The following is a 115343-nucleotide window of genomic DNA, read 5'->3' as shown; positions in this document are numbered from 1 at the left end:
TCCAAGCGGGGATGGTGTCTCAGTTCCAGGGTATCCGTTCCAAAACAAGCGAATATCGCCCAGAATACCCCCCATTGACAAGAAAACGCGAAGGGCACTATTGGATTAGCAGCACTATTGGATTGTTGAGGGGAACCGTAATTCTTTAGGAGGGGGATGGGGTTTCTCCCCCTCCCTTATAATAGAATATTCATTTTTGCTAAATGGGGACCCCAGTCGAGACCGCCCCGTATTGTCTTCAACTTTCGGCAATGGGACCCTACTTCCCACGCTACATTAGCTACTTCGTTTAGGCGGCCTCGTGCACAAAGCAACACATATTTATTCTGATATTGACGCTCCAGTTCTTTTACCTCCTTCGCACCACGCAGAAATAGCCTCCTTTATCTTTTCTTGCTTTTTTCCTTAGAAAGAAAAGTCGGAGGGCAAAGAGATTGATTTGCCCTCAAACGGGATCTTAATCGCAGGATCCTCAGGATAGGGGGACGGGACGTACTGCAGTTTTGAATCACAAGGCTCATTGTCCGGAAGGGATAGTAAAATTGAGACGGCCGTTTCTTTTAGTGCTGATTCAGCTAGCGATTCTACTTGACTCATTTGTATTTCCCGTTCGCGCATTACTCGATTCTTCATTCTACTTAAGATTTAAGATACTATTCATCGATATTTGAAAATGCTTCCCTAGATTTTTAAAATTATTTTTATCTCAGTAACGTTCTAAAATCAAGCCATAAAAAACAAGCTGGCACAATACACAATATTGTAAAATTAAATTTTTATTTAATATATTTTATTTAATATTTTTTAATGGTATAATTTTGAATCTTCGAATACATATTTTTTTTATTTTCTTGAAGATTAACTTCGTAATTAAGAGCTAGAAAATTGTCCATTTGCGCCGTTTTGTAGACCTATTCTGTTATCAAATTAAAATCAGATCTTAAAGCTTCTAATGATTCAAACAATTTAAAATGATCGCCAATTTTGGGCTACCTTAAGTAATTACCATTTTCTCCAGTAATAGTGAATACTTGCTCTACTACATTACTGGCTATGTTCTGCTCTTTATAATCCATAAATTTTACAAATCGGAATATACGTCAAGTATTTTTATACCAATAATCAAAATTATTTTTCGACAGGGTGAGTGACTAAATGTCCCTCCCTACTCACCTAATATATTTTTTATTATTCGCTTAGAAAGCGCCTTTTTTTAACTAATTTATCGGAAGTATAAACTCCCCCGCTCAATATTGCCTATCATCAACTATTGTAAAAATTGTAAAATTAGTTCAACTGCTGAAGAAGCTCTTAAATCAGCTAGCGACGTATCGGTGAGGATTTATAACAGAACAAAACAACTTTTGCATAATAAAGTCGTTTCGAAAGCGGTTTTTTTGCGTCCGGAAAATGCGTGTTGTTTTGAATATCATTGACAATTTTACTGAAATCCATTTTGCTAAAATCAAAGCGTGATAACTCATCCAGCGTTAAACCATGACAATCGGGGTTATCCGTTTTTCCCGATACATTGATCGTGGTTTGATCAATTAAGCAAAGCTTTGATACATTTCGCACTAGGCTTTAAAGGATGTTTTGACTGGAATTAAACAGCTATAGAAAGAGCAACCAAACTCGTTAAAGCTGTGGGGACATTTTTTCTTTGTTTTTTTGGTCTGAGAAACAAATTACAGAGCCCCAGATATATTTTCACCTTTACTAGAGATGACTCTATCACAATTCACCAATCACGAAGAATATTTCGTAACTAAATTAACAAGAGTAGTATCAAGACCTTCCGGGTAGTTCAGTTTTAAAAAAGCAGGGGTCATCCTTACTCATTAATAAACAATCTTGCGTTATTTGTTAACTCTTTATAGTTATTTTTTTATATCGATTTGAATTTGGTAACAATGTTCCTGCGGGTTAGAGTCGTCGACACGACTCCCTATTTCCAGACAGTTCACTAACCGTAAGTATTGAAAATAATAAATAAAGCCAGCCGATAAGCCGGGTTCTGTCGTGAACAGTCATCTATCTGAGATGTGTGTCACCACATATCTCAAGCAGCCTACCCAAATCCCGTGTGGGCCACACGATAAGGATTCCTATTTGGCCTTGCTCCGAGTGGGGTTTACCATCGCCGTTGCTGTTACCAGCAACGCGGTGCGCTCTTACCGCACCATTTCACCGTTACTATCGAAATTCCGACAGCAGTATACTTTCTGTTGCACTTTCCGTAAGCTTTCGCCTCCCAGGGGTTACCTGGCACTCTGCCCTATGGAGCCCGGACTTTCCTCCCAGCTATGCTGAGCGACTGTTTAGCTGGCTCAGCACATATTATACCAAAATTGGAATAAGGACGACGGATCCCTACTTCCATGCCAGAATTGCTCCGTCTTCAAAAATCTGCTTCGCCGTTCGGGGTACTTGATTGGATTGTAAGGCATCTAGCAGTGATTTTAAGCAAAGATCGTTTTGATTGTTCTAGCGAGCACAGCGACGATATTGGCATAAGGCGAAAATCAGGGCCCTCAAGAAATAGTGCATCTCACGAAGGGGAATAAGTCCCCCTGAAATTGCAAAATTTGTATTGATGGCTTGCTAAATTCGCATCGGCAAGCGAACATGATAGTTGGGTGGCATCCATTTCGATGAAATGTTTGGTTTGGGATTGGTGACAATATCCAAAGGTGTTGCATTGATAGAAGCTCCAGACTTTAAAGCGGAATTAACCCAGATTTTTCCAATAAAGGCAACGCTCGAGCTTCGTTACTCGGATCCTTTGGAATTACGACCTTGTCACAGGTTTCAGCTGCGATAAGGCTTTCATTTTCTTGGAATATAAAACCTCTTAGGATACACGAAAGTTTTTCTAATTGGAACAATTTTATAACCCCGAGCCCGGATTTGTGCTTTTAAATAGGAAATATGTTGAAACAAACATATTGGCATCTAAACTTCCATATTCCAGTGCTTTATTTGGGATATTATAGTCAGAAAATGTGACGATAATGACATGTAAACCATACTGTTTTAATGCTACTTCTTTGGTTTAATATTACTTCTTTGACTGTTTCCATCAACTCAGTTTCAGGACCCGAAATAGTTCCTACGCGAATCGTATCTTTCACTTCTTTTTGGTGGCATCCTCTCTGCGACCCCTCTTCTAAAATAATGAGAGTCGTTATCAAGATAACGGTCAATTTTTTAACATTTTTTATGCTTAATTATTTGTAATGTGAAAGTCTTCCGTGCAATAGTATCTTAGAGATATTGCAAAAATTGCACTACAATAATTACACTAAGATGCTTACTATCATTACTCGAATATCAAATCGCTCATATCCATAACGGATTGCTAAATCTCCTAATCCTCCTCCACCAATAGCACCTGCCATTGCAGAATAACCCACTAAAGTCACTGTCGTTAATGCACCCCCGAATTAAAGTGGGCAGCGCTTCTAGAAACCAGACTTTCCCAAATAATTTGTAACGGCGAAGCACCCATAGATTGACTGGCTTCAACTAAGCCATAAGGGACTTCTTATAAAGCCATTCCCATCAGTCGATTAAAAAAGGAATGGGCACATAAGCTTAATGGGACAATAGCCTCTGCCGTGCCAATAGAAGTGCTTACAAGAAATCGCGTAAGTAAAAGGAATAATCGCTATCATAAAGATAATGAAAGGAACCGAACGTATAGCGTAATTACTGCCGACAAAAAACGATTTAAAAAAGTTCAGGATAATAATTGATTTTTTTCGGTAACAAATAAAATTATTCCTATTTCTAAAGGTATAATTACCATCTCAATGGTTTGCAAAATGGCATCAAGAATAGCGCCAATCATCTGCACTGATATAACCAATAACCTCAACTTCTAAATCTTTATTTTTCAAGTAAAGCAAATATACCCTGCGAAAGCATTTTCTCATTATTTCACAAAGCAATTAACGTCGTTCCAATAGAATTTCCCCTCAAAAATTCTAAATTAGCTTGAAGGATATTTATCTGTAAATCGAAGTGCTTAATAAACTCATCGATAATCCAAGATTCGGCGGTACGCTTGGTGAAATTGATTCGTAGCAAAGCATATCTTATTTTGAATGGGCTCTTTCTAGTAACCGGATATGTAAAATTTCAGGAAGTTTGATTTTAATTAAAGAATGAGTGAACTTTTTCGCGATTTCAGTTTTCGGTCGCTTAAATAAAGTTACAATATCGCTTTCTTCTACAATTCTTCCTTGGTCTAATACAGCCACTCATTGAGCAACGGTTTTAATAATCTCCATTTCATGTGTGATTAGAAGTATCAACAATTTCGATTCGCGATTAACTTGTTTAATAAGTTCCAAATAAAATATGTGGTTTCAGGATCAAGCACCGAAGTCATTTCATCACAGAGTAGTTATATTTAGGTTTGTAGCTAATGCCAGAACAATTGCCACCCGTTGTTTTTAACCGCTACTTAAAATTGACTCGGATAAGCGTGCTTTTTGGCTGTTAATCCAGTTAATTCCAACAAAGGGATGACCACTTTTTTAATTTCTGGTTTTACTTTTTCTGATGAGTTGTAGTGGAAATGCTACCTTTTGATATACCGTCCGAGTACTTAACAGATTAAAATGCTGAAAAATCATATCCATTTGATGACTCACCCACCGCAATGCTTTCTCTGAAAGCAGAGTTAGGTTCTCGCCATCCAAAATAATAGAACCCTTTTCAGACCGTTCCAATAAATTAACGCAGCGAATTAAAGTACTTTTACCTGCACCACTTTTTCTAATAACGCCTACAATCTCTCAAGCCCCTACATGTAAATTGACATCCTTCAAAGTAGGAAAAAGGCTATTGTCAGCTCATATACATTCATGTCACTCTAATTATTAAGTTGATTAGCTAAAGGAAAGGATTGAGAGCTTTTTTTAAGGTAAGTGCCTACTTTAGATGTATTTATTGAAGTACCCACAAGCTGAGGCTCAAATCGGCACCAAATTTTTTAAGTTAGCAAGAGCGTATAAATTTGTCAAGACGTCGGAATTTAAAAGCGATTAACATTAAGAATAAAAAAATTTTAATCTGCTATTATTCTGATATGGGTAACAAATCCACAACCAAAAAAAACAACTTTATCGCTCTAGAACCGACCGAATTATCGCAGACGTATGGGGGGTGAGCTCATTATTTCAATATTGATCCCACTTGGATTTGACTCTTGTTTGTTGTCTTGCTCTTAACAGCATTCTACGTTACTCGTCTATCTCATAGTGTGGCTAATCGTTCTTCTAGGACCGGAAAAACTCTCCCTCTAACCTTGCAGTTACCGTATTCTTTCCTTTATTATGTCACCCCATTACCTAGGAACTCAAATGAGCAATAATCACTTCAAAAATTACGCCCACGAAATTTATCAAACTATTTCCGACACCTGGGATAACAGCATCATCCCTAAATTAATAGAGTATATTAAAATTCCTAACAAATCAGTTCATTATGATGCTAATTGGAAAGAAAATGGCTATATGGATAAAGCCATGACGCTTCTAGTGGATTGGTGTCAGCAACAATCTATTCAAGGGATGCAACTAGAAGTAGTAGAGTTGCCAGGACGAACCCCTTTATTGTTTATTGAAATTCCTGGCACCTTAGATGAAACCGTATTGCTTTATGGTCATATGGATAAGCAACCTGAAATGTCGGGGTGGGATAAAGACCTTGGGCCTTGGAAACCCGTGTTGAAAGGAAATAGATTATATGGCCGCGGAGGCGCCGATGATGGATACGCGGTATTTGCCTCACTTACGGTCATTGCTACCTTACAACGTTATCAAATTCCCCATGCACGATGTGTCGTGATCATCGAAGGATCCGAAGAAAGCGGCAGTATTGATTTGTCTGCTTATCTTGAGTATTTAAACAACCGCATTGGAAATCCCACTCTAGTGATTTGCTTAGATAGCGGTTGCATCAATTATGATCAGCTGTGGTGCACCACTTCACTCCGAGGACTCGTGGGGGGTAAATTAAAAATTGAAGTATTGGAAAATGGTATTCATTCAGGAGCTGGAAGCGGTATCGTCCCTTCGCCTTTTTCTATCCTGCGCCAACTTCTAGATCGACTTGAAGACAGCGCTACGGGAAGAGTGATTTTGGAAGAATTAAAAGTTCCTATACCCAATCAATATAAAGAGCAGGCAAAAAAAGCTGCCCAGATGTTGGGGAATGGGACTATTCAAGGCAAGCTGCCATTTTTACCGGGTGTGAAGCCAGTGACCCTTGATGTTACGGAATTATTATTAAATTGGACTTGGCGTCCTCAACTTAGCGTGACGGGACTCGACGGTTTGCCTCCCGTCGCCAATGCAGGAAATGTTACTATACCTTATTTAAAAGTAATTCTCTCTATGCGACTTCCTCCAACCATTGACGCCAAAAAAGCCTCAGCTGTATTAAAGAATGTCCTAGAAAAAGATCCTCCTTACCATGCAAAGATATCCTTTTCTCCTGAGGCCCCTTCGAGTGGTTGGATGGCTCCTCCCTTAAGCGATTGGCTTGCTGTTGCTAATCAAGCTGCCTCTCACCAATTCTTCGGCAATCCGGCTGCTTATTTTAGCGAAGGGGGAACCATTCCCTTTATGGGCATGTTAGGCAAAATGTTCCCAAACGCCCAATTTATGATTACAGGTCTTCTGGGGCCTAAATCTAACGCACATGGACCTAATGAGTTTCTAGACATTCCCATGGGGAAGAAATTAACAGCCTGTGTAGCTTCGGTTATGACAGCCCACCACCAAAATTATAGTTCCAAATAAATGGTAGGATTTTTGGGACAAATCTTTAAGTTCACATTCTAAAAATGTGCTTAATAGAATTAATAAGTATAACGAGTATAACGGCCGTTACTAATACAAATAAGCTATAGAGGATCTATTTCCAGAACCGAGTAAGGACGATAGTATAAATACTAATTCCCATCCGATAAAATGAAATACCATGTGTAAAAATGAAGGCCTAATAAGGGGGGCGTAGTGCCCTCGGGTCCCGTGGACTACATGGAGGACTACCTGACGCAAAGAGACAAAGGCACAGTAAATAAAGCTCCAACCAATGCCAATGAATAATGATCGGGATGAAAGCAAAATCGGAGGTTGAATAACAAATCCACAGAGATGCTAATAAAATAAAACCTAGTCGCTGCAAAAGACAGAGAGGACAAGGAATCTCATGGAAAAAACTGAAAAACTAGCACTGTGGCAAGTATCAAAGATATTCATAAAATTTCCAAACTATTGAAAGTGACAAAAAGACACTTTTTAATAACAGCAGATAGCACCACAGGAAATTGCTCCTTAAAATTGAATGGGTATAATGGACTCGTAATGTGAAGTTGAAATAAAACAACGCCAAATATCAGCGTAATTATGAAATAAGATAATAGCCGAACCATAAAAGCCTATCCGAATTAGTAAACTATCAATAAACCATAATATGAATAATATCGTCATCATGGAGATTATGGAGATTTCTGTCCTCCGAACAAAAATAATATATATAGATATATAGATATATAGATTGATATTAATTTATACCTCCATTGACATGATTCAAAGTTCCCATACTCATTTGAATGCTTAAGAGAACTCTCTATTCCTTGAAATAAGAGGCCGTGATATAGTCTTAATACTGAAAAATTTATGAAGCTAGTAATAAATTATGACTACATATGAGGCGTTGATCATTGGCAGCGGAACTGTTCAGGCCTAGCGCTGGCGTTGAACCTGGCCAATGAAGCCCGAAGTGACCCTCTTTAGTAAAGAGGCATTTAAGCTGGCTCTTCCCCTCATGCGTAATGCGGGATTACTGCAGTTATGGGAGCTACAGAGGAGATAGTGTTGAATTGCATGTGCAAGAATGTAACCTAAATAGGAGGGATGGTTTATGCGACCCTACTGTCGTTTGAGCTACCTTATCTCAAGTCAAATCAGCAGTCGAATATTAATTCGACAAGGAGGTACAATTTAGCAGCGATCCTAAAAAAGGCTATCACCTAACTCAAGAAGGAGGATAGAGTTGTCGCTGGATTTTGCACGCTGCCGATAAAACTGGAAAGTAGTAGTGGTAAAACACTAGCCGAACAAGTGATCAATCATTCCAATATCGATTTTTTTACTAGTCATATGGCCTGTAAGATCTGCTTATTGAAAAGAAAAGCAGAGGGGCGAGCCCTTGTTTATGATATCAAAAACATTCGTGGTTAACCTTTACCACGCCCACCATACGGTTCTTGCTACCGGAAGCGCTCTAGTTTTGTCTATCTGCATATCAGTAATCCTAATTGCACCAGTGACCGATGGAGTAACAATATGGAATAACAATGGGTTGGCGAGCAGGATGTCGCGTACGGTATAGATGAACGTACCTCCTTGGATTTTCTTATCCAACACGTGCGAAAAATCATGTGGGATCATGCAGGAATTATTTGTACCAATGCAGAGCTCAATGATGCGCAAAAGCAATTACAAGAAATTAAGCAACAAACTGATGCCCTCTCCAAATTACCCACTAAATCATTCATTGAATTCTAAATCATTCATTGAATTACGGAATGTTACTACCGTTGCTAACCTGATCATCAAAAGTTCGCTTTTGCGTAACGAGAAATAAATAGCAAAGAGCCAAAGGCAGAGAATTCCACTTGGCAGAGAATTCCACTTGAATAAATACTCAAGAGTAAACTAAAAAAATAGGGACAGAACTGCAAGCCGAAATAAAAATTAATCTCCTCGATCGGACACTAAATCGGGATGCACTATCCAGTTAAGTATCCAGCGATGATTTTCAATTCGCTCCAAACAGACAACTGTTCCCGGAGGGAAACGAAGAATATCGTAGCTATCTTTTCCTAAAATAAGAGCACTAACTAACTGAGATATGAAAGGCATATGACCCACCAACATCGTGTCATCATGCCATTCTTGAACGAGATCGATTAGGAGGGGCGCTATAGGATGATCGGATCCTAATAGCGGATAAACTTCTATAGCCTGGCCTTCAGCCACCACTGCGGCCAGAATTTCTGCACTTTGTTGTGCTCGTAACTTCCCGCTATGCATAAGATGCACAACATGTACTCCTCGATGTTTCAAGTAAGCAGCCACCTTGATCACTTCGTCGATTCCTTCTTGAGTAAGCGGCCGTTCACCGGCAGGATTCGGCAGGTGTTCAGCGTGGCCGTGGCGAACACAAAATAATTTCATAAAAGCTCCCGATGTTAATTAATAGGGACCCGATTCTATACTGGTAACAATAGAATATAAATCCCTGTAACGCTCACTGCTATCTCACTGCTATTATGAAACCTTGCTACAGGACTGTTAGAACAATCTTTTCTACTTTTTAGAATCACCTTCTTCCCGAAACAGATATTGACAGAGTCATAGAAGAGTCCGTAGAATATTCATTCCTCTAGGGCTATAAAGTTCAACTGAAAGAGTGTTTAGATGGCGCATGCAAGAGGTCAGCAGTTCAATTGCGCTTAGCTCCATTCTTACTTCCTTCTTCAGGCTTTTTCAGAATAATTTCTGCTCCCCAGCTTGGAGACTAGGAAAGAAGTAAAATGTAATAGACTAAAAAAGCCCGAAGAAAAAAACGCTTTAGTGAAAAGGGACAAAATCCCATATCGCTTTTAGCGAACCAGGTCCCCATCGTCTAGAGGCTTAGGACATCGCCCTTTCACGGCGGTAACAGGGGTTCGAATCCCCTTGGGGACGACATTTAGCATTAACCTCACGCTTCTGTTCCAGAAAAAGAAGCCTTCCTTCCTGTAGTCTCATCGCGTCTGCGACAGCAATGCCGAGCAATCCAATTTCCACTTTCCACGAATGAATTAATCCCAATAATGGGCGGTAAGTTAAGTGACTACCTATTAAAGTCTCTTAAGGTGTTAGGAGTGACTACACGCTATTCAATCATCAATGATTATCATCCTCATTACCTCATAGGAGAAGCGAAGCGAAAATTAATATCGAACACCTCAGAACTGGGTAGTCGAGCTATAAGAAAAATGTCTGGCTTCCAGTAATACCGATCCTTCGCAAATTTGTTTATTGATTACTATGACCACAGACAGCTAATCGGAATTTACCTTGCTTTGATTACAAAACGCTCTTAAAACTCTCTCCCCGCTTCTTCTCCCTCATATCAATGTCATCAATATGCAAGATCAGTGCTGTTTTCCGTCCTTTTTAAAGGGGAATTGAAGTAGCCCAACATTATCTGCAAACCTTTTTTGATAAAAAATATCTTGCTGGTAGCAGCGGAAAGCCATACGAGTTTTGTTCCTGCTTTTAAGAAAAAGTATTATAATATTCTTCGAGAAATACAGCCAGGCGGAAACCAAAACCGAGCAAATAAGGAATACATTAACAATCATATAGAAGCTTTTTTGTTTGATGATGGCACAGTGATTTTTCTCGTCGGCATAAATCCCAAATATTTGGATTTGATGCACTAGCCGCCCTCAAGGATATGGAAGAAGAGGATTTGAATGTTATTCATATGGACGAGGGCGGAATTTTAATCCCCTCTTACCGCAGATATCCTCACTATATAATGACTCGCGCCATTCCTAAACGTGGTATATTCTACAAACAAAAAACCAATGAATTTTTATTAAAAATCTAAATGCCTCGTTTAACTCATTGGAAGACACCGATTTTCACCTCATCCATACTGGAAGTAAGAAAATACTCGCTCGTAATTCCCTCGCTTTAAAGTCCTCGTCGACTCACTTGATGCCCTATCTGAATGCATAGAAATAGAGATCTCTGAAGAACCTGAGAAAAGTTAACACGCCACCAATTGGTTTCTTAACGGGTGCCACCGGGGTGGCTGTGCTATCTCTGGTTGCTCCAGTTGAAGTCGATGGAGAATTCGCGTTGGGAACTTCGCGAGCCGGCTCTTTACCAACATTAGCTGGTATTGATTGCGATTTTGATGTTGGCTCTGAGAAGGTTTCTCATCCAAAGATGAGGAGATGGAAGGAGCCTCTGGTTTTGGCTGCCCTGGTTCGGGGTTTGAATCTAAGTTATAGAGAGCTTCCTAAGTCGAATCCGTTAAGGAGTTACGGTCCTAATTAGAAAGGACTTCAGCCATCATCGACTGTATCTCAAGTTTTTTTCTTTGAGTCGGAAGTGGCTCGATTTTTCCTGTGAGAGCTGAAGAGCGGCTTGCAGATGTTTGTTTAGCTTTAAATTTTTCATTAAATTTTTTATGAAATTTACTCACTTCAGCTATAATATTTTCTAGTGGAATATTTCGATTCGTGAATAATTCAGAATCCTCAATAATTCAGAACCCTCTCTAAGAATGTACTCCCGAAGTAATGGCACCACGACAACTCTCAAGTCCGGATTTTGTCTTATATTAATATTAAAAAAATTTACTAGGCTAGAGATTACCTCTGTAGTTTTTCCTGAAGGCCTCCCCAGCTGGGATTCTTTTTCTAGTCAAGGATTTTTTCACAAAAATGATCCAATAGATCGATGGATTTTTATGCTATCAATATCAAAATTATCGAGCATAATAACATCCACTTTTGCTTCTAGTACTTCTCGCAATTTTCAACTTCTACTTCTATAGATTTTTTCGGATGATAATTTCGTGCTTTTTGAATGGCCTTAACAATTGAGCCGCAGCTCATAATATGATTTTCCTTAATGAGATAAGCGTCATATAAACCTATGCGATGATTTTTACCTCTACCACGTCGAACAGGGTATTTTTTACGCATAACGCAGTCCGGATATTGTCTTACTAGTATCCAGTAATTGGGCTTTAGTATTTTTTAATTTTTCTACATAACGATGGACGAGGGTCGCTGTATCCGATAGCGATTGCAACCAATTAAGCGCTGTTCGTTCTCCCGTCAAAATCGAGCAAGCTTTTCCTGTCAATCCCGCAAGCAACTAACCACTCGCAATAAAATCTCCTTTATTTAAATTCCAATTTATTTTTACTTCATAATCTATTTCCTAATAAACCATCTCAAACTAGGGGATACCACAAACGACAGCATTTTCCTGGGAAATAATAGTAGCCCTGGCAAATTTATGGGGTCAAATTAATTGAGCGGTAATATCTCCTGTCCCGATGTCTTCTTCAAGGCTCATTTGGAAAGCTTTTTCAATAGCCCCTCGATTTATTGGCGAAGGTGTTTAGAAGCCTTTAGTTTCTTTTTTTCTGACGACGTCTGCGCAAAGACCACAAGGTTTCAATAGGTCCAGAAATCACATAGAGAAAAGAAAGAATAAGCAGAATATCGGGCGGATCAAAGGCAATTAATGCAAGGATCAATACTATTCCCAAGATCACCACAAAAGGAACACGATTGCATAAATTGACGTCTTTAAAACTACGATAACGAATCGTGCTCACCTTCAGAAGTCCCAATAAGATAACCACGATGGTCATGAGCAATGCAATGCTTTCCCCTACCACATCATAAGTACTACATACCCATACGATACTCGCTACCAATGCCGCCGCAGGCGGTGTGGGAAGACCCTGAAAATAACTTTTGTCGATTTTTTTGCCTGAACGTTAAATCGTGCCAAACGCAAAGCAGTACAAGCTGCATAAATGAATGCAGCCAACCATCCCGGCTTGCCCATAATCGCCAGAGACCAGCTATAAACTACCAAGGCCGGAGAAATGCCAAAACTAATCATGTCAGACAAACTATCAAGCTGGGCCCCAAATTCGCTCTGGGCATGCAATAACCGAGCAATTCGACCATCTAAACCGTCCATAATAAGAGCAACAAAAATGGCTATAGCGGCCGCTTCATAACGACCTTTCATGGAAGATACGATGGCACAAAACCCTGCAAACATAGCACCTACAGTAAACAGGTTTGGCAAGAGATAGATGCCACAAACTGGGAGTTGCTTGATTTCGGTCACGGTTGCCCCTGGCAGATTTTGTCAAAGTGCTATAATATGTGCCACCTAAATATATCACACATTATAGTGCGCCATTCAATAGACCATACAATGAAAAATAAGAAGCCGAGAATAATCATTGAAGGAGTGACAGAATCAGGTGAACCCTTTCGACCCAGCGATTGGGCCGAACGCATGAGTGGCACGCTTTCCACCTTTCATAAACACCGCATTCACTACTCCCCCTGCTACAGCCTTCTCTGAAAGATGGTCACAAATGCGTCATCGTCGACCCTCATCTCAAACAATCCAATCCTGAGCTTTATGAGTCTATAATAAAATTTGCCAAAGCTAATAACTTACGAATTTGTAAGGAAGATTCCGATTGAATAGCCAGAGGAAAAGGGTATCATACAAGGTCGCTTACTAACAAAAAATCGCCAAGAAACTGTTTTTACAGAGGGACAGAAGCATTTTGACACCTTGTTATTGGATATCGCAAAAGCAAAACATTCGATTGATTTAGAGACCTATCTATTTCACAACGATACACTCGGGAAACGGATTGCACTTGAGCTAGCAGAAGCTGCAAAGCGTGGAGTTAAAGTTCGGGTAATGGTCGATGGCGCCGGTAGCCCTTTATGGAGCGCAAATTTTGCTCGTTTCCTAGAAGAATCAGGGGTAAAAACTAAGGTTTTTCATCCGTTTCCTTGGCAATTATGGGATTGGAGTCGTTCTATAGTTAAATTACCCTCTCTCATAAAATGGATTTATTTAATTCTAAAAATTAATTTTCGCAATCATCGGAAAGTCTGCATTATCGATAAAGAAATTGCCTATATTGGTAGTCTTAATATCAGCAAATATCATCTATCGACAGAAGAAGGGGGCGATGGTTGGCGCGATACTTCAGTGCGCCTTACCGGAACTGACTTAAAAGAATTAATCAAGGCATTTGATGTAGCCTGGTATCATCGCACGATTAAAGAACGTTTACGGGAAATTTTTCGTCAAATTCGAAAAGATCCCCTCATTCGTCTCAATTACACTCGCCACCGCCGACGCATTCTTTATAAAAATTTACTCCGTAAAATGGCTAATTGCACGCGCCGCATTTGGATTACCAATGCGTATTTTGTTCCTGATAATTTTCTATTAAAAAGATTGAAAGATGCTGCTCGCTCTGGGATCGACGTACGTATTTTATTACCTCGGAAATCCGATGTCGCTATGATGCCATGGGCCTCTTCTACTTTTTATTACAGTTTGCTTAAGGCGGGAGTAAGAATTTTTGAGTACCTGCCTTCGATGTTGCACGCGAAATCATTAATTATTGATGACTGGATGGTTATCGGTTCAAGCAATCTCAACCACCGTAGTCTGATTCACGATTTAGAAGCGGATATTCATATCGCTTCCAAAGAAGCGAAAAGAATATTAGAACAACAATTTTTAGAAGACCTCAAAAATTCTCGCGAGGTTTCATTAGACAGTTGGCAAACGTTGCGTCCTCGAAGTCAACGGTTGATGGGGCGGTTAGTCCTCTACATTAAATACTGGATATAAGCAGGACTAAAAAATACCCTAACATACCCTATATAAAAATAAAACACCAAATCCTCTCCCAATTCCACTCCGGCGCGAAGTGGCTAAAGTAAAAACCATAGTCCAAAGGTAAAAAAGAGCATCATAACAGGATAATCACGCCTAAAAACCGCCGATAAAACTAGACCAGGCGCGATAAGAGCTGGTATTACCATAACAGCTAGCGAATTAAATAGGTTAGAACCAACGATATGGTCAACGGCAATGTCATATTCTTTTTTCAATGCCCCTACATCAACGTATCTGCAAATTCTCGCAGAGAAGTACAAATTGTCAAAACAGTTAAGCCAATGACAAACTCACTAATTCCTAATAATTGGGCCGCATTCAAGCACCATCTACTGAAAGTTCAGAACTAACAAATAATAACGAGATAACCCCTGAGCTACTAAAAAACACTTTTTCCGATAAGTCATGGTGGCCTTTTCAAGTTTTGCCTGAAGCAATATTTCTTTAAAGTGGAATGCTTGGTTTTTTAACATTGTGAGCGACATCCAATACAGATGAACGATTAGCAGAAAAATTAAAAGAACTTCTCTCCTTCTACACGAGACAGATAATCACTCCACAATAGAATCCTGAACATAAGGGACATAATAATTAAAATAGAAAGTTCCAGGAAGTTCCCATTTAATCAAACGACACTTATATCGCAATTATTAGAGCAACTACACCAGGAACCAATCGAATTAACGATATTCGATCCAACCACGTTTCCAATTGCCATTTGAATTTTTCTTGAATTTTTCCATGAAAAAAAGACGTAAATGTTGCGCTAAAGAAGCAGAAGCGGTAATAAAACATTGCACCCCACCCCATATCCAAGCAATCCCGCGCCAACGACAAGCTCAGCAATAATCTTTAAAATTATCATGCTTTAACAAATGTCAATTGATTATCCTTTCTCTCAACTTTAATTATCGAGCCTGGCACAAATTTCCCCTCTAAAATTGCTTGAGAAAGGAGGTTTTCCAAATAGTGTTGCAAAACTCGTTTTAAAGGTCGAGCACCATAGGCGGGGTCGTAACCCAGTTTCGCTAAATAATCAAGAGCCTCACTATTTATCCTTAATTGATAATCTTTTTCTCTCAAACGCGCTTTGATCCGCCCGATTTGAATCCCTGCAATATTGCGAATTTGGTTTTCTTTTAAAGAATGGAAAACAACCGGTTCATCGATCCGGTTAATAAATTCTGGTCGGAAATGCTGAGCAACTACCTCCATTACAACTTCCTTCATCTTTGCATAACTTTCACCAGCAAATTCCTGAATCAATTGAGAACCGAGATTTGAGGTCATTACCACAACGGTATTACGAAAATCAACTGTCCTTCCCTGCCCATCGGTTAATCGTCCATCGTCGAGAACTTGTAATAAAATATTAAACACATCATTATGTGCTTTCTCCACCTCATCTAACAAAATAACGGAATACGGTCGACGCCGGACAGCCTCAGTAAGGTATCCTCCTTCTTCATAACCAACGTAACCCGGAGGAGCACCAATCAAACGAGCGACGGAATGTTTTTCCATAAATTCGGACATATCAATGCGCACCATAGCCTCTTCAGTATCAAAGAGAAAAGCGGCCAGTGCCTTGCATAATTCAGTTTTACCCACACCTGTGGGACCTAAAAATAGGAAGGAACCGATAGGTCGATTAGGATCGGATAATCCAGCACGCGAACGACGGATAGCATTTGAAACTGCACTCACTGCTTCATCCTGGCCAATTACTCGTTGATGAAGCACTTCTTCCATATGCAACAATTTTTCGCGCTCTCCTTCAAGCATTTTTGAAACAGGAATATGGGTCCATTTAGACACAACTTCGGCTACTTCTTCTTCTGTCACCCGACTTCGTAATAATTTATGCTCCCGAAATTGATCTTCTTTTTTAGAAGCAGCCGATAATTTTTTTCTAATTCAGGAATAATTCCATACTGCAATTTAGACATTCGCGTTAAATCACCTACACGACCGGCCGCCTCTAAATCAATACGCGCCTGCTCCAATTCTTCTTTGATTTGTTGCGTTCCGTGTAAAGCAGCTTTTTCACTTTTCCATATTTCTTCTAAATCAGAATATTCTTTTTCAACGTTTTTAATTTCTTTTTCCAAGTCAGCCAACCGCTTCCTGGATGCTTCATCTGTCTCTTTTTTTAATGCTTCACGCTCAATTTTCAATTGAATAAGTCGGCGTTCCAACCGATCAAGTTCGACAGGTTTTGAATCCATCTCCATACGAATTTGGCTTGCTGCTTCATCGATTAAGTCAATGGCTTTATCAGGCAAATTTCGATCAGTAATGTAACGTTGTGATAAGGTTGCTGCCGCAATTATCGCGGGATCTGTGATCTCCACACCGTGATGCACTTCATAGCGTTCTTTTAAGCCACGCAAAATAGCGATAGTATCTTCTGTGGAAGGTTCATCCACCAGTACTTTTTGGAAACGACGTTCCAAAGCAGCATCTTTCTCAATATATTTTCGATACTCATCCAATGTGGTAGCACCTACGCAATGAAGCTCGCCCCGCGCTAAAGCTGGCTTTAACATATTACCAGCATCCATAGCTCCTTCTGCCTTACCTGCACCAACCATAGTATGTAATTCATCAATAAATAGAATAATTCGCCCTCCCTGTTTAACTAAATCTTTTAATACTGCTTTTAACCGTTCTTCAAATTCTCCGCGAAATTTTGACCCTGCAATGAGCGCTCCCATATCCAACGCTAAAATCCGTTTATTTTTTAACCCCTCTGGGACTTCTCCGTTGATGATTCGCTGCGCCAAACCTTCTACAATGGCGGTTTTACCGACACCAGATTCTCCAATCAACACAGGATTATTTTTAGTGCGTCGCTGTAAAACTTGGATAGTCCTACGGATTTCTTCATCACGACCAATAACGGGATCTAATTTTCCAATTTCAGCTTTTTTCGTAAGATCGATAGTATATTTTTTCAATGCTTGTCTTTGTGCTTCAGCACCTTGTTCAGTAACGCGTTCCCCACCACGTAAGTTTTTGATATTTTTTTCAATAGTTTTTTTATCAGCACCAGCTTCTATCAAAAGATCTCGTAATCGACCTTTAGCCTCTAATGCAGCTGGAATAAACAATTCCGAAGAAATGTATTTGTCTTTATTTTGTTGGGCCAACTTGTCCATTAAAGTTAAAATTTGCACCAACTCCGAAGATAAATGAACCTCTCCGCTCGTACCTTGAACTTGAGGATAATTATCGATTGCCTTGTCCAACCCATCGATCAACCGCGACAAATTAACACCTGATTGTTGTAATAATGGTACAGTAGTGCCGTGTTCTTGCTCTAGCAACACTTTCATTATGTGGACCGGCTCGATAAATTGTTGGTCTCGACCCACGGCTAAAGATTGGGCATCCGCTAATGCTGTTTGAAACAATGTTGTAAATTTATCCATTCGCATGAAAGTCTCCTCTCCAAAGTTCGATTCTAATAACACTTACTCAGAGTCTGAGAGTAACACCGTTAGTTCTCTAAAATCATTAAATAGCCATATCACGAGACGGCACTAAAATAACTATTATTTGTTAAATCTGGGCGATATGCGATAATTTCAACCATTACTGATGAATTTTAATTACTAACCCACGAGCGGTAGGTTCAGTAACACCGAGCTCTCCCTGCCTTTCTCGCGGAGTGGATTTGATGGTTTCACTCTCCGAAGATTACATCCTTGAGATTGTAGCCGAAACCGGTACTATCGATAAAGCTATGCTGCGACCTGGGATTCCCCACTACCAACTCATTATCGTTGAAAGTTCAGAAATTTTAGTAGAAAAGCTTAAAAGCAAATTTCCTTTAATTAAAATCCTCCATGGCGATACTAAAAATTTATCTGCATTGCTTGGAGATTTATCGAAAAATATTGACACAATAGTTTCGAGTTTACCTCTATTAATCACCACCAGAGGAAATAAAAAATAAAATAATTTATGAAATTGAAAAATTGTTGAAGCCGGAAAGTTATTACATTCACAATATACTCATAGCTTTTTTTTCAGTGTCTTTGAATCAAAGGTTCGATTTAAGTTGAAAGCGGACTGATAGATTATCGTTCAATATCCACTCCACTAATGTTTAGTTATATAATTAGCCATGGCTGGGCGAAAATAACACTTCGGAATATGAAGCTAAAACTTTCTTGGCCCATTCATAATCACAAAGATCGCATATAACAAATTTAATCTGATCATCAGAGGAAAGGTAATTAAAATTTACAAATTTATTTCGGGAAGTTTCATTGGAGCCAGGAGTTTTAACGTCAAGAATTTTTATTACCCAAGGGAATCTACCTACACCTACCCGCAGAAATATCCAACACCCATATCTAACACCCCGCTCGTTTCTAGGGAAACGTTATAACCCAAATCACATAAGCTTTCAATAACGCGAAATAATCCAATAACACGAAAATAATCCAGCTGAGCCAAGGGTATGGGGTTCTCTCCACTCCATCGTAACCGTCTTCATCACATAGGGACACTGAATAAGCGCCCGCACAGGGCGCCGGGGCCCCCGGCCGCCGCGCGCGGGGGCCCCCTCCCCTCCACCACAGCACACCCCCTTTAATTTCTCTCCTAAAAAGGCATAGGGCGTATCACAATAGGAACAACGGAGCAAGGCTTGGGGGCAACACAACCCCCCGTTAGCCGAATAAAAACAGTTGTCAATCCCACACTCTTTGTTTCTTCCTGTAAGAAAAAAATTTGGGAAATCCAGAGGCTTGTTCACAATAAAGGGTTCGTTGATGGCGAATTAGCCGCTTCCAACTGCTGCAAACGAATACTCGCTAATTGCGCCACCGTTGAACTGGGGTGCTGTTTTTTTATTTCCATTAATTCTCGTTCAGCTTGAGCAACTTGATTATTTTCCGCATGAATAATGGCTAACTTTAGTTGAGCATCGAGTACTTTTTCTGATTTAGGAAATTTATTTTTAATTATTTGAAACTCTAACGCTGCTTTTTTTCTGTTTTTCTGTTCCAGGTAGATTTCCCCGAGCCAATAATGGGCATTAGCGACATAATTTCCATTAGGATAATCATTCAAATAATTTTGAAAAGAAGCTTCAGCTTTATCATATTGATTTTTAGTTAAAAAATTAAGCGCCGTTTGATAAGCAGTGGAGTCTTCTAATTGAATATTCCCATTATTGGAAAGCGAATTTCGGGTAGTTTTTTGTGAAGAAGAATTATCATTTGAGCTATCACTATTTAAATTTTTGAGCTGCGTTATTCTTTGGTTAAGATCGTTATAAAAACTACGCAGTTGGTTATTTACCAATTGTAAATCGTGCTGCTGCTCTTGCAATTGACCTCGCACTTGGGCAAGTTGCTGTTGTAGATCTGTAATTTTCTGCGGCAGATTTATATTAATAAGGTTATTCATTTGCTGTTCTAGACGAGCTATGCGCTGACTATCAGTCAACGGCTGCGTAGGTGAAGAAGCCGCAGGACCAGGAGGAGTGATTTCAGTAGCTGACCCATTGGAGCTTTCGACAGTAGCTGTTATAGGTATTTCCGCTGGAGTCTCTTGGCCACTAGTTTGCTGGGTAATATCAACAACAGGCGCATCACCCAGCGCGACAACCTCTATCAATAAAAGGGTAGTTAAACCCGTTAGGGCATACAAAATCTTTATTTTCATCCTCAATAAGCCTCATAAATCAAATTAACTCGTCGATTCAATTGCCATGCGTATTCATTGTTACTCGTAACTACTGGATGCTCCTTTCCGTAGCTCACCATATCGAGCTGTGATGGCTCTACCCCTTCTTGTTCAAAAATGCGAGCAACGGCCTGATCACGGTGCCAACCTAAGCCGATGTTGTATTCTCGACTGCCTCGGTTATCAGTATTACCTTCAAGACGGACTTTTGCTTTCGGATTGGTAGCTAAATAATTAGCCTGGATATGAATTGCTTGAAGATCAACAGACCTCACTGCCGTACTATCAAAATCGAAATAATACGTTTGATTGGCAGGCGCAACCAAGGAATTGATAATTTCACCTTTCGAATCTCGCATCACTTGACCGTGATAACCGGATTGTCCTGCCAATGCATAGGTTTTAGCGCCGTTTCCAACCCCAGTTGCTGCACTTTCGCCACTCATAGAAGGAGTGTGGCTTTTACAAGCCGTCAAACCAAGTATCGCCATACTCAAAATAGCCCATTGGAATCTTTTCCCCATATGTACTCCTCTAACTGTTGTTGATCCCACCATTCTTACTGTCTCCTACTCCGAATTATAGTATTAACCTAAAAATGGGGACCACGCGGGTTCTTGGACAATTCCCTCTTTCGAGGGCAACCGCAGTTTCACTTGTCCATCGATAGAAACCTGCGCGAGTACTCCTTGTCCTCCATATTCCGTCGCATAAATGATCATCTTACCATTCGGAGCCAAACTCGGCGATTCATCTGCCCCACTTTGGGTTAAAATTTGCAATTGCCCCGTTGTTAAATCTTCATACGCAATCCCAAACAAGCCGTTCTCTCGATGCATCATCACAATCGATTTCCCATCAGGTAAAAAAGATGCTCGCGCATTGTAATCACCTCGGTAAGTCAAGCGAGTAATTGCATTATCATTGAAAAAGTGTTTATAAATTTGCGGTGTCCCATCACGATTAGAAGTAAAGAGAAGAATTTTTCCATCAGGCGACCAAGTGGGTTCGGTATTAATAGCCCAATCATTCCAATCATTAGTGATTTCGCGCAATTGTTTCGTGGCTAAATTTAAAACATAGATATTAGGGTTTCCTGTTTTGGTAAGTACTAACGCTAAACGGGTTCCATCTGGTGAAAAAGCAGGTGCTCCGTTGATCCCTGGGGCGTCGCTAATTCGTTGCCGCTGTCCAGTAGCTAAATTTTGTACATAAATAGCCGCATGCTGCCCTTCAAAAGAAACATAAGCAATTTTTTCCCATCCGGAGACCACGTGGGAGACATAATAGGCATATGAGAAAGCAAAAGAGGTTGAGGATTAAAACCATCCGCATCTGCCACCTCTAAAGTGTATATAGGAGGTTTATCTGGGGAACGCTGCACAAGGACGTAAGCAATTCGTGTGGAAAAAACACCTCGGACTCCGGTCAGCTTTTGATAAATGAGATCACTGATATGATGAGCGAGACTTCGTAAATTTTGCACCCTCACATTAAACGAATCGCTTAATAAGACATTGTCCGAATCAAAAATATTCACTAAGGTAAAGGTCACTTGATAATGATTAATTCCAGATGGTCGAATAGCACCAATAACCACCGCGTTGACTTTTTGTTTTCGCCAATAACTGTAATTTACTTCTTGTATAGATTCTGGAGTCTGGCCTAAATTATCGGGTCCCATTACTCGAAATTGCCCACTTTGCTGTAAATCGTTTTTGATTACTTGAAGAATTGTTTGATCTCCGAGAACGGAAACGGATGTTCCTACGAAAGGCGCAATAGCAATGGGGATCGCAGAAGTCATCCCTTGGGTTAATTCTAAATCTAATGCGCCATAGGCGGGAATAAAAAATAATGAAGCGAGGACATAAAGGGCTAGTCGATATCGTTTTCTCATGGCTTTCACTTCGTGGGATAACTATCGCCAGATTATAGTGCTGCTACTATCCTTCATGCAATAGTTATGAATTCACTTGGACCTGCAGAGGTCGAACCGTCAAGTGTAATTCCCGAAATTGAGAAAAGAGAGCACTATCTTGGGGAACAGGTAAAGGAGAAGCTTTAAAGACCGCCATTCGAGCCGACCGGTCGAGGACAAGGTCGCCACTGCTCTTAAGTGTTGTTACCGATAAAATAACTCCGCCTGGTGCTAAGTGAATAAGCAAAATACATGAAAGATTCTTATCGGCGTTTTCAGGCAAAATCCATTGTTGTTGAATAGCTTGTATGATTTGCACTTTGTATTGATCTAAAACTCCCTGAGTCTGCGCTGTTTGACGCACTTTGGTTACTTGAGCCTGTTCTCGCTGTATTTCTTGTTGCAATAATTGCTGTTGTAATTTTTGTTGTTTGGATGCCAGTTTATGTTGTTTAATTTGCTCCTGCTTTTTCAAAGCTAATCCTTTTTTCTGTGCTAATGCTTCTTGCTCTTCCTGTTGCTTCAAACGCAGTCGTTTTGCATGCAAAGCCGCAAGTCGCTTTTGTTCAGCGATTTGTTCTTTTTTTAAGGCCTGAACTCTTTCTTGTAGTGCTCGAGCACGTGCTTGCTCAGCTTCGCGCTTTTGTTTTTCTTCTTTTTTCATAGCATTAATTTCATTATCGATAGCTGCCTGGTTTACCGTTTCTGCTTTAATAACAGTCACAGGGTGAGATGGATTATTCAGTCGATACGTATTCGAGGAAGATAAGTTAATCGTAAGTGCAATCAATAAAATTATATGACAGAAAATAGAAATACCAACGGGTAAGCGATAAGAGGGTGGTATTTTTAGCACTCAATCTCCTAGAATAGATCAACATTAGTATTGGAAATATTTTTGTAATTCTTCCAATACTTGTTGTAACATATTCTTATCTAAATGCGCCCCATACTCGGACGACCGTTAAGATAATTAATTATATAATCGCCACCAAAAGGTAAATTACGCGTTATCTGATCCTTTGTAAGGACAGCAGCATAATCCACATAACTCTCTAAAATTAAAAAGGGACGAGATCCTGCAGTAAACAAAGAATGGCCCACAGTATAATCAGAGAGGGAGTTTTTGCAACCGAAGTATTTCTGTTAGCAGAGTAGCACAATATCATAATGGGAGGTAAGATAGGAATAAATCTGTAGTTTTTTCCCAGCCAATAAGCACTAGCATGAACCCAGTACCCCATACGCTCATCCTTAAGTTGTTCATTGTGATCCACTGTAATAATGACAAATGACAATCGTATTTTTTAATAAATCATAGCTTTTTAAATCATCCAGTACTTTCTTAACTTCACTATCTACAAAATAAACGACATTGTGGTAACGATTGACATAGGCAATTGAATCGGAATTGGGAGTAAGTGAAAAACGATCGCACTGTTTAACAGCAAGTTGGAAAAGTTTATAAGTATGGTGTAGTAGAGGCACAATAATTATATAAAGAATGAATCCCAAAAAAGTCGATCCGGTTATCGATTTTTTAAAAATTAGTCAAATTCGCGAGTAATAGCACGATCACGAGCCACGAGCCACCGTATTATTTCCAGGCGTCCACATTAACATGTGTTTTATTTCCGTAAAAATAATTTTGTCAAATACTGGAAAATTTAGAGAGGCACTGGTGAAAATCTCCATTTGATAATTATTTTTTAAAAATTGATGGATTAATAAAGGTTGTCGATCTGACTTAAAAAAGCTCACCAATAATTATCCGGTATCCCATAAAAAGGGATACTAATCTAGGTTAGGTACAATTGTCCCACTCCAGTGATTTTTAAATTGCAACCTTCCTTGAAAAAATTTATAAATGTTAGGCGTTATAAATGTTAGGCGTGTGTATATTTTATTCATGGCATCATAACGCCAGATATCAGAACGCCAGATATCAATATAATGAGTACGTTTAATAATTTCTTATAGATGCTACATTGAAGTGGATGGAAAGGATATTTATGTGAGTGATTTATTTCTCGTAAAAATAAACTTCGGCTTTTGGTGTTAAAATTCGTCTGATACTAAGAGCACCTGGCATTAATAATTCGTAGATCTCGTCATAATAAGGAAAAATTCGCACTGCTTTTAAAACAATATGATTATCGATAGGGCTAAACCAATGTCGGTAGGTCATCGCTGTTGCAACAAACATGCAACTATAAGAATCCAGGAAGAAGGTTATTAAACTACCAGTAAAAACATACCCTCGATATCTTTTATTTTCTTTAACCACTCTACCGCCATACTAATAAAGCAACGAAATACTCCACTACGAGTAAAATAATAACTAAGCCAACTAATAAAATTTGCTCCAGTAGTGATAATGAAATTACTTCTGATAAAAGCATCGGCTTAAAAAATACGCTATCCTACACTGAGATAGTGCATGTGATACAAGTCAAAAGTCACACTATCAATAATCAAAGCAGCAACGAGTAATGAGGTAAAAATGATACCTAATGTAAATCTAAGCCATCGGCAGGAGAATAGAGTGATTATTCTAATTACAATCAAGCAACCAAAAAAGAACAAAACTCCTGGTTGAGTGATGAATGAAGCAATTAAAAATATCCATCCTAATGCTATGCCACCTACCGTAATACCATTTATTGAGTAAAATTTGGGAGCATTCGAAAATAATTAAGACCAATTAATAGGATCCAGGAACGTATTAATTAAAAAACTATCCTGCCCAACGGTATAAAGCACCGTCGGGATTGGGCGGGTGATTGAGACATGACAGATTCCTTATAGTCGTCGCTAGAAGCATCTATTATCGAATGAATAGTCTGTGAGATAGAAGATTGATGAGTTAACCACCTAGGACAGTGTGTAATTTTCTGTCTCTGCTTGGACTAGCACTCTCACAATCCTACCATAATCCATAAAAAAGGCTATCTAAGGAGGAATCAATTTAATGGTATTTTTCTGTGATCAGCATTGGTTCTCGTTAAAGAAGAACTCTACAATTTCCCAATGACATACCAGTCGCGTTGTAGAGAATCGTATCCCCGTTCTCTTTCGCTTCTTTGTATATTTATCCTGTATTGCACTTGCTATTGCAGCTGTTTATGGATAGATAATCACATGGCGCGACTTTCTTTTAAGAATATTTATCGGAAAAATCTATTTAAAATATTAAATACATTCTCCAACATTTTAGTATCCAAATTAGACCCCAAGAACATATTTACCATTAGGATAAAGAATGGCATAATTTTCTTCAAGATAGATCCGAGTTACTTGTTTCAGGCTTACAATCCCATAGTCAATATAGCTATTGATAATGAGAGGAGAGTGTTCTTCTTTTTTGAGCAAAGATTTTCCAATACTGTAGTCCAACATGAGATTTTGACAATTCAGCACTCCTTGCATTAGGGAGGGGATCACATCGTAATGACTGTTTCGATAATTTATTTTAGGCTTTTTAGCAGGCTAATATATGATCAAAGGTGTATGCACTTGCCACGGGTGTATAATCGCTCGCATGTCCCCAATAGGTTCTGATGATTTTCATTAAATTCTTCGCCAAGATCCGCAGTGATAATCACAATGGTATTTTTTAATAACTGATGGCCTTTCAGCGCTTGTAATACCTACCTGCCCTACTAAAGCATCATCAAAATGCGCCGCATTTTTAAATTAAGGTAACAGGTCAGTAGAATTGTTTAACAATAAACGATTGCAAACTTTTATAGCAGATTGGAAGGGTTTTGGGTAATTTACCCGATGACTCGCAATAATTGTGTATTTCATCATAAAAAACAAAACTAAAAAAGGCTTTTTAAGGTTTCTTTTTGAGGTTTATATAGTTGATAAAATGTTTAAATTCTTGCGTGATACGTCGACCACGGTCATAAAGATTCAGCGCCTGGGTATATTGATCTGTAAATTTTTTATTTAATGAAACACTGTTTCATCAAAAGCGGGATAATGCAAAGAAGTACTTCGAAAAATATCGGTCTGATAATAATCTTTTAATATTTAATAATTCATGAATTAATTGATGAATATTGATGAATAAAGATAGGAGAACGATGTTGTTTCAACACTGCGGTCCAATAGTTAGCTGGAAGGCTGTAAAATAAAGAGAAAATCCTAGAACGCATGCAATTTTCGCCACTTAAATTATCTCGAAATACCCAAGATTTTTTGGAAAATCGATAAATGTTCAGTGTTACCTTAAAGTTATGTCAAATCGCCACGCGTCTAACGCTATAATAACAATATTGTAAGGGTTTTGAGGTAGTCGACATTGTAGAGAAGAGAATGCAAAGGATAATTGAGAGGCTTAGCCACTTGCACATTTTGCACAAAAACTATCATCCAGGGTTTCCAATTCTAAGCTGGAATCTTTTACAGGTAATAATAAACCGAGTACAGCATTGTAATAAGGAATAACTTGCGCTTCCATTACGAGAACATGATTACTACTTTGAGGACTAACATCTTCAATTACATCTGCTGCGGTTGTAGCCAGCGTTAATCTGTAAGATAAAAATAAGCATGCCGCAAAAACGAGACCAAACAACCAACTATGCCGCCAAGTTTTGTTATTTACTTTTTACCATACATAAAGGCAATGGCTTGTTTCCAAACCAATTAATAACAAACCAATTACAACCACGCTGCTCCACTCAATCTATCATAATTTCAAGGCTTGATTAAAAGCCCTTACTCCGATAATTTGCCATACTACGCCCCCGTGCCCCGCGGACTAAGTGGTAATGATAGAGATGATAAACAAGCGCATCTATCTGCCACAAAAAAAAGGCTAATACCGACAAGGAGCACAAAAATGCGAAGCAGGCCGATTGACCGAAAAGTCCTGTTAGCATAAAAACCCAACCTAGAATCACTCCCATGTGAGTCACCACAAAGGAATGGAATCAAAATTGGATAAGTAGAAAAATTGGATAAGTAGAAAAGGTAATTAAAACCAATAAAGAAGTAAATGCATGCATTAGCAGTGAAAAACTACCCTGCCCAACGACAGAGTAATCGTCTGCAAAGAAGGCGGTATTCTTTCTTTTAAATTTGTGCTAGATTTATTTAGGTGAATCTCTTTAAACAGGAAGAGATAAAATGCACAATAACTCAGAGGAACTACTATAAAAATAAAAAAACTCTTAACAACCATGATGATGCTATTCGTCATGGATGCGATGGCTGCTTGTAAGCAAGCTATGCTGACCCCACCCACCCCAGTAAGATAATTAAATGAGAGCAAACGGTTAACCACCGTAAATCCAGTGTGGACTCTTCGCATTTCGAATTTAACGAATTTAGTTCCACTCGGTTTTTTCTTTAAATAAAACCGCTAGGTGCTTAATGGGTAAATCTTCTACTTCATGGTTTTGACGAAATTTATACTCCAAAGTATCTTTATCCAAACCACGCTCACTAATTACTAATCGATGTGGAATACCTATTAAATCCATGTCGGCAAACATGACACCTGGTTGTTCTTTGCGATCATCCCAGAGTACGTCAAAACCTGCTTCGATGAACTCATGGTAGATTTGTTCACAAGCTGTCTGCACCCGATAAGACTTATGCCTATTGAGACCAATTAAAGCTATTGAAAAAGGAGCCATTGCTTCAGGCCAAATAATTCCGGCTTCATCATGATTCTGCTCGATTGCTGCCGCCACCGTTCGCGAAACACCGATTCCATAACAGCCCATTTGCATATAGCAGCTTTTCCCCGTTTCATCGATAATTGTGGCCTTCATTTTACGACTATATTTTTCACCAAGTTGAAACACTTGACCCACCTCAATTCCCCGAGCAAAACGCAAGTGACCTTTACCATCAGGACTTTGATCCCCTGCAACCACATTCCGAAGATCAGCCACTTCTCCTAAAGGAACATCACGATCCCAATTAACGTTTATAAAATGAAAATCATCTTCGTTGGCTCCGCAACAAAAATCAGCCAAATGCGCAGCGTCTCGATCCACGATATAGGGAAGCGGCAAATTCACAGGCCCCAAAGATCCAGGCCTAGCACCAATAGTTTCCCTAATTTCTTTTGTATTGGCAAAAACCAATGGAGAAGCGACGCCGGCTAGGTTCTGGGCTTTTACCGTATTTAATTCGTGATCACCTCGTAAAATAAGCGCCACAAAAGGAGATTTTTCTCCTTTCACGATAAAGGTTTTGACGCCTTTTTCCGGGAAAATATTGCATGTCTTCGCTAATTGTTTAATTGTACGAACGTTGAGGGTTGCTATTTTTGTCATGTCAGCCGTAGGTGCTGGTCGTTCACTTTGCGGCGCCTGAGCGCTCGCTTTTTCAATGTTGGCCGCGTAACCACTTTCATCGCTATAAACCACAACATCTTCACCCACATCGGCCAGCACTTGAAATTCGTGAGAATAGTCACCACCAATAGCACCAGTATCCGCTAATACTGCACGAAAATTTAATCCCAAACGAGTAAATATACGCACATAAGCGTCATACATTTTATTGTAAGCCGCTTGCATCCCCTTTTTATCGGGATCAAAAGAATAAGCATCTTTCATTAAAAATTCACGGGAACGCATTACCCCAAATCGGGGACGAATTTCATCGCGAAATTTAGTTTGGATCTGGTAAAAATTAACAGGTAATTGTTTATAACTACGCAATTCCTGGCGAGCGACATCCGTAATTACTTCTTCGTGGGTAGGACCAAAACAAAATGCATTCTCATGCCGATCAATAATTCTTAATAATTCAGCTTCGTAAGCTTCCCAGCGATTCGATTCTTGCCATAAGTTCGCCGGTTGCACTATAGGCATTAATAATTCTAGCGCACCACTCCGATTCATTTCTTCCCGAACAATGTTTTCCACTTTTTTTAAAACACGTAACCCTAAGGGCAACCAGGTATATAAACCGCTCGCCAATTTACGTAACATGCCCGCACGAATCATCAATCGATGGCTGGTAAGTTCGGCATCTGAAGGGATTTCTTTAACAGTAGCTAAAAAAATTGACTAACTTTCATAAGTGAAAAAGTGTAGCACAACCAATGATTCCCACCTAATGTTTAGTCTTAGGGCGATATCATGATTAATTTACTAATAACTCTTTAGTGGTTTTAAAGGCCAAGAGGGATGGCCCTCAATAAAACAGCCGGCGCGAACATGGTTTCAGCTTCATCTGTCTGTTCTTCGTTCCAGAGCAAAACTCGTACGGGACGCTTTCTTCCGTCTACTAAGTACTTATTCCTCTTGCATCATTTCAACTAAGTTAGTTAATGCATAACTGACCAGCGCTACCAAGGCAATAGAACAATAGAACAAATGCTATAAATAGCCTTGTATTCTTATGAAGAAATTAAATTATCTTTATTACTAATTCAAATATCGCACCACTAATAGAATCAATGGAGGAGCACTGGCTAAATAGGATATTAGCCACTGATTGCCAAAAACGATAGTCATGGTTTTTTTCGGACGTTAGAATTTGATTTTACCACTTTGAAACTTTCCGATTGAGGCAATCGACCCATTTCCTCTATCCCTTCTGGGGTTAAGGGTGTTTGATCCGAAGGCAGGGACAAACTGACGAAGATTATAATAGTGCGGGCTACCAAGTCCACCAGATAGATCTGATAACCCCAAAGGCAAGCAACTCATGCAGCGGGCACAATAATGAGTTCTTCCAAAATACGATGGTCAGTGGTGAAAATATGGTTCTCTACAAAAGACCTAACCACTTTTTCTTTCACACTAAAGTAACAAACCGTCCCCTGGAACCGCCGATTAAAACTAAGGAGGAAATCATTTCAGGAAACCATTTCTTCTAATTTTCTTCTAATTTTTCAAATCAAAATCAAAGAGAGTTTGACGTACAATGGTTTTAACAGGGTGTCTCATAAAAATCTCCTTATAATTGGTGAAGCCTGACTTTATCACACCGATCTTTAACGTCAATAATCAAGAAAAATTAATTTTATTTTAATTAATTTAACGCCTAATTAAATCAGGCAAATCGAGTGACTCACCCATCGCAATTTTCATAAAATAGTTTTTGAGGAAATTAAGTCGATTAGTCATTGTCAATCCCATATTGCGCGCTTGAACAATAAAAGGCGATTGAGTGCCAAAGCATTCTTTAAAGAATTGCATGGCTGCTAGCATCATAACGTTATCTCCTTTGCGCCAACGCTCATAGCGACGCAAAACCCGAAAACTACCCACGTCACATTTTTCATGATGAGCGTCAATAATGCATTGCGCTAAACAAGCGGCATCCATAAAACCCAAATTAACTCCCTGTCCTGCTAGAGGATGAATCGTATGCGCTGCATCACCGATTAATACCCTGCGAGAATCTAAATATTTTTTTGCATGACGCATTATTAAGGGGATAGATTTGGGTTGCGTTAGCCGCTGAATCTCACCTAATCGTAACCCAAAAGGACTATTTATTTTGGCATTAAATGATTTTTCATCGGCGGCTATTAATTGGGTTGCTTCTTCTGGAGAAACCGAGCAAACAATGGCACAATTATGGGGATCGGCTAAAGGTAATAAAGCTAACACAGCGTCTGGTAAAAACGCTTGCCAACCCGTTTGTTCATGAGGATTTTTGGTTTTAACGACGGCGACGACGGCGCTTTGTTCGTAAGAACGCTTTTGTATATTAATATTCATTTGCTCACGAAGCCATGAGGCTGAACCGTCGGCTCCTACGAGCAGTGAAGTCTGAATTGTTTTTTGATTATCTAACTCAAGAGCAATACATTCATCAAAAGATGAGAGGTTCCAAGGTTGAGCTGGGCAAATAAATTTGACTAAGGGATCCTCTTGTAATTTTTGCCAGAGAACTCGAACAATCTCCCGGTTTTCGACAATGACGCCCAAATCGGATGCACCAACGTCGGCGCTGTCAAAAATAATTTCTCCTCCACCAGAGCTATCCCACACATCCAATTTAACTAAAGGAGAATAAGTTGACTTGCGAATATCCTGCCAACAATTAATTTTTTTAATAATCGTCTGGAAACTGCGTTAATTGCACTTACACGAGAATCTAAACTATCTTTACTACAACGCAACAAAGGTTTTTTTGCTTCAATAAGGGTAACTTTTATTTCTGCATTTGCTAATAACGCTGCTAATAATAGCCCCACCATCCCGCCACCAATAATGGCGACGGATATCAATTCAGACCGTGTTGTCACATCCATTCGAGTTCACCTCGCACTAGTTTAGGCAAACGTCCCGCTAAACCAAGCAAGCGTTTGGCCAATTGATTTTTAATCGGGGGCAACAATTCTGTCGCTAACAATCCTAAACCTCGGACTTGATTCGCCAAAGGTAATTGTAAGCCAAACCATTGTGAAATATTTCGAGTTAATCCAATTATTCGATCCTGATCCTCTTTACGCCATTTAATATATTCTTGTAAAATATTAATTTCTCCCAAAAGTTTATGCTTCTGATAAGCAGAGACTATCAATTCGCTGAGCGCTGCCACATCTCGTAATCCTAAATTAAAACCCTGAGCAGCAATGGGATAAAGGGTATGGGCAGCATTTCCTAATAAAACAAAGCTTGGACGAATTTGTTCTTTAGCAATTAGTAGCTGTAAAGGGAATTGCTTCCCTCGTTTAAGCAATTTAATTTCTCCTAAACGATTTTTAAAGATTTTCTGAACCTTACTTTGAAATTCCTCATTAGACCAACCACTAACTTTGTCAGCCAATTGTTTCGACAAAGACCAAACTAAACGACACTGACTCTGGTTAAAGAGCGGTAAAATAGCCAGCGTTCCTTGCCGCGTAAATCGCTCATAGGCAGTTTGATTATGTGGTTTTGCTAATTCTATTGAGGCAATCAGTGCAACTTCATTTTCATTTTTTTCTTCTGTAGGAATATTTAATAATCGCCGCGCTGTAGATTGGGTTCCGTCCGCAGCAACGAGCAAATTTGTTTGCAGATCTTTTTCTCCCTCAACAGTCAGACAATTAACCGAAGCTACCCCACCACAATGAATAGCAAGAATTTTAGTAATGGGGATAATTTCTACATTCTTTTGAGAGGCCGATCGTTGATAAAGTACGTGCTGTAATTTATAAAAAGGAACTACATAACCTAAAGCGGGAACTCTTAATTCACTGGCTCGAAAACGTAAGGTGCCTAATGCACCTTGATCAGAAACGTGGACGGTAGAAATAGGACAAGATTCAGCAGCCAGGTCTTCCCATACACCTAATGTTTGTAATATTTGATAGCTAGCATACGAAAGTGTAATAGGCCTCATATCTTTCTGAAGAGCTAAAGTTGCCTCGGGCAAATGATGCTCTAAAATTTTGACTTGCAGCCCCTGATTTTGCATAGAAACTGCTAAACTTCTCCCGACAAGACCTGCACCAATAATAATGAGGTCTGATTTGTTTTTAGAAACTGGCATAGCAAGCATCCTATCATGCCAGCGCCAATTTGAGATACTTTTAACTTTCACCAAACTAAAACCCGGCCTCGCGAGAGGGGGTAAAATTGAGTATGATGACGACTTTCAAGTACAGGAAATTACCATGACCAACAGCTTCATTAAAAATCGATTATTCCAATTACGACAATTAATGCGAGAAATTGGTGCCTATTATTACTATATTCCCGCCACTGACCCCCATAAAAATGAATACCTCCCTCCTTGTTGGCAACGTCGAGCTTGGATTAGTGGATTTACAGGATCCGCAGGAGACGTCATTGTGGGAATGGATAATGCCTTTCTATGGACCGACCCTCGGTATTTCTTACAAGCAGAACAGCAGCTTGATAGCACGCTTTTTGAATTAATGAAAATGGGTCAAGGTGAAACGCCCGTTATCGATCAATGGTTGCGTGAGCAAAAAGGGGCCATCATTTTTGCTACAGACCCTCAAGTTATTAGCATCCACCAAGTAGAAAAAATTGAGAAGGCCTTGCTCCCACAGAAAGGAAAACTTCTATTAGTAGACAATAATCTCGTGGACCAATTATGGAAAGATCGTCCGGCACTTCCAAACTATCCCATTCGACTCCACCCCGAACAATATGCTGGTGTAAGTGCTGAAGAAAAACTTGTCACTCTTCGTAGAATTCTGCAATCCGAAAGCGCAGATGTTCTGGTAATGAATATTCTTGATGCTATTGCCTGGCTATTTAATATTCGAGGAAACGATATTGATTACAATCCACTCGCTTTAAGCTACGCCATAGTCACACAAAATGAGTCCTTCTTATTTACAGACCCACAAAAGCTTACTGAAGAGGATAAAATCTACTTCAAAAAGATTAAGGTCCAAATAAAATCTTATCACACTTTGGGCGAAGCCCTTGCCAACTTGGCCTGCTGTGTTTGGATTGATCCTGAAACAACCAATTGGTGGATTCGAAAACAGTTAAAAAATACCAAAAATCTTATTTATAAACCCTCCCCTATTACATTGCTCAAAGCACTTAAAAATCCCGTAGAAAAAAAGGTGCGCAAAAAGCACATATCCTTGACGCTATCGCCATGGTGCGCTTTTTACATTGGCTGGAAAACCACTGGCCAGAAGGCGTGAGTGAAATAACAGCTGCTCAAAAATTGGAAGCCTTTCGTCGAGAAGACTCGCGCTGTTTAGATTTAAGCTTTCCCAGCATTAGTGGTTTCGGCTCTCATGGGGCCATCGTACATTATGCAGCTACACCAGAAACTGACATCTCTATTGATGATTCTACACTTTATTTGATCGATTCAGGTGGGCAGTATCTCTCAGGGACTACTGATATTACTCGTACTATCCACTTAGGAAATCCCACGCAAGAACAAATGCATCTTTATACCTTAGTCCTTAAAGGACACCTTGCGATTCGCCACACAATCTTCCCCAAAGGAACGTGTGGGGAACACCTCAACGCTTTTGCCCACCAATTTTTGTGGCGTGAGGCACTAGATTATGGTCACGGGACTGGACATGGCGTCGGGAGCTATTTGTGCGTGCATGAAGGACCCCAAGCCATCACGGCCCGCTATACACAAATTCCCCTGCAACCAGGCATGATCGTAAGCAACGAGCCTGGCGTTTACATGAACAATCAATATGGAATTCGAATTGAAAACCTCTGTTTGGTTACTGAAAAATTCAAAGCGAACGACAGTATGATGGGTCACGGCCCTTTCTATGGCTTTGAAGACCTTACATTAGTTCCCTATTGTCGAAAACTCATTAATCTACCAGATCTTTCTGAACAAGAAATTCAACAGGTTAATGATTACCATCATCAAATTTACCTTATATTAAAAGATTTATTATCGAATAACAAATTAAATGACTGGTTGTACCAAGCAACAATACCGCTCTGAGAAAACTATGTGAGGTTGACCTAATTAGGGGAAGGCATTATTCTTAATTTATAATCAATACCTAAAGTTAGTATTTTTTATAAAAGAAATACTAAGAGGATATCCCAGGGATGCAATCACCACACACTATTGAACTCAGTGAACTCGAATATCAAGTAGATCACTTATTGCGTTCATTAGAGCGTTTAAAAACAGAAAATAATATGCTACGGCAAAAATTAGCAAATAATGCACGGGAAAGATCTTTATTGGTAGAAAAAATCTTCATGCCGCTCAGAAAATAAAAAAAATAATCGCACAATTAAGGGAAGAAATGCCATGAGTGATGTTGAGCAAAATATTATTTCGGTAAAAATTCTCGACCGCAGTTATAAAATCAAATGCCCTCCCGAACAAGCGCAAGCGCTCCAACAAGCCGCTAACTATGTCGATGAGCAAATGCGGAAAGTGCGTAAAACCGTAAACATCAATAGTACCGAACATATAACTATAGTAACGGCTCTAAATATCTACCATGAACTCATGCATGAACTCATGCATTTGCGTAAACAAAAAAATAATTATATCGATGTTATGAATCAGCGTATTCAGGACCTTCAACGACGCATTGAAAATTTCCTGGAAACTAACCAAGAAATTGCTGTATAATTATAGTATCCTCTGTGACTATCGTTGCAAGTACCGCATATTTGAACCGATACGAATATGATAGGGAATTGGTCGTGGTCACGCTGTTGAGCAAGCCCATCGAAGTCGCATTACCGATGGGGAGCCTGAGGTAGTGCCCGCCTCTCCCACTTGAGCCTTTGGGTTCAATCAACGGGCTTGCGACGACGTCATAGAGGTTTTTAATGCATTCAACCACTGATAAAAAGCACCTGCGCGCCTTTCTTCGTCATCGCCGTAGCGCTCTTTTTCTTCAAGAACGAATTTATGCGGCCCAAGCCGTTTATAATAAAATAATGACGCTCAACCCTTTTTGGGTTAGTCAAAATATTGCGTTTTACAAGGCACACGATGCTGAAGTGAGTATTGACAATGTGCTCAAAAAAGCGCAGACAATCCAAAAAAATTGTTATTTGCCTGTCTTGCGTTCTTGTCAGCGCCAGTTAGATTTTTATTCCTATCATTTAGAAAATCCTTTAATTAAAAACCGTTTCGGCATCGAAGAGCCTGACACCTCCCAAGAAAAACTCATTTCCATAGCCAATCTCAATTTAATTTTTCTACCCTTAGTTGCCTTTGACAAAAGGGGTAATCGGTTGGGTCGTGGCGCAGGATATTATGATCGGGCTCTAGCGCCTTTAAAAGATAGAGCTTTAAAAAAACCACCGGTATTGGTAGGGATCGCTTACAACTTTCAAAAAATTAACAAAATCCGCATCGAAAAATGGGATGTTCCATTAAATTTTGTTATAACAGAGAAAAAATTTATCAATTTTAGGATGCCATAGTTAATTAAAATTTCTTGTCATTCCGTTTTTGTAATCGAAGTAATCGACAATCGATTGTCTTTACCCAAAATAATCACATCCTTTAATCTGGGGATTCTCCGCAACTCCTCCAATTTTATATTTCGATCAAATTTTTTCTCAAATTGAATATCTACCGTAAACCAGCGGGACTTTTCAGGCAAGCTTTTGGAATCGTAATACTTACCTTCTTTTATCAAAATCGGTAGTATCAGGATAGGCTTCTCGCACGATTTTTACCACTTCTACAATCCCAGGTTCTTTACAGAAAGCCTACTCATTTTTTTCATTCCGTCTCGCATAAAATTGTGTGCTTGATAATTACGAATACCATCCCATTACGTAATTTTATTTCGCTTCAAATCATCGATGTTAAATATGGAAGGTTCCGTTTTAAACAGCCAAAACACTTATCGTCTTTTCCGTAACAAGAATCCCATAAATAAAATATTAATAAAATATTATTAATATGGTATTACAATTTGAAAAATAACGGAAAATAAAATAATGGCCAGAAGCGTCCAAATAAAACCAATAATTCTTAAAACCAGAATACCCTCTCACCCGCACACCCCCAACGAAAAAAGCATAAAAAAGCATAATGGTAATAACTCAATACTGTAATGGCCGCAACCACCATACCCCAAGTTACAGCAGTAACTACTAACGTTAATCCAAGCAAAGGCAAAACTAAATGCTAACCCAACACCAATAATAAAATTAGAAGAATCACAAGCACCCAGGGAAAAGTTCGACGGTTGGGGTGTTTTCCATAGTTAACTCCTTAAGCAAGCATTAATCATATCATAGGTTTTAACTACCCGAGTTGCAATATAGTCTCACTCTTCTAATCATTTACAACAAGAAATGCTGCCTCTCCCTCCTTCTATGCGGTAACCCCCGTCCATTGATAATACATTACGATAACCCATTTTTTGAATATTATCTGTAGCAAGAGCGGAACGGAAGCCACCTCCGCAATACAAGACTAATTTTCGCTGATCATCAGGGATCACTTTATCGAGGTCTCTTTCAATGACGCCTTTCTCCAAATGAATAGCTCCCGGGAGGTGGCCCATTATCCCATTCGCTTTCTTCGCGAACATCGACAAGATAAAAGTCCTCCCTCCCTTTCCTCGATCATTTTTTTTAACGGCACATAGATATTCTGTTTCTTCCATATTAACTTTAGCAGCATCGGTGGCCCAATGCCACAAAACCAGGACTGTGCTATTTTTTTCATAGATTTTTCTTCTCTAAACTTCAATTTCAGCAAGATTTCCTTTTTTCTCTAACCACTTGCGACGATCTGCGGCCCGCTTCTTAGCTAACAACATATCCAAAAGCTGTTCCGTTTTATCTTTAGCTTTTACTATTAATTGAACTAAGCGACGAGTATCGGGATTCATAGTGGTTTCTCGGAGTTGACTGGGATTCATTTCTCCCAATCCTTTAAACCGCTGGATATTAATAGCGCCTTTTAATTTTTCAGCTTCGATACTGTCTAAAATACCTTCTTTTTCATCTTCGTCCAATGCATAAAAAATTTCTTTACCGATATCAATGCGATAAAGCGGCGGCATCGCCACAAACACATGACCTTTTTCTACTAAAGGATAAAAATGTTTCATAAAAAGGGCACAGAGTAGCGTTGCAATATGATAACCGTCCGAGTCAGCATCCGCTAAAATACAAATTTTTCCATAACGAAGACTTTCCAAATTAGAAGAGTCGGGGTCAACACCAATTGCAATAGCAATATCATGTACTGCTTGAGAAGCTAGTACTTGCCCGGCGCCTACTTCCCAGGTATTTAATATTTTTCCACGTAATGGCATAACGGCTTGAAAATTTTTATCACGAGCTTGTTTTGCCGAACCACCAGCAGAATCTCCCTCTACTAAAAACAATTCGCATTGCATGGCATCCGATAAAATACAATCTGCTAATTTTCCAGGCAAGGCTGGGCCTATGGTTATTTTTTTACGTTCTACTTTTTTGCTAATACACAATCTCTTTTGAGCATTAGCAATAGCCAGGTCGGCCAATGCTTTTCCTATTTCCACGTTGTGATTAAGCCATAAACTAAAAGCGTCATTTACCACTCCGGTCACAAACACCGAAGATTGACGCGATGTTAATCGTTCTTTGGTCTGGCCTGAGAATTGAGGTTCTTGCATTTTTACAGACAATACATAACGACACTGCTCCCAAATATCTTCACCTACTAATTTTAAATTGCGAGGCAACAATTTATGAATTTTACAAAATTCGCGCATTGCTTCCAATAATCCAGTACGCAATCCATTGACATGCGTCCCACCTTGTAAGGTAGGAATTAAATTCACATAACTTTCCGTAATACCTTCTTCCCCTTCAGGAAGCCAAGTAATCGCCCAATCCACCATTTCTTGAACTCCCGAAAAACTTCCTACCCAAGGCTCCTTTGGTAGATGTTCGCAGTCACAGACAGCATTCAACAAATAGGTTCTTAATCCTTCTGCGTAATACCATTTAAGGTGTTGTCCGGTGTGTTCGTCAGTAAACCGAACCATTAATCCAGGGCACAAAACTGCCTTTGCGCGTAGAATGTGCTTTAAAGAGGAGATGCTAAATTTGGGACTATCGAAATACTGAGCATCGGGCCAGAATCGAATACTGGTTCCTGTTTCTTGCTTACTACATGAATCGACAACATGTAATTTTGATATTTTTTCGCCATTCGCAAAATCCATTTGATAAATTCTCCCTTCCTTTTTGACTTGAACAATTAATTTTTTTGATAGTGCATTTACAACCGAAATACCAACACCATGCAATCCGCCCGAATATTCATAAGTTTTATTAGAAAATTTAGCACCCGCATGAAGACAGGTAAGAATTAATTCGACCCCGGAAACTTTATGTTTGGGATGAATATCAATCGGAATCCCGCGGCCATCATCAATAATTTCAAACGAGCCGTCTTTATAGAGAACCACTTTAACATTGCGCGCGAATCCCGCAATCGCTTCATCGACGCTATTATCAATAGCCTCGTGAGCAAGGTGATTAGGACGCGAAGTATCGGTATACATACCCGGGCGTCGCTTTACGGGTTCCAAGCCACTTAAAACTTCAATAGCCTCGGCCATATAGCCTTTTTTATCTATTTTTTGTATTGCTTTCGCCATTTTCTTACCTTTCCATTTTCTTACCTTTAATTAGAAGCTTTCAAATAAAGAGGCTTTCGAATAATTATTTGAACTGCATTTTATATTGCATCGAAACATGATCCACGTTATTGTGCTTAGTTTCTTGATACCCACTGTTTCTGAGCAGCGAGTAAATGATAAGTGGATTGTACTAAGCTTATGCGTTATCTGTATACTTTGTTGTTTTATACAGCTTTGCCTTTTCTCTTACTTCGAATGTTATGGCGTTCCTGGAAAATTAAAGGTTATCGCTATCGTCTTTTAGAACGTTTTGGATACATCGCTGCTCTGAATTCCAATGAAAAATCTCTCTGGCTTCATGCTGTTTCAGTGGGAGAAGTTATTGCCGCTATTCCGCTCATTAAAGCTTTGTTGGAAGGTTATCCGCAATATACTTTAGTAGTTACTACCACTACTCCTACCGGTTTCGAACAAGTTTATAAAACTTTTGGAGATCGAATTCACCACGTATATTTTCTCTATGATCTACCAGGCCCCGTTAATCGATTTTTAAACCGCATTCATCCGCAACTAGCCATTATCATGGAAACCGAACTTTGGCCCAATTTACTATATTATTCGCATCGAAAAAGAATTTCCATCCTCCTAGCGAATGCTCGCTTATCTGAACGTTCTATGCATAATTATCGGCGCATTGCTCAAGTTACCCGAAAAATGCTTTCACAGATCACGTGCGTTGCAGCCCAAAGTGATCTTGACGGCAAGCGCTTTCTTCAGCTTGGATTAGCTTCCAATCGTTTGCTCATTACCGGCAATATAAAATTTGATTTACACTTACCCGAATCCTTAATCGATGAAGGAAAAAGTTTACGGAGAAATTGGGGACTTCGTCCAACCTTAATTGCTGCCAGCACTCATGAAGGAGAAGAAATTATCATTCTTGAGGCCTTTCGCCAATTACGCCATCAATTTCAGGATGCTCTTTTAATTTTAGTTCCTCGTCACCCTGATCGATTTGATAAGGTGGCTCGTCTTTGTAAATCCACTGGTTTTTCAATCGCTAAGCGCAGTTTACATAGAATCCCCCATTCACACGCAGATATTTTACTCGGCGATACAATGGGTGAGTTGCGCTTGCTTTATGCAGCGAGCGATGTGGCTTTTGTAGGCGGCAGCTTAATTCCAATAGGGGGACACAATTTAATTGAACCCGCTGCGGTTCGTCTTCCCATTATTAGCGGACCTAATTTGCAAAATTTCGTGGCAATAAGTGATTTACTAAAAACTGCTAATGCACTGATAATTGTTTCTGATAGCAAAAACCTTTTTACCAGCGTAGCTCGATTATTTCATAATCCACAAGAAAGAAAAAATCTTGGAGAACGAGCCTACCAAGTCAGTACTGCTACCGCTAACATAGGAGCACTTGATCGGCATATACAATGGATTGATGCTGAATTAACTAGAGGACGCCTAAAAGGTAATAACAACAGGCCTTCCGAGCTATAAATAGCTACCCTTCATGAAGAACCTTTCCGTTACACCCTCAAATAGGGCATTCAAAAAGCTCTATCATTTCGGCACAGGCAGGTGTTGTTTTCAGTAATTGCCGGATTACTTCATCGTAGCGTAGCTAACGTTAATGAAGGGCCAGACACAGAACCGAGTCGGCGGCCCCACCATCCATATGGCTTTTCTTTTTTGCAGAGATTGTTTTGTACCAGTCTTTCTGATAAACAATCTTAAGTTTGAACGGTGTGTGCTTTTTCCTAAAGCTCTCTGCGTCAGACTTTTTACGAGAGGCCAATAATTGCACTACGAAATGGTGTCCTTTTGGAGTAATTGCAGCAACTTGGCGTTGATTGTTATGAGACAACCGAGGGTTGGAGCCTCATTTGCCTAAGGGGTTCCCTAACGTAGTATGTTGGGGTCTGGTAGGTTTTCCGCCTTGAAGGTGGGCAGTCGCCTTCCTTGCATTATTTAAGTTCTTGTTGGGCAAGGCAGGTAGTAACGGGTAGTTCGGTAGCATTTCGATAGCGTATTTATTCACAGTAACAGGTTTATTCACGTCAAATTTTAAGGATTTCCCTAGCCAGGAATTGATCTCCAGCAAATCTTGAGGACATAGAGTGCCAGCCTGTTGTTTTAAACTAATAATATTGATGATGTACGCATAACGGTCGCTAGCCCATTGTTGTTGAGCTTGATATAAATTCGTTACAGCATCCAATACATTCACTATCGTGCGTGTTCCTACCACATAGCCGGCTTGAGTGGCTTCTAGTTTATTTTGTGCAGAAACAATGGCCTGTTCATCCGCTTTAATTTTGCTAATACCAGAATCCACACCAAGATAAGCCTGGCGGGTTTGCTGTACCACCTGCCGATGGCTAAGATTCAGCTGTTGGCTAGCAGAGAGATAATTATATTCTTCCTGCCGAGTAGAATGGATCACATATCCACCCTGAAAAATAGGGAAATTTAAATTAAGACCACCACTCATTGTCGTTGTGGTCGTATTTATAAAACCAGCTTCAGCAGCGGGCGTAGGCCCGCTAAGACTAGGAGGAAAACCTTGTTGGTTGGTCCCATGTGTGATAACGCCAGTTAAAGCTGGATACCAACCTGCGGCAGTTTGTTTGACCAACTCCCGCTGTGCCAGCATGGTGTACAACTTTGATTGGATAGAATAACTTTGTCGCTCAGCAATTATTGTCCACGCATTAATATTCCTGGGATAGGGTATTACCAATGGGATTGTTTTTTTCAACCCAGCCAGTGATCTATACCCCCTTCCCGTGATGGCACGTAAATTTTCAAGTTGATTAGCCAAATTATTGCGATCCTGAATTTCTTGAGCCACTGCTTGGTCGTAGCTGGCTTGGGCATCATAAACTCCGGTAATGGCGATTAAACCCACTTTAAATTTCTCTTCCGTGGTTATCAACTGATGAAGAAAAGATTCTTTTTGAGCGAGTATGAATTGCAATTGGTCGTAAGCATTCAAGACATTAAAATAAGCTTGGGCTGTCCGAAACATTAAATCTTGAGCAGCAGCTATGTATGTAGCTGTCGCCGCTTTTACCGTAAGATGAGCACGGCTGATCGATTTCCAAGTGGCGTAATTAAATATCGGCTGGGTTAAGGTCACTAAATAACCATTTTGGTTAAAATACCCACTCGCACTATTCGCACTATTAGTAGTAGTAGGACCCAAACTAATTCTCTGATGAGTTCGTGTAAGTGATCCAGTGATCGTCACATAAGGGAATAAACCGGAGCCCGGCGCACCAGTTCCTGACATTGCAATGGGTAAATCTTGCTGAACCGATAACCAGCCCGCGTGTGCTTTTAAAAAAGTGGGATCTTTCTCTAATGCTTGGCAATAAACTTGAATAAGATTATCTGCATAGAGGGACGGCATAATTAAAGAAAGAAGAACCGCAGTGAAGTCAATGAGTTTTCTTTTCATAAGATTGTCTAATAGTTCTTAATGCTCGCGAGTACCATCTCATGATAATAATCACTAACAAAACGAGCCCCATTATGCTATAAATCCACACAGCTTAGCAAACCATTACTTTACCGTATCGTATATAATGGGAACAAATCAATCAATTATCGCACGTAAGTAAGAAAAATACCCAGAAAAATGAAAAACCCCACCCAATTATTATTGCAAAAGGCTTCAAGACACCGCTTTGGCTCTCGCCCTCGGATTAAAACATGCTGGTAAATCATTAATCCAAAAGCTGCCACCAATCCTAAATAAAATAAATAATTAAAGCTTAAATACCAACCCAAAATACTAAGCGTAATCAACATACCCATTTGTAAAAGTGCGATAATGATTCGATCATAATTTCCCAATAAAATAGCAGTTGATTTTACACCTACTTTAAGATCATCTTCCCGATCCGCCATTGCATATTGCGTATCATAAGCAATGGACCATACCACAGCCGGAAGAAACAACAACCAAGCAATTGCAGGGACGTTCCCTTGTTGAGCAGCAAAAACCATCGGGATACTCCAGGCAAATGACATGCCTAACCATAATTGGGGCAGATAAGTAAATCGTTTTAAGAAAGGATAAATAACAACAAGCAAAATTCCTAAAATCCCTAATTTAAGCGTTAGACGATTTAATAGCAAAACTAAAACGAACGCAATAAAACATAAAAAAATAAATAGCCCTATTGCCTCCAGAAGACTCACGACTCTGATAGCCAGCGGTCGATCTTGAGTACGGCGGATATATTTATCGAGATTGCAATCCGCAAAGTCATTGATTACGCACCCTGCGGCACGCATGATAACAACGCCGAAAATAAAAACACTTGCTAGCTTTAAGGGGGATGACCATGGGTAGCAATCCATAGCGCCCATAATGTGGGCCACAGTAATAAAAAAATCCCGATAGGTTTATCAAAACGCATCAAATAAAAATAATGAGGCAGTTGTCGGCGCAAATTAATCGTTATCAATTGGCACATTAGAAAATAAAATTGGCAAAAATATTTCACTTACGAGCAAAGAACTTCCACCAAAATAAAATAACGAACGTCGAGTCCAAATTGCCGCTCTTTCATTATGCCGAGAAAAGTATTTTCAAAAACAGTCCGTTCTTTTTCTTGGGACATTTCAAACACATCACGGGTGAGTCGGTGTTGAATGCGGACTAAGGTGAAGTGACGCAAACGTTGCGTTAAGGAGCCGGAATACATTATTAACCAATCCCCCTCATAGTCTGACTATAGCGCGTTGGGGAGTCTCATGTTGTTGGTGCCATGAGAATTGTAGATTCATGACCCGACACTAGAAGATGTTGCCTCCCCAGTCAAGAAAGAGAACGAGAATCCTACACTTACGCATGAGAGATACTGTGACATCATGGGACCACTTTCGAAAAAAGGCAAATGCAACCATGGCTCGCGTGAAAATCTGGAAAGGTAGAGCCATGAAGGGTGTATCCTCTCGGAAATAAGACATACAGTAGGCAAAGTGTACTCCCTCCTCTTTTCCGTTTCAACAGGGTATTGGGGAAAATACAGTCATTCCCCCTCCTTTACGAAAAATTTGGAAGGTTCCCGGTAAAGGGTATTACAAACTCGACCGATATCCGAACACTAGTCTTTGCTGCCTAAAACGAGGGCGATCCCCAATGAACCAAATACCCGTCCTTATCGTAGGCGTCATAAGCCTGAAGGCCCCTAAATTTACTATCACTAATTTTTTATTAGTTCGAGTTCGCTTGATAGTAGCTGGAAAGGGCGACAAATCTAAATAGTTTATTTCTGATAAGTTAGTGGGGACTACGATCCAACTACGAAAACTTAAGGGAGTATTTGGTTTTCGGTTAAGGCGCTTAACCATTTCACGCTCGGCGCTCATTGGGAAACAATTGTGACCATATATCTCCGGATCTCCGAGCTTTACAGGCACGAATTCAAAACAGGCACGAATTCAAATTTAGAATAGGCACAAAGATGTGCACCATAATAGCGCCCGTTGGCGTAATTATGATCAGTACTGGAGACGTTAACGGGCTCTTGAGTTTCCAAGCAGCTGTTAGCTAAGATTAAGGGAGTTAAGGGAATCAAAATTAACTTACTTAATTTTCATATTTTCTCTTTCTCACAACTGAACTATTTCCCGCTTCTTCCTAAATACATACTAAAAATATATATTTGATATATTTGTTTTAGAATTTGTAATTCATATTATCTTGAAGGTAATTAAGATATACTGTTACTCAACGTTACTCTTCACTGTACGATGGTTACAAAATGAAAAATAGAAAATGGAAAGAAAAGAGGACGGAGTACTATGACAATATTTCCTGACACCATGAAAAAATCCATTAGTATTTACTATCAAATGTTACACAGGTATTTGCCACAAACGGAACAAATCACCAAGCTCACTCAATTGAACCTGAAGAACAACCTCGAAACTCTTCGAAAAAAATTGCACTTTATTGTACCGGTTACTTAATATTGTACCGATTACCTAATTGTAAAGGATATTGAAAGAAACCTAAATAGTGGTAGTGCAAGTTATTATTCCTATTCGGGAGTAGGACATTTTGCTTAATATTTAAGAGAATTTTCAGAAAATTACGAAATTGAAAACAATCGCGTCATTCATCGTTCACAAAAAGCCTCACGAGCCTTGGTTCAAGCTATTCAATTATTGACCTTGCCGCGCAATCAACTCACAGAAGAAATTAAAGAAAAATTAGCCCATTGCAATAAAGTAATTTCTACTTTTAGGTTGGAAGAGGAGCGCGAGTTACACAAAATTACTTTAAAAAAATACGATTCGTAAACAGCAGGAACAAAATACAGTATTTTACGTTCTATCTTGCATAATTTTCAAGAGTATATGCAAGAAGTTAATTCTTAATTTCACTTAGAGAAATTATTTATGGATATTAATTTTGCTGATCATCTCTTCGTAGCATTTGTAGAACGGATTAACAGCGCAGTCCCTTATTCAAGCAGCTTGAACCAACTAGAATTACAGAATACACACTGAACGTTAATCTTAATTTTATACGCGATCTGGCATGGACAAAATCAACGTGGTCGGCTGCTACGGCAAGATTTAAAGAAATTACTTTCCTCTGTCCATTCTTGGCACGGATCCATTCGATTGGCGCTGCAAAGATCGATTAATACTTTTAAGCATGGTAATTTTAAGCAATCACAAGAATTACAAGAAATTCTTTCGATTGAATTAAAACTAATAAGCCTATTTAGACCACCAAGCTCTGAATATAGTGCTACCCTTCTTAATCCAGGGTCATTACCTCAAAATCACCTCTAACGCTCGATTAGCCAATGGAACTCGTATTATCTCAATCAATAAGTGAAGGCGTTTTATTTCAGCAGGGAAATGAATATTATCGATTAACTTTTAATGAGTTATCCTTAATAAAGAAGCCACCTAGCGAATTTTCTGCCAATTCAAAAAAAACAACCGCGCGCTACCCCACCTCTGTAAAACTAACAATTTCAAAAACCATTGCTCAAAAAACTGCATCTTCAACCGATGTTAAGGAGCTCCACTATTCTTTAGATGAGATTCTCCTCTTGGAATTTCCTATCACCAATTACAACAGTATTCGCATCAAAATCAGTTTCCATAAGGAAGATTTATTTTCACTTTCTAAAGAATATTGATTAGATGGAAATGCTCTTTATTATTCCTATCTACGTGATCAGAAAAGGTGGTATGAATTATTGTACAGTCACTTTGACACAAAAGAAGAGGCTGCTTTAGCTTTAACGAAACTAGCGAAATAATTTCCTAAGGAAAAACTCCAAATTGTTAGTCTCACCACTATTCAAAATCGTATTAAATCAGCTGGAAGCCATTTATTCGATCAATTTATCTCTTTTTTCTATTTATTACTATTGACAGGCTGCTCCAATCAGACGTATTAAAATCATTACCTATCTATCGTGGCAACCAGGCAAAAGTCAACCAAACGCTCTTTATTCTTGATTCCGAACCCCAACAATCTGAGCTACAACAAGCAAAGCAGAGCTTACCCGACAAAAAGAAAATCTTGAAAATATTATCAGAGGCGAGCGCTAGATAATATTTAGAGCGTATTATTGCTCAACGTGAACAGGCTATTGCCGACATCACTTATGCAGAGCAAACGTATATTCGCTTTTTCAAAAGCTTTATCAAGTGAGGGCCATTTCTAAAGATGAACTTGACTAAGCAGCTACTGACTATAAGGCGAAAAAGCAATTAGTTAAGCAACACGAAGCGAATTTAATAGAAACTAATTAGGGTGAAAGAAAACATGCTATTCTCGCCTAGCAGGCTTGCGTAGATGCTGTACAGGCGAATTTAATCAAATTAATTTGGCAACTTGATCAAAAGACTGTGTGGCACCACCTCCTAGAGCGGAAAAAATTTTTGATACCTTCTTTAAAGTTGGTGAATAGTGCTTACAGGAGAACCTGTTACTGCTTTACTTTCCGCAAATAATATTAAAATTAATTTTTTATATACCAGAACCCCTATTGAGCCAGTTAGGATTAGGTAGCTTCGTCGATTTTAAATGCGATAGCTGTGGAAATGCATTAAGCAAAAGTCACTTATATTTCTCCAGGAGCAGAATATACTTCATCAGTGATCTATAGTGAGAAATTACGAGCAAAATTAGTATATCGTGTTGAACGTTTCATTCCTAAAAATGAAGCTCTTCGCTTTCATGCCAGACAACCCGTGCAGATATGTGTAAGAATGGAAAAACATCATGACTAATCCAACTTATGCCATAGATGTTAAAAATTTAAATAAATCATTTGATGGAATTAGAGCCGTTATTAACGCTTATTTACAAGTCAAAAAAGGAGAAATCTTTGGTTTCCTAGGAGACCTAAAGAGGTAGAAAACGGACGACTATTCGTGTGTTACGCGGTCCTATTAGTTTCCGATTCTAGCTCCGTACAATGCCTATGTTATGATGTTATTACAGAATAATCAGAAATTAAAAGACAATCGAGATACATGACGCAACGTTTTAGTTTGTATGAAGATCTAAGTGTGGCAGAAAATTTAAATTTCGTCGCAAGATTATATAGAATGAAAAATCGCAAAACTCTTATGAAACGAAGTATTAAGGCATTAGGGTTAATGGATAAGAGCGAGCAATTAGCAGGAACATTATCCGGTGGTTGGAAACAACGTCTAGCTTTTTCTTCAGAACTAATTCATCGTCCCAAATTATTGCTATTAGACGAACCAATCGCGGGAGTTAATCCTATAAAGCTCGTCGCGAATTCTACGATCATATTAATTATTTAGCGAAACGAGAAATTACAACGCTAGTTATTACCCATTATATGGATGGAGCTGAACGATGCATTCGGCTTGCTTACATTGCTTATGACCGCATACTCGCTTAGGGTATTGCTCATTTAATTATTGAAGATTCCCATTTATCGACATGGAAAATCTTTGGAAAAAATCTCGTAGAATTAGCAGCAAAATTAAAGACCTTACCCACCGTAGACTTAGTTGCTACCTTTGAAAGTGCTTTACATGTCAGTACAGCACCAATCAACCAATTAGAAAAAAGCAATTAGAAAAAAGAATTCTCCAAATGTAGCATGATCGTTTAACCTTTACCATGAATATCGGTATTCCTCTAATTCAACTAATCTTATTTGGTTTTGCCATTAATAACAATCCTAAACATTTACTGACAGCTCTTGTAAGCGAATACCCTATTGGCTGAAGGTAAGGTGTTATTCATCGTCAATATTCCTCCTGATTTCACACGTAAATTAATTCTTCGCGGCTTACGACCACAAATTTCAATTGAAGGGGATGCCAGCGATCCATTAGTAGTAGCGGCCAATGAGCGGCAGTGCCGAAATTAACAACAACCGTTTTTTTAATCCTCTCTTTAAAGCACCTCTTGAAAATCTCCGTGCTTCTACACTGCCTATCGATCTTGTTCTTCATCAAAAATATAATCCCGAAAATAATTACCCAATATAATATCGTTCGAGGTTTATTAGGGATAATTAACAATGATAATGGTATTAATCACCAGTTTAGCCAATACCAGAGAACGCGAACGGAGCACATTAGAAAGTCTTTTAGCTACGCTAGTGCGACCACTGGAAGTCATGGTAGGAAAAATCACTCCCTACATTATTGTTAGGATATATTCAAGTCTTTATTATTTTAGTAGCAGCACGCTATTTATTTGGCATTTCAGTGGAAGGAAGTATTATTCTATTGCTTCTCAGCACCCCTCCATTTATGGGAGGCAATTTATCGGTAGATCTTACATTTTATAGCATAGTCAAAAATTAATTAAAAACAATGCAATCTGCTTTTTTCTTTTTGTCCTAAATTTTATTGTTGGGTTTCATGTTTCCTTTTTCTAGAATGCCCAAGTGGGCTTAATGCCTTAAGCAAGTTTCACCGTTTACGCATTTTTTACGTATTACGCGGGAATTTTATTAAAAGAAAATACCTGGCCGGCAACAAATCGTTCCCAATTTATGGCCTATCGTACTTTTCGCGGTAGTAGTCTTAGCAATCGGACTTAAACGTTATCGCCAAAACACTCGATTAGCGTGGCTCTTTGCACATTTGCTCCCCCTCTAAGCTCAAAGCGATAAACAAAAACTATTGAATAAATAACTATTGAACAAATCTAGATTAGCAGCGATATTTCTGGCTAAAATTACACAGTCTCATCAAATCAGTTTTATTGAGGAACCCATGAAACCATCATTTCGTCGAGTTATCGTTTCTATGACTCTTGCTATTTTAGGGCTCACGCTATTTAATTTAACCGCTTGTACCCATAAACTGCCACCAGATGCAAATGAGTTGTGTAGTGGACTTGGGGGAATCTCCCATTAGCAGTTTCCAAGTAAATTAGAAAAAGAACTACGTCCTTCATTCCCTCCAAGCTATTTGGATGACATTTCCTGACTGTTTAGCATTTTCGTTAAATCCGATGTTGCTACTGTGATTGTCGGGGGCTTTTTAATAGGATGGGTATAACCAAAAGAGGCTTGAATAAAAGCGTATGATTGGTTCGATGAATATGCACTGGTTCCGAAGAATACCGCGTACGGTCACTTTTGTAGGATTTCCACTCTTAAATTATTAAATTATGAGATTAAAGTAACCTTCTGCATTGCTGGTCATAACGCCAGACTTATTTTTAGGATATTCAGAACCTCCCAGCATAAGCAAGGGGCAAAAATAAAATCAGAATCCTCAGAATGGAAAAACCGCGGTAATAATTCATATGAACACTTAATCTATTGATAAAATTGATCTCTGTTAAGAAATTCGAGGTATTTTCTTGTCAGAAGCTGCTATCCCAAATGTGAAATTCATTCTATTATGAATAAAATATTTGTTCAATAGATACCAGCTTTTCAAATTTGGTAGTTCGCGTCAGTGTATTAGTCAGTTAAGGCGGCATCTATCTCAAGCTAGGCTAAAAAAGCATTTGTCAAAATAGCCACTAATTCTTGAAGAGCCTGACCCCTATGGCTAATTATATTTTTTTCTTTGAAGTCTAGCTCAGCAGCAGTACAACGATGGGAAGGGATATAAAAAATGGGATCATAACCGAATCCATTTTTTCCCTTGGGTTCATAGGCAATTTCTCCTTCCCACACTCCATGGCAAATAAGAGGTGCCGGATCCGTTTCATTTTCTATTAAAGCTAAAATACAATGAAAACTCGCGCTACGATCAGGACTATCTGCGTTCTCTAGTTCTTTTAAAACTTTTTGCATTCGATCTGAATCGGTTGCATTATCACCCGCATATCGAGAAGAAAAGACCCCTGGCGCCGAATTCAAAGCAGTAATAATTAAGCCAGAATCATCAGCTAAAGCAGGGAGGCCTGAATACTTTGCTGCATGACGCGCCTTAATAATAGCATTTTCTACGAAGGTTGTTCCGGTTTCTTCTACCGAGGGAATATCCAATTTTGTCTGGGGAATAAATCGTATTTCAAGACTCTTTAATAAATCTTGTATTTCTACCAATTTTCCTTCATTTTGACTTGCTAAAACAATTTTCAACATAATTACAACTCTATAAAATAACTTAACCCTGAACAAGCCCTTTTATCGCTTTGACGATGTGGAACCTTGCGCATCTTCTGCCAAAGGTTCAAGCAACTCCTTTAGCTTTAGTAGGGGATGTCGTTAAAGATAATTTTTACATATTCTGGAGTATCTTCTCCCGGCTGGAGGGTGATTTTTCCACCCCATAGATCTATCAAATCGGCTCCAGTAATTAAACCAACCGCTTGCAATTTAGGATTGTCAATTGCTGTATTCCGGATCAAAAATCAGCTTGATGCTGCATCTGTAGCCATTAATAACTTGCCTCCTGAGATAAAATTTTTATTCGCTTTATCGTTGGCTCCACTTTATAGTTGAGTTCGACCATCATAAAATAACGAATGCTGAATGTAATTTTAAAGCACTGATTATAATTGCCAAAATAACTTCAAGCAAAGTTATTCCTTTTTTTATATACGAGTTATCACCTGCTTTCTAATCATATCGGCAACTGCCTTTACCCCATTGAGGATGAAAATTTAAGGAAGGAATTAACTGCAATTCCTTATCACCTAATTCTTTCCATTGAGCATTGGCCTGAATACTAACTTCTTCTAAAGTTTCCAAACAGTCTGCAACAAACGAGGGGTAAATGACAACTAATTTTTTAATTCTCTTTTTTGTTAATTCTACTAAATAATGATCAGTATAAGGGTGGTGTATCCACGCCGTTCGACCCCAGCCGCGACTGGAAAGCAACTCCATAATGGGTAGACCTTAAATTTAATTGGCTAGCGATCAAAGCAAATGAGACGTCATAAAATATTGAGCACGATAACAATTACTATTTAAAGTTGAAACAGATGGACATTCCTTCTGTCGATCACAGAAATCTAATGTGAAAAGACTCTTTAAATGTCTGTCAGGAAGACCATGTTAGCTAAATAAAAAATAATTTGCTTGAAAATTACGAGTATTTTCTCGAATTAGCGCAATTAAACTATTAATATAGTCTGATAGTCTGATATAATAGTCTAATATATAGTCTAATATAGTCTGGCTCGTCAAAAAACCGATCGATAACAGTGAAATTTTTATCTTTACTTTTAGTTTGCACCTTAAATAAAGCAGATTCTGTCGCCGATGAAGAAAATTATGGAAACAAGGATAAAACCACAATTTACCTGTAACCAGCAGCTTGCAATTTTTGCAAGGCCGGGGGTGTCAATAGAAGATTTGTCCATAGCGCATTCTTAAGGCTATGCAAAAATCCCCTCCTAAGTTTTTTGCCACCTCTTTGCAAAATGCTCGACTATGAATTAATAGCGGTGAACCACCTTGGGAAGTCCAAATCTTTCGATATAATTAGGCTGAATATTTCGGCCGGATCGGAAAAATAAAAAAATTCAAAATTAGCCAACGTAGGGGTTTTGGTAAATCGATCACTCATGGATCTGAGAGAAATTGTTTTAAATATCGTCGTACTGCCGATGAGGTGGAAGCATCGAGTGTGCCAAGATTAATTAATAAGACATCTATTTTTTCGCCAACTGGAGATTTCATTAATTCAAAATTATTTTTTCCAACGACCATTCTCGCCAAACCTGCCAAATCTTTATAATCCTTAACTACTTGATAACCCACATCTTGCATAAGAATACTAATTTTTTCGGACTGATCAAATCCATGCTCTAACAACAACCAACCTCCGGTTTTTAAGTATGTTTGCGTTTCTTCAATAATAATCCTAATTGCCGATAAGCCGTCTAGACCACCAGCTAAAGCTTCTCGAGGTTCATATTTTAATTGCTGAAGATGTTTATCTCCATCGGGAATATAAGGTGGGTTTCCTACAATAACGTGATAATCACGCTGAGGCAAAGCCTTACACCATTCACCCAAATATAAATTAATATTTTTTATTTTATAACACCTTATATTAGTTTTAGCTACTTTTAACGCTTTTGATGAATTATCAGTAGCATCAATTTGCCAATACGGCCGTTCCCAAGCAAGAGCTAAAGCAATTGCACCCGAGCCTGTTCCTAAATCAGCAATTCGAATTGCCTCATTTTCCGGGAACAGCTTTAAAATATGTTCCACAAGTATTTCCGTTTCGGGACGGGGAATAAGAACATCCGGCGTCACTGTCAAATTTAAAGACCAAAATTCTTTGTTCCCTACAATATAAGCGATTGGTTCACCAGCAAGATGACGCTCCCCATACTCCATTATTTGTTTCTGTTGTTTTTTAGTTAATAGTGTTTCGGAATAAGCAAACAATTCGGTACGCGATTTTTTTAGAACTTTACCTACGAGTATTTCGGCATCCAATTTAGCAGTTTCTGAACCCATTAATTGCTGCGCTATTTTATCTATCATCTCCTTAATTGAAACCATTTGATCGTCCATTTTCATCTCATTCCCCGCTTATAATTCAGCCAATTGTTTTGCTTGCAATTCGTGAATCAGAGGACCGATGACAGGATCTAAATCCCCTTCCATGACTTCATCGAGTTGGTACAGCGTTAAATTGATTCGATGATCGGTAACTCGCCCTTGTGGGAAATTATAAGTACGAATTCTTTCAGAACGGTCACCGCTACCAACCAGAAATTTTCGCTTGGTGGCTTGTTCTTGTTCTTGTTTCGACCGCTCTGCGGCTAATAATTTTGATTGCAATAGAGACATTGCGCGAGCTCTATTTTTATGCTGCGACCGCTCATCCTGACATTCCACCACCACCCCAGTAGGGATATGGATAATACGAATTGCTGAATCCGTTCGATTTACATGCTGTCCACCAGCGCCAGAAGCCCGAAAAGTATCAATGCGCAATTCAGCGGAATTAATCTTGATTTTGTCAATCTCTTCCACCTCGGGCATCACCGCCACTGTACAAGCAGAGGTATGAATCCGCCCCTGCGATTCTGTCAATGGAACTCGTTGAACCCGATGAGCCCCCGACTCGAATTTTAATTGAGAATTAACCCCTTCGCCAACAATTCGAGCAATTACTTCCTTAAATCCACCGTGTTCGCCTTCATGAGCGGATACGATGGTCATATGCCATTCTTTCTTTTCCGCGTAGCGCGCATACATACGAAACAAATCTCCCGCAAAAATTGCTGCTTCGTTCCCGCCCGTTCCTGCACGGATTTCGAGAAAAATATTTTTCTCGTCATTAGGATCTTTAGGAATTAAGAGAATTTTTAATTGATCTTCTAATTTATCTTGTTTAATAATTAATTGCTCTAACTCTTCTTCAGCCAATTTTTTTAACTCAGGATCTTTTTCGGCAATCATTTCTTGGGCCGATTCAATAGCCTCATTATTTTTTTCATAAGCTTGGAAACATTTTACAATAGGTTCTAATTGTGCATACTCTTTTCCTAATTCTCGATAGCGATTTTGATTGCTCATCACGCTGGGATCGCTCAGTAATCCGCCAATCTCACTATAGCGAAAGCTTAGAATTTTTAGTTTTTTAAGGAGAGAAGTTTTCATCATGGAATTTAAATATCAAACAATTCTTTTGCGGACAACAATAATTGCATATGTTTTTCATAAGCAGCTTGACGCAATTTTACTGTCGGTTGATGGAGTATTTTATTCGTTAAATTGTGCGCCATATAAGTGATCGCCGCTTCAGGATTTCCTGTCCATCACCAAGTCGTTCACGAAATTGACGAATTACCTCGCCGGCCTTTTGAACCTGTAATTGGCGCATGTAGTGCATGGCTTGGCATTTCTGTCATCGATTCTGCTTGACACGCTTGCTGAAAGTCGGTTCTGCCAAATTATAAAGATACACATCTTCCAGCTCTCCTACTTCCCAGTTTGATATCCCGGGGCACAGCCCCAAAGCTGCGATAAAAATAGGTGGTCGGTGTTTACGTTGGCGCAAAGCTCTTTCAACTTCTCCCCTTTCCTATTAAAGGGAGTTCACTAGCGGTAGCACTGATAACAATGTCCGTACTTTCCGTACAAGCAGGAATATCACTTATGCAAAGCACCTGAGCTTGGTAAGCGTCCGACAATCGTTGAGCCTGCGGCCAAGGTTCGATTGGCAATAAAACAGCATACCTCCTGCCTTTGCAGATGCGAACAAAGCAACTCAATTTGTTTCACCAACACCAATTAACAATACTTAGCAATCCGCGATTCGAGAAAAAATTCGCTTAGCTAATTGCACCACTACGTACGCTAAAGAAACCCGGGGTTGGCTTCATCCCATTCCCGTTTGATTACGGATGCGCTTACTCGCAGCAAAAACAGCAAAAAAATAAGTGCTTTAATTCTGGGCCTACCGCACACCTTCCTGACAGGAAACTCCGTAAGCTTGTTTCATCTGAAAGCTTGTTTCATCTGACCAAATATCTGCGGGACTTCCTTCCACACAATCATGGAATCCAAACTACTATCGACCCGAATAAGATGCTTAACCACTTCTAAATCTCGATAACTGTAGCAAACGGATACTATATCGGTATTTGCTAATTGGGATTGATTGGTTCGATAACTATTTAAGGATAGTGGTAATCCTCCTCTGCCGCGGTATAAATTTCAGTGCGATTACACGTAGATAAGTAAATAATAGGATGACCTCATTGACTGCCTTACGCGTCAATAAACTGCGAAGATCCGAGGATATCAAATTAGCATTGAATACTAGCTTTTCTCGAATCTCTAACAAAGCCGATCTATGATTAACACCATATACTCACTAAGAACGTCACTAACTATTAAATGTCTCCTCTCTTGGAGTAAATGTTTCCTCTCTTTGAGGGGATTTAGGTAACAAAACTCCCCTTCGGCTGAAAAATAATACCATAGGAAAGAGCTGTCTTTATAGCCCTTTAGATTTCAAAGCAAAGCTGTTTATCTTAGAGAGTTTGATCCGCAGAGATAGTTTCTCGCATACGCTCAATGCTTATTCCAGCACCATCGGCATCATCAAACACCGACAATTTTATAATACTCAACCGAAGCCAATGTATGGGAAATTGAGAAAAAAGAAAATCGGCACAACGATTCGCCAACGTTTCGACTAAGTTAAATCGTCGATTGCTAAAAAATTCAATTAAGCTACTTCGGACCCTTGCATAATCAATAGTGGAATTAAGATCATCGGACCTACAGGCTTGTTTGCTGTCGATACCCAAAACAACATCGAGAGCAATTCTCTGCGACGAGGTTTTTTCGTGTGGCAAAACACCAACCTGGGCAGATATTTTGAGGTTACGAATAAAAAGTTTATCCACCGGACTGTTTTTCTCGGATCTCTTCAAAAGTCTTACAGTCTATGCACTTACTCGCAGTAGGACGTGCTTCTAAGCGTCGAATACCAATTTCTGCACCGCAATCTTCACAATACCCGTACTCACCTTCTTCAATTGAATCTAAGGATTGCTCAATTTTTTTAATAAGCTTGCGTTCACGATCGCGGGTTCGTAGTTCTAAATTAAACCCTTCTTCCTGGCTAGCACGATCTAACGGATCAGCATAGACGTTCGCTTCTTCCTTTAAATGACCCACTGTAGAATCGACCTCTTCCATAAGTTGTTTTTTCCATTGAAGCAGAATTTTACGGAAATGATGTTTTTGCTTTTCATTCATATATTCTTCACCCTTTTTTAACTTATAAGGTAAAAAATCTACAACTGCAGTCTTCATTTTCGTAGTAGTTGCTTTTGGTACTGCCATTGCCACCTCCTCCAAGGGCCTTAAAAGTTCACACATTCTATACCAAACCGTAAAACACACAAGCTAATTTTTGTTCGAAAATTGGTTGCCGGAATTCTTAATATTCAATTAAGGATACTATAGCAAGCTAATCCGACCACTCACCACAAAAAACGGTGGCTGTTGGACCTGTCATGATGACCGGAGTTAAAGGACCTTGCCAATCAACGATAAGGCTTCCGCCGGGCTGATTAACAACAACACGTTCCTGTAACAAACCTGAGCGCCGACCTACCGCCACTGCTGCACAAGCGCCGCTACCAGAAGCTAGGGTTTCTCCGGCGCCGCGTTCATATACCCGCAAGCGAATGTTTTGTGCATTAATAACTTGCATGAACCCCACGTTCGTACCTTCCGGAAAACACTCGTGAATGCTTAATTGGGGACTGAGCTTCGATACTTGTAGCGCATCGATAGTATTTACTGGAATTATCGCATGTGGATTTCCAATATTGACTACACCTAATTTTATCTTTTGATTATCGATTTCCAGGTCATAAAAATTGGCAGTTTTAGGTGCTATAAAGGGAATGTTAGCAGGATCGAATCGAGGAACCCCCATTTTAACTGAGACTTTATCGTCTGATTGGATTTTGAGTTCCAAAATATCCTTCAGGGTAGAAACCCGCAATTCATCTCGCTCTGTAAGTTGATTGGCACGAATATATCGAGCAATACAACGAGCACCGTTTCCACACTGACTTACCTCGCTTCCGTCCGCATTAAAAATACAGAAATGAAAATCAACGGTAGGGTCTTTAGGAGGTTCAATAACTAATAATTGATCAAACCCCACCCCTAAGCGACGATTTGCCATTTTTTGGATTTGAGAAGTCGTCATTTGAAAAGGCTGTTTCGTAGCATCGATCACCACAAAATCATTGCCCAATCCATGCATCTTTGTGAAATTAATTTTCATCGTATTAGCGATTCCCTACGAATGTGGGACTTAGTCGATTTTGGCTATCTTTCGACTGTTGGGTTGAGTCAGTTTTTTGTGGTAAATATAAAGGCCCTCGAGCTCCGCAACCAGTGAGGATTAAAGAAGCACAAATAAGGATGATTTTTTTCATAATTGAAATAATATATAATATATATTAGTAATTAGTAAATGGATATGAATAATTCTTTGGAAAGCATTACGATGGAAAGCATTACGATACCTCCCACTAAAGCGGCCGTAGGCAGTGTGATTTGGTTGCACGGGTTAGGCGCTGATGGGCATGATTTTTCTGATATTATACCCCAGTTAGCCTTGCCACAAGATCTTCACCTTCGTTTTATATTTCCCCACGCTCCTATAAGACCAATCACAATAAATGCCATGATGCAAATGCGCGCTTGGTATGACATTTATAGTCTCGTTGATCTCACACGTGAAGACGAAGAAGGTATAGCTCAGACCCAACGATCCATTAATCATTTAATTGAAAAAGAAGTTACTGAGGGTATTCCAAGTCATCGTATCGTTCTCGCTGGGTTTTCTCAAGGTGGCGCGATGGCTCTTTATACTAGCCTTCGGTATTCAAAACCACTCGCGGGTGTCATTGCTCTATCGACTTATCTTCCTCTCGCGGACCAATTGGCAGCAGAAGTGAGTGATGTTATTAATCAACAAATACCCATTTTTATCGCTCATGGGGACTCAGATCCCGTTCTTCCTCTCACTTTAGGAAAACAAACTTTCCAACTCTTGAATCAACTAGGTTATCCTGTAGAATGGCATGAGTATCCGATCGGTCATCAGGTATGTTATGAGGAAATCAAAGCAATTGGAAAATGGCTAACCAATCGCTTTTCTTAATCGTTCTAATTCTCCTGTAAGTTTCTACATTGAACCATTTCCCCTGATAGAGAGTTCTCCGCTAGCGGCCCTGTCGAGAAATAGCCTCAGTAAATAATTGAGAGGGGGATCGCGTTGGCAATTAGCAAATAATTTCGGATTGGAGCTTAGCAATATTCGCATAGGTCAGCTTAGGTACATCAAAAACAACTTTGCCTTCTGGCGTCAATGCATAATCCCCTTCCGGAGGGTAATCGGGATTTTCTAAAAAAAGATGCACTTCCGCCTTAGAATTTAGGAAGTTTTAATCCAATGAAAAATCACACCAGATATCGGCACTTACGACAATAAACGGTTCGTTTCCTAATAATGGTAAGGCTTGAAAAAAATACCACGGCCTGTTCCTAAAGGATTTGGTTCATAAGGGTAATAAATTGTTACTCCGTAACGTTCGCCATTACCTAAGCAATCCATAATTTTATTAGCATGATGAAAAATATTAATGACCACTTCGTGAATATTCGCCACGCTTAACATTTTCAAATTATGTTCTATTAACCTCTCAGTACCAACAGATAATAAAGGCTTAGGAATACTATTTGTTAAAGGTTTCAACCGAGAATCGTGGCCCGCTGCTAATGCCAATATCATTGCTTATATTAATCTCTCTTTATCTAGGACTGATGATGCCTCTCGTCAATTCAATCTAACCACTGCTTCTGAAACAAGGGCTTTAGTTCTTTCAACTCGGAATAGCGTCCGCACACGATTTCCGCATACCGTATCACTCTTGGAATATATTGCAAATAATTTGGTTTCTGATCTCGTTCATTCAATAGAGCAAAAAGGCCAATTAAATGCCGTTGTAAACCGATCCAATCAAACAAGCGCAAAAATTGTTCTGGATTTCGATCTTTTAATACCCCTTCTTCGCAGACTTGACGATGAAACTGTAATACCCATCGCTCAACTTGCTCGGGCCGGCCAATCGATATAACAATCTCCTAAATAAAAAGAGTAAATTATAAGTTACAGGCCCCAAACGCGCATCCTAAAAATCTAAAATTCTCGGCTGATGCTGGTCCGGCCATAACCATTAAATTATACGCGAAATGGTAATCCCGATGTACACATACTTGGAGCTGCGATAAATCAAACCCAATTAACAATTAAAAAAATAGTTGCTAAAATATTTTTTTCTTTTAAAAAGAATGAAGACAATGAAGTTTTTAAATATCTTTTAAAATATATTTTTTAAAATACCAATCGGGAAACAACCTCATTTCACGGGAATAAAGATCAGAACGTATACTGATGCAAAGAAAAATTTTCTGTTTCTCGACAAGATTGAATAAATAGTAAATCATCAAAAATACGTTGATATTTAAGTTATTCGCCGTTTCGGTATTAAGAGCATCCACATACAATTCACCTCCAAAATGTGTTAATAACAAAAAACCCTTTCTTTATTGTTACTATAAATTCGAGCAACATTTAAACCTAATTTTTCAAATGACTTGGCAATTGCAAACGAAGGATTCACAAGATTCCTTTTTAAGTGGCGCATCTATGATTGTATGATTATATAAGTCGCCTTGAGGATAATACCACTCAAAAATAACGACGAAAACTTATATCGCCTGCTAAAAGGGAAATTCGCTGGAATAGGTATTCCCATATGTTTATTCAACCATGCACAGAGGTCTTGAAATCGTTTGTCAGGAACACTTTCTGCCATAATCACACTCATTTCACTATTAACCATGGTCAAATGGTATTTAAGAGGTTACCATTCTCCAACAACTTTAAAATTAGAAAGAAATTCTTACAGTGAAGTTAAGAAATTTATTTATTTTAGTTTTTTTATTCTAACTTTGCTTTTTTTTCGGCAACTTGGTGTTGCTGTAACAGCAAGCAAAGCTACTAAAATTTCTTCATCAAAACAACTTCTCATTTCTGAAACCTTACCGGAAGGCTGGTCTCGCTATGGCTTCCAACAACACATTGCAAATATCCTCGGATGGATTCCTACTGAGGGAATCTGCCTTTTTTGTCACGGTTATTTTGAAGAACCCCTGATAGTAAGCGAATTTCCACACCCCGCTGCAGTGAAAAAAGAGCCCACCATAATTACAGCTAGAGGTTCTTCCACTGTAACAGCTAAGGGAATATCTATTTTTCAGAAAGACGTGGTTGTTACTCAGCCAGGTCGTATTGTCAATGCTGATAAAGCCTATATATATCGAGACGAAAAAACTAGCCGGGTTAACAAAATTGTTCTCGTTGGGCATGTTCGTTTGCGCGAAGCCGGTAAATTAATTGTTGCGGATAAAGGGAAATTAACACTTTACCCCAAGACAGCGGTCTTAAAAAATTTGGCCTATCGAAGCTATAATGATAAATCTTATATTCCGCAATTTAATTATCCCTTCAATGCTTGGGGAACAGCAAAACAGGCAACCCGAGATGCATCCCAAGTAATGACCTTACGGCAAGCTACCTACAGCACTTGCGATCCCACTAGCCCTGCGTGGTGGCTTAGTGCCACGACATTAGTGTTAAATAAACAGACACACCAAGGAGAAGCCTACAACGCGTTATTGCGGTTTTATGGTTTTCCTGTTTTTTATTTTCCTTACTATAACTTTCCTATCGATAATTATCGAAAGACGGGATTTTTAACTCCTCGCATTGGTCTTAGCGTTAGTGCAGGCGGGATTTTTTCTCTTCCTTTTTACTGGAACATGGCACCCAACTATGACCTTACCTTAACGCCTCAACTTATGACCAAGCGCGGTCTCAATATGTACGCAATTTTTCGCTTTTTAAGCGCCATAAGTAGCGGCGACATGTATGTGAGCTATCTCCCTGACGATACAGTCTTCCAGCAGTTTCGGGAAGAAACTTTAAGCAAATTTTCTAATCCTTATTATGCTAACAATCCCAGCTATGCGCCCTATCTTGATCAATTAAAAAATATGAAAAATCAGCGCGGCCTTTTTTCAATGAACGAGCATACGGCTTTTAACTTCGAATGGTCATCCAATATTATTTTAAATTACGTTACAGACCCTTATTTTTTCCAGGATTTAGGTGGCCAAATGAATGCAAATTCCCTCTCTAATCAACTTTTAAATCAAATTGATTTGCAGTACAGCAGATTACATTGGCACTTTAATGGCATGCTTCAAGCCTATCAGACACTCCATCTAATTTCACAAATTTCGGCCCCTGCGCTTGATCAATACGCTCGGCTGCCTGACTTCAATGTTGATGGATATTATCCGGATATTACGCCACACATGGACTTTAATTTTAATGCGGAAGCAATCAATTTCAGTTATCAAAGCGATTTCACACTTGATAAACCCATCGGGCAACGTTTCCATATGCGACCCAGTTTAAGCTTTCCTTTTTATTTTGCATCTGGCTATATCACTCCTCAGATATGGGTTGATGCAACAGCCTATAATGTCGAACATTTTCAACCCGGTCAGATACAAACTGCCGGTCGCTTATTGCCCATTTTTGATATTGATTCGGGGCTTTACTTCAATCGAGATTTTAGTTCCTGGGGACGCAACCTTACCCAAACGCTTGAGCCTCGTTTCTTTTATTTGTATGTCTCTTATCAAAATCAAGATAAATTACCTAATTTTGATACCGTCTTATTACCTTTTGCTTTTGAGCAATTATTTGGATTGAATCAATATACTGGCGACGATCGTCTGCAAAATGCTAATCAAGTAAGCTTTGGGCTTACCTCTCGTATTTTTGATAGCATTACCGGAGCTCCACTCCTAACCGCCAATCTCGGTTTCATGTATTTAATTGAAAATCAACGTGTTTGCCTTCCTGCAGGATGCACACCTCTTAATTTTCATTTCTCACCCATTGTCGGCGAACTCGTTTATTATCCTTTTCTTCACTGGTCCCTAACCACCAACATGGCATGGAATCCTAACCTTCGCCAAACCAATAACTCTTCTACAGTAATAAGCTATGCTAATGAAAGACGTAAAGTCAGCCTAGGCTATATTTTCGTGCATGGTAACGGTCAATCTATTGTAGGCCCCAGTATCATTAGCCTGCCCAGCAGTATTTATAGCACTAACACCAGTGTCAGTTATCTTTCTGTACAGTGGCCTCTTTCTGCCCGATGGTCTGCCAGGACCTATTGGGGCTACGATTTCACTCGTCATCATACCGACGTCGCCGCTGTTGGTGTACAATACAACACGTGTTGCTGGGCACTGAATTTTATTACACGCCGAACTTATACAGGCTTAATCGTTGACCCAGTTAGCGGCCTTAAAAATAGTTACGATACGACCTATTTTATTCAGCTCGAGTTGAAAGGGCTGGGTGATTTTGGAAACGCTCCTATTGTAGGACAATCGTTATTTAACACGATATATGATCTTCCCAATGATATGAGGTAAATGATGTTTAAAACAATAATCCGTTTAATGGCAATATCTCTGCTTGCGATAAGTACTACCAGCATGGCACAACAATCCCCCCCTTCCTGAACTTAACGCTACGCAGGAGGAACCGCTAGATCAAATTGCTGCGGTAGTCAATAACGAAATTATTACTCAAAGTGAATTCAATCACGCCTTAGCCGGCGCAAAACAACAACTTACTCAGCATCACATTCCTATGCCCGATGAAAAAGTATTTCGAAAACACGTGATAGATCAATTGATTTATCAAAAATTGCAATTACAGTTGTCTAAACGAAATAAAATCAAAGCCAGCGACGAAGAAATAAATGCAATCATCTCTAGAATAGCAGCTCAAAATCAGCTATCTCAATCGGCTCTCAAAGAAAAACTTAATCAACAAGGTATTTCTTATCGGGAATTTCGTAACCAAATACGCAAACAATTGCTCATTTCCAAATTGCAACAGCAAATGATGGCGAATAATATCACTATTAGCAAATCGGACCTCGTAACTTTTCAAAAACAACATCCAGCACGAATTGCTTCTGCTCGTTATCATGTGGCTACCATATTAATTCGGGTGCCGGAGGGTGCTACTCAAGCTCAAATCAATCATGCAAAGGGCAAAGCCTTTTTAGTTTTAAAACAACTTCGTAAAGGATTAAGTTTTGAATCTACCATGTCTGCTCACCCAGGCAGTAGCGATCTTGGATGGCGGTCAAGTAGTGATCTTCCTCAAGTCTTTGTGAACCCCATCAGCAAAATGAAACCTAACGATGTAGTGGGGCCGATACAAGCTCCCAATGGATTCCATCTCATTAAATTACTAGGTAAAGAAAATCAAGATAGGGCTAATAATCAGCAAAATCAACAGGCCGTTTGTCAACAAAAATTTGAAAAAGCCTTGCAACAATGGTTGGAGCAATTGCGTCGTTCCTCTTACGTTCGTATTTACATTAATTCCTGATGACCCCTATCGTTATTACACCTGGAGAACCTGCAGGAATTGGGCCGGATATTGTAATCCAGCTGGCGAAACATAAGCTTTCAATACCTCTTGTTGTCATTGCCGATCACACTTTATTGATGGAAAGAGCAAAAGTACTTGGTCTTGAAATTCCCAATAATTTGACAATACATCATATTCCGTTGATAGTTCGATCTATAATAGGAAAACCGACTCCCGCTAATGCGCAATATGTTTTAGAAACACTTCGGGTTGCTGCGGAGGGTTGTTTAAATGGAAATTACAAAGCTCTAGTAACAGGGCCGGTAAGCAAAACAGTCATAAATGATGCCGGTATTCCTTTTACTGGTCACACCGAATGGTTAGCGGCGCATGCAAAGGTGGAACAAACTGTAATGCTCTTTGTAGCAGATGCCTTAAAAGTAGCTTTATATACGACGCATGTTCCATTATCTCAAGTTTCTGCTTTAATTGAAAAATTACCCTTAGAAAAATGTATTCGCCTTCTGCACGCAGGTCTTAAAAAATATTTTTCAATTAAAAAACCTACTATTACTCTCTGTGGAGTAAACCCTCATGCAGGCGAGCATGGACATTTAGGAAAAGAGGAATTATCAACAATTATTCCTGTTGTTAAAGCTCTTAACCAAGAGGGTTTCTCACTTATAGGTCCCATCCCGGCCGACACTGCATTTACACCTCGGACAATTGAAAGTTGCGATGCTATTTTAGCAATGTATCATGATCAAGGATTAGGACCAATTAAAGCTTTAAAATTCGGCTCTGTTGTAAACATGACATTGGGTTTGCCTTATGTACGTACTTCTGTAGACCATGGAACCGCATTTGACCTCGCAGGAACCGGATTGGCCTATGAAAAAAGCTTAATTACAGCAATTAAATTAGCAGCAAAGAACGCATGAACGGATTTCATCTGCCACGTAAGCGTTTTGGTCAACATTTTCTTAAAGATCCCATTATTTTGCAGAAAATCATTTCCGCTATTCATCCTCAAAAAAAAGACACAATAATAGAAATTGGACCCGGTCAAGGTGCCTTAACCGATTTTTTAATCAACGAATACGCTAAATTAATTCTGGTGGAAATCGATCGAGATCTAGCAGTTTCGTTACAAAATAAATACGCTCTCTTAGAAAACTTGAAGATTTATCAATTGGATGCATTACAATTTGATCTCTCAACCTTAGAAACCGAAAATAACTCACTCCGTATTGTAGGTAATTTACCCTACAACATTTCGACCCCATTACTTTTCCATTTATTTGCTCAAATAGAGTTTATTGAAGATATGCATTTTATGCTTCAAAAAGAAGTTGTGTTGCGATTAACGGCTCCGGTAGGAAGTCCTAATTATAGTCGCTTAAGTCTCATGACTCGGTTTTTTTGTGATAATACTTTGTTGTTTAACGTTCCTCCTAACGCTTTTACTCCTCCTCCCAAGGTAGAATCAGCTTTTGTACGCTTGATTCCCCGAAAAACGGCAACCGAAACTATAAAGGATTTGAACCAATTCAGCGCAGTTGTCAAAGAGGCATTTACTTACCGCCGAAAAACAATCTCCAATGCGCTTAAGAAATTAATACCCAATGAAAAATGGAAATGGCATATAATAGGTATTAATTTTCAATCACGCCCACAAGAACTAACGGTAGAGGATTTTGTTAAAATTAGTAATTCACTCCAGGACAGCTAGATAGCTGAATGATAAGGAATCTCCTCTATAAACTATAAAACATATACTGGCCCGACATCGACCTTTCCCATCGCAGCAAACAAGTAATGCGACGTGCAGCGGAAATTTTCTGAACGGAGTCAAGTTACGTTGAACGTCGTCCACGTAATTGAACATTCGACAGCTGCTTATGGTGATAAATTTTCTATCCCAACCCAATTAATATCGATCTTGAACAAACTATTGAAGCCCAAGCCCCCAAAGCTCTGGCAGAATTTTGTAAGGAAGTTAACATTCTGCCTGAAAGGCAATATACCCTTTCGGGTATTTTAAAACACACCGTAATGGAACTTGCTGAAAAATTAAATATTGATCTTATTTATTGCAGGAACTCATGGACATCATGATATCGATAAATTATTAAGGCTCTCGGGCTAATGCCATTCTCCATGTAGCTAAATGTGTGACGTTCTTGTTGTTCGTTCTAAACGAATAGCATTAAATTTTTTAAGTAGTAAAGAGAAGGCTAGCTTAAAAATAGATGATTTATTTCTAATTTTCACGTATTACGTATTATACGGTGCGATAGTTAACGGATATGGAATTATAGAGAATTTTATAGGGCAACTATCGCTTCAATTATCTGTCTTTGTTCCTTTTTCTTTATTTCACCTATTCTTTTAACTTCAATTCATTTCATCTAACTAAAAAAGGAGCTTGAAAAGGAGCTTGAAAATGAAAAAATTAATTTTATCGAGTATTATTGCTTTTGCTCTCAGCATCTTGTTATTTTCCGGGATAGCTTTTTACCAACCCCTTTAACTAACTAATAAAAAATTCTCTGAATTTAAGTCAAGGAAAATGCAAAACCCCAAGTAATCCTAGTTTTTGCAAGTGTTTCACTCATCAGTTGATATTAGGTATCAGTCTCGAGGTGTAGGTAATTGCAGCCTCAACATATCAAACGATGCGTTTACAAGCCATGCTTAATGAAGGCTGTTCTTATGAGCAGATATGCCAGAAATATGGATCACCAGTAGGGGAACCCCCGCAGAATGTTCCACCGATTTAAAAGTATTGGCATAAATATTTCAGTACATGCTCTTCTCAACCCAGTTAAAAAAATGGAAGTCCCAGCGAGTTTTTAAAAATTGCTGGACTTTTTTGTGATTAACGATAGAATTAACGATAGATAATAATATGCAAAAAATTAGCTGTTTTAGTAGCTGTTTTAGTTAGCCTTTCAACTTCCTTAATAAATAGGACTGCAAGAACTGCAAGAACTACAGTTGCTAATCATTCCAAATTTAACGATTTTCCTTCTCTCTAGCATGCTCATCACTTCTACTTGGATGTTAGCCTAGATTACGGGAGTACCAATTGGAGCCAATTGGTCGCCGAAGGAACAAAAGATGACATGGTAATGATTACCACTTCAGCACCAATTGCTGCCGGTGATCGGGGTTTCTTAATATGGTTTCATTTGATTATGAAATTCGGTACATTCTGGTTTTGAACTTAATTATACCCGTTTTTCTAATACCACGGTTTATTTCGAAGATAGTAACATTTATAACTTCCGTTACGGCCTTACATCTCCCATGCGATCTTTCACTTACACATATAATTTTGTTGGAAAATTTATGGTTTGAAAAATTCATGGTTCAGTTAGGGCACTCCTGCTTTCGTGCGTTCGCCAATGCAGGAGGCGCCGCGTTATTCATTGTCATGATTCGTTAGTGGACACATCTCTCCTACCTTCGGTATTAGCATCAATCAGGTATTTATGGAACGCTTAATGGCTGGAACTCCAGTATTATGCTTGGTATGGTAAGCTGTTTTTATTCCCGCCGTCAATTTATGTCCCCTTTTTATATGCATTGACATTGAAAATAGCTTACCGATTTTAGGGAACTATTTCCAACGCTCCGATTTTTTATTGCGTTGAAGATCCCTTTCTCGTACCCTACTATAAATAAATAGACCTTATATATAAATAAATAGACCTTATAGACAATAGACCTTATAGACCTTATGGGCTAATTTCATGAATGATAAGTCGCTTGAAAACACATTGATTAAAGCTATTCTTAAAGATCGTCGCTCGGAGCAACGATGGCGAAATATTCGCTTCGCAGGCTGGATGTTTATTTTGTTACTCCTAATTATCTTAATTTTTGCTCCCTCAACTTCGGAATTAGAAGCCAGAAAAAGCGACACTCCCTATGTTTCCCTAATGCGCTTAAATGGACCAATTATGTCGAATACCTCTTTTTCAGTCTATCAAATTCTGCCTAATTTAGTGAACGCGTTTTCTGATAAAAACTCCAAAGGGGTTATTTTGGTAATCAATTCCCCCGGAGGTAGTCCTGTTCAAGCTTCCATCATCCATGACAAAATTCTTGAATTAAAAAAAGAATACCATAAAAAGGTTGTGGTCCTAGGAGAAGATGAACTTGCTTCGGGTGCTTACCTAGTATCTACGGCGGCCGATAAAATCTACGTTAATAACGACACTCTTACCGGCTCAATTGGCGTAATTATGGGAGGATTCGGATTTGTAGATACCTTAAAGAAAGTGGGAATGACGAGACGCTTGTTTACAGCAGGCACTCATAAAGATCGTTTGGATCCCTTTGAACCTTTAGATTCTCAAGATGTTATTAAAGTCAAAATGGTACTTGAACAAGTTCATCAAAATTTTATTAATACAGTTATTGCTGGTCGAGGAAGTCGATTACGGGGGAGTCGTGAGGAACTATTTTCAGGTGATTTTTGGACGGGCAAAGAAGCCACGCAACTGGGAATTGTCGATGGTACCGCCAACCTATGGACTGTGCTTAATCAGGAATTTGGGGTAAAGCATTATCGTGATTACACTGTCAAAATTCCTTTTTTTCAAGCTCTATTCCACAACACGGCCACACAACTTTATTTTCATATAACGAACGAAATTTCACCAATTCGCGAAGAAATTTATTAGCGTAAAGACGAATGAGTACGTATATTATTGGCGACGTGCAGGGATGCTACCGCGAATTAAAGGAATTATTAGCTCTAATCCAGTTTGATCCTTCTCAGGATCGATTAGGCTTTGTGGGCGATCTGGTTAATCGCGGTCCTCATTCCCTTAAAGTATTGCGTTTTATCAAATCTCTTTCTTCGCCATTAATAGTTCTTGGAAATCACGATTTATTTTTATTAATTCTAGGCTACGAGCTTATGTTTGAAGATTCTTATGAACATACCCTGCACAGCATCTTGCGCGCCCCTGATAAAATGGAACTCTTAGAATGGTTACGAGGTCGCCCCTTAGTTCATTACGAAAAAAATCATCATGCTCTTTTAGTGCACGCCGGACTTCCTCCACAATGGTCTATCGAGGAAAATCTCGAGCGCGCCAATGAAGTATCGCTTACTTTACAAGGACCTTATTTTAAAGAATTTTTAAAGAATTTATTTGGAGATGAACCCTTCCAATGGGATGATGACCTTAAAGGACAGGAACGACTCCGATACATCACCAATGCATTCACGCGGATGCGTTTTTGCGACGAAAAGGGGGAGCTGGATTTAAAAGCAAGCGGTAAGACAAGCATAAATAGAGAACAATTCCAACCGTGGTTCGATTGGCGCCATCCTGAAAAAGAAAGAATTGATATCTTATTCGGCCATTGGGCTGCACTTAATGGCCAATGCAATGCACCCTACTGTCACGCATTGGATACTGGCTGTACATGGGGTCACCAACTTACCGCATTAAACCTTGAAACCAAAAAACGTTTTGCCGTTCCTTGTCGTTCTTCGCTTCGGATGTAATGCTACCATTGATAATAAAACGGGCTGGAATTATTATATACCCAATTAGGGCACATCAAAGACACATCAAAAGGACACATCTCAAAATGAATGTAGTTACCTCTACCAAGCTCAGAGCACAACTTAAAGAAATTCTGGATCTTTCTGCTAATCAACATGAGCCCATCATTATTAAACGATCCAAAAAAAGAAATTAATGGATAATGTGATGGATGATTGATGCTAATTACTTTTACTGCCAAGTCTGGGAAGATTATTTATATTGGCAGAAACTTGATAAAAAAATCCTTCGGCAAACAAATGAACTCTTTAAAGAAACTCTACGTGAGCCCTTTTCAGGAAAGGAAAAACCGGAATCTTTTAAATTTGAACTGCAAGGATATTGATCAAGAAGACTAGACCAAGAGAATCGATTAATTTACAAAATCTTAGATGATTCATTAATTATTATTTCTCTAAGATTTCATTACAATTAAAATTTATCCCGTTATTTTTCAGTGATTCTCATTTTTCGCCTTAATTCCAAAAAGCTAAAGGCATACAGATTATTTTCATTCGGTCCATGCTTTATTTTAGAGACCACGATCCATTTGTCAGCATTCCACAATGGAAAATAGATGTCACCCTCAAACGAATGCTCGATAATTGTTAGAATCATTTTATGAGCTTTGGGTAACGTTTCTTTGAAAAGACGTCCGCCGCCAATAATCATAACCTCAGACTCATCCGCCAAAGCATTTAAGGCCTCATCAACTGAAGAAAAAATTTTACATCCTTCAATTCTCAAACTTGGCTGTCGGGAAATCACAATATTGTGGCGGAGAGGTAAGGGTTTTTCGATGCTTTCAAAAGTTTTCCGGCCCATAATAATGGGTTTTCCGAGAGTAACCGATTTAAAATGAGCTAAATCAGCAGGTAAATGCCAAGGCAACTGATTTCGCTGACCGATAAGGCGGTTTTTGTCCATGGCAGCAACGAGAGTGATAAGCACTATTCTTGACCTATTTTCCGTAAAATTTCACACCAATTTCAATTTGTGATCGCCCATTTTTAAGCCGCCAACGATTTGTATCACGCAAAGAATACACATAACCTCAATATTCCTGTTGATAAAATTGTTCTTATTTGGAAATTTCAATCATTCGCTGCAAACCGCCCTCTTTACTCCAATTGAATGTCCAGTAGATAATGTCAGGATATTTAGCGGCTGCACGAACGCCGCAATCATTTATTTGCTCTATATTTTTCGATCGAGAAATGCCTAACGTGCTTGATATCACCTTAAAATTATTTTCATACGCATAAAGTGCCCTTTGTTCAAATCGCATGTCAAAACACATCGTGCATCGTATCCCCACCCTCCGGCTAATATTCTATGCCTTTTGGCTCTCGCCATCCAATTCTCTTGGTCATAATCTGCGTCAACAAAAGAAATCTCCAATTTTTCAGCGAAACGAATATTTCCTCATTTCGAATAGGATACTATTTTTCTGAATGAATATTAGGATTATAAAAAAAGATTTTAAAATCAATACCCGATTCAGAAAACCGGTCGATAATCGCTCCCGCACAAGGTGCACAGCACAAGAATGCACAACAATAATTTATTGGTACTGTTGGGCAACTTAAACTCGTTCTACATTACATTCCACCATTCACTGATTTGATTTTAATTTCACCTATTGAAGTTGATGTCAACCGAAACTTCTCATTTCATTGAATAGCAGGAAAGAACCCGTTCGTAATAGATCAGGCACAATCACTTTCTGCAATCGCTTCCTGCAGAAGTGTGGAGTTTGTTGGCAGATCATGTTTCAACTAACAGCTTGATATACTCAAGATTGATCAGCAGTATATTCCCTCTTGGGAGAAGAAAACGGTGAAAGTTACAAAAAACAAAATATGCATTCGCGTATACATTTGCGCCACCGTATCCGATAAAGTACAAGGCGTTTTTTCCGCGACAAACTACCCGCCAAAAAAGCAGAAAAGTTGGAGCTAACTAGCTGGGAAAAACCTTTCTAATAAAAGAGATGTGGAATTATAGTGGCTTGTGGAGAGCTAGATTCTATTGATGGTTCTTACCGAATGGCTATAGGGGGTAACCCCCCTTCTGCCTCTGTAAGCTCTGTAAGCAATGTTCATTGAGAAGAAATTACTTGGGAAAATCATTCGAATTTTAATGTAAGATGACTTACATAATCACTTAAATCTTCAAAGATCGGTATTCCTTTCAATCCTTTATTACGAGCAATAGTTTTTCTACCATTTCCTGTCTTCACTAATACAGATTGATATCCAGCCTTTTGGGCAGCCTGAATATCGCAAAGACTATCTCCTACTAACATGGCATCTGGAAAAGCTTTGGGGAAGTCCTGAGAAATGGCATATAACAATCCAGGATTTGGTTTCCGGCAGACGCAATTAGCTTCAGGCGCATGAGGGCAGAAATAAATCTGCTCTATATACCCTCCCATCTTCGCCAATTCTTCTCTCATTTTTTGATGAATAGCTTTCAACGTTTCTAGAGAATAATAACCACGAGCAACTCCGGATTGATTGGTCGCTACTACAATTATGTAGCCTAATTTAGTTAGGCATGCAATGGCAGAAAGACTGCCGGGAATAGGGATCCATTCATCCGGAGTTTTAATATAATTTTCTGAATCGTAATTAATAACGCCATCGCGGTCTAAGATGATAAGTTTTTTTGTATTTTTCATTTTATATTTAATTTAGAATATTATTTTTATCCCCAAATGGTTTCGCCTGGAATTAACTCTTTTCGATAAGCATTGATAAAATCCCGAGCTGATTGAATTCGTTTTCCGGGCAACTGTAACTGATGAAGACGTAAAACACCATCACCAGTAGCCACATCCAATCTATTTTTATCTAATCGAATCAAGCTCCCTGCTCTTAATTGAGTTTTTCCTGCGAGAACTTCTGCCTGCCAAATTCGAATCGGTTGATGCTTAAAATAAGTAAAGGTGATGGGAGTAGGGTTAAATGCGCGCACTTGTCGTGCTAAATTAACAGCAGGTTGATGCCAATTCAGCTCGGCATCTTTTTTCTGGATTTTTAGGGCGTAGGTAGCCCGGCTTGAATCTTGTTTTTTTGCATAAATAATTCTTGATTCGATTTTATCTAAGGTCTCGATTAATAGGTCAGCACCTAGAGAAAAAAGTCTCTCATAGAGATCGCCGGCGGTATCTTCTTCCCCAATGGGACAAGATTTCTGAGTTAAAATATCACCGGTATCTAATCCCTCATCCATTTGCATAATCGTTACACCTGTTTCTTGATCTCCCGCTAGAATAGCGTGCTGAATAGGCGCAGCTCCTCGCCATCGAGGCAGGAGAGAAGCATGAACATTGATCCCACCTAATTTATGAGCACCTAGGACACTTCGAGGCAACAATAATCCATAAGCTACAACCACGATAATATCAGCTTTTAAAGCTATTATTTTTTGTTCTTCCTCCCCTCGTAAAGAGGGAGGCTGGCGGACAGTTATTTCTTGAGACAGAGCTAAAGTTTTAACGGAGCTTTCTGTCATTTTCCGCCCACGGCCTGCCGGTCGATCAGGTTGCGTGTAAACGGCGATTACCTGATTCTTGGATTTAATCAGTGCTCGGAGCGTCGGCACAGCAAATTGAGGCGTTCCAGCAAAGATGACATTAAGAGACATGTGTTAGCCTTTTCATACACCAGAATCCGGAGATTTATTTCTTGAGTTTGCCATTATCCCGGTATTGCAAAATTACTGCAATGGGATATCATTCTTCTCCCATGCCGCTTACAGTTGACGAAGAACTTTATGAGCAACCTGGCCTGGGGTTCGCACGAAGAAAACACTCAATCCATTGAGAAGGATTTAGAATGGGCATTTGAACCTAATGGCATTTGAACCTAATCATTATATTTTGACACCGAATCAAGCTAATTATCTGCTCTTATTAAAACAAATATCCAATTTTCCTCCCATCCTGTATATTATCGATAATCCTCATATTTTGAATGATCCTCAAGTGGCTATTGTGGGCAGTCGAAATCCGACCCCCACAAAAGCAGGAATAACGGATCAATTAAGCCAAAAAAAGGGGTTTTCTTTCATATCACGAAAGTTTTGCACTAGGAATTGATGCCACAAGCCATCAAGACGTCTTTTGCAAGCAGGAGGGTAAATAAACTATTGCTATAGTCGGTAACGGTCTATCTCATATATACCTTTTCGCACCGCTATTCATCAGCTCGCTGGATTTCCCAAAATGGTGCCTTAGTTGAAGCTGTATTGGGTTCTGGTTCGTTGGTCATCGCTCAACTGGCAGCCTAGGAGAATTGAGAAGTTTTTGCTATTCCGGGTTCGATTTTAAATCTTCTTTCGCGAGGTCGCCATGCTTTTATTAAGGAATGTACGAAACTTGTTGATTATATAAGGAATATTATTGCAGAATTGAGAAGAAGGTCTGTTGTCATCTGAGCTAGCAGATCCGCGGTGAAAAATGATGAATAAAAATTGATCGAATATATTAAGCTTTGAAGCGACCTCTATCGACCAAATGGTAGTAAAAAGTGCTTTAGTAGCTTTGCGGTATCAGAGTAGCATCTCTATTGGTATCCATTGAATTACAGGGTTATATTAAAGCTATATTCAGTGGGTTTATACGGGTGAAGTCATGAAAGATGAAAGTGTGTTAACGGTATTAATGTATTTATTCAAAAATCACATGCAAGAAAATTGTACCCTTGATATGAGGGAAAAAAATTGCTTCTTCGATTGGAAGAACTCGGGTTCCACCACGCTGTCATTGATCAAGCCTTCCGCTGGTTAAATAACCTCTCACAAGGCGTTCATGAGCCCATGCAACTACCGAATAAAGATTCCTTTAGAGTATTTAGTGACTATGAATGTGAGTTATTCGATAGCGATTGCCGCCGTTTTTTAATCACCTTAGAGCAACAATCAATTTTGAACCCTCATACACGAGAGCTCGTTATTAACCAAGCCATTGAATTGGCCTCAGAAGGCATCGACGTCAGCCTTCTAAAATGGGTAACCTTGATGGTTCTTTTTAATCAACCCGATGAAAAACAATCTCTCGCCAGCATGGAGCTTCTTGTTCTTGATGACACGTTAGGTGGTATACATTAATTATGATGAAATCGTTAGTGGTGGTCGAATCACCCGCCAAAGCAAAAACAATAGAAAAATACTTAGGTAAAGATTTTAAAGTAATGGCCTCTTATGGTCACGTTCGAGATCTTATTCCTAAAGAGGGCGCCGTAGATCCAGCTGATAATTTTAAAATGTATTATCAAACGATAGAGCGCAATAGCCGTCACATGGAAGCCATCGCAAAGGCCCTTAAAACTTGTGAAAATTTATTTCTAGCGACGGATCCTGATCGTGAAGGTGAAGCCATTGCTTGGCACGTAAAACAACTGTTGGAAACTAAAAATAGTTTAAAAAATAAAAACTTTGCCCGCGTGGTCTTTCATCAGATCACTAAAAAAGCAGTGCAAAATGCAATGGAACATCCACGCGATATTTTGATGGACTTAGTGAATGCGCAGCAAGCACGGCGTGCTTTGGACTACTTGGTGGGTTTCAATTTATCTCCCTTATTATGGCTAAAAATCCGTCCAGGACTCTCTGCAGGTCGGGTTCAAAGCCCTGCTTTACGCATGATTGTGGAAAGGGAAATAGAAATTGAAAATTTTAAAATTCAGGAATATTGGACTATTCATGCGGACTGTCAGTTTCAGCAACAAAGTTTTGACGCACGATTAATTGAATTTCAAAATGAAAAAATTGAGCAATTTTCTATAACTACAGAAAAAACGGTTCAAGCCACTTGTAAGACTGTCACCGAAGCTGCTGGCGGGAAACTTACAGTTTCTAAAGTCGTCAAACGAGAACGCAAACGCAATCCTGCCCCCCTTTTATCACTTCGACAATGCAACAAGAAGCGGCACAAAAATTGGGATTTTCCGCTTCCAAGACCATGCAAATCGCTCAGCAATTATATGAAGGTGTTGAGATTGGGGATGAAGGTGCAATGGGACTCATTACCTATATGCGAACCGATTCTGTCACATTGGAGCCGGAAGCTATGGAAGAAGTCCGAGAATTAATTAATAAAAAATACGGACAAGAAAATGTGCCGAAGGAAGCACGTGTCTATAAAACCAAATCTAAAAATGCTCAAGAAGCACACGAAGCTATCCGTCCCGCTTCTGTCTTTCGACTTCCCGAAAATTTAAAAAATATTTAAAAAGCGATCAATTGAAATTGTACACTTTAATTTGGAAACGAACGGTTGCCTGTCAAATGATCGAAGCTACTTTGCATACGGTTGCTGTTGATTTAGTGGCACCTAATGCTCTTTTTCGAGCTAATGGTTCTACCCTAGTTAAACCCGGTTTTATTACAGTTTACCAAGAAACCAGTGGTGACAGTAAAAAAGATAACGAAGGAGAAGGCAGAATGTTACCTCCTCTGGAAGAGGGACAAATTGTCACTATCACTGATATTAAAAACGAACAGCATTTTACTGAACCTCCGCCTCGTTATACCGAAGCCAGTTTAGTCAAAGCTATGGAAGAACATGATATTGGCCGTCCTTCCACGTATGCGAGCATTATCGCCACTTTAAAAAATCGTAAATACGTCAAAGTGGATAATAAGCGTTTTGTGGCTACGGACGTTGGACGCATTGTTAATCGTTTTTTGACTCATTATTTTACTAAATACGTGGGTTATGGGTTTACAGCGAAATTGGAAGATGAGCTGGACGATATCGCCCGAGGAGAAAAGACCTGGATCCCGGTATTAGAAGCTTTTTGGTCACCCTTTAAAAATCTTGTCGATGTTACGAAAAAGACTGTTAAACGCAGTGATGTGACACAAGAAAAAATTGATGAAAAATGCCCTAAATGCGGGGCTCAATTATCTATTCGCTTGGGGAAACTGGAACGTTTCATTGGGTGCACCGCTTATCCTGACTGCGATTATACTCGTAACGTGACGGATATAGCTGCCGAAGCTTCACAGCAACTTATTGAAGGTCGACAATGTCCAGAGTGTCAATCCAATCTTGTTATTAAAAGCGGGCGCTATGGCAAATTCATTGGTTGCAGTGGGTATCCGAACTGTCGTTATATGGAACCCCTGGAAAAAGCTAAAGATACCCAAGTTACCTGTCCTAAATGTAATAAGGGGACTATCTTGCAACGTAAATCGCGTCGAGGCAAAATCTTTTATTCCTGCGCGAGATATCCAGATTGTGATTATGCTATTTGGAATATACCTATTGCACAGGAGTGTCCTAAATGCCATTGGCCCATTTTGTCAGTAAAAACGACAAAAAGCCAGGGAACAGAAAAAGTGTGTCCTCAAAAGAGTTGTAACTTTACAGAACCTTATCCGGAAGGTGAGACAGAAATCAATGAATAAATCTTTTATTGCTATTTTAATGGGATCTGATAGCGATCTGTCGGTTATGGAGACGACTGTTACCAAATTAAAATCTTTAGACATTCCTTTTGAAGCGCGTATTCTCTCTGCTCATCGCACTCCAGAGACAATCAGAGAGTTTATTGAAACAGCCGAAAAACGAAGATGCACTGTTTTCATCGCTGCCATTGGACTCGCTGCCCATCTAGCCGGTACTGTGGCCGCTTATACAATCAAGCCTGTTATTGGTATCCAGATGGGCTTGTGCTGGCAGTTTAGGCAGATTAGACGCTCTTCTTTCAACTGTTTAAATGCCCGTCAGCCGACGGTATTCTCCTGTTACCTGCAACCACCATTAGTAAAGTCAGAGCTAAAAATGCCACCCTCTTAGCGGTGCAAATTATTGCAATTGGAGATCCAGCCTTGACAGAAAAGTTAGGAGAAAAGAGTTAGAAGAAAAGAGAATGATAGCTCAAGCAAACTTAAGAAAGGCAGACGGAAAACTCCAAACTACCTTTTGTGAACATATGGATGAATACACGCGATCGATTAACCAGACTGTTAAAGCCTTGCGACAAGGAAAGGTGATTGCCTACCCTACGGAAGCTGTTTATGGCCTTGGATGTGACCCCTTTAATCCTCATGCTGTTACTCAAATACTCTCTCTCAAGAATCGCTCAATTAAAAAAGGTTTTATTCTGATCACTTCCGAATGGAAACAAGTAGAAGCCCTCACCCAACCCTTAGGTCCCAAAACTTTAGCCCACGTTTTCAGCACGTGGCCTGGTCCTGTCACATGGCTTTTCCCAGCTACAGCCCAAGTGCCTTATTGGGTGAGAGGGGATCACAATACCGTTGCTATCCGTGTCACTGCTCATCCGTTAGCCCGATTGCTCTGTAGTCATTTCGGGGGCCACTTATTTCCACAAGTGCCAATCTGAAAGGACAGCCTCCCACGCAAGACCTGAAAATGCTGAGGATAATTTTCGGCAACAAAATTGATATCATCCTCGAAGGTGCCCTAGGGACAACTTCCAAACGACCCAGCGAAATCCGCGATGCCATTAGTGGTGAAATTTTGAGAGTCGGTTGAGATCGTCCTATTCCTCTCGGCAAGAGGCCTAGTTCTCGCTCACTCACAAAGAAGGAATGAATTGTAATTCTACAAATAGTTTTTCAAGCTGGTCTCTCACTTCATCAACAGTGATTAATGTCATAGCTTCTCGAGAATGCACTCGCTCATGCCAAGTTATTTTTGAGGTATCTTTACGTAAAATAGTTTTGACTGCTTGGGGGAATTTATTAATTACCCATCTCTGAGAAAAATAAGGTCCCGTTTTTTCTGGAGGAGCAACTGCGTAAAGGCCCACCACCGGTGTTCCCACCGCTTGAGCGACATGTAAAGGGCCTGTGTCTGGCGACAAAAGAACATCCACTTCGCTTAGGAGCGCTGCCAATTGCTTTAAAGAACTTTTACCTACAAGATTAAGAGCAGGTTTTATTAGTTGGCGATTGATTTTTTCTGCCATTTGTTTCTCTACCGTACTTGGTCCGCCTACTAAAACAACATTGAAATCCCATCGCTTTTTGGTAAGGTAATTAACCACAGTAGCATATCGATCACTAAACCAATTGCGTTCCTCTTTACTCGTAGCAGGACAAATAGCTAACCAACAGCCACCGTAAGGATTCAATTGTGCTTTCGCCCACTCATAATCCTTTTCTTCGATGGGTAATCCCCATTCAATATTTCTATCCGTAATTCCAAAGGGCTCCGCAAATCGCAAAAAGCTTTCCACCAAATGTTCGGGCCTCGCAGCTACAGTGCGATTTACAAAATAATGCTGCAAATCACGACTATGTAATTTTTCATAACCGTATTTTATTTTTGCTTTTGTTAATAAACACAATATATTGGAACGCAATGTAGCTTGGGGCACCAATAAGACATCCAAGGGACAAGATTTCAGCTGCTGGTAACATCTCCAATAATCGCTTAATGATTTTGGTTTATCCAAAACAATAAAATTTACATTCACTAATCCTCGGACCAGTGAAAAGAAAGGGCGACTGATAATCCAATGAAGTTCGATGTGTGGTAGGTATCTGCGTAACACACGGATCAAGGGGACTGTTAAACAAACATCTCCCAGCGCACCCAACCGTAAAATACCAATAGAACGAACAGAGGCAGGATTCATACGGTAGGATTTTAATGGATGTTTAAGGGTAATTCTACCACAGCACGTAATCCTCCCCTGCAGTTTATTGATCAAAAATACTTTTTCATTATAGTCACTAATGATGTCACGAGTGACTGCTAAATCCAAGCCTACACCTCCAGTATTATGTGAACGGGAATGCTCACCCCCGATAAAAGGATTCAAACACTTGCTCTAATTCTTTCTCTGCGATTCCCGGGCCAATCATCTTCGATGTAAATATTCACACGACTGTGATGGCGCCGGATACGAACGGTAACGTTTTTCGCATATCGAACAGCAATTGCTCAACAAATTAGTAAAAGCGCGTTTCAATACAGTGGAATGTCCTAACAGACGAATCCGATTAAAACGGCTTTAAAACGGCTATTAAATTGGATGTTGTCCCCCATATCCTCCCATCGATTTTACCAAGGACCTTACTAGAGAAACTAAATCTAAATTCACTTTGGCTTCTTCTGCAAAATCATCTCGTGCAAACGCTAACGTTTCGTTAATCATTTTTCCATTTCATCCAAGTCTTTGGTTAATATTTTTTTAGTTGTAGCGTCTTTAACAAACTGGGCACGCAATTTCATACAGGTGATCGGGGTTCGCAAATCATGAGAAATAGCTGCTAACATTAGGTGCAATTATGAAATAAAGTCTGAATACGCTGTTGTATGTGATTCATCGCCTTCGCTGTTTTTGTACAACTAAAGGACGATCGATAGGTATTGGCTTGGAATTTAAATCCATACTCAAGCGTTCGACCGCCCGTCTAAAATTTTCAATGGAAATGGGATGGGTAAAGCAATTAATCGACCAAGCCAGAATTAAAATAAAACAAAAAATATAAGCTGCCTTACAAGAAAATGTCCATATAGCGTAGTATTAATATTTACCCATTTGATTTTTCGTTTTTACCCATTTCATTTTTCGTTACCAAAATAGAAACAGCAAATGCACCTAATTGTTTACACAAAAATTCATTAATTTTCCAAAAGGAAATATCTCGAAATTGTAATTTAAATTAAATTGTAATTTAAATTGAAGCTTCTCAGAAATAGAAGCTTTGAGGTCAGGGTCACTTCATGACATCAATAGCTTTTGCGCAGAATCCTATGGGTATTGTTTCCAACAAATTAATCACATTAATTATTTTTTGAATCATCGCGTCTCGATCCGCCCGGCGTCGTGCATGACGATTATCATTAATATAAAAAGAGGTAGTAACGAGATGTACACTATACAATAATGGCGCATAACATCGCAAAGGCCTTGATGCCGTTTACGTGTCGAGCAAATTTATCAATTACGCGCATCATTACTTTTGTTTTCTCAGAACTTCAGTCGCTAGTATAATAACTACTTGCCACCGCAGACAGTTTTAATGAGTTGCGAATTTTTTAGGATTCTTGCCCAATCTTGTAGTGCAATCGGCTGATTTGAATATCAATACTGCGGTCAAAAGGTCCTGCTGCTGGTCGGCTCTTTTTGTTAAGTCTAATAATTTATCGCGACTTAGTACGTGCTGTGGGGACACTGCACGAATGTATAAAGTAAATCAAATTCGTGGGCCCGTCCTTAATAACATAATTTCCAAATTATCCGGCGACATTAGGCGGTGTTTGGCTAGATCTAATTTCCATTTACAAAACTCATAAACTATTCGGTCGTCAATTGGCCTTCCCCGAAGATATCTGTGCCCATTACTGCGTCGCAATATAGCCTTCACCCACGCTAACAATTCTCTAGGATTAAAGAACTTACTTAAATAATCATCCTCCCATATGCTAACCCTAAGATTCGGTTAACCTCTTTACTAATTTACTAATATAGCGGTATAGCGGTTAACATAAGGATTGGAACGGTCGAATTCGCCCGCATTCGGCGATACAAGGTTAACCCGTCATATCCCCCCCCAGACATCATAGATATCGAGAATAATTAAAGATATCGAGAATAATTAAATCGACAGAGTCCTTCTTTAAAAGAATTCGAATCTCTTCACCATTTTTGCCAAACTCGTTTTAAACCCATAACGCCGCAAAAATTGCCCTCAAAGATCGGGGGATATCACTGTCGTCATCAACGATAAGGATATGCTGAGACATATTCATGGAATCAGTATAACATTTCTCTCTTTAGGATAATCTTAAGAAAAAATTATCTTAAGAAAAAACTAAATTAAGGGCGAACTGTAGCAATCGCATTCCAATTTTCACAGGCAAGTTGACTTTAGCACAACGAGCTTTTTCTTTCTTAGCCTCGAAAGAGATGGAACGAAATAATTCCGCGGTTCGAGAGCCGTTTGTGATTTGATTCCTTCCTCCCAAATTTAAAAATTGCCGTCCAAACAAGGTTTATTGGGTATCTTCGTTTTTGACTTTTTTAATCGCAGAATTCACTACTTCTTTATACCCATTCTTCTTGATTTCTTCCTGAAGAAAGCCAATCAAACCAATAAAGCTTTACTGGGCTTTCTTCAGGGCTTTGCTTTCTTTCCTGCCACTTGTTTTTTCTGCTAACATCGATACGTCCATAAAATTCTCCTTTACACTCGATTTCGTTTGCAATAAACTGAAGTGTGCTCTTCAGATTTTTCTCCATAAGCATTTTTAAGGACAGAGGTGCTTAAGGAAGTCAAATATGTACCTTCCCCGCTGAGCATGTCGAGCATATTCATTGACTTGGGAAGAATCTATTTTTAATGTCGAATAGTACTCGTAACAAAAAATAATATAATACTGTATATAAATAATGATGAAGGGATAAGCCTTTTAAGGAAATATATCATTGTTGGAAAGGAAGAGTTTTTTCTACCCCTTACCTGATTCAAATCAAATCAGGTGACAGTAAAAAAACTACGGTCCAAAATATTCCAGTATAAGGTACTCTGATATCAATAACGTGCGATTTATCGCTAATATCAAACACTTTCATTGGTTTTAGGAGATCGTCAATTAATGTTAATCGATCTAACCGTGTATTTTGTCACATTTCTATTGGTCCATAATAATAGTAATATTAAGTACTAAGTTATTACTTTGTTATTACTTTGTATTTAAGTTACTACTTTGCAAAAATTGCGGATATCGAAAATAAAATTACGAAAAAACTATTTTTGATATTCGGATTCTTCCAGTTGTAAATCATCCAATCTATTCAATTTTGCATTAATCTCAATCAATGTCATGCAATGAATAAGAAGAGCGGCGCCTATAAAGAATTCATTCTTTCTCCAGGGAGCGATAAGGGCCTGATTCAGGCGTGTGGCTAAATTTCAAGTTCGCGCTTTTGTCAGTCGTATGCAAAAGTATATAAGTCTTTCATGGAAGAGAATTCTATCTTCCAAGCGTATCATTTCTATTTCAATAACTTTGAGTTGGGTAACGTTTAATAGTTTACTCTTTGGAAAAACTATGGGAATTATTTTATTACCGTGATTTAATTCCAAGCCCAACATGATAGACTTATAAACTTATGAAGAAGAATCTTGAAACATTACTAAATCAGGCCATTGAAAAGTTAAAGGCAGAAGGGTCATTGAATCCCAAGCTCACTCCGGTACTCAAAGTTACCCATAGTCAGAACCACGAATATGGCGATTTTACTACTAATTTAGCCTTAATAATGGCGAAAACTGCAGGGCTTAACTCACGCGTCCTCGCTGAAAAAATTGTCCATGCCTTACCAGCTTCGTCACATATCGCCAAAGTGGAAATTGCTGGCCCCGGTTTTATCAATTTCTATGTCGCGGAAGACAGTCATCAGCAAATCATTCCTGCCATTTTAGAAGCCGGACCGTATTATGGTGAGAGTCAGATCGGCCAAGGAAAGCGGGTACACATAGAATTTGTTTCTGCTAATCCAACTGGACCTCTTCATGTCGGTCACGGCCGAGGAGCTGCTTATGGTGCTTGTGTAGCTAACTTATTAAAAGCGATCGGTTATGAAGTACATCGCGAATACTACGTTAATGATGCTGGTCGACAAATGGGTATTCTCGCATTAAGTGTCTGGATCCGGTATTTACAGCAATATAAAGAGGACATTGCTCTACCCAAAAATGCCTACCAAGGCCAATACATTGTAGATATTGCTTGCGGATTGAAGGATAAATACGGTGATCGTTTCCTTTACCCTAAAGAAATGATCCAGGATCTATTGCCTACCCTTGACGCTGAAACCAATCCTGAGGAGGGCTACCTTGACGTATGGGTGAAAGTTCAAAAAGACGTGCTTAAAGAAGACTTCACTATTATCTTTGATGCGGCACTCGATAATATTTTGGGAGATATTAAAAATGATTTAGAAGAATTTGGCGTTGTTTACGATGAGTGGTTTCCAGAAAGTCGACTCATAAAAAAGAAGTTAATTAAAGAAGCTCTAGATGTTTTGTATCAACAAGGTTATTGTTACGAGAAAAATGGCGCTCAATGGTTCCTAGCCACTGCCTTAGGCGATAAAAAAGACCGAGTATTAATTCGCAACAACGGCGTGCCAACATATTTTGCGGCTGATATTGCCTATCATCTCCATAAATTCAATCAAGAATATGATCTCATCATCGATATCTTTGGAGCGGATCATCATGGATATATCCCTCGGCTGCGTGCCTTTTTACAAGCTTTAGGAAAATCTCCTGCTAAATTACGAACTCTATTAGTGCAATTCGCTATTCTCTATCGAGGTGACAAGAAAATATCTATGTCAACCCGTGGGGGGACTTTTGTAACTTTACGAGAATTGCGTAACGAAGTTGGCAATGATGCCACGCGTTTTTTTTATATTATGCGCAAACCCGATCAGCATTTGGACTTTGACCTCGAACTGGCAAAATCCCATTCGAATGAAAATCCTGTTTATTATATTCAATACGCTCACGCACGAATTTGCAGCGTTTTTCGACAGCTTGATGTGACTCAAAAAAAATGGAACTCTGCAGAAGGCATGGCTAATTTAGCTTTATTATCGAGCCCTTATGAAAAAGAATTACTAAGTACCTTGTCGCATTATAGCGAAATCATGAATACTGCCGCTATACAACAATCGCCTCATCTGCTTGCTCACTATCTGCAAACTCTCGCCAACCAATTTCATGCTTACTACAATGCGGAACGATTCCTCATTGAAAATGATAAATTACGTAATGCGCGATTAAATGTAATTGCTGCTGTACGCCAAATTATTGTCAACGGTTTAACTCTGTTAGGTGTATCTGCCCCAGAAGAAATGTAAGAGCAAAAAGATGCGCAAAATAACTAAAGTGATTAATGGTTTTGTGATTCCCGCTCTTATTGTGATTGTTGTCCTTCTCTTACTGCCTCTGGGTATGAGTTTTTGGGTTAAAAATAATTATTTAAAGCTCTTGAGCCATCTAGGTCAGGCACACAATATCAATTTAAAACTTGTTAAATTCAAGCGTGGTTAGTAGTTTGTTTCCAGCGCACTCATTCAAGTAACCTTACCTCCTACTAATAAGAATAATTTGCCCCTCCAATTTATGCTCAAACAACGAATACTTAATGGTCCTTACCTGGTAGGAAAAAATGGGGGACAAAAAGAGAATCTATTTAGCTAAGAGCTTGATTTATAACGCGAGCGAAGAACCTTATTTCATTTTCCATTCATCGACATTGATCCGTTTCAACAATGCTAACGAGACGACTCTTCATGCCAATCAGATTAATTTCATTACTGGACAACAACAAATTAGTCTTCAGAATTTGGACTTTAAAGTCAAATATAATCCTAGTGCTCGTCAATTGATTTCTAATGCTACGGCTAAATCGCTGACTATTATTGAACAACAAAATAACTTAATAACATTAAATAACCTTGCACTGCACAACGAATTACAACAAAAAAACTCTTTATGGTACGGACAACGTTCTTTAAAAGCTGACAAACTTATCTATTACCTTAGTCCTCATTAGCAAGTCCTCATTAGCAATCTATTCAGATAGAGTATATGGCCTTACAAACCCAGCAAACAACGACTAATGGAACAACCAATCTCACTCTTAACGGTCATGCCTACAAGGCTAAAAGTAATCTTTTTGATATCGCCCCACTAAATATTGAATTGTCGCTTACTCAAATGAATATCACAGCTTTAAGAGCTTTAGTGACGACAGCTTTAAATCTCAATTATTTGGGCTCCGTAGATACTGAATTCCTCCACCAAATTTATTCTCCCTTTCTAAATGTTTTAAGTCAAGGTGCTTTGCTCTCTTTGGACCAACTCGCCTTTGGTACTAAAGAAGGTACAGTGTGACCGTACATGGAGAGCTTCAATTTTTCAAACGAAATCAGGTTACTAATTTAACAAATATAATGGTGAGCGCTAAAGGTAAAACGGAAATAACTATGCCTTTAACGTGGCTAAAAATACAATTAAGTCATCTTTATCAAAAGAAAAAAGTGGAAATTGAATGGCAAGATTTAACGCCAGATCAAGTGGCTGATCAGCAGATCCAATATTGGTTAACCAATAAAAGCTGATTTCAGATGGCCAAAATGTTAATTTGAAGCTAATTTATGATGAGAAAAAATTATTGATTAATGATACGCCTCTTCCTATATGCCACCCCAGCAATGACTCGAGATTATGCCAAAAATCACTTAGTCCCCCGCTTCGTTCGGGCCCCAAACTCGTAATTTCCATAATTTTAGTTTCTAGCATCGCCATTACGATTTTTTCTCTCTTCGTTTACGATCACCCTGTGAGCAAGACCCCCCTTCCAGAAAGGAAATAAAATTACACTCAACTTCCATGGCTCAAACATCCGCTTCATCATTGATTCCTGCCAAATTGGAACAACTCTAATTTGGGTTTTATACTCTTCTTCCTATTCCTAAAAATGGAAGTGACTGCGCTACTGCTCATGTCACCAACATCATTTATTAGTCGAACTGTATCTCCTCTCACCCATTTCATTCTCCAAATTACTTCATTCAAAAATATCACCCCGATGCCGAACGGTTCAAATCACGGCTTAGTCTAAATTTCCCTGCCTACGTTCAAACTTACCACACCCCAGATGGGATGTGGTATGGAATCGAGTTATGGGTGTCCCTACCCCCAAGAAGTCGAACGAACTCAAAGTGAGCTTTCAGGCTCAGTCCATTGATAGTTTATTGCTAAAAGCAGTCCCCTAAACGCTTGAAAACCGGCTCCTCCAACCCAATCTATCTGGTATACCGCTTCTTGAGATTTGATCAGTGGAGAAATATTAGTGGAACAATTTCGTGGTACTACAATAGTTTCTGTACGTAGGAAGGGTAAAGTTGTCATAGGGGGCGATGGTCAAGTGTCGATGAATGGCACTATTTTGAAAGGCAATGCGTGCAAAGTTCGTAATCTTTATAAAGATAAAGTGCTTGCTGGATTTGCTGGAGGCACAGCAGATGCTTTTACCCTATTCGAGCGATTTGAAGAAAAATTAGAACATTATTCGGGCAATTTAACCCGTGCCGCTGTTGAATTAGCCAAAGACTGGCGGACCGATCGGATACTCCGTCGCTTGGAAGCGCTATTGACTGTAGCTGATGCGAAGAAGTCGCTTATTATTACGGGACTTGGAGATGTTATCGAACCTGAACAGAGCTTAATGGCGATTGGCTCTGGCGGACTTTATGCCCAATCTGCAGCAAAATCTTTATTGAATAATACGGATCTAAGTGCGCGAGAAATAGTTGAAAAAGCACTTACTATTGCTGCCGAGATTTGTGTTTATACCAACCTTCATTTCACAATCAAAGAGCTCGATAGCGAAACATAACTTTTCATCAAGCGGATAAAAAATTATGACAGATATGACTTCTTCCTCATTAACCTTGAGTAATCCTGAGCTTCAAATAACTATGACTCCACGGGGAATCGTCGCGGAATTGGATAAATTTATCATCGGACAAGATGACGCAAAACGAGCTGTCGCCATTGCTTTACGCAATCGTTGGCGCCGGATGCAACTACCGGAAGATTTACGACGGGAAATTTTTCCAAAGAATATTTTAATGATTGGTCCCACAGGTGTGGGTAAAACTGAAATTGCCCGTCGCCTATCCAATTTAGCCGGAGCGCCCTTTATTAAAGTCGAAGCCACCAAATTTACCGAAGTGGGTTATGTAGGTCGCGACGTCGAATCGATCGTCCGCGATTTAGTGGACGCTTCAGTCAAAATGACCCGTGAAAAAGCCATTAGACAAGTAAAAAGTTTAGCGGAAGAAGCCACAGAAGAGTGTATATTAGATGCTTTAATTCCGCCCCCACGAGGCCCTTTCCAAGGGGAACCTTCGACTGAAGAAGAAGCAAATCCGGCCGAAAAAAAGAATCTGCAACAAGAAACTTATTTCGTAAAAAATTACGTGATGGTGAATTAGACAATAAAGAAATTGAAATTGAAGTCAGCGTTCATCCTTCCTTTGAAATTATGGGTCCTCCCGGTATGGAGGAAATGATCAGCCAACTACAAGGAATCATGTCAAATATGTCTAGCCGCCGCACCAAGTCTCGGCGTTTAAAAGTGAAGGATGCTAAACGCATTTTAATCGAAGAAGAAGCGACAAAATTAATCAATGAAGATGAAATTAAATCAAATGCTGTTATGAGTGTGGAACAGAATGGAATCGTCTTTTTGGATGAAATCGACAAAATCGTAAAACGAGAAGGGGCCGTGGGTGCCGATGTTTCGCGTGAAGGTGTCCAACGCGATTTATTACCGCTGGTGGAAGGCAGTACTGTCTTCACGAAATACGGCATGGTGAAAACCGATCATATTTTATTTATTGCTTCCGGTGCCTTTCATATTGCAAAGCCTTCTGACTTAATTCCTGAATTACAAGGTCGTTTTCCGATCCGGGTCGAATTAAAGGCTTTAACGGCCAATGATTTTGTTCGTATCTTAACCGAACCAAAAGCTTCACTGACCGAACAATATGTTGAATTAATGAAAACGGAAAATTTTGGACTATCTTTCACTAAAGATGGCATCAAACGTCTGGCCGAAATCGCATATCAAGTGAATAGTCGTTCCGAAAACATCGGGGCCCGCCGCTTGCACACGATTATGGAACGGTTATTAGAAGAAATTTCTTTTGAAGCAACAGACAAACAAGGGGAGTCAATCACTATCGACGCTGCTTATGTTAACAAACAACTTGAGAAATTCGTGGAAGACGAAGATCTAAGTCGTTATATTCTTTAAAAGACTAAGTCTTAAAAAATTTTAGTTCCTCTAATTAAATTTTTAATGATTGGAGTTGCAGCAAACAAAAACAGTCCGATTTGTCGGCGTAAAATAATCCTAATTAATAATCCTAATTGAAGAAAGGGGCGACTGTAAAATAGGTTCGTGATTAATGGATCAAGTACCCTGGTGGGACCCCAATACACAATTAGAAAAGAAACCCGCTAATACATGCGACTCCTGCGTTTAATAACAACGTTTCCATGCATAAGCTTTGCCATCGAATAGGAATCGATTATTCTATCATCGAAAAATCAATAGGATTAATCAATAATTCCGCGATAGCTTGAAACACATAGGTTATAAACAAACAAGAAAATGGCATATAACCTGATTTCCCGAATGCGATCCCTAAGGGAAGAATAAGCAATCCGAAAGCAACCAATAACAACCCTGATCTATATTACAATCGCAATAGAGCGGTGGTTTGTGTTTTATGTCGAATTCAGTAGAGGGAAAAATAAAGCTAACAAAGGAGCTGCCACTGATAATGGTGATGCTATTGATATTTTGTATCTACCTAGGAGCAATAGGAAATTCAAAAAGATGAAGATTGACATTATATTTTGCGAATACAGTTAGACTCATCAGCGTTAATTGATAGACAGCCAAAAAAATCCCGAGCACTGTTTAATAAAATTAAATAGGCTATTATTTTTTTGCGCGCAGAGAGGGGCCCCCGATGGCTTGCCCCCGATGCTTGAATATTATTCCGATTATCACAATCATCATTAAACCACCGGCCGCTAATACTAAGTCATCACTTATTTCCATATGCCGCAAGAGCCAATGTAATGCAGGAATCAACAACAAAATAATAACGACACCTATTGTCAAACGACGCAACCGAACCGTTTATGGGTTCTTGCTCTGCTAAAAATCGTATCTTTATCATTTAATTGCTTCCACTGTAATAATAAAACGCCTAACGCCACGATATTATTAAAGGCTGTTAATATGAAAAGCATAGGATAACTAACTTTTAATTGATAATATCCAGTTAAAGTAAATCCCAAAATAAATCCAATATTTATTCCACTAACTACCAACTATACGGTAACTAAAATATCTGCCTAGAGAAATCCAGATAATAAATAGAGCACGAAATTATAAGCAAAATAAACTCCTGCAATGAGATTAGCTTGTGTAGTGCCTAAATGGATTTGATCTTTCATATAAAGAATTAGGGTGGAGTAAAAAGTACCAGAAAACTAACCGTACTAAACAAGTTCGTAAAATAAACGGCTTCAAAACCTTTCGGCATATTTAAGAGAATCGAGATTTAACAGATCTGGCCTTACTATTACTACTAAACTGTGTATCGGCCATTCCCTGAGACGCTTTCATTGATAAATTCTACAATACCATCATTCAAACCCAACATTTTATCGACATCACAACTTTAAAACCTTTTTCAGACATCTGTTATTTAGCAGCCTTACGCAACGGCCTTACTTATCTTGCTGCCAACAGTCGAGATCCGTGATAGTCCGTATTATCGAAGGGTTATATCCCTCCTTTAGCTTTTCAGATTCTCAAGTGCCGCTTTTTGATCCGGAAGAAACAGACACTGCTTATCTCAAGCAACTTACTCGAGATATTCAAAAAAATTTCCCACGGCACCTCTCAAAATTTACGTCGGTAGCATCCATCGATTATTGGTTAGAAGACAATGCGGAGGGAAACGCCATGACGGGCCCTTGCTAACTTATTATTGAATTGAAAGGCGGCGATTGGTTTATATTGTGTTTATATTGTTTTGAGTAATTATAAAGCAGAGCATGTTATACATTCTCTGCGAGCCCAAATGAGTAAACGATTGCAAAACAATTACAATCTCAAACTCGCTTAATCTCTCAAGATACGTATCCCAATGATGTGAAATTGACGGGCGGGTGTTTCTGATAAAATCAAAGCTGATGTCAGCGCGTTAAATGCTAAAAGCAGTCACCCAAAACCCCAGAAGGGGTTATTAAGCTCTTATGTACCCATTTACACTCAGCGCCCTTACGATTTGATTTTTCTGATGAAAATTCATTAACAATTATTATAACCTTGTGGAAATACTCTTCTCGCGCCGCAATTTCGGGAAGTGAAGCAGTAAGTTATTATTTTCGTGACCCACTCACTCCCCTAACCATCTCGTTAGCTTGTCGCCTCTTCACTGGCAAGTTATGATTAGCCCATGAATAAAATTGAAAAAACTACCTATTTCGGTTATCAGACCATTCCTAAAGATCAAAAAACGGACAAAGTTAAAAATGTCTTTGAATCGGTTGCAAGCAAGTACGATTTAATGAATGACCTTATGTCACTGGGCATTCATCGATTTTGGAAAGATTTTGCAATTAAACTTTGTCAATTACGTCCTGGTCATCAAGTTCTCGATCTGGCAGGAGGAACCGGCGACCTAGCCAAACGCATCAGCCCCATAATTGGAAATAATGGAACAGTGGTTTTGGCAGATATCAATGACGCAATGTTAACAATAGGGAGAAACCGGCTTTTGGATCAAGGTATTTTCCGTAATATTCAATTTATCCAAGCAAATGCGGAAGTACTTCCTTTTCCCGATAATTTTTTCGATCGTATCATCATCGGTTTTGGCTTGCGTAATGTAACAGATAAAATGGCATCACTTCATTCTATGTATCGGGTTCTAAAGATAGGAGGACTCGTTACTATCTTAGAATTCTCAAAACCTCACTCCCCATTGCAGGATCTTTATGATCTCTATTCTTTCAAATTATTACCTTGGTTAGGGAAAAAAGTGGCTAATGATGAAGAAAGTTATCGCTATTTGGTGGAATCGATCCGAATGCACCCCGATCAAAAAAACCTCATCAAAATAATGACTGAGGCGGGATTGGAAGATTGCGATTACCACAATTTAAGCGGCGGTATCGTCGCGGTTCATAGAGGTTATAAATTTTAATGTTCACGTTAGTGCTTTCCAGATTAGAAAAAATAATAAATGCTTATTTAGAGTTGGATTCCAACCGTGTTCAACGATTATCTCTTTTAGAAAATAAAATTATTAAAGTTCAAATTATTGACTGGAATACTGAATTTTTTATTTTACCTACTAAAAAAGGGTTGCAATTAACTGCCGCCAGCAAAAAAGAGCCTGACACTATTATCTCTGGTACCTTACTAAATCTCTTTAAAACAGTCTGTACGAAGGGCTCAAGTTCTGCATTATTTAAAAATCAAGTAGAGATTAGCGGAGACACTTGGATAGGTGAACAAATTCGAGATATTTTGACAGGTATTGATATCGATTGGGAAGAACATTTGTCTAAAATCACTGGCGATATTCTAGCCCATCAAATTGGGCTCCAGGTTAGGCGCGTTGCAAATTTCGGGAAATTTGCTCTTGAAACCTTTAGAATGGACGTCCAGGATTACTTACAAAATGAATCTCAAATTATGCCGTCTTCAGAAGAGGTTGAATTCTTTATTCAATCTGTTACGGATCTGCAACACAATGTCGATCGCGTAGAAGCACGAATTCAGCGGTTGATGATAAAAAGGAATCTGACAGCATGAGATGGCTCTTTCAATTAATTCGATTAATTCAAATTAATTTAATTCTCATCCGTTATGGCCTCACCCGCCCAGTGGTTCGGGAATTATCTCCTTGGCTTCGAATTTTGAGCTATCTCAATCCTTGGAGTTTTATTCAAGAAGATAAACCTCGAGGGGAATCTTTACGCATCATCTTGGAGGAACTCGGTCCTATCTTCGTCAAATTCGGTCAGCTTCTCTCCACGCGGCGCGACCTTTTGCCGGATGACATTTCTGACGAATTAGAAAAATTGCAAGATAGAGTCCCACCTTTTCCGGGAAAAATAGCAAAATCATTAGTAGAAACCGCTTATGGTAAATCCGTTAACGACGTATTTGCTAGTTTTGATGAAAACCCTTTAGCATCTGCTTCCATTGCCCAAGTACACGCAGCCACGCTACATGATGGAAGCGAGGTTATTGTTAAAGTGCTTCGACCACATATAGCACGAACTATTCGGCGTGATATTGCTTTAATGTATCTCGGGGCTAAAATGACACGTAAATTATGGAAACACGGTAAGCGATTGAAGCCAATAGAGATAGTCGCTGAATTTGAGCAAACCATTTATCACGAATTGGATCTTATGTATGAAGCAGCTAATGCCTCTCAATTACGTCGCAATTTTTTAAATTCGGAAAAAATGTATGTTCCTAAAATTTATTGGGACTATGTTCATCGCAATGTGATGGTAATGGAACGAATTCATGGAATTTGCATTTCTAATATTGCGGAATTAAAAGCGGCAAATACCAATTTGAAGAAATTGGCAGAATATGGCGTCGAAATCTTTTTCACTCAAGTATTGCGCGATAGTTTTTTTCATGCCGACATGCACCCCGGGAATTTATTTGTTGACGTTAGTGATCCCGAAAACCCTCAATATCTTGGTGTGGATTTTGGTATTATGGGATCTCTTGCCCCTCAAGATCAACGTTACATCGCTGAAAATTTACTAGCCTTTTTTAAACGAGATTATCGACAAGTAGCTGTTTTACACGTAGAGTCCGGTTGGATTTCTGCAGACTCACGTATCGATCAATTTGAGGCAGCTATCCGCACAGTTTGCGAACCTATTTTCGAGAGACCTTTAAAAGATATTTCTTTTGGCAAGTTGTTACTACGATTATTTCAAACCGCTGATAAATTCAATATGGAAATTCAACCTCAATTACTTCTATTACAAAAAACTCTTTTTAACGTTGAAAGCCTTGGTCGTCAGCTTTATCCCGACCTCAATCTTTGGCGAACTGCCAAACCTTTTATTGAACGATGGATGCGTAAACAACACGGACCAACGCATTTAATTGAAACAATTGCTAAAGAACTCGAGGCGGGTAGTAAAGCCTTAGCAAAATTGCCGCTCTTGTTTCACAATGTTTTGGATGAAATTAATTTTCGCCAACGTTTAAAGCGTAAAGAACCACCTCCTCTACCTCCTAAAAAACAAAAGCGCAGTTTTCTTCTCGGAGCAGGCATTGCTTTTCTGATAAGCGCCCTCACCAGCTTTTTTATTGCTTCAACGCCAATCTCTCCCTGGCAATGGACGACCGCTTTGGATCTGGGCGTATTCTTACTCCTAGTGGGTTGGATGCTCTAATAAATAGAGCTTGTAACGCGGATTATGCGCGTCTCGGTCTTAATCCACTGAGATGCTCTGATGCTCATTCTAATTCTAACTAATTGATAAAGCCTTTGACTCCCAACAACCCTGTCCTCATCAAACTCACTCTTCTCACGACCGCCGATCACAAGCCCAATGAAGGATTTTCCCAGTACGATCAGTACAGAATTCTTAAGTGCTGAAGTGCTCGAGATGCGATTTAAATACACCTTCTCAGAATTTCTTTGAATTTCTGCTTCTTATATTTAAAACCATTGACACTCTTTCTTGATGATTGGCAATGGACTTTTCCGTTACTGCTATTCAATTGTTCTCAAAGACAATACCCGGTCAGTTCGTTCGTTGAACTTAATTTAAAACCTCTAACACTTCAGAATCTACAACATTGGCTCAGTGATAGTTTCTATCGATCGGTCGATGATGTGGAAGAATTAGCGATAATCTGCCAAGAGAAAACAGAAGGAAATCCTTTTTATTTTATTCAATTCGTATCCTCCAGGTGCTCTCACACGGCACCCTAAGGAACTTGAAAAGGCGGCCGGTCGTCGTTTTCCCCCATTCTCCTAAGCTTTGGCCTCTCCAGTGGGCCCATCATCCTCGGCATCCTCGGCAATCAGGAACATTTAGAAGAAGGTACCCGCCTTAGGCGATATCGTGAATGTCACCTCCCGACGATTACAGTCCTTGACCGCCTAACAAAGTAGTATTGTCTTCTTGCTTTGTGTATCATGCGGGCATGCAAGAAACGATACCAATTCCTGTTAAAACTATTGGGCCGATTAAAATTATTGGTTCTGAAGTAAATACCGAAGTTGAGGTTCGTCTCGCTACTTTCGAAACTCCTATGTGGCCTTCGACCAATCGCGGAGCCAGCGTTACCCGGAAATGTGCTGGCCTCCAATGCACGATATTTGATGACCGGATGACTCGTTCTATTTTATTGGAGGGCGAGGACGCACATTCGGTAATGCTCGTACTGAATGAACTCAACAAGAACGAAGCGATCGCACAAGTTGTTTCCAGCACCAGTCGTTTTTGCCGCAATGTAAGCTGGCACACCCAAGTAGTAGGTAACCTTTTGTTCCTGCGTCTCGAAGCTACAACGGGCGACGCTTCTGGACATAATATGCTGACCAAAGCAGCGGATGCAGTGATTAATTGGCTCCTGGAAAACTACCCCAGCCTCAAATACGTCTCCATTTCGGGTAATATCTGCGTAGACAAGAAGGTATCTGCTATCAACGGCTTATTAGGTCGGGGCAAATACGTTATTGCTGATATGTTAATTCCCCGCGCTGTGTGTCAAGAGCGCTTGAAAACTACACCAGAAGCCTTGATTAATCTTCATATTAAAAAGAATTTAATGGGTTCAATCGTTTCAGGGGTTTGCGCACTGCAAATGCGCATTTTGCTAATTTGCTCTACGCTATTTACCTCGCGACGGGGCAAGACGTTGCTAATATCGTCGAAGGCTCTCAAGGGTTCACTCACGCTAAAGTGCGCAACGGCGACCTCTATTTTTCTGTTACGCTACCTAATATTATTGTGGGCACTGTGGGCAATGGAAAACATCACGATTTTGTTAAAAAACATTTACGCCTTTTAGGCTGTTTGGATAATTCACAACCCGGTCAAAATGCTCGGCGATTGGCTATTATTGTTGCTGCTACCGTCTGGTGTGGAGAACTATCCTTACTTGCAGCACAAACGAATCCGGGCGAACTCATGCGCGCGCACGAAAAATTTGAGCGTAAGGCTAATCAACCTAGTAGAGATCACGCGCCAGCAAATTCTTGAGAACTGGGCGATGAAAAAAGATTTCTTAAAAACACGGACGCCTGCCAAACTGATTTTATCAGGTGAGCACGCTGTAGTTTATGGCCACCCGGCACTAGCCGTAGCTATCAATCGACATACAGAAGCTACTGTTCGATGGACATTACCCTTACATTTTTCGTTCCATTTTATGGGTATTGACTTTAGGCGAGAAGTTACGCTCCAAACGCTCCGCAAATTAAAAATAAAACTTAAAAATCAATACCAAAAATATTGCTTGGGCCACTTAAATATTCGAGAAGTTTTACAAAAACCTTTTGAACTTTCCCTTTTCACGTTTATCAATGTGCTAGATCGTTTAAAAAGCAAATTGCCGACAGGTATTGATAATGATCAAGGTTTTTACACAACGTAAAAAAGTTTTTCCATGCTTTACTTAATTTAATTTACTTGAAATATTCGCGAACGCGTTGAAGATCCTCTTCCGTATCAACGCTATACAAGTATTTTTCTTTTGTAACTACCATGTGAATGCGGCCACCGTGCCATAAGATACGCAGTTGTTCTAAAGCTTCGAGCTTTTCAGCAGAGCACCTATCCCAAGAAAGGTATTCTTCTAAAAATCCTACACGATAAGCATAAATACCTACATGGCGGAAATGAGAGTCATTTAATTTAATATTTTCTTTATTATTAAAAGTAGAGCGATCCCACGGGATAGGAGCATGACTAAAATAAAGAGCGTAATTTCGACGATTCAAAACCACTTTGGTGATATTAGGGTTAAATAATTCGTTAATATCCGTAATCGGTGTGCAGAGAGAAGCCGCTTTTACATTATCATGTTCCTCCAGATCCTCCGCTAGTTTTTGAATAGCCCCCGGGGTAATCAAGGGTTCATCACCTTGCAAACAGATTACAATTTCATCGTCCTCTAAACCCAAAGTAACAACAGCTTCCGCAATGCGTTCCGTTCCCGACTGATGATCAGAAGAAGTCATACAAACCATTGCCCCAAAATCTTCTCCTATTTTACTTATTTGTCTATCATCGGTCGCGATCACAACATCTTCCGCACCACTTTTCACAGCACATTCGTAGACGTGTTGAATCATCGGCTTACCGGCGATATCTGCTAATGCTTTACCGGGTAAGCGGCTAGAATCATAACGCACTGGTATAATGACTCGGAATTCCATCTTATCTCTCTTCTATTAATGAACGGGCTTTGTCAACCAACATAATTGGGATTCCCCCTTGAATAGGATAGGCTAGCTTGTCAAAACGACAAAGAAGCTCTTCTGCATCTTGCTTATATATCAATTTCCCTTTACAAAGCGGACAAGCTAGTATTTCTAATAGTCTTTTATCCATCAATTACCTCTAAAAAGCTTTGAGAAACAATTTATCATTTTTAAAGCAAGAATCAAGAGATTCAAAACAGCAGTCCTTTTTCAATTAACGATAAGAGAAAGTCATTTCCTCGTTGGGTCAAATACATTAAATTTGTTGACTATAATAAAAATGTGACAAAAGAAAACAAACAAAGATGGTCACAAAAAGTTACCGAAAACAGCAATGCACTTGACTTTAACGCAGGGGTTTTTGGTTGGAAAGATCCAAAAAGAATTGCAAAATCCTTAAAAAAATCGTCTGTAGTCCAGCAAGCGTCGCAAAAGAACTTCTTATCAATCTTCCATGTTGATCTTTAATTTCTATATCAATCGAGCAGGAAAGAAATTGACTGATCAACAGAAAAAGGTTTGAACACAAACGAAATAAGAACTATGGTCATTGTTCAAAAATGATTGATTATTCTTTTACTTAATTATAAACCCGAAAGGCGCATTGCTAAGTCTCTCACTTTCAAACTGATCTTCAGAAATCTGTGAGGTACTATTTCCTTCAGTTGATCTGAAAAAAGCAATTAAGCGATTCGAACTTCCTTCTAGTTCTTCCAATCTTGTATTCAATAACCTAATGATGCATCTCTCAAAACTTATATTCGTTTACCGTCTATTAATTTGCATTATCCAAATTTTTATATCTATAACATTTTTAAGAGTCTTCTTATCCGAAAACCAATAAATAAATTGTCTGATAAAAACGTAAGGATCGCATTGTTGATCTCTCTCTGAGGACGGCTTTTAAAAACAGCATACAGTAAACGCTTTTTTTTGCTCAGTAGTCTGTGAAATAACAATCGTCCGCAATCGATTTCCATGATTATTTTTCCAAAAATCAAGGATAATTTGCTGATTACGACTTGCTTGCTAGTATAGTGTCTAGTATAGTGTAGAAAATTTTCATAACTTCATCATCAGTAATCTGCTTCCCATCGATTGGTCCAACCGATAAAACCATATTATTAGTTCTTTACGCTTTCCAGATCACACAGCGTTGCCCACTACATGAATCCCAGCTTCCAAAATTTGTTTGAAGTCTTCAAAAAGTTGCGCCAACAGTATAGGAGAATAATGCTGAGAAAAGACTCCCGCATAAAAATTTTTCAAATGATTATTTGCTTTCCAAAACTCTACAATAAGATATTTACTTTTATTTTTTAACATCGTTCTAAAAAAATTTAATAATAACTCCGGATTAACTAAATTTGGAATTTCCCAGTCGTTTCTAAAATACGTCCGTACCACAGTCCTGATGACTCCAGATAAGTTCCGCTATTCTATTCCCTCCTGGGGGCCCATAAAGCTAACTGGAAAATATCGACGAGCTTTTTACGGAAATTTGGCCTCCAACTTCAGAGATATTTAAATCAAATTTAAAATTAATTATTTTTCCTTCAAATTCTTTCTCCATTTCCGTACCTATTGCATTTTTCTACATAGAAGAAATAGTAGGCTCGAATTTAGCCTCTAAAACTAATTCAAAGTTTTCAAGAAACTTAGTAAATGAATAGAGGCGATCATCTCGATATTCATTAGATTTGCAACGGTAATAATAGTTTGAGAGAGTTATTGAGTCTCAGGTATAACGTTAACCTCGCGGCTTTGATACCATACTGTTAAATTGAGAAACTGCTCCTATATATCTATAAGTTGACAGATCGAATGAGGCTCCTCTAATAAAGAAGAAAATAACTGAACCAGCTCGTAAAAGAAAAGACTTGTTTTCTAGGTAGTTTTTAATCTACTAGATGCTTCAGAAAATTTTCTTTCATCTCCAGGTACTTTATTTATATAACTTCCAAAATGTTCAAAAAAGCTATTAAATCAGATCAGGCTTATAGAAATATTAAAAAGTAGAGCTTAATTTTATTTTAAATCTTGGGTGTCAATTTCCATTCCGTCATAACCAATACAAACACCAAGCTTATATTCTTTCTCGAAGTTATATAATTTTTTTCTCGCTTCTGAAATATTCTGGTAAAATGAACTCCACAAATGGATCAAAACCAAATGATTAGTGAAGAGCCTAAAAAATTTTAATAGATTTGGAACTCTGACATAATCATAAAGTTTATTAGAAATTTTATGACGTTTAACAAATTTCCCTTTATATATGAAGCTGGCTTCCGTAATTACTAAAGTCAAATTATCTAATAATTTATGATATTCTTTATTAATCCAGATCATATCCTCCATATACAAAACTTTTTCTTTCCCTTTATGGATAAGATAATCCTGAGAAACGACTTCATGACTATGATCGGTAGGGATAGGTATTACAGTATACTCATCAAATGATTTTTTCTTAGTTAATTTCTTAACAGACAAAATTCCGATAAAATCTTCAGCGGTATAAATAGGAACATCTATGAAAAAATTTTGATGAGGGTCGCGCACACTGGATTTAGGAGAAGAAAGATTTTTAACTTATGAGCCTAAAAATATCTTAATCTGGATGTAAATGGGTAATTAAGATATTTTTAGGCTCATAAGTTAAAAATCTTTCTTCTCCTAAATCCAGAAAGCAAAAATCATCAATCAACACTCCTGAATGAAATGCGATGCCGAAGGTTCGATTTCTTCTCTTATCCATAAGATTTTTACTAAGATTTTTATTTCTATAAATTATAACTTCATTCTTTTGGGCATAGAACTATAGAATTTGCATTAAAACAAAGAATAAGCGTATTAATTACTTTTACTATCTTTTTCTTAATCATTAATTTTATGATTTGCGTAACGATATTTTCTAACAAAATCTTTTTAGCGCTGTAAGGTCGCCAAACCATCCTCACCATTTTCATAGGTTTAGGTGAACTAAGTGGATTTAAAACTCTTCGTTTCCGAAGCATTCACATGTTGACAAACCGATAAAGCCTACCCCATCAAATAATGACCTTCCTCAAATAAAAAAGTAGGGTCTTATTTTCCAAATCAGATAGCTTAAGTATTTTCCGTTTGGTTAAAGCGTGGCTGTAAGGTAAAGTCAAAACAAATTCTTCTTCAAATAAAGGCAAAACTTCCAAATCTTCTTCTTCAACCAAGGGGATCGCTACGAGAGCCGAATCCAATTTCTCCTGGATTAATTTTTCTACCAAACTGGTGGTTTTTTCTTCTATTAAGATAAAGATAAAGCATGAGATCGAGAAACACCCTTTCTCAAATTAGAAATAATGTAGGACAAAAGATAAAGAGCAAGATCTAGGAATTATACCCAAATGCAATTTACCTCTAAAAGGGTTCCTTTCTTATAAAAGGGTCCTTTTCTTAAACTGCAATCTGTTTCAGAGCATTTACTTGAAATATAATGCTACGTGTGCTTCCTGAGTAATCTTCTTGTCAATTTCGGTTAGAAAAACCCTTTTATTAGTCTGTTAAGATTAACTGTACACCTAAAACTTCTTCTAGTTTTTTGATTTGCATACTCAATGCTGGCATGGCTCATAAAGCATACTCCCGCTGTACTACCAAAATGGCAATAATCTACTTTGGCAATGAAGTATTTTAAGTCTCTAAATTTATAAAGCTCTAAATTTCGTTATAATCCTGATATATTAATATGATATCATCAATCAGATAAATTTATCAACATTTCCTTCTTAAGGTAAAACAAACAATAAAAACCATTGATTCCATAAAATCAATTAATTTCACTAATTAATAAATACCCTTCATTCTCAGTTTATGGCAAACATAAAAAAGTGATGTATTTATGAGACACCCATCTGCAATAAATACTAGTTTAGAATTTTTTCCGATGTCTCAGGGGAACTGATATAATAACCCAAAAGCTTTTGGATTACAATCCACTGATTCATAAAAGAATTTTATTTTGGAACATTATGGATGCACAAAAAGTGTATAACAATGATTAGCAATACACAAAACGTCTAGTCAGAATAGTCCATGCCCTTAAAAATTTTCTTGGATTGAAACGATTTTTTAATCAAGAAACATTCTACAGCGCTAACTCTATCAGACTATCAACTTTGAAGCTTATTAATGCTTACTAATTGGCATTATCAAGTTAACGAACTTAAAACAAACGAGGCGGTTCGACTTTTGTCTTTAGCTTCTTAGAAATTAACTAATCGTTTTCAAATATAGAAATTAACAAAAAATAATAAATATAAATGTGTTGTATTGGACCATCTTCCCTTTGATGGCAACGAAACCATAATTGATAAAGAAAAACTTTCAGATTAAGGAAAATTCTATTATGCTTTAATTGTCAAGCTTATGAACAAATTTTCTAATAAAGAATTAATTTTCGCTGCTGATTTCAATTTTAGTCCGTATTTAATTAGTCACTGGAAAGATCACAATATAAATTTTATTTCTCACAATAATAGAATAATAATTTCTTTCTAAAGAAGATAAAAAACCATTAATCCAGTAACGATATAGGGTATCTTATTATTACTAAGAGAAAAACAACGGTATTATCTTTTACGTCGTCCTACTTCAAACTTATTCAAACAATTGACTTATGGATTTGATTTATTTAAGATACAGTCTCCTACTCCGCCGGATCAAGATGAATATTCAAACGATTCACAGGAATTAAACAAATTTAAAAACTATCTAAATTGATAATTGCCTCTTTAAATTTTAACTGACTTATGCTAAATTAGCTAACTAAAAATCTCTTTAGAGTCCATTTAAAATGCAAGAAAGCACACAAAATCAATTAAAAAGTACTTCTATTATTTATCTTGTCATGCTCAATTAGAACGAATTACATTATCAATTCCTTATCAATTCCTTTCTTATTCCACCTTTAAATTATGGAATAAGATCAGCAAGGTACAACTCTCGTAAGCAGGAATCCCCCATGACTACATCATCTCTACAATTCTTGCAATCATTATAAGAAAAATTTTGAAAACACTTTTCATTTTAATTCTGGCTTTTCTATTACTTCATTAGATTTCTTTTTAAGAAATGAAAATACCGACCAAACTTTGAAAATGAGAGAATATGGGATGTGTAGAGACATTTATTTATCTTATCTTTCTTCTACTAAATATTTTTCTGAAGTATTTTATTTTCATTTAATAAAAGAAACTCATGTTGCCAATTAAAATTTTTTGACACTTCTGAGAAATCAATTGAATTTGATTACTATTTTAAAAAACAATCAAGATCTATAATTCAAAAAGATCAACTAAGCGATGATGATATTAGAATTAACTTCTAATATAAAAAAAATATTAATATTTTTCCTTTATATCTATCAAATTTAAAAAAACCAATATTATTTTGGTTATCTTTATAACCAAGTTTTCTTAACAAGAAATTTTTTATCTATTTATCTAAATGAATTATTACTTAAAAATATCTATAAAGAAATATCTCAAGAATACAATATCTCGAACCAATCTATTGAGCAATATTTAAAATTAATTAAACACAAATTTATCAGAAAAAATTAATCTGAAATAAAAAAATCATTTTATTTTCCAGACTAGACCCTCTACTTTTTTCTCTTATTAAATCAATATTTGAAATTATTATCTAATTTTTAATTAAATTATTCTAATAATATCAAAAAATTTCGGTGGAAATTTTTTATAAGGTAGCTCTATTAACTCCTTATTTATCTAAACATTCCCAAATTTTTTGAAAGTTTTTGAATCATAGGGGGTTTTTGATAACCATCTGAAAATCAGTAGCGAAACACCATCATAATCACTGCTAATCCCCACATGCTCATCACCTATCACATCAATTACATGAAGAATGTGTTGAACAAAATCCTCTAAAGTAGGATTTCGTTCAATGACATAAATGTCATAAAAACAAATTCTTAGCACCACTCTAAGTTTTTCTAAGACCTTCATCATATCGTCAGTGAGATTTAGACCTGTACCCACAAAATTTTGTGCAATTACTATGGGTAGCATAAACTTTTACGGAAAATTCTTCGATTGTCTGCCAAAAAGAAGCGTCATTAGCATGAGAAAGATCACACATAATATTTAATTTCGATTGTTTTTAAAACTTCTCTATTAAATTTCGATAAACCTTTTTCATGCTTATATAAAATAACCCTATTTGAAGGAGATAAATATTCTTCGATACTGGTGCTTTTGCAAATTATGTTTCTGTATCTCCTTCACTTTTTCTTTAAACAAGAGTTTTACATTTCCTGAAAAGCCTTCAATATCTTCACCATGCGTAAGATTAACAACCCTAATTCCTTAAACGATACCAATTCTTTAAAAGATCCATTTGTCCCTCAAAAATTCAAGGCCTTTCAACAGACAAAATGAACGTTAACTTTTCCTTGCTCCGTAGCTTTGATTATCTCGACAGAATTGGTACAAAGAGCCACTTCTTCAAAATATTAAGCTCTCAAACCATATACAGCATCAATCATGGCTGAACTTTTTAATAAATCATAATCCACTACATTTAAAAACAGAACTTCAATATTTCCCTTTTAAAGTCGATCACAATTGACATGATAAGTATAGAAATTATTGGGATCCACACTAAAAAACCAAATGTTGTTGATAAAAAATATTGGATTTCGACAGAATATATATATGCTTTTTTTCAAATCAGTTCATCTTTCAAAAACTTCCACATCCAGATGATATCGCAATGAGCGTCTAAAAACCACAAAAAAATTTTTACATTTATAAATCTCTCTTTCTTTTTTTATTTCTTAATCAAGAAGAAATTAAGAGAACATTTTTATTCCAATATTAATTGGATTATAATATTCAAATGAAGTCTGCACGTTTTAATTTGAACTTATCATGTTAGATAGTAACACCAATCATTGGAAAGTCCTCTATCAAAATTGATTTATCGATCTTGATTTACTCATTCTACAGATTATCCTAATTGCTTTGTCGCAATGACAGAAAATTCTTTTTAAACCCGTTACTATATTTCATAAGCTATGAAGCAATTTCCTCCAGAAATTTTTCCAGCGAGATTAGTTCTGGTTTTTTGGTAGAGTATTCCTTAAACTCAACACTGTGGTTGAAGGTTCGATCAAATATTAAATCTAGTAACCTTGACACTTTTTAAGTGTATATTCCATGCTTGAATAGCACCAATTTTCAAATTAATCTTAGCCCAAATTTTTCCTTAATACTTGGTTTTTTCGACACTAAATGGTATGACAGAAATTCCCGGTTGATTTTCCTTGATTTTTAGCTTTAGCGACGTAATAGCGATCCGTAACACTCGATTCTGTATTTTTAAAGATGGAAGGACAAAGATAAAGAGGTGATAAGGATAAAGACGCGATAAGGGAGATAATTTTAAGAATTAACAACCAAGCGTATATCGCTTTCGGATAAATCTTTAGAATCCCATTTCTAAAACCAAAATTGATAATTTCATGAACTATTTTTTATGCCCCTCATTTAGCTTTTCTTTACTTTTCATTCCGGCGAGTAACTAAAATAGGAAATTGACAATCTCGTCGATGAATATGCGGCCTACTTCTAATGATAAGTAGGGATCGGCTCCTTAATCAACCACAAAGTGAGAAGCTCCAGATTCAAGTGATAAATTTAGTTCAATTTTTTTCTATCGCTCAGCTTATGCTTATCCTCTTCACAGGATATCGCCTTTAGAATTTTAGAAGCAAAACGACAACAGTTTACTGCTTCTAATAACTTAAGATATATTTTATAGATACATTTTATTTTTAATTGCAATTTCTAAAAAATCTGAATGACAATCTATCTTAAAATAATCTTCTTTAAGTTTTTCTATTTTCGAACGAATAGTATCAGTTACGTTTTAAGTTTCTAGAAAAAATTGTTTGTTTTCACTACAACCCAGTTTTCCATAGCGAATTAAATAGTTCAGGAAATCAAATTAAGAAATTTTTCAGCGATAATAGAAAAATTTAGAAAATTTTTATTTTCCTTTAATCAAGTTGGGGTAATTCTTTACATGTTTTTTATTGGTCTAGAATTAATAAATATAAGCGCTATTAAAAAAATCTAAGTAAATCTAGCGCCCTCTTTTTAGGGTTCATTGTTTCACTTTATTTTAAGCACTGGTTACACTCTCTTTATTCATCACCTCAATTATCTTTTTCAAAATTAAATTCTCCTACTTTTCGTTATTTTATATTTAGGTACCGAATTTTCCATTACTACTTTTCCCATGTTAGCCAGAATTCTTTATAAAATCAACATAGCCCAAACAAAATTGGGAACATTAACTATTACTTCTGGATCAGAAATTGATGCAATCGCTTTGTGTTTGTTTGTCGTTACTCTAGCTATTGTCAGAAACAATGATTAAATCGCGATTATAGCTATTATTTCTATTATCGGCGCAATTATTTATGTCATTTTTATAATTTTCTATTGACAAAAGATTATTATCAAAATTAGCTCGTCCGATAAAGCAAGGAAAAGATTTTACTATTTATATTTTAGCTATTGTTCTAAGTATTTTGATTTTAAGTAATTTTTTAGGATTATATTAAAATTTATGCTATTTTCGGAACATTTATCACTAGATCCGCTGTCCTTCGTGGAGAATCTTCTTATCAGATAGGAGTGAAAATTGAATATCTCACTAATTCATTTTTATTGCTTATCTTTTTTCTGGATTTAACACTCAAATAGCTCCATTAATCTCGTTGGAAATCGGATTGGTCACTCTTATTATCATCTTCTTAACAATTTTTGGAAAAGAAACGAGCTGCACTCTATTTACAAAAATACATAGTGAAAATTGGAGAAATGTATTCGCTATTGGCCATTTAATGAATTCAAGAGGCCTCATGGAATTAATTTTTTTAAATATAGGACTGGTACGATATTATTACTCTTACTTTTTCAGTATATTAATACTAATTTAAGGGCAATTGCTATCACAGTTATAAAATCGCTTATTTATTATCTGTTAAACCAGAAATCTAGAAATTTTAAAAAAAAATTCTATGCATTGACTAACCCGTTTTAATTTTAAAAAATTAAATAATACTTTAAAAATTCCATCGATTTCTGACATGGAAAGGTATAATTCTGCCATTAATTTTATAACGCTGTGGGAAGTGTATGGACAAAAAATGAATATTTTAATTATCTTATATTCGGGTACCCAATTTTTTGGTGACTAAATTAATGAACTTCCTGATTTTAGGCCAAAAAAAAATCGATATTTTTGAGAGTAAATGCAAATAGGAATTTCGAATTTACAATAATTTTTTAGTATTTCTATAGGTATTTCTTTGATAATTCTTACTCAACCATATAATCATTCAATTGGATGATTACCAATCAGTCGGCGATATATTTCATAAGATGTACATTATTTAATTTTAATTGTATCGTCAAATTGAGTGATACTTTATTTTTTAAATCGGCAATCATATTTTCAGCTTCTTTTCCTTGCTTCGTTATGGAAACTATTCTCGTAACCGAGGGGCCTTGATTCGTTATATCATTGATGATACCGTTTCAATTAATGTTATCCAGGACTATTGAGGGGAGGGCCGTGCCGATGATTGGTTCCGTTATGTACATAATATCAAGTTTATCCTATGACGTTTCGACATGTCTTAGAACAGGATCCTAATCATTGAATATCAAGTTGAGAAAGCTTAAAATGGCGCTATTATTCGTGTAGTTGCCACTAAAAATATTAATACGGAGGATTTGCAAAAATCGTTAGTTCATAGCTTATCCCAAGCCGACGTCAAAAATCTTGACATACGCATTAAATTTTTGGATAATAATGCCGTGCCATCTAGAAACTGGAAAGTTAAAAAAATTTGTCCCCTGCAATAAATAGCGTCCGCTTCGCAAAAATGGAATTCAAGGCTTATATAATGACTCAGGAGTTTGGATACTCCCCTCTTCCGTTCCATCACTGATTATGGCGCTTTAAGTATTACCCTTATTATATGTATTTTTTAATCAAAATGATAAAATATTCGTTCCTACTCCGTTTTTCTGCTATGGAATTCAAGTCTAGGTTAGTATAAGCAGCTAAAGAGATGATTCGACTAACTATTTTCTTGATATTGCTAGTTCCAGTATTGGGTTTAGGGAATCCATTACAAAAACTAAAAAACTAGTAGTCATTGTGGAGAATGACACTGATAAAAAAATAAGTTACCGGGATATCTGCCCCTAACGAACCACCGAGTACTATCCAGAAAGTGATAGTCAATCCTGGTCGCTCATCTCCCTATCAAAAAACAAAGATTACTATCTTATTTAGTGGCAGTGTGCAGACTTAACTGCTTCTACTAATTTCACCAACGACAATGGATATCCACTAACGTTTGGGTTCAACGATCCTTGGCAATATTATTCTGGCGGGGAAACTTATTTTGAAACGATAAATCCAAATTGTTTTCACGTTCGACCCCTACCCCCTTAATCCTAAAATTGCAGGAAAAGCATTATTATGGACAAAGGTGAGTTATCAATTGAAAAACAATTAAAAAAACTCAGCGAAATAATGACAGAAGTGGACAAGATTAAAAAATTGTCTTTAAAGAGTGCCTTAATCCAAAAAGTAACGGCCGAATATATAAAATTTTTAGGGCAAGGTAGTTATGTTAATTCAGTTTCCGCCTGAAAAATGACTGACTGAAAAATCACTGAAAATAATCTATGGAACAAAGAGAGATAAAATGCACTTCGGTTTAGTCACTCTCCAAGACCAAAATAAACAATATAAACTTACCAATATAAGGCTTATAAGAACAATTATGATAAAGAAGCACACATCGTTCATCCTTCCTGTAAAACTCTGGCCGCTAATTTAAATTCTCCAAAAGACGGTGATATTATTATCTTTGACAATCATTATTAGAAAATGGAAGAGGAACGATGCTGATAAAATCGAGATCGTTTTTCTTTCCTTCAAAAACAAAAATTTTAATTCTTGTACCAACCCACCCATCAATATTGTAGACAACACTATAATCACTAATTATCTTTTTTCCTATTTTCGGTTACTAGTAAAAGGGCTCTAGAATACTTTCCGATAATTTTAAAGATAATTAATCAATAAACAAAAAAGAGATGATTAATAATAAAAACTGATGACTAAATAAGTTTAAATATTTTGAAAAAGACAAATTTCTTTAACCGATTAAAAAGCGCTACGACTAAATTTATTAAAAGCAAATCCTATCACAAATTTATAATACCTACATGCGAAGAAGAATTCCAAAAACTAACAAATACAAGCTCCCTTACCGAGGTAACTAAAGAAGGACATGAAATATACAGTAAGTTATACCGTAAAAAATTTAAGCAGTTGTTTCTTTCGCTGGACAGCTTCTGTTATATCCATCTCTGAAATAAAAAATCTTGAAGGACGGACATTAAAGTTGAAGTAGCAATAAGTTCCATGGCTTCGTCTGTAAGCAGCCAATCAACACTCCGCTTATTCACAATTTCTGTGAATACTTCAACAAAAATAAATAATTAACGACAGAGTTTTTTTAGAAAATATGTAGCTGTTAATTGTTAGTCGAATAAAGTTGTCTTATTTCTCTCATTATCATTAATCGCTGGATAGTTGGGTAACCCTAGAAAGGGTTACCCAAGATTAGATTTCCTTTATAGACTCGCCGTTGGCATTAAAAAAACCATTGGTCCTGCTAGGAACGCACAGGCAAACCCTTGAGTCCCATTGGCTTAGTGCTTTAAATGATTGTAAGTGCCACCACTATTGGTGACCACACATTCACCAGATAGTTTAGTTGAATCATTCAGTGTTAAGGTGCTCGTTCTGTAACCCTCTCGATACACATGGGTCGTTTACTTGCCTGCTACCATTACCCGAATAACTAAACGGACCATGAAAATTAGCCGCAAACAGAACTTTTGCCGAAATTCCATTATAAACATAATAGTCATAAGTTACTTTTGGAGGTGAAGGTGGGATTGCAACTGCGCTTCCTAAAACACTGAGCAACGTTAAGTATAGTCCTACTTTTTTAAAGTTTTCATAAAAATACCTCATTAACCAACCTATTTATGTTAAAAATTAAATGACTTCGTCAATCGAATGATTTAAAAAGCGCGCTTATTTGCCTTACATAAAATTTACCTATCTAGGGCTGTAAGACAATTCATTGGTACCCTATAATAGGCTGCTAATGAAAATAATTTGAATGGAAGAATGGGAAAGGTGATGAAAATAGGAAAATACAGCCCTGTTTGGTTGAACAAGGCAATTTAAACTGGATTTTGTGACTGAGTCTTGTATTTGATCAACTTAACATAGGCCTGAGGCTCTGCCAATATTTTAACCACATTGTGGAAACATTAAACGAGGGCTTTACGAAATGATTAGAAAAATAAATCAAGTCAATTATACAGCTTTCACATACAAAGCCTATTCGGGAGCAGGAACTGGATGATGTTTTGCTGTTTTCTAAATAAGGAAATGAAATTTTAGTCGTAGACATTTTTGTATTATTATACCTATATAAATAACTGAAATACCTAACTAACTGAAATACCCAACTCATACTAAATTTTAAATCTCTTTCCTTAAAGATTCGGAAGGTTTCATTTTCTTTCTAATGTTTCAGCAAAGTTGATAAAAGTTGATATTGGAAATAATTATATACAAAAATATTTCAATTCGTTTGTTTGATTTTAAAAAAATTGAGTCTATCATAAACTAAGGATTTTTAAATCGAAACCTGTGCTCAATGGTTTGGTGTTGGATTTCCTTTTCGTTTGTAATCACGACGCTAGCCCATCGCTAATTAATGGACCCAATTGTTAATTTGAGCCAACACCATGATATCTCTTGCCTTATCGATTTCTTTGTAAATAAAATATTAAAAAACTTATCTTACATAAATTCGTACGATGTTAATACGGGAATGACATAAATCCAAGCTTAGCTGTAAGCAAGCGACACAATCAATCACTCGTTGTTGAGCATTCATGTCTTATTTTATCAGGCACCTTTGGCAGGACAATCCCAGCCCGTTAATTCTTTATAGTGCATCTTTGTGCAGAGTGGTGGTGAAGACCATGACGATGGTCAATATCAGCTCTTGCACATACTTGTTCGAAGGGTTTGCCATAGGTTTTTTGTAGCTGGTATCGTGGGGATTAAAGAATGGCCTTATATGCTGAACCAATGCTTGACACAGTACTTTTTTCTTCGTTTAGCTAAAGTAGGATTAGTTATCAGTAAGACTAACTGATAACCAATGATAGCAAAATGAGATAGCAACTTGCATTTAATTATTTACCTCCAAATCGATCCAAAAAAGCTTTGGGCTTTAACACTGAAATTCCCTGATAGGCCCGATACCTATTTGTCGTGGCTAGTTGGCGTGACATCATCTTACTCTAATAAGAATAGAGCATGAAATCGATGAACCCCGCGAGTCAATCTTTTTTCTTTAAGCATTCCGCTACACCGCTTAGCTAACTGCTGGTCAACCAATATCTTATGTTTCACCGCCAGATGGGCATACTGTTTTCAGATGCCCCCAAAAATTCTATCACCGTATACAAATCAGTATCACTTTTCATCACGTGCTGCGACGCGAAATCATGTCGTTGATCATACCAGGTAAAACTTCGATGGCTGCGCTCTTTTTCAAATTATTCCAGAGACTTCTTCAAATTGGTGATATGCTCGCCTAGATTTTTTCCAGGAAAAACCCATATACCCTTCCTTTATGTACAGCCTTCGTTTGTTCGTACCACAATCGAATAACTTTTGATGTTCCTACATCCAATGGAACTTCGTATGTACAGATTGGCTATTTTAACAATCAATATCCGCTGTTAAAGAAATAATGACATTATCATGTCTGAAATCGATGTGCTTATTCCACTCTAATCACTCAACGTACTAAAACGGATCCCAGATACAAGCGAGCTCTACCCCGAAAAAGGGGCGCTTTAATCGAAAAATAATGGCATCACTGAAGGCCTTCTATCGCAAAATGAAATTGATTCAGCGGCACGCTTATGGCTTTCGAAGCTTTGAAAGTTATCCGTTTACGGGTTATGTTTACGGGTTAGAAGTATTATATTTGTGATAAAGTGCTCCACAATTGGGAAAGGTTCGAGTTATTTAAAAATCGGGACGGCAGGATTTGAACCTGCGACCCCTTGCACCCCATGCAAGCGCGCTACCAGACTGCGCTACGCCCCGAATCAAGTCTTGTATTATATAAGACCACTTATTCAATTTACAATGGGATTATGGGGGAACGTTATGACATTAAGGAACGTTGATGATGGTTATTCTTATTCTTTTTAGCAACTAGCGAGTTTCCTTGGATTTCCTTGGATAATTAAGTCTTAACTTCTCTATCGTCGTCTTTCCACATTGCCGAGGACCTAAAATAGCGACTGCCGAGTTTACTTTAAAAGAATCAGTAATTTGTTGAATAAACTCCTTGAAAATTTCATTATATAATTATATAAACACAAATTTAAACACAAATTTCAAGGATAAATCAAGCTTGTTGCGTTTTTAGGGTATGGCGAGAGGACACTGCGATGAAGTGGATTTAGGAGTGATTAGCGCCATTGGCTAAATGAAGAGACGCCAATAGATCTTATATCTCAAGCCATTTCCAAACCAGCTGCAATCCTTTCCAGTTCTGAAATAGCACGACGGATGGTCTCATAGGCTTTATATTCCCTTTTATCATGCGAAGCATCTTCAGAAAGCTTCTGTTTAGCTCCTTCAATGGTATAACCTTCTTCATAAAGTAAACGGCGGATTTTTCGCACCAGCAAAACGTCTTTCAATTGATAGTAACGACGGTTACCTCGTCGTTTTAAGGGCGACAGCGGAGAAAATTCTTTCTCCCAATAACGCAAAACATGAGTACGTAACTCACAGAGTTTGCCAACTTCACCAATTGTAAAATATAACTTTTCGGGAATAGGGGGTAATTCGCTTTCCGGTTTAGGATTTCCTTTCTTCTGATTTAACATTTTTCTCCACCCTGGATTTGAGTTTGTAGCCAGCACGGAATGTCACAACACGCCGCTCCGTAATAGGAATTGCTTCGCTGGTTTTAGGATTGCGTCCGGGACGTTGCTTTTTGTCACGCAGATTAAAATTACCAAATCCTGACAATTTCACCGGCTCTCCCCTTTCTAACGAAAGGCGGATATCCTCAAAAAATAATTCAACTAACTCTTTCGCCTCTCGCTTATTCAAGCCTACCACGTTAAATAAATGTTCTGCCAAGTTAGCTTTTGTGAGTGCCATCAGCTATGCCCTCAATTTGACATTGAACTTACGCTCAAGAGCAGCGATTACACGTTCAATGACCTGTTTGATCTCTTCATCTACTAGAGTGCGCGATGGGTCTTGAAAGGTCAACCCCAAAGCGATACTTTTTTTCCCAAATTCAATATGTTCAGTGCCTTCATATATATCAAAAATTTCGCTCATGATCAATAAATGTCCAGAATTTTGAGCAATTTCTTCTTCAATTTGCGAAGCTTCAACGTCTCGATCTACTACAACGGCAAGATCACGACGAACCGTAGGAAATTTAGAGACTGATTGATAGTGAGGTAACTTTGTCTTTGTAAGGGCTTCAAGTTCTGTCTCAAACAGGTAAGGAATGCTCCCAAAGTCTAACTCTCGCATCAGCACAGGATGCAAGGCGCCCAAATAGCCGATACAAGCTTCTTTAAAGTAGAGAGCGGCGGATCGTCCCGGGTGCAAGGCAAGGTGCTCTGCTCGTATAAAACCGAAATCCTTTTCAGCGTGGGTAAGGGAGAGTAGGGCGCTGAGGTCTCCTTTCATGTCATAAAAATCGACTGGCCGTTCTTTTTCTCCCCATTGCAAGTTACTGGCATTCCCCACAATCAAACCAGCAATTTTAGTTATTTGCTGCCATTTTCTTTTTCGATAGATAAAACATCTGCCAATTTCAAAAAGTCTCACGCGCTCAATTTGACGAGATTGATTGTACTTCGCTGCAGTAACAAGCCCAGGCCATAAACTATTGCGCATGACGTTCATATCCTTCCTAATTGGGTTAGAAAGAGCAAGGGATTCCAAATTGGGATTAAGCTTATTCTGCAATTTATCATCCACAAAACTATAATTCACGGCCTCGTTATACCCACGGTCAACCATTAAACGCCGGATCCGAGCCAAGCTTACTTCTGTCTCCACTACGGGTGACAAAGCCATTTTACGTTTCATAATAGTTTGAGGAATGCGTTCATAGCTGTACAATCGCGCTACTTCTTCAATTAAATCCACTTCTTGAGTAATATCAAAACGATAACTCGGCACGGTTACTTGCCAGCCATTTATTTCTGGCTGAAGGGTCATCCCCAAAAAACATAAGATCTGGTGAATCTCTTTATCAGCAATTTCTACCCCTAAGAGGTGCTTAATTAGTTCACGACGTAAACCGACTTTTTTAATGGAGGGAAAAGTTTCTTCAATACGTTGATCTTCAATGGGACCTGGTTTTCCACCCGTAATGGTTAATAATAATTCCGTTGCACGCTCCATTGCAAGTTTTTGCAGTTCGAAATCCACACCTCGCTCAAATCGATACGAAGAATCTGTATTTAAACCGTAATGTCGTGCCGTTAACGCAATATTACTTGGCGTAAAATAAGCACTTTCCAAAAAGATATTTTTTGTTTTTTCATTAACGGCCGAATTAGCGCCCCCCATAATGCCTGCAATAGCGTGTGCTTTGTTTTCATCTGCAATAACTAAAGTGCGATTATTCAAAATAACTTCGTTTCCATCGATCAAAGTAATTTTTTCATCGGAACTTGCATAGCGCACATGAATCTCGCCAGACAATTGATCGAAATCGAATGCATGCATAGGTTGACCCCATTCCAACATCACATAATTCAGGACATCTACAACAGGATGGATGGAGCGTAATCCACTACGGCGTAATCGTTCTCGCATCCAAAGCGGAGTTTGGGCATCACTATCAATATCGCCAATAATCCGACCTACATAATGCGGACAAGCTTCTTTGGCTTGTATCCCAATAGGAAAAACAGGATCGATGATGGGTGTTACGCGAGCTACTTTAGGTGCTTTCACAGAAAGCCGATTAATGGCGCCTACTTCATTAGCAATTCCTCGTACGCTAGCACAATCACCTCGATTAGGAGTTAGGCCAATATCAAAAATAGAATCCTTTAATTGCAAATAATCGTGTAAATCTTTGCTGACAGGAGCATCGGAAGGAAGCTCCATGATGAGTCCGTTTTGATCCTCCGACAAGCCGAGTTCACGTTCTGAGCATATCATTCCATGGGAAACCATACCTTGCAATTTGGTTTTTTTAATTTTCAGCTCACCCACTCGACCACCAATTAGAGCAACAGGGACCTTCAAGCCAGCGCGAACATTTGCTGCTCCACAGACAATTTCTAAGGCCTCGCTTTCCCCCACATTGATTCGGCAAAAGGACAGTCGATCCACATCGGGATGTTTTTCTGTCGATAACACTTCTCCTACCACCACCTTTTCAAAGGAGTGAGCAATAAAATTGACAGAGTTGACCTCTAAGCCAAATAAAGTAAGTTGTTCTGCTAAGTGCTCCGTGTTAACTAAGGGATTTACCCATTCACGAAGCCAAATTTCACTTAATTTCATGGATTAAAACTGCCTCAAAAAGCGTAAGTCATTTTCAAAAAAGAGACGCAAATCGGGTACGCCATAACGCAACATAGCTAATCGATCCAAACCAATACCAAAAGCAAAACCATTATATTCATCAGGGTCAATGTTCACGTTACGTAAGACATTGGGATGAACCATACCGCAACCCAATACTTCTAACCAGCTGTCGGTAGCCGGTTGATAAATATCAACTTCGGCTGAAGGTTCGGTGAAAGGGAAATAAGAAGGACGAAAACGCAAACGAAATTCGGTTTCAAAAAAACAATTTAAAAATTGCTGTAATAAGCCTCTTAGGTCTGCAAAAGTACATTGTTTATCTACTACAAGGCCCTCTACTTGATGGAACATGGGGGTGTGGATGGGATCAAAATCGCGTCGATATACTCGCCCTAATGCAATTAGTCGAATTGGTGCGCCGTGTTTTTTCATTTCACGTATTTTCACATTGGAAGTATGAGTTCGTAATAACTGATCATCTGAAAAATAAAAGGTATCTACCATTGTCCGGGCAGGATGACTTGAGGGAATATTTAATGCCTCAAAATTATGATACTCGTCTTCAATTTCTGGACCCTCGACAATCTGAAAACCTAACGAAGTAAACAATTGAGTTACTCGTTCAGAAACTCGAGCAATAGGGTGGATCGTGCCAAGGCTGGCATAACGACCACGGAGAGTAACGTCAATTTTTTCTTGTGTTAATTTTTTATAAAGGGCTTTTTCCCGCATCTGTGCAGATTTCTCAGTGAGTAAAGTCTGAATTTCATACTTAACTTCATTAATCGACTTTCCGAATTGAGGGAACTCTTCGGGGGAAAGTTCCGCTAATGATTTGAGCAATTGGGTGACTTCCCCCTTTTTGCCGAGATAATTAAGACGGATTTTCTCCAACGTCAGCTCATCAGTCGCTTCGTCAATGGATTTTTTAGCAGTTTGTAATAAAGATTTTAATTGAGCCTGCATGGTTCCACGCATCATCATTCACTTAATGCACGCTTGGCTTTCTCAGCTAATTTTCCAAAGACAACTTTATCCTTAACGGCTAAATCCGCTAATATTTTTCGATCCATAAGAATCGCCGCTTTATTTAAGCCATTTATCAGGCGACTATAGGAGAGTCCGTGCTTTCGTGCAGCCGCATTAATACGAACAATCCATAAAGCACGAAATTGACGCTTTCGCTGTTTGCGATCA

Annotated in this window: 105 protein-coding genes, 2 tRNA genes, 1 other RNA gene and 19 pseudogenes (1 of these 127 only partly in view); 53 read left to right on the top strand and 74 right to left on the bottom strand. The window is 38.4% G+C overall.

Annotated elements, in window-relative coordinates:
- Nucleotides 1-1990: 1990 nt before the first annotated feature.
- The 6 genes from rnpB to MRH55_RS02680 all read right to left on the bottom strand — a co-directional run bounded on the left by rnpB (nt 1991) and on the right by MRH55_RS02680 (nt 4757).
- Nucleotides 1991-2333, bottom strand: an RNA gene (gene rnpB / locus MRH55_RS02715) — RNase P RNA component class A.
- A gap of 557 nt (nt 2334-2890) precedes the next feature.
- Complete coding sequence (locus MRH55_RS02700) at nt 2891-2989, bottom strand: hypothetical protein (protein WP_369421486.1); 99 nt, start codon at nt 2987-2989, stop codon at nt 2891-2893.
- Nucleotides 2990-2996: 7 nt separating this feature from the next.
- A complete protein-coding gene (locus tag MRH55_RS02695; protein WP_304985916.1) occupies nt 2997-3194 on the bottom strand; it encodes a hypothetical protein in 198 nt (65 codons plus the stop codon).
- 105 nt (nt 3195-3299) lie between these two features.
- Complete coding sequence (locus MRH55_RS02690; protein WP_304985915.1) at nt 3300-3425, bottom strand: hypothetical protein; 126 nt, start codon at nt 3423-3425, stop codon at nt 3300-3302.
- Nucleotides 3426-3942: 517 nt separating this feature from the next.
- Entirely contained in the window at nt 3943-4092 is a 150-nt protein-coding gene (locus tag MRH55_RS02685) for an NIL domain-containing protein (protein WP_304985914.1), read from the bottom strand.
- A gap of 452 nt (nt 4093-4544) precedes the next feature.
- Nucleotides 4545-4757 (bottom strand): hypothetical protein, encoded by a 213-nt coding sequence (locus MRH55_RS02680; RefSeq protein ID WP_304986096.1) that lies wholly within the window; start codon nt 4755-4757, stop codon nt 4545-4547.
- A gap of 615 nt (nt 4758-5372) precedes the next feature.
- Between MRH55_RS02680 and MRH55_RS02675 the strand changes: the two genes are divergently transcribed.
- The 3 genes from MRH55_RS02675 (at nt 5373) to MRH55_RS02665 (ending at nt 8588) form a co-directional block, all read left to right on the top strand.
- The gene (locus tag MRH55_RS02675) at nt 5373-6815 is read left to right on the top strand and encodes a M20 family metallopeptidase (protein WP_439647888.1); all 1443 of its coding nucleotides are present in this window, start codon (nt 5373-5375) and stop codon (nt 6813-6815) included.
- A 1420-nt stretch (nt 6816-8235) separates the two neighbouring features.
- Nucleotides 8236-8412 (top strand): hypothetical protein, encoded by a 177-nt coding sequence (locus MRH55_RS02670; RefSeq protein WP_304985912.1) that lies wholly within the window; start codon nt 8236-8238, stop codon nt 8410-8412.
- Nucleotides 8413-8459: 47 nt separating this feature from the next.
- Nucleotides 8460-8588, top strand: a complete 129-nt coding sequence (locus MRH55_RS02665) for a hypothetical protein (protein WP_304985911.1) — start codon at nt 8460-8462, stop codon at nt 8586-8588.
- 189 nt (nt 8589-8777) lie between these two features.
- On the opposite strand, the gene sixA is transcribed toward MRH55_RS02665, so the two are convergent.
- Nucleotides 8778-9260: a phosphohistidine phosphatase SixA gene (gene sixA, locus MRH55_RS02660; protein ID WP_304985910.1), complete on the bottom strand. Its 483-nt coding sequence runs from the start codon at nt 9258-9260 to the stop codon at nt 8778-8780.
- Between the two features lie 440 nt (nt 9261-9700).
- On the opposite strand from sixA, the gene MRH55_RS02655 reads away from it, so the two are divergent.
- The 3 genes from MRH55_RS02655 to MRH55_RS02645 all read left to right on the top strand — a co-directional run bounded on the left by MRH55_RS02655 (nt 9701) and on the right by MRH55_RS02645 (nt 11141).
- Nucleotides 9701-9773: transfer RNA gene (locus MRH55_RS02655), tRNA-Glu, on the top strand.
- A gap of 518 nt (nt 9774-10291) precedes the next feature.
- Nucleotides 10292-10516: a hypothetical protein gene (locus MRH55_RS02650; RefSeq protein WP_304985909.1), complete on the top strand. Its 225-nt coding sequence runs from the start codon at nt 10292-10294 to the stop codon at nt 10514-10516.
- A 373-nt stretch (nt 10517-10889) separates the two neighbouring features.
- On the top strand, nt 10890-11141 hold the full coding sequence (locus tag MRH55_RS02645) for a hypothetical protein (RefSeq protein WP_304985908.1): 252 nt from the start codon (nt 10890-10892) through the stop codon (nt 11139-11141).
- A gap of 464 nt (nt 11142-11605) precedes the next feature.
- Here MRH55_RS02645 and MRH55_RS02640 read toward each other — a convergent pair whose 3' ends face one another.
- The 3 genes and pseudogenes from MRH55_RS02640 to pssA form a co-directional block, all read right to left on the bottom strand.
- Nucleotides 11606-11794 carry a beta/alpha barrel domain-containing protein gene (locus MRH55_RS02640; RefSeq protein WP_304985907.1) on the bottom strand — a complete coding sequence of 63 codons (189 nt, stop codon included), beginning with the start codon at nt 11792-11794 and terminating at the stop codon, nt 11606-11608.
- Complete coding sequence (locus tag MRH55_RS02635) at nt 11787-11957, bottom strand: beta/alpha barrel domain-containing protein (protein WP_304985906.1); 171 nt, start codon at nt 11955-11957, stop codon at nt 11787-11789. The genes MRH55_RS02640 and MRH55_RS02635 overlap by 8 nt, the downstream gene beginning before the upstream one ends.
- Nucleotides 11958-12202: 245 nt before the next feature.
- Nucleotides 12203-12965 (bottom strand): annotated as a pseudogene (gene pssA / locus MRH55_RS02630) (CDP-diacylglycerol--serine O-phosphatidyltransferase).
- 90 nt (nt 12966-13055) lie between these two features.
- Between pssA and MRH55_RS02625 the strand changes: the two are divergent.
- Together MRH55_RS02625 and MRH55_RS02620 are read left to right on the top strand one after the other, a co-directional pair.
- A pseudogene (locus MRH55_RS02625) lies at nt 13056-13333 on the top strand (DUF3579 domain-containing protein).
- A 19-nt stretch (nt 13334-13352) separates the two neighbouring features.
- Nucleotides 13353-14510, top strand: coding sequence for a phospholipase D-like domain-containing protein (locus tag MRH55_RS02620; RefSeq protein WP_304986095.1), 1158 nt, complete (start codon nt 13353-13355; stop codon nt 14508-14510).
- A gap of 83 nt (nt 14511-14593) precedes the next feature.
- Here MRH55_RS02620 and MRH55_RS02615 read toward each other — a convergent pair whose 3' ends face one another.
- Together MRH55_RS02615 and clpB are read right to left on the bottom strand one after the other, a co-directional pair.
- Entirely contained in the window at nt 14594-14773 is a 180-nt protein-coding gene (locus MRH55_RS02615) for a calcium:cation antiporter family protein (protein ID WP_304985905.1), read from the bottom strand.
- A gap of 646 nt (nt 14774-15419) precedes the next feature.
- A pseudogene (gene clpB, locus MRH55_RS02610) lies at nt 15420-17998 on the bottom strand (ATP-dependent chaperone ClpB).
- Between the two features lie 242 nt (nt 17999-18240).
- Here clpB and MRH55_RS02605 point away from each other — a divergent pair.
- Nucleotides 18241-18519 carry a hypothetical protein gene (locus tag MRH55_RS02605; RefSeq protein WP_304985904.1) on the top strand — a complete coding sequence of 93 codons (279 nt, stop codon included), beginning with the start codon at nt 18241-18243 and terminating at the stop codon, nt 18517-18519.
- 456 nt (nt 18520-18975) lie between these two features.
- On the opposite strand, the gene MRH55_RS02600 is transcribed toward MRH55_RS02605, so the two are convergent.
- The 16 genes and pseudogenes from MRH55_RS02600 to ubiH form a co-directional block, all read right to left on the bottom strand.
- Entirely contained in the window at nt 18976-19233 is a 258-nt protein-coding gene (locus MRH55_RS02600; RefSeq protein ID WP_304985903.1) for a hypothetical protein, read from the bottom strand.
- Between the two features lie 89 nt (nt 19234-19322).
- Nucleotides 19323-20240 carry a tol-pal system protein YbgF gene (gene ybgF, locus MRH55_RS02595; protein WP_304985902.1) on the bottom strand — a complete coding sequence of 306 codons (918 nt, stop codon included), beginning with the start codon at nt 20238-20240 and terminating at the stop codon, nt 19323-19325.
- Between the two features lie 2 nt (nt 20241-20242).
- Complete coding sequence (locus tag MRH55_RS02590; protein WP_304985901.1) at nt 20243-20818, bottom strand: OmpA family protein; 576 nt, start codon at nt 20816-20818, stop codon at nt 20243-20245.
- Between the two features lie 30 nt (nt 20819-20848).
- Nucleotides 20849-22161, bottom strand: a pseudogene (gene tolB, locus MRH55_RS02585) (Tol-Pal system beta propeller repeat protein TolB).
- 64 nt (nt 22162-22225) lie between these two features.
- The gene (tolA, locus tag MRH55_RS02580) at nt 22226-23038 is read right to left on the bottom strand and encodes a cell envelope integrity protein TolA (protein ID WP_304985900.1); all 813 of its coding nucleotides are present in this window, start codon (nt 23036-23038) and stop codon (nt 22226-22228) included.
- Nucleotides 23039-23118: 80 nt separating this feature from the next.
- Nucleotides 23119-23286, bottom strand: a complete 168-nt coding sequence (locus MRH55_RS02575) for a hypothetical protein (protein WP_304985899.1) — start codon at nt 23284-23286, stop codon at nt 23119-23121.
- 159 nt (nt 23287-23445) lie between these two features.
- Nucleotides 23446-23670 (bottom strand): hypothetical protein, encoded by a 225-nt coding sequence (locus tag MRH55_RS02570; protein WP_304985898.1) that lies wholly within the window; start codon nt 23668-23670, stop codon nt 23446-23448.
- A gap of 87 nt (nt 23671-23757) precedes the next feature.
- On the bottom strand, nt 23758-23943 hold the full coding sequence (locus MRH55_RS02565) for a hypothetical protein (protein WP_304985897.1): 186 nt from the start codon (nt 23941-23943) through the stop codon (nt 23758-23760).
- 262 nt (nt 23944-24205) lie between these two features.
- A complete protein-coding gene (locus MRH55_RS02560; RefSeq protein WP_304985896.1) occupies nt 24206-24388 on the bottom strand; it encodes a hypothetical protein in 183 nt (60 codons plus the stop codon).
- A gap of 212 nt (nt 24389-24600) precedes the next feature.
- Nucleotides 24601-24768, bottom strand: a complete 168-nt coding sequence (locus MRH55_RS02555) for a DUF3413 domain-containing protein (protein WP_304985895.1) — start codon at nt 24766-24768, stop codon at nt 24601-24603.
- A 639-nt stretch (nt 24769-25407) separates the two neighbouring features.
- Nucleotides 25408-25611, bottom strand: coding sequence for a hypothetical protein (locus MRH55_RS02550; protein ID WP_304985894.1), 204 nt, complete (start codon nt 25609-25611; stop codon nt 25408-25410).
- A 916-nt stretch (nt 25612-26527) separates the two neighbouring features.
- Entirely contained in the window at nt 26528-26767 is a 240-nt protein-coding gene (locus tag MRH55_RS02545) for a hypothetical protein (RefSeq protein ID WP_304985893.1), read from the bottom strand.
- Nucleotides 26768-27521: 754 nt separating this feature from the next.
- A pseudogene (locus MRH55_RS02540) lies at nt 27522-29233 on the bottom strand (proline--tRNA ligase).
- A 964-nt stretch (nt 29234-30197) separates the two neighbouring features.
- Nucleotides 30198-31199, bottom strand: coding sequence for a UbiH/UbiF/VisC/COQ6 family ubiquinone biosynthesis hydroxylase (locus MRH55_RS02535; RefSeq protein WP_304986094.1), 1002 nt, complete (start codon nt 31197-31199; stop codon nt 30198-30200).
- On the bottom strand, nt 31172-31423 hold the full coding sequence (locus MRH55_RS02530) for an FAD-dependent oxidoreductase (protein WP_304985892.1): 252 nt from the start codon (nt 31421-31423) through the stop codon (nt 31172-31174). The genes MRH55_RS02535 and MRH55_RS02530 overlap by 28 nt, the downstream gene beginning before the upstream one ends.
- A complete protein-coding gene (ubiH, locus tag MRH55_RS02525) occupies nt 31414-32658 on the bottom strand; it encodes a 2-octaprenyl-6-methoxyphenyl hydroxylase (RefSeq protein WP_304985891.1) in 1245 nt (414 codons plus the stop codon). The genes MRH55_RS02530 and ubiH overlap by 10 nt, the downstream gene beginning before the upstream one ends.
- Before the next feature lie 115 nt (nt 32659-32773).
- Here ubiH and MRH55_RS02520 point away from each other — a divergent pair, with 115 nt between their 5' ends.
- The 5 genes and pseudogenes from MRH55_RS02520 to MRH55_RS02500 all read left to right on the top strand — a co-directional run bounded on the left by MRH55_RS02520 (nt 32774) and on the right by MRH55_RS02500 (nt 36023).
- Nucleotides 32774-33787: an aminopeptidase P family N-terminal domain-containing protein gene (locus MRH55_RS02520; protein ID WP_304985890.1), complete on the top strand. Its 1014-nt coding sequence runs from the start codon at nt 32774-32776 to the stop codon at nt 33785-33787.
- Nucleotides 33739-34569: a M24B family metallopeptidase gene (locus tag MRH55_RS02515; protein ID WP_304985889.1), complete on the top strand. Its 831-nt coding sequence runs from the start codon at nt 33739-33741 to the stop codon at nt 34567-34569. Before MRH55_RS02520 ends, MRH55_RS02515 begins: the two co-directional genes overlap by 49 nt.
- 110 nt (nt 34570-34679) lie before the next feature.
- A pseudogene (locus tag MRH55_RS02510) lies at nt 34680-34891 on the top strand (TIGR02449 family protein).
- Complete coding sequence (locus tag MRH55_RS02505) at nt 34888-35217, top strand: cell division protein ZapA (protein ID WP_304985888.1); 330 nt, start codon at nt 34888-34890, stop codon at nt 35215-35217. Before MRH55_RS02510 ends, MRH55_RS02505 begins: the two are co-directional and overlap by 4 nt.
- A gap of 203 nt (nt 35218-35420) precedes the next feature.
- The gene (locus tag MRH55_RS02500; protein WP_304985887.1) at nt 35421-36023 is read left to right on the top strand and encodes a 5-formyltetrahydrofolate cyclo-ligase; all 603 of its coding nucleotides are present in this window, start codon (nt 35421-35423) and stop codon (nt 36021-36023) included.
- Between the two features lie 17 nt (nt 36024-36040).
- On the opposite strand, the gene MRH55_RS02495 is transcribed toward MRH55_RS02500, so the two are convergent.
- The 3 genes and pseudogenes from MRH55_RS02495 to parE all read right to left on the bottom strand — a co-directional run bounded on the left by MRH55_RS02495 (nt 36041) and on the right by parE (nt 39214).
- Nucleotides 36041-36205: an EVE domain-containing protein gene (locus tag MRH55_RS02495; RefSeq protein ID WP_304985886.1), complete on the bottom strand. Its 165-nt coding sequence runs from the start codon at nt 36203-36205 to the stop codon at nt 36041-36043.
- 687 nt (nt 36206-36892) lie between these two features.
- Nucleotides 36893-37166, bottom strand: a pseudogene (locus MRH55_RS02485) (rhodanese-like domain-containing protein); the annotation flags it as partial.
- 131 nt (nt 37167-37297) lie between these two features.
- Nucleotides 37298-39214: a DNA topoisomerase IV subunit B gene (gene parE / locus MRH55_RS02480; protein ID WP_304985885.1), complete on the bottom strand. Its 1917-nt coding sequence runs from the start codon at nt 39212-39214 to the stop codon at nt 37298-37300.
- A gap of 162 nt (nt 39215-39376) precedes the next feature.
- On the opposite strand from parE, the gene waaA reads away from it, so the two are divergent.
- Nucleotides 39377-40705, top strand: coding sequence for a lipid IV(A) 3-deoxy-D-manno-octulosonic acid transferase (gene waaA, locus MRH55_RS02475; protein ID WP_304985884.1), 1329 nt, complete (start codon nt 39377-39379; stop codon nt 40703-40705).
- Between the two features lie 529 nt (nt 40706-41234).
- Here the strand turns inward: waaA and MRH55_RS02470 are convergent.
- The 4 genes and pseudogenes from MRH55_RS02470 to MRH55_RS02460 form a co-directional block, all read right to left on the bottom strand.
- A pseudogene (locus tag MRH55_RS02470) lies at nt 41235-42668 on the bottom strand (TolC family outer membrane protein); the annotation flags it as partial.
- 146 nt (nt 42669-42814) lie between these two features.
- Nucleotides 42815-43692, bottom strand: a pseudogene (gene ubiA, locus MRH55_RS02465) (4-hydroxybenzoate octaprenyltransferase).
- Nucleotides 43670-43774 carry a hypothetical protein gene (locus tag MRH55_RS07630; protein ID WP_369421483.1) on the bottom strand — a complete coding sequence of 35 codons (105 nt, stop codon included), beginning with the start codon at nt 43772-43774 and terminating at the stop codon, nt 43670-43672. Before MRH55_RS07630 ends, ubiA begins: the two are co-directional and overlap by 23 nt.
- A complete protein-coding gene (locus MRH55_RS02460) occupies nt 43723-43923 on the bottom strand; it encodes a hypothetical protein (protein ID WP_304985882.1) in 201 nt (66 codons plus the stop codon). Before MRH55_RS02460 ends, MRH55_RS07630 begins: the two co-directional genes overlap by 52 nt.
- 1447 nt (nt 43924-45370) lie before the next feature.
- On the opposite strand from MRH55_RS02460, the gene MRH55_RS02455 reads away from it, so the two are divergent.
- The 7 genes and pseudogenes from MRH55_RS02455 to MRH55_RS02430 all read left to right on the top strand — a co-directional run bounded on the left by MRH55_RS02455 (nt 45371) and on the right by MRH55_RS02430 (nt 49606).
- Nucleotides 45371-45526, top strand: coding sequence for a hypothetical protein (locus tag MRH55_RS02455; protein ID WP_304985881.1), 156 nt, complete (start codon nt 45371-45373; stop codon nt 45524-45526).
- 515 nt (nt 45527-46041) lie between these two features.
- Complete coding sequence (locus tag MRH55_RS02450) at nt 46042-46383, top strand: hypothetical protein (RefSeq protein ID WP_304985880.1); 342 nt, start codon at nt 46042-46044, stop codon at nt 46381-46383.
- A 57-nt stretch (nt 46384-46440) separates the two neighbouring features.
- Nucleotides 46441-46506, top strand: a pseudogene (locus MRH55_RS07625) (hypothetical protein); the annotation flags it as partial.
- 1225 nt (nt 46507-47731) lie between these two features.
- Nucleotides 47732-48028 (top strand): ATP-binding cassette domain-containing protein, encoded by a 297-nt coding sequence (locus tag MRH55_RS02445; RefSeq protein WP_304985879.1) that lies wholly within the window; start codon nt 47732-47734, stop codon nt 48026-48028.
- A gap of 425 nt (nt 48029-48453) precedes the next feature.
- The gene (locus MRH55_RS02440) at nt 48454-48606 is read left to right on the top strand and encodes a hypothetical protein (RefSeq protein WP_304985878.1); all 153 of its coding nucleotides are present in this window, start codon (nt 48454-48456) and stop codon (nt 48604-48606) included.
- A 280-nt stretch (nt 48607-48886) separates the two neighbouring features.
- The gene (locus MRH55_RS02435) at nt 48887-49048 is read left to right on the top strand and encodes a hypothetical protein (RefSeq protein ID WP_304985877.1); all 162 of its coding nucleotides are present in this window, start codon (nt 48887-48889) and stop codon (nt 49046-49048) included.
- Between the two features lie 336 nt (nt 49049-49384).
- Nucleotides 49385-49606 (top strand): hypothetical protein, encoded by a 222-nt coding sequence (locus tag MRH55_RS02430; RefSeq protein ID WP_304985876.1) that lies wholly within the window; start codon nt 49385-49387, stop codon nt 49604-49606.
- Nucleotides 49607-50190: 584 nt separating this feature from the next.
- Here the strand turns inward: MRH55_RS02430 and rdgB are convergent.
- The 6 genes and pseudogenes from rdgB to MRH55_RS02400 form a co-directional block, all read right to left on the bottom strand.
- Nucleotides 50191-50793, bottom strand: a complete 603-nt coding sequence (rdgB, locus tag MRH55_RS02425) for an RdgB/HAM1 family non-canonical purine NTP pyrophosphatase (RefSeq protein WP_304985875.1) — start codon at nt 50791-50793, stop codon at nt 50191-50193.
- A 107-nt stretch (nt 50794-50900) separates the two neighbouring features.
- Entirely contained in the window at nt 50901-51059 is a 159-nt protein-coding gene (locus MRH55_RS02420) for a hypothetical protein (protein ID WP_304985874.1), read from the bottom strand.
- A gap of 211 nt (nt 51060-51270) precedes the next feature.
- Nucleotides 51271-51540 (bottom strand): ferrochelatase, encoded by a 270-nt coding sequence (locus MRH55_RS02415; protein WP_304985873.1) that lies wholly within the window; start codon nt 51538-51540, stop codon nt 51271-51273.
- An 813-nt stretch (nt 51541-52353) separates the two neighbouring features.
- A pseudogene (gene prmC, locus MRH55_RS02410) lies at nt 52354-53175 on the bottom strand (peptide chain release factor N(5)-glutamine methyltransferase); the annotation flags it as partial.
- A 30-nt stretch (nt 53176-53205) separates the two neighbouring features.
- Entirely contained in the window at nt 53206-54282 is a 1077-nt protein-coding gene (gene prfA / locus MRH55_RS02405) for a peptide chain release factor 1 (protein WP_304986092.1), read from the bottom strand.
- Nucleotides 54283-54290: 8 nt separating this feature from the next.
- Nucleotides 54291-54407 carry a glutamyl-tRNA reductase gene (locus MRH55_RS02400; RefSeq protein WP_304985872.1) on the bottom strand — a complete coding sequence of 39 codons (117 nt, stop codon included), beginning with the start codon at nt 54405-54407 and terminating at the stop codon, nt 54291-54293.
- A gap of 4 nt (nt 54408-54411) precedes the next feature.
- Between MRH55_RS02400 and MRH55_RS02395 the strand changes: the two genes are divergently transcribed.
- Nucleotides 54412-54546: a hypothetical protein gene (locus MRH55_RS02395; protein WP_304985871.1), complete on the top strand. Its 135-nt coding sequence runs from the start codon at nt 54412-54414 to the stop codon at nt 54544-54546.
- 143 nt (nt 54547-54689) lie between these two features.
- On the opposite strand, the gene MRH55_RS02390 is transcribed toward MRH55_RS02395, so the two are convergent.
- The 6 genes from MRH55_RS02390 to lptM all read right to left on the bottom strand — a co-directional run bounded on the left by MRH55_RS02390 (nt 54690) and on the right by lptM (nt 57593).
- Nucleotides 54690-54848: a hypothetical protein gene (locus MRH55_RS02390; RefSeq protein WP_304985870.1), complete on the bottom strand. Its 159-nt coding sequence runs from the start codon at nt 54846-54848 to the stop codon at nt 54690-54692.
- A gap of 274 nt (nt 54849-55122) precedes the next feature.
- Nucleotides 55123-55260, bottom strand: a complete 138-nt coding sequence (locus MRH55_RS02385; RefSeq protein ID WP_369421480.1) for a hypothetical protein — start codon at nt 55258-55260, stop codon at nt 55123-55125.
- A gap of 401 nt (nt 55261-55661) precedes the next feature.
- On the bottom strand, nt 55662-55988 hold the full coding sequence (locus MRH55_RS02375) for a dihydroneopterin aldolase (protein ID WP_304985868.1): 327 nt from the start codon (nt 55986-55988) through the stop codon (nt 55662-55664).
- A 43-nt stretch (nt 55989-56031) separates the two neighbouring features.
- Entirely contained in the window at nt 56032-56481 is a 450-nt protein-coding gene (gene dksA / locus MRH55_RS02370; RefSeq protein WP_304985867.1) for an RNA polymerase-binding protein DksA, read from the bottom strand.
- 127 nt (nt 56482-56608) lie between these two features.
- On the bottom strand, nt 56609-57439 hold the full coding sequence (gene dapF / locus MRH55_RS02365; protein ID WP_304985866.1) for a diaminopimelate epimerase: 831 nt from the start codon (nt 57437-57439) through the stop codon (nt 56609-56611).
- Between the two features lie 4 nt (nt 57440-57443).
- Nucleotides 57444-57593 (bottom strand): LPS translocon maturation chaperone LptM, encoded by a 150-nt coding sequence (gene lptM / locus MRH55_RS02360; RefSeq protein WP_304985865.1) that lies wholly within the window; start codon nt 57591-57593, stop codon nt 57444-57446.
- 38 nt (nt 57594-57631) lie between these two features.
- Here lptM and MRH55_RS02355 point away from each other — a divergent pair, with 38 nt between their 5' ends.
- The gene (locus MRH55_RS02355) at nt 57632-58324 is read left to right on the top strand and encodes an alpha/beta hydrolase (RefSeq protein ID WP_304985864.1); all 693 of its coding nucleotides are present in this window, start codon (nt 57632-57634) and stop codon (nt 58322-58324) included.
- Nucleotides 58325-58445: 121 nt separating this feature from the next.
- Here MRH55_RS02355 and MRH55_RS02350 read toward each other — a convergent pair whose 3' ends face one another.
- The 3 genes from MRH55_RS02350 to MRH55_RS02340 form a co-directional block, all read right to left on the bottom strand.
- Nucleotides 58446-58583 (bottom strand): hypothetical protein, encoded by a 138-nt coding sequence (locus MRH55_RS02350; protein ID WP_304985863.1) that lies wholly within the window; start codon nt 58581-58583, stop codon nt 58446-58448.
- An 83-nt stretch (nt 58584-58666) separates the two neighbouring features.
- The gene (locus MRH55_RS02345) at nt 58667-58954 is read right to left on the bottom strand and encodes a nucleotidyltransferase family protein (RefSeq protein ID WP_304985862.1); all 288 of its coding nucleotides are present in this window, start codon (nt 58952-58954) and stop codon (nt 58667-58669) included.
- Nucleotides 58955-59532: 578 nt separating this feature from the next.
- Complete coding sequence (locus tag MRH55_RS02340; protein ID WP_304985861.1) at nt 59533-59757, bottom strand: hypothetical protein; 225 nt, start codon at nt 59755-59757, stop codon at nt 59533-59535.
- 261 nt (nt 59758-60018) lie between these two features.
- Here MRH55_RS02340 and MRH55_RS02335 point away from each other — a divergent pair, with 261 nt between their 5' ends.
- From MRH55_RS02335 to MRH55_RS02305, 7 genes and pseudogenes are all read left to right on the top strand, one after another.
- Nucleotides 60019-62745: an LPS-assembly protein LptD gene (locus tag MRH55_RS02335; protein ID WP_304985860.1), complete on the top strand. Its 2727-nt coding sequence runs from the start codon at nt 60019-60021 to the stop codon at nt 62743-62745.
- Nucleotides 62746-62869: 124 nt separating this feature from the next.
- Nucleotides 62870-63718: a SurA N-terminal domain-containing protein gene (locus MRH55_RS02330; RefSeq protein ID WP_369421478.1), complete on the top strand. Its 849-nt coding sequence runs from the start codon at nt 62870-62872 to the stop codon at nt 63716-63718.
- A complete protein-coding gene (gene pdxA / locus MRH55_RS02325) occupies nt 63718-64641 on the top strand; it encodes a 4-hydroxythreonine-4-phosphate dehydrogenase PdxA (RefSeq protein WP_304985859.1) in 924 nt (307 codons plus the stop codon). The genes MRH55_RS02330 and pdxA overlap by 1 nt, the downstream gene beginning before the upstream one ends.
- Nucleotides 64638-65432 carry a 16S rRNA (adenine(1518)-N(6)/adenine(1519)-N(6))-dimethyltransferase RsmA gene (gene rsmA, locus MRH55_RS02320; protein WP_304985858.1) on the top strand — a complete coding sequence of 265 codons (795 nt, stop codon included), beginning with the start codon at nt 64638-64640 and terminating at the stop codon, nt 65430-65432. Before pdxA ends, rsmA begins: the two co-directional genes overlap by 4 nt.
- A 2026-nt stretch (nt 65433-67458) precedes the next feature.
- Nucleotides 67459-68394 (top strand): S49 family peptidase, encoded by a 936-nt coding sequence (locus MRH55_RS02315; RefSeq protein ID WP_304985857.1) that lies wholly within the window; start codon nt 67459-67461, stop codon nt 68392-68394.
- A gap of 11 nt (nt 68395-68405) precedes the next feature.
- A complete protein-coding gene (locus MRH55_RS02310; RefSeq protein ID WP_304985856.1) occupies nt 68406-69230 on the top strand; it encodes a symmetrical bis(5'-nucleosyl)-tetraphosphatase in 825 nt (274 codons plus the stop codon).
- A gap of 212 nt (nt 69231-69442) precedes the next feature.
- Nucleotides 69443-69706, top strand: a pseudogene (locus tag MRH55_RS02305) (Txe/YoeB family addiction module toxin).
- Between the two features lie 11 nt (nt 69707-69717).
- Here the strand turns inward: MRH55_RS02305 and MRH55_RS02300 are convergent.
- The 5 genes from MRH55_RS02300 to fmt form a co-directional block, all read right to left on the bottom strand.
- On the bottom strand, nt 69718-70221 hold the full coding sequence (locus tag MRH55_RS02300) for a dihydrofolate reductase (RefSeq protein WP_304985855.1): 504 nt from the start codon (nt 70219-70221) through the stop codon (nt 69718-69720).
- Between the two features lie 130 nt (nt 70222-70351).
- The gene (locus MRH55_RS08010; RefSeq protein WP_439647887.1) at nt 70352-70570 is read right to left on the bottom strand and encodes an epoxyqueuosine reductase QueH; all 219 of its coding nucleotides are present in this window, start codon (nt 70568-70570) and stop codon (nt 70352-70354) included.
- 142 nt (nt 70571-70712) lie between these two features.
- On the bottom strand, nt 70713-70817 hold the full coding sequence (locus MRH55_RS08005) for an epoxyqueuosine reductase QueH (RefSeq protein WP_439647886.1): 105 nt from the start codon (nt 70815-70817) through the stop codon (nt 70713-70715).
- Between the two features lie 581 nt (nt 70818-71398).
- Entirely contained in the window at nt 71399-71953 is a 555-nt protein-coding gene (gmhB, locus tag MRH55_RS02290; RefSeq protein WP_304985854.1) for a D-glycero-beta-D-manno-heptose 1,7-bisphosphate 7-phosphatase, read from the bottom strand.
- A 26-nt stretch (nt 71954-71979) separates the two neighbouring features.
- Nucleotides 71980-72921 (bottom strand): methionyl-tRNA formyltransferase, encoded by a 942-nt coding sequence (fmt, locus tag MRH55_RS02285; protein ID WP_304985853.1) that lies wholly within the window; start codon nt 72919-72921, stop codon nt 71980-71982.
- A 208-nt stretch (nt 72922-73129) separates the two neighbouring features.
- Here fmt and MRH55_RS02280 point away from each other — a divergent pair, with 208 nt between their 5' ends.
- From MRH55_RS02280 to tsaC, 5 genes and pseudogenes are all read left to right on the top strand, one after another.
- The gene (locus MRH55_RS02280; RefSeq protein WP_304985852.1) at nt 73130-73375 is read left to right on the top strand and encodes a DNA-processing protein DprA; all 246 of its coding nucleotides are present in this window, start codon (nt 73130-73132) and stop codon (nt 73373-73375) included.
- Nucleotides 73376-73909: 534 nt separating this feature from the next.
- Nucleotides 73910-74385, top strand: a pseudogene (locus MRH55_RS02275) (Smg family protein).
- 2 nt (nt 74386-74387) lie between these two features.
- A pseudogene (topA, locus tag MRH55_RS02270) lies at nt 74388-76689 on the top strand (type I DNA topoisomerase).
- Complete coding sequence (locus MRH55_RS02265; RefSeq protein WP_304985851.1) at nt 76682-77080, top strand: AIR carboxylase family protein; 399 nt, start codon at nt 76682-76684, stop codon at nt 77078-77080. The pseudogene topA and the gene MRH55_RS02265 overlap by 8 nt, the downstream one beginning before the upstream one ends.
- A 136-nt stretch (nt 77081-77216) precedes the next feature.
- Nucleotides 77217-77782 (top strand): annotated as a pseudogene (gene tsaC / locus MRH55_RS02260) (L-threonylcarbamoyladenylate synthase type 1 TsaC).
- Between the two features lie 43 nt (nt 77783-77825).
- Here tsaC and MRH55_RS02255 read toward each other — a convergent pair.
- From MRH55_RS02255 to MRH55_RS02235, 5 genes are all read right to left on the bottom strand, one after another.
- Nucleotides 77826-79076: a glycosyltransferase family 9 protein gene (locus tag MRH55_RS02255; protein ID WP_304985850.1), complete on the bottom strand. Its 1251-nt coding sequence runs from the start codon at nt 79074-79076 to the stop codon at nt 77826-77828.
- Between the two features lie 204 nt (nt 79077-79280).
- A complete protein-coding gene (locus MRH55_RS02250) occupies nt 79281-79412 on the bottom strand; it encodes a hypothetical protein (RefSeq protein WP_304985849.1) in 132 nt (43 codons plus the stop codon).
- A complete protein-coding gene (locus MRH55_RS02245; RefSeq protein WP_304985848.1) occupies nt 79409-79534 on the bottom strand; it encodes a histidine kinase dimerization/phospho-acceptor domain-containing protein in 126 nt (41 codons plus the stop codon). Before MRH55_RS02245 ends, MRH55_RS02250 begins: the two co-directional genes overlap by 4 nt.
- Nucleotides 79535-79977: 443 nt before the next feature.
- A complete protein-coding gene (locus MRH55_RS02240; RefSeq protein WP_304985847.1) occupies nt 79978-80166 on the bottom strand; it encodes a hypothetical protein in 189 nt (62 codons plus the stop codon).
- Nucleotides 80167-81308: 1142 nt separating this feature from the next.
- Nucleotides 81309-81509, bottom strand: a complete 201-nt coding sequence (locus tag MRH55_RS02235) for a hypothetical protein (RefSeq protein ID WP_304985846.1) — start codon at nt 81507-81509, stop codon at nt 81309-81311.
- An 867-nt stretch (nt 81510-82376) separates the two neighbouring features.
- On the opposite strand from MRH55_RS02235, the gene argS reads away from it, so the two are divergent.
- The 7 genes and pseudogenes from argS (at nt 82377) to hslU (ending at nt 88105) form a co-directional block, all read left to right on the top strand.
- Nucleotides 82377-84134, top strand: a complete 1758-nt coding sequence (gene argS / locus MRH55_RS02230; RefSeq protein WP_304985845.1) for an arginine--tRNA ligase — start codon at nt 82377-82379, stop codon at nt 84132-84134.
- A 10-nt stretch (nt 84135-84144) separates the two neighbouring features.
- Complete coding sequence (locus MRH55_RS02225) at nt 84145-84327, top strand: hypothetical protein (protein ID WP_304985844.1); 183 nt, start codon at nt 84145-84147, stop codon at nt 84325-84327.
- A 118-nt stretch (nt 84328-84445) separates the two neighbouring features.
- On the top strand, nt 84446-84832 hold the full coding sequence (locus tag MRH55_RS02220; RefSeq protein WP_304985843.1) for a DUF945 family protein: 387 nt from the start codon (nt 84446-84448) through the stop codon (nt 84830-84832).
- 35 nt (nt 84833-84867) lie between these two features.
- Complete coding sequence (locus tag MRH55_RS02215; RefSeq protein ID WP_304985842.1) at nt 84868-85173, top strand: hypothetical protein; 306 nt, start codon at nt 84868-84870, stop codon at nt 85171-85173.
- A complete protein-coding gene (locus MRH55_RS02210) occupies nt 85170-85400 on the top strand; it encodes a hypothetical protein (protein WP_304985841.1) in 231 nt (76 codons plus the stop codon). The genes MRH55_RS02215 and MRH55_RS02210 overlap by 4 nt, the downstream gene beginning before the upstream one ends.
- Before the next feature lie 734 nt (nt 85401-86134).
- The gene (hslV, locus tag MRH55_RS02205) at nt 86135-86680 is read left to right on the top strand and encodes an ATP-dependent protease subunit HslV (RefSeq protein ID WP_304985840.1); all 546 of its coding nucleotides are present in this window, start codon (nt 86135-86137) and stop codon (nt 86678-86680) included.
- A 76-nt stretch (nt 86681-86756) separates the two neighbouring features.
- Nucleotides 86757-88105: pseudogene (gene hslU / locus MRH55_RS02200) on the top strand (ATP-dependent protease ATPase subunit HslU).
- 693 nt (nt 88106-88798) lie between these two features.
- On the opposite strand, the gene MRH55_RS02195 reads toward hslU, so the two are convergent.
- On the bottom strand, nt 88799-88984 hold the full coding sequence (locus tag MRH55_RS02195) for a hypothetical protein (protein WP_304985839.1): 186 nt from the start codon (nt 88982-88984) through the stop codon (nt 88799-88801).
- Nucleotides 88981-89196, bottom strand: coding sequence for a hypothetical protein (locus tag MRH55_RS02190; protein ID WP_304985838.1), 216 nt, complete (start codon nt 89194-89196; stop codon nt 88981-88983). Before MRH55_RS02190 ends, MRH55_RS02195 begins: the two co-directional genes overlap by 4 nt.
- A 433-nt stretch (nt 89197-89629) precedes the next feature.
- Here MRH55_RS02190 and MRH55_RS02185 point away from each other — a divergent pair, with 433 nt between their 5' ends.
- From MRH55_RS02185 to MRH55_RS02160, 6 genes and pseudogenes are all read left to right on the top strand, one after another.
- Entirely contained in the window at nt 89630-89854 is a 225-nt protein-coding gene (locus MRH55_RS02185; protein ID WP_304985837.1) for a hypothetical protein, read from the top strand.
- A 478-nt stretch (nt 89855-90332) separates the two neighbouring features.
- Complete coding sequence (ubiE, locus tag MRH55_RS02180) at nt 90333-91082, top strand: bifunctional demethylmenaquinone methyltransferase/2-methoxy-6-polyprenyl-1,4-benzoquinol methylase UbiE (protein ID WP_304985836.1); 750 nt, start codon at nt 90333-90335, stop codon at nt 91080-91082.
- Nucleotides 91082-91696, top strand: a complete 615-nt coding sequence (locus MRH55_RS02175) for a ubiquinone biosynthesis accessory factor UbiJ (protein ID WP_304985835.1) — start codon at nt 91082-91084, stop codon at nt 91694-91696. The genes ubiE and MRH55_RS02175 overlap by 1 nt, the downstream gene beginning before the upstream one ends.
- Nucleotides 91693-93315, top strand: coding sequence for a ubiquinone biosynthesis regulatory protein kinase UbiB (ubiB, locus tag MRH55_RS02170; protein WP_304985834.1), 1623 nt, complete (start codon nt 91693-91695; stop codon nt 93313-93315). The genes MRH55_RS02175 and ubiB overlap by 4 nt, the downstream gene beginning before the upstream one ends.
- A gap of 760 nt (nt 93316-94075) precedes the next feature.
- Nucleotides 94076-95136: pseudogene (locus MRH55_RS02165) on the top strand (hydroxymethylglutaryl-coenzyme A reductase family protein).
- Nucleotides 95137-95146: 10 nt separating this feature from the next.
- A pseudogene (locus MRH55_RS02160) lies at nt 95147-95503 on the top strand (mevalonate kinase family protein); the annotation flags it as partial.
- A gap of 58 nt (nt 95504-95561) precedes the next feature.
- On the opposite strand, the gene kdsB reads toward MRH55_RS02160, so the two are convergent.
- Together kdsB and MRH55_RS02150 are read right to left on the bottom strand one after the other, a co-directional pair.
- On the bottom strand, nt 95562-96314 hold the full coding sequence (gene kdsB / locus MRH55_RS02155) for a 3-deoxy-manno-octulosonate cytidylyltransferase (RefSeq protein WP_304985833.1): 753 nt from the start codon (nt 96312-96314) through the stop codon (nt 95562-95564).
- Nucleotide 96315: 1 nt separating this feature from the next.
- The gene (locus MRH55_RS02150; protein ID WP_304985832.1) at nt 96316-96489 is read right to left on the bottom strand and encodes a Trm112 family protein; all 174 of its coding nucleotides are present in this window, start codon (nt 96487-96489) and stop codon (nt 96316-96318) included.
- 152 nt (nt 96490-96641) lie between these two features.
- On the opposite strand from MRH55_RS02150, the gene MRH55_RS02145 reads away from it, so the two are divergent.
- On the top strand, nt 96642-96827 hold the full coding sequence (locus MRH55_RS02145) for a DUF3175 domain-containing protein (protein ID WP_304985831.1): 186 nt from the start codon (nt 96642-96644) through the stop codon (nt 96825-96827).
- Entirely contained in the window at nt 96814-96882 is a 69-nt protein-coding gene (locus MRH55_RS07620; protein ID WP_369421476.1) for a hypothetical protein, read from the top strand. Before MRH55_RS02145 ends, MRH55_RS07620 begins: the two co-directional genes overlap by 14 nt.
- 623 nt (nt 96883-97505) lie before the next feature.
- On the opposite strand, the gene MRH55_RS02140 is transcribed toward MRH55_RS07620, so the two are convergent.
- From MRH55_RS02140 to MRH55_RS02125, 4 genes are all read right to left on the bottom strand, one after another.
- Entirely contained in the window at nt 97506-97685 is a 180-nt protein-coding gene (locus MRH55_RS02140; RefSeq protein WP_304985830.1) for a hypothetical protein, read from the bottom strand.
- 702 nt (nt 97686-98387) lie between these two features.
- Nucleotides 98388-98918, bottom strand: a complete 531-nt coding sequence (locus MRH55_RS02135) for a hypothetical protein (protein ID WP_304985829.1) — start codon at nt 98916-98918, stop codon at nt 98388-98390.
- A 488-nt stretch (nt 98919-99406) separates the two neighbouring features.
- Nucleotides 99407-99619: a LysR substrate-binding domain-containing protein gene (locus MRH55_RS02130; RefSeq protein WP_304985828.1), complete on the bottom strand. Its 213-nt coding sequence runs from the start codon at nt 99617-99619 to the stop codon at nt 99407-99409.
- Nucleotides 99620-102124: 2505 nt separating this feature from the next.
- A complete protein-coding gene (locus MRH55_RS02125) occupies nt 102125-102427 on the bottom strand; it encodes a membrane dipeptidase (protein WP_304985827.1) in 303 nt (100 codons plus the stop codon).
- 4495 nt (nt 102428-106922) lie between these two features.
- On the opposite strand from MRH55_RS02125, the gene MRH55_RS02120 reads away from it, so the two are divergent.
- Nucleotides 106923-107096 (top strand): hypothetical protein, encoded by a 174-nt coding sequence (locus MRH55_RS02120; RefSeq protein ID WP_304985826.1) that lies wholly within the window; start codon nt 106923-106925, stop codon nt 107094-107096.
- Nucleotides 107097-110411: 3315 nt separating this feature from the next.
- Nucleotides 110412-110547 (top strand): annotated as a pseudogene (locus MRH55_RS02115) (transposase); the annotation flags it as partial.
- 42 nt (nt 110548-110589) lie between these two features.
- Here the strand turns inward: MRH55_RS02115 and MRH55_RS02110 are convergent.
- The 6 genes from MRH55_RS02110 to rplT form a co-directional block, all read right to left on the bottom strand.
- A tRNA-Pro gene (locus MRH55_RS02110) sits at nt 110590-110663 on the bottom strand.
- Between the two features lie 416 nt (nt 110664-111079).
- Entirely contained in the window at nt 111080-111457 is a 378-nt protein-coding gene (locus MRH55_RS02105; RefSeq protein ID WP_304985825.1) for a MerR family transcriptional regulator, read from the bottom strand.
- The gene (locus MRH55_RS02100) at nt 111429-111737 is read right to left on the bottom strand and encodes an integration host factor subunit alpha (protein WP_439647885.1); all 309 of its coding nucleotides are present in this window, start codon (nt 111735-111737) and stop codon (nt 111429-111431) included. Before MRH55_RS02100 ends, MRH55_RS02105 begins: the two co-directional genes overlap by 29 nt.
- Nucleotides 111738-111740: 3 nt before the next feature.
- Nucleotides 111741-114122, bottom strand: a complete 2382-nt coding sequence (pheT, locus tag MRH55_RS02095; protein WP_304985824.1) for a phenylalanine--tRNA ligase subunit beta — start codon at nt 114120-114122, stop codon at nt 111741-111743.
- A 3-nt stretch (nt 114123-114125) separates the two neighbouring features.
- Nucleotides 114126-115112: a phenylalanine--tRNA ligase subunit alpha gene (gene pheS, locus MRH55_RS02090; RefSeq protein WP_304986088.1), complete on the bottom strand. Its 987-nt coding sequence runs from the start codon at nt 115110-115112 to the stop codon at nt 114126-114128.
- Nucleotides 115113-115126: 14 nt separating this feature from the next.
- Nucleotides 115127-115343, bottom strand: partial view of a 50S ribosomal protein L20 gene (gene rplT, locus MRH55_RS02085; protein ID WP_304985823.1) — the 3' portion only. Its footprint extends 143 nt past the window's final position; only the last 217 of its 360 coding nucleotides appear in the window; its start codon lies beyond the right edge, outside the window — the gene reads right to left on this strand; the stop codon is at nt 115127-115129.

This window comes from Coxiella-like endosymbiont, from assembly GCF_030643785.1.
Classification (GTDB): domain Bacteria; phylum Pseudomonadota; class Gammaproteobacteria; order Coxiellales; family Coxiellaceae; genus Coxiella.
This window is presented reverse-complemented; position numbering and strand designations above follow the sequence as displayed.

Bases quoted from the DNA above. Each gene is read 5' to 3' on its own strand.
- MRH55_RS02675 (WP_439647888.1), top strand. From the start codon at position 5,373: ATGAGCAATAATCACTTCAAAAATTACGCCCACGAAATTTATCAAACT.
- MRH55_RS02670 (WP_304985912.1), top strand. From the start codon at position 8,236: ATGATATCAAAAACATTCGTGGTTAACCTTTACCACGCCCACCATACG.
- MRH55_RS02665 (WP_304985911.1), top strand. From the start codon at position 8,460: ATGTGGGATCATGCAGGAATTATTTGTACCAATGCAGAGCTCAATGAT.
- sixA (WP_304985910.1), bottom strand. From the start codon at position 9,260: ATGAAATTATTTTGTGTTCGCCACGGCCACGCTGAACACCTGCCGAAT.
- MRH55_RS02640 (WP_304985907.1), bottom strand. From the start codon at position 11,794: ATGCGTAAAAAATACCCTGTTCGACGTGGTAGAGGTAAAAATCATCGC.
- MRH55_RS02605 (WP_304985904.1), top strand. From the start codon at position 18,241: ATGGTTTCACTCTCCGAAGATTACATCCTTGAGATTGTAGCCGAAACC.
- ybgF (WP_304985902.1), bottom strand. From the start codon at position 20,240: ATGAAAATAAAGATTTTGTATGCCCTAACGGGTTTAACTACCCTTTTA.
- MRH55_RS02590 (WP_304985901.1), bottom strand. From the start codon at position 20,818: ATGGTGGGATCAACAACAGTTAGAGGAGTACATATGGGGAAAAGATTC.
- MRH55_RS02560 (WP_304985896.1), bottom strand. From the start codon at position 24,388: ATGTTTGTTGCAACAGCGATGACCTACCGACATTGGTTTAGCCCTATC.
- MRH55_RS02550 (WP_304985894.1), bottom strand. From the start codon at position 25,611: ATGCAAGGAGTGCTGAATTGTCAAAATCTCATGTTGGACTACAGTATT.
- MRH55_RS02530 (WP_304985892.1), bottom strand. From the start codon at position 31,423: ATGGATGTGACAACACGGTCTGAATTGATATCCGTCGCCATTATTGGT.
- ubiH (WP_304985891.1), bottom strand. From the start codon at position 32,658: ATGCTTGCTATGCCAGTTTCTAAAAACAAATCAGACCTCATTATTATT.
- MRH55_RS02520 (WP_304985890.1), top strand. From the start codon at position 32,774: ATGACCAACAGCTTCATTAAAAATCGATTATTCCAATTACGACAATTA.
- MRH55_RS02515 (WP_304985889.1), top strand. From the start codon at position 33,739: ATGGTGCGCTTTTTACATTGGCTGGAAAACCACTGGCCAGAAGGCGTG.
- MRH55_RS02505 (WP_304985888.1), top strand. From the start codon at position 34,888: ATGAGTGATGTTGAGCAAAATATTATTTCGGTAAAAATTCTCGACCGC.
- MRH55_RS02500 (WP_304985887.1), top strand. From the start codon at position 35,421: ATGCATTCAACCACTGATAAAAAGCACCTGCGCGCCTTTCTTCGTCAT.
- parE (WP_304985885.1), bottom strand. From the start codon at position 39,214: ATGGCGAAAGCAATACAAAAAATAGATAAAAAAGGCTATATGGCCGAG.
- MRH55_RS02460 (WP_304985882.1), bottom strand. From the start codon at position 43,923: ATGTATTCCGGCTCCTTAACGCAACGTTTGCGTCACTTCACCTTAGTC.
- MRH55_RS02450 (WP_304985880.1), top strand. From the start codon at position 46,042: ATGGAACTCGTATTATCTCAATCAATAAGTGAAGGCGTTTTATTTCAG.
- MRH55_RS02445 (WP_304985879.1), top strand. From the start codon at position 47,732: ATGACGCAACGTTTTAGTTTGTATGAAGATCTAAGTGTGGCAGAAAAT.
- rdgB (WP_304985875.1), bottom strand. From the start codon at position 50,793: ATGTTGAAAATTGTTTTAGCAAGTCAAAATGAAGGAAAATTGGTAGAA.
- MRH55_RS02415 (WP_304985873.1), bottom strand. From the start codon at position 51,540: ATGGAGTTGCTTTCCAGTCGCGGCTGGGGTCGAACGGCGTGGATACAC.
- prfA (WP_304986092.1), bottom strand. From the start codon at position 54,282: ATGAAAACTTCTCTCCTTAAAAAACTAAAAATTCTAAGCTTTCGCTAT.
- MRH55_RS02400 (WP_304985872.1), bottom strand. From the start codon at position 54,407: ATGGCGCACAATTTAACGAATAAAATACTCCATCAACCGACAGTAAAA.
- dksA (WP_304985867.1), bottom strand. From the start codon at position 56,481: ATGGCAGTACCAAAAGCAACTACTACGAAAATGAAGACTGCAGTTGTA.
- dapF (WP_304985866.1), bottom strand. From the start codon at position 57,439: ATGAAAATTAATTTCACAAAGATGCATGGATTGGGCAATGATTTTGTG.
- lptM (WP_304985865.1), bottom strand. From the start codon at position 57,593: ATGAAAAAAATCATCCTTATTTGTGCTTCTTTAATCCTCACTGGTTGC.
- MRH55_RS02355 (WP_304985864.1), top strand. From the start codon at position 57,632: ATGGATATGAATAATTCTTTGGAAAGCATTACGATGGAAAGCATTACG.
- MRH55_RS02345 (WP_304985862.1), bottom strand. From the start codon at position 58,954: ATGATATTGGCATTAGCAGCGGGCCACGATTCTCGGTTGAAACCTTTA.
- pdxA (WP_304985859.1), top strand. From the start codon at position 63,718: ATGACCCCTATCGTTATTACACCTGGAGAACCTGCAGGAATTGGGCCG.
- rsmA (WP_304985858.1), top strand. From the start codon at position 64,638: ATGAACGGATTTCATCTGCCACGTAAGCGTTTTGGTCAACATTTTCTT.
- MRH55_RS02315 (WP_304985857.1), top strand. From the start codon at position 67,459: ATGAATGATAAGTCGCTTGAAAACACATTGATTAAAGCTATTCTTAAA.
- MRH55_RS02310 (WP_304985856.1), top strand. From the start codon at position 68,406: ATGAGTACGTATATTATTGGCGACGTGCAGGGATGCTACCGCGAATTA.
- MRH55_RS08010 (WP_439647887.1), bottom strand. From the start codon at position 70,570: ATGTGTTTTGACATGCGATTTGAACAAAGGGCACTTTATGCGTATGAA.
- gmhB (WP_304985854.1), bottom strand. From the start codon at position 71,953: ATGAAAAATACAAAAAAACTTATCATCTTAGACCGCGATGGCGTTATT.
- fmt (WP_304985853.1), bottom strand. From the start codon at position 72,921: ATGTCTCTTAATGTCATCTTTGCTGGAACGCCTCAATTTGCTGTGCCG.
- MRH55_RS02280 (WP_304985852.1), top strand. From the start codon at position 73,130: ATGGCATTTGAACCTAATCATTATATTTTGACACCGAATCAAGCTAAT.
- MRH55_RS02265 (WP_304985851.1), top strand. From the start codon at position 76,682: ATGAATAAATCTTTTATTGCTATTTTAATGGGATCTGATAGCGATCTG.
- MRH55_RS02250 (WP_304985849.1), bottom strand. From the start codon at position 79,412: ATGATTAACGAAACGTTAGCGTTTGCACGAGATGATTTTGCAGAAGAA.
- MRH55_RS02245 (WP_304985848.1), bottom strand. From the start codon at position 79,534: ATGTTAGCAGCTATTTCTCATGATTTGCGAACCCCGATCACCTGTATG.
- MRH55_RS02235 (WP_304985846.1), bottom strand. From the start codon at position 81,509: ATGCTTATGGAGAAAAATCTGAAGAGCACACTTCAGTTTATTGCAAAC.
- argS (WP_304985845.1), top strand. From the start codon at position 82,377: ATGAAGAAGAATCTTGAAACATTACTAAATCAGGCCATTGAAAAGTTA.
- MRH55_RS02225 (WP_304985844.1), top strand. From the start codon at position 84,145: ATGCGCAAAATAACTAAAGTGATTAATGGTTTTGTGATTCCCGCTCTT.
- MRH55_RS02220 (WP_304985843.1), top strand. From the start codon at position 84,446: ATGGGGGACAAAAAGAGAATCTATTTAGCTAAGAGCTTGATTTATAAC.
- MRH55_RS02215 (WP_304985842.1), top strand. From the start codon at position 84,868: ATGGCCTTACAAACCCAGCAAACAACGACTAATGGAACAACCAATCTC.
- ubiE (WP_304985836.1), top strand. From the start codon at position 90,333: ATGAATAAAATTGAAAAAACTACCTATTTCGGTTATCAGACCATTCCT.
- MRH55_RS02175 (WP_304985835.1), top strand. From the start codon at position 91,082: ATGTTCACGTTAGTGCTTTCCAGATTAGAAAAAATAATAAATGCTTAT.
- ubiB (WP_304985834.1), top strand. From the start codon at position 91,693: ATGAGATGGCTCTTTCAATTAATTCGATTAATTCAAATTAATTTAATT.
- kdsB (WP_304985833.1), bottom strand. From the start codon at position 96,314: ATGGAATTCCGAGTCATTATACCAGTGCGTTATGATTCTAGCCGCTTA.
- MRH55_RS02150 (WP_304985832.1), bottom strand. From the start codon at position 96,489: ATGGATAAAAGACTATTAGAAATACTAGCTTGTCCGCTTTGTAAAGGG.
- MRH55_RS02140 (WP_304985830.1), bottom strand. From the start codon at position 97,685: ATGTTAAAAAATAAAAGTAAATATCTTATTGTAGAGTTTTGGAAAGCA.
- MRH55_RS02125 (WP_304985827.1), bottom strand. From the start codon at position 102,427: ATGCTACCCATAGTAATTGCACAAAATTTTGTGGGTACAGGTCTAAAT.
- MRH55_RS02120 (WP_304985826.1), top strand. From the start codon at position 106,923: ATGGACAAAGGTGAGTTATCAATTGAAAAACAATTAAAAAAACTCAGC.
- MRH55_RS02105 (WP_304985825.1), bottom strand. From the start codon at position 111,457: ATGTTAAATCAGAAGAAAGGAAATCCTAAACCGGAAAGCGAATTACCC.
- MRH55_RS02100 (WP_439647885.1), bottom strand. From the start codon at position 111,737: ATGGCACTCACAAAAGCTAACTTGGCAGAACATTTATTTAACGTGGTA.
- pheT (WP_304985824.1), bottom strand. From the start codon at position 114,122: ATGAAATTAAGTGAAATTTGGCTTCGTGAATGGGTAAATCCCTTAGTT.
- pheS (WP_304986088.1), bottom strand. From the start codon at position 115,112: ATGCAGGCTCAATTAAAATCTTTATTACAAACTGCTAAAAAATCCATT.